Origin of the sequence: Reyranella sp., assembly GCF_052439685.1 — a bacterium.
Lineage (GTDB): Bacteria > Pseudomonadota > Alphaproteobacteria > Reyranellales > Reyranellaceae > Reyranella.
The window spans coordinates 447,540-560,773 of record NZ_JBQVQG010000001.1; the positions used below are offsets into that span (position 1 = coordinate 447,540).

General features: G+C 66.0%; 105 protein-coding genes, 2 tRNA genes, 1 pseudogene and 1 riboswitch (2 of these 109 cut by a window edge). Of the genes and pseudogenes, 54 read left to right on the plus strand and 54 right to left on the minus strand.

The annotated features are described in order from the left end of the window. A protein-coding gene (locus tag ACT6UX_RS02160) for an argininosuccinate synthase (RefSeq protein WP_422009668.1) crosses the window boundary here: on the minus strand, positions 1–369 show its start. It extends 888 nt beyond the left edge of the window; only the first 369 of its 1,257 coding nucleotides appear in the window; the start codon lies at positions 367–369; its stop codon lies off the left edge, out of view. Between the two features lie 109 nt (positions 370–478). Here ACT6UX_RS02160 and ACT6UX_RS02165 point away from each other — a divergent pair, with 109 nt between their 5' ends. Continuing rightward, positions 479–1,507 (plus strand): class I SAM-dependent methyltransferase, encoded by a 1,029-nt coding sequence (locus ACT6UX_RS02165; RefSeq protein ID WP_444773492.1) that lies wholly within the window; start codon positions 479–481, stop codon positions 1,505–1,507. Here ACT6UX_RS02165 and rlmN read toward each other — a convergent pair whose 3' ends face one another. Together rlmN and ACT6UX_RS02175 are read right to left on the minus strand one after the other, a co-directional pair. Further along, positions 1,508–2,656: a 23S rRNA (adenine(2503)-C(2))-methyltransferase RlmN gene (gene rlmN / locus ACT6UX_RS02170; protein ID WP_444773493.1), complete on the minus strand. Its 1,149-nt coding sequence runs from the start codon at positions 2,654–2,656 to the stop codon at positions 1,508–1,510. Between the two features lie 53 nt (positions 2,657–2,709). Further along, a complete protein-coding gene (locus ACT6UX_RS02175; RefSeq protein ID WP_444773494.1) occupies positions 2,710–3,342 on the minus strand; it encodes an RNA methyltransferase in 633 nt (210 codons plus the stop codon). 11 nt (positions 3,343–3,353) lie between these two features. Between ACT6UX_RS02175 and ACT6UX_RS02180 the strand changes: the two genes are divergently transcribed. Then, positions 3,354–4,604 (plus strand): class I SAM-dependent methyltransferase, encoded by a 1,251-nt coding sequence (locus ACT6UX_RS02180; protein WP_444773495.1) that lies wholly within the window; start codon positions 3,354–3,356, stop codon positions 4,602–4,604. Between the two features lie 22 nt (positions 4,605–4,626). Beyond that, entirely contained in the window at positions 4,627–5,565 is a 939-nt protein-coding gene (locus ACT6UX_RS02185; RefSeq protein WP_444773496.1) for a hypothetical protein, read from the plus strand. Here ACT6UX_RS02185 and ACT6UX_RS02190 read toward each other — a convergent pair. Then, positions 5,552–6,547 carry a D-2-hydroxyacid dehydrogenase family protein gene (locus ACT6UX_RS02190; protein ID WP_444773497.1) on the minus strand — a complete coding sequence of 332 codons (996 nt, stop codon included), beginning with the start codon at positions 6,545–6,547 and terminating at the stop codon, positions 5,552–5,554. The two genes, ACT6UX_RS02185 and ACT6UX_RS02190, sit on opposite strands and share 14 nt — an antisense overlap. Before the next feature lie 54 nt (positions 6,548–6,601). On the opposite strand from ACT6UX_RS02190, the gene ACT6UX_RS02195 reads away from it, so the two are divergent. Continuing rightward, positions 6,602–7,486 carry a TauD/TfdA dioxygenase family protein gene (locus tag ACT6UX_RS02195; protein ID WP_444773498.1) on the plus strand — a complete coding sequence of 295 codons (885 nt, stop codon included), beginning with the start codon at positions 6,602–6,604 and terminating at the stop codon, positions 7,484–7,486. A 21-nt stretch (positions 7,487–7,507) separates the two neighbouring features. Here ACT6UX_RS02195 and panC read toward each other — a convergent pair whose 3' ends face one another. Further along, on the minus strand, positions 7,508–8,380 hold the full coding sequence (panC, locus tag ACT6UX_RS02200) for a pantoate--beta-alanine ligase (protein WP_444773499.1): 873 nt from the start codon (positions 8,378–8,380) through the stop codon (positions 7,508–7,510). A 200-nt stretch (positions 8,381–8,580) separates the two neighbouring features. On the opposite strand from panC, the gene ACT6UX_RS02205 reads away from it, so the two are divergent. Then, positions 8,581–8,892, plus strand: a complete 312-nt coding sequence (locus tag ACT6UX_RS02205; RefSeq protein WP_444773500.1) for a hypothetical protein — start codon at positions 8,581–8,583, stop codon at positions 8,890–8,892. A gap of 100 nt (positions 8,893–8,992) precedes the next feature. Here ACT6UX_RS02205 and ACT6UX_RS02210 read toward each other — a convergent pair whose 3' ends face one another. Continuing rightward, positions 8,993–9,280, minus strand: a complete 288-nt coding sequence (locus tag ACT6UX_RS02210; protein ID WP_444773501.1) for a pantoate--beta-alanine ligase — start codon at positions 9,278–9,280, stop codon at positions 8,993–8,995. A gap of 413 nt (positions 9,281–9,693) precedes the next feature. Between ACT6UX_RS02210 and ACT6UX_RS02215 the strand changes: the two genes are divergently transcribed. The 3 genes from ACT6UX_RS02215 to ACT6UX_RS02225 are packed head-to-tail and all read left to right on the plus strand — an operon-like array spanning position 9,694 to position 12,460. Beyond that, positions 9,694–11,370, plus strand: a complete 1,677-nt coding sequence (locus ACT6UX_RS02215; protein ID WP_444773502.1) for an AMP-binding protein — start codon at positions 9,694–9,696, stop codon at positions 11,368–11,370. Further along, the gene (locus ACT6UX_RS02220) at positions 11,370–11,612 is read left to right on the plus strand and encodes an acyl carrier protein (protein ID WP_444773503.1); all 243 of its coding nucleotides are present in this window, start codon (positions 11,370–11,372) and stop codon (positions 11,610–11,612) included. Before ACT6UX_RS02215 ends, ACT6UX_RS02220 begins: the two co-directional genes overlap by 1 nt. Before the next feature lie 11 nt (positions 11,613–11,623). Further along, complete coding sequence (locus tag ACT6UX_RS02225; protein ID WP_444773504.1) at positions 11,624–12,460, plus strand: CatB-related O-acetyltransferase; 837 nt, start codon at positions 11,624–11,626, stop codon at positions 12,458–12,460. Positions 12,461–12,654: 194 nt separating this feature from the next. On the opposite strand, the gene ACT6UX_RS02230 is transcribed toward ACT6UX_RS02225, so the two are convergent. Both ACT6UX_RS02230 and ACT6UX_RS02235 read right to left on the minus strand, forming a co-directional pair. Beyond that, the gene (locus ACT6UX_RS02230) at positions 12,655–13,713 is read right to left on the minus strand and encodes an FkbM family methyltransferase (protein WP_444773505.1); all 1,059 of its coding nucleotides are present in this window, start codon (positions 13,711–13,713) and stop codon (positions 12,655–12,657) included. A 160-nt stretch (positions 13,714–13,873) separates the two neighbouring features. Continuing rightward, positions 13,874–13,948 (minus strand) — tRNA-Gly (locus ACT6UX_RS02235). A 111-nt stretch (positions 13,949–14,059) separates the two neighbouring features. Between ACT6UX_RS02235 and ACT6UX_RS02240 the strand changes: the two genes are divergently transcribed. From ACT6UX_RS02240 to ACT6UX_RS02250, 3 genes are all read left to right on the plus strand, one after another. After that, the gene (locus ACT6UX_RS02240) at positions 14,060–14,554 is read left to right on the plus strand and encodes a prolyl-tRNA synthetase associated domain-containing protein (protein WP_444773506.1); all 495 of its coding nucleotides are present in this window, start codon (positions 14,060–14,062) and stop codon (positions 14,552–14,554) included. Between the two features lie 17 nt (positions 14,555–14,571). Then, positions 14,572–15,483: a metal ABC transporter solute-binding protein, Zn/Mn family gene (locus ACT6UX_RS02245; RefSeq protein WP_444773507.1), complete on the plus strand. Its 912-nt coding sequence runs from the start codon at positions 14,572–14,574 to the stop codon at positions 15,481–15,483. 83 nt (positions 15,484–15,566) lie between these two features. Beyond that, on the plus strand, positions 15,567–17,294 hold the full coding sequence (locus ACT6UX_RS02250) for a GSCFA domain-containing protein (RefSeq protein WP_444773508.1): 1,728 nt from the start codon (positions 15,567–15,569) through the stop codon (positions 17,292–17,294). A gap of 6 nt (positions 17,295–17,300) precedes the next feature. Here ACT6UX_RS02250 and folD read toward each other — a convergent pair whose 3' ends face one another. From folD to ACT6UX_RS02280, 6 genes are all read right to left on the minus strand, one after another. Beyond that, complete coding sequence (folD, locus tag ACT6UX_RS02255) at positions 17,301–18,203, minus strand: bifunctional methylenetetrahydrofolate dehydrogenase/methenyltetrahydrofolate cyclohydrolase FolD (protein WP_444773509.1); 903 nt, start codon at positions 18,201–18,203, stop codon at positions 17,301–17,303. Then, entirely contained in the window at positions 18,196–18,552 is a 357-nt protein-coding gene (locus ACT6UX_RS02260; protein WP_444773510.1) for a DUF167 domain-containing protein, read from the minus strand. The genes folD and ACT6UX_RS02260 overlap by 8 nt, the downstream gene beginning before the upstream one ends. Continuing rightward, complete coding sequence (locus tag ACT6UX_RS02265) at positions 18,527–18,820, minus strand: YggT family protein (protein ID WP_444773511.1); 294 nt, start codon at positions 18,818–18,820, stop codon at positions 18,527–18,529. Before ACT6UX_RS02265 ends, ACT6UX_RS02260 begins: the two co-directional genes overlap by 26 nt. A gap of 78 nt (positions 18,821–18,898) precedes the next feature. Further along, positions 18,899–19,546 carry an FHA domain-containing protein gene (locus tag ACT6UX_RS02270; protein ID WP_444773512.1) on the minus strand — a complete coding sequence of 216 codons (648 nt, stop codon included), beginning with the start codon at positions 19,544–19,546 and terminating at the stop codon, positions 18,899–18,901. Between the two features lie 2 nt (positions 19,547–19,548). Continuing rightward, positions 19,549–19,806, minus strand: a complete 258-nt coding sequence (locus ACT6UX_RS02275) for a hypothetical protein (RefSeq protein ID WP_444773513.1) — start codon at positions 19,804–19,806, stop codon at positions 19,549–19,551. After that, the gene (locus ACT6UX_RS02280; RefSeq protein WP_298306930.1) at positions 19,793–20,185 is read right to left on the minus strand and encodes a RidA family protein; all 393 of its coding nucleotides are present in this window, start codon (positions 20,183–20,185) and stop codon (positions 19,793–19,795) included. The genes ACT6UX_RS02275 and ACT6UX_RS02280 overlap by 14 nt, the downstream gene beginning before the upstream one ends. A gap of 116 nt (positions 20,186–20,301) precedes the next feature. Here ACT6UX_RS02280 and ACT6UX_RS02285 point away from each other — a divergent pair. The 3 genes from ACT6UX_RS02285 (at position 20,302) to ACT6UX_RS02295 (ending at position 21,793) form a co-directional block, all read left to right on the plus strand. Then, a tRNA-Ala gene (locus ACT6UX_RS02285) sits at positions 20,302–20,377 on the plus strand. Between the two features lie 78 nt (positions 20,378–20,455). Then, positions 20,456–21,121: a hypothetical protein gene (locus ACT6UX_RS02290; RefSeq protein ID WP_444773514.1), complete on the plus strand. Its 666-nt coding sequence runs from the start codon at positions 20,456–20,458 to the stop codon at positions 21,119–21,121. Positions 21,122–21,133: 12 nt separating this feature from the next. Continuing rightward, positions 21,134–21,793 (plus strand): hypothetical protein, encoded by a 660-nt coding sequence (locus ACT6UX_RS02295; protein ID WP_444773515.1) that lies wholly within the window; start codon positions 21,134–21,136, stop codon positions 21,791–21,793. A gap of 147 nt (positions 21,794–21,940) precedes the next feature. Here the strand turns inward: ACT6UX_RS02295 and ACT6UX_RS02300 are convergent, their stop codons facing one another. Next, positions 21,941–23,008, minus strand: a complete 1,068-nt coding sequence (locus tag ACT6UX_RS02300; RefSeq protein ID WP_444773516.1) for a ferritin-like domain-containing protein — start codon at positions 23,006–23,008, stop codon at positions 21,941–21,943. Positions 23,009–23,156: 148 nt separating this feature from the next. On the opposite strand from ACT6UX_RS02300, the gene ACT6UX_RS02305 reads away from it, so the two are divergent. Then, positions 23,157–24,176 carry a 2Fe-2S iron-sulfur cluster-binding protein gene (locus ACT6UX_RS02305; protein WP_444773517.1) on the plus strand — a complete coding sequence of 340 codons (1,020 nt, stop codon included), beginning with the start codon at positions 23,157–23,159 and terminating at the stop codon, positions 24,174–24,176. 32 nt (positions 24,177–24,208) lie between these two features. After that, on the plus strand, positions 24,209–24,793 hold the full coding sequence (locus ACT6UX_RS02310) for a YoaK family protein (RefSeq protein ID WP_444773680.1): 585 nt from the start codon (positions 24,209–24,211) through the stop codon (positions 24,791–24,793). Between the two features lie 7 nt (positions 24,794–24,800). Here the strand turns inward: ACT6UX_RS02310 and ACT6UX_RS02315 are convergent, their stop codons facing one another. Together ACT6UX_RS02315 and ACT6UX_RS02320 are read right to left on the minus strand one after the other, a co-directional pair. Continuing rightward, the gene (locus tag ACT6UX_RS02315; RefSeq protein ID WP_444773518.1) at positions 24,801–25,868 is read right to left on the minus strand and encodes a diiron oxygenase; all 1,068 of its coding nucleotides are present in this window, start codon (positions 25,866–25,868) and stop codon (positions 24,801–24,803) included. A gap of 82 nt (positions 25,869–25,950) precedes the next feature. Further along, positions 25,951–26,649 (minus strand): response regulator transcription factor, encoded by a 699-nt coding sequence (locus tag ACT6UX_RS02320; RefSeq protein ID WP_444773519.1) that lies wholly within the window; start codon positions 26,647–26,649, stop codon positions 25,951–25,953. A 104-nt stretch (positions 26,650–26,753) separates the two neighbouring features. Between ACT6UX_RS02320 and ribA the strand changes: the two genes are divergently transcribed. The 16 genes and pseudogenes from ribA to ACT6UX_RS02400 all read left to right on the plus strand — a co-directional run bounded on the left by ribA (position 26,754) and on the right by ACT6UX_RS02400 (position 42,487). Further along, positions 26,754–27,917, plus strand: a complete 1,164-nt coding sequence (gene ribA, locus ACT6UX_RS02325; protein ID WP_444773520.1) for a GTP cyclohydrolase II — start codon at positions 26,754–26,756, stop codon at positions 27,915–27,917. Between the two features lie 20 nt (positions 27,918–27,937). After that, positions 27,938–29,170 (plus strand): ABC transporter substrate-binding protein, encoded by a 1,233-nt coding sequence (locus ACT6UX_RS02330; RefSeq protein WP_444773521.1) that lies wholly within the window; start codon positions 27,938–27,940, stop codon positions 29,168–29,170. An 83-nt stretch (positions 29,171–29,253) separates the two neighbouring features. Then, a complete protein-coding gene (locus ACT6UX_RS02335; protein WP_444773522.1) occupies positions 29,254–30,717 on the plus strand; it encodes a GH1 family beta-glucosidase in 1,464 nt (487 codons plus the stop codon). Positions 30,718–30,909: 192 nt separating this feature from the next. Next, entirely contained in the window at positions 30,910–31,752 is an 843-nt protein-coding gene (locus ACT6UX_RS02340; RefSeq protein ID WP_444773523.1) for a VOC family protein, read from the plus strand. Positions 31,753–31,802: 50 nt separating this feature from the next. Then, entirely contained in the window at positions 31,803–32,894 is a 1,092-nt protein-coding gene (locus ACT6UX_RS02345) for a M14 family metallopeptidase (protein WP_444773524.1), read from the plus strand. After that, positions 32,888–34,402, plus strand: a complete 1,515-nt coding sequence (locus ACT6UX_RS02350; RefSeq protein ID WP_444773525.1) for a class I adenylate-forming enzyme family protein — start codon at positions 32,888–32,890, stop codon at positions 34,400–34,402. The genes ACT6UX_RS02345 and ACT6UX_RS02350 overlap by 7 nt, the downstream gene beginning before the upstream one ends. Before the next feature lie 2 nt (positions 34,403–34,404). After that, positions 34,405–35,418, plus strand: coding sequence for a zinc-binding dehydrogenase (locus ACT6UX_RS02355; protein WP_444773526.1), 1,014 nt, complete (start codon positions 34,405–34,407; stop codon positions 35,416–35,418). After that, on the plus strand, positions 35,415–35,843 hold the full coding sequence (locus tag ACT6UX_RS02360; protein ID WP_444773527.1) for a PaaI family thioesterase: 429 nt from the start codon (positions 35,415–35,417) through the stop codon (positions 35,841–35,843). The genes ACT6UX_RS02355 and ACT6UX_RS02360 overlap by 4 nt, the downstream gene beginning before the upstream one ends. A gap of 57 nt (positions 35,844–35,900) precedes the next feature. Continuing rightward, positions 35,901–37,505: an ABC transporter substrate-binding protein gene (locus tag ACT6UX_RS02365; RefSeq protein WP_444773528.1), complete on the plus strand. Its 1,605-nt coding sequence runs from the start codon at positions 35,901–35,903 to the stop codon at positions 37,503–37,505. Further along, positions 37,490–38,506 (plus strand): ABC transporter permease, encoded by a 1,017-nt coding sequence (locus ACT6UX_RS02370; RefSeq protein WP_444773529.1) that lies wholly within the window; start codon positions 37,490–37,492, stop codon positions 38,504–38,506. Before ACT6UX_RS02365 ends, ACT6UX_RS02370 begins: the two co-directional genes overlap by 16 nt. After that, positions 38,506–39,345, plus strand: coding sequence for an ABC transporter permease (locus ACT6UX_RS02375; protein WP_444773530.1), 840 nt, complete (start codon positions 38,506–38,508; stop codon positions 39,343–39,345). Before ACT6UX_RS02370 ends, ACT6UX_RS02375 begins: the two co-directional genes overlap by 1 nt. Continuing rightward, positions 39,345–40,328 carry an ABC transporter ATP-binding protein gene (locus tag ACT6UX_RS02380; RefSeq protein ID WP_444773531.1) on the plus strand — a complete coding sequence of 328 codons (984 nt, stop codon included), beginning with the start codon at positions 39,345–39,347 and terminating at the stop codon, positions 40,326–40,328. The genes ACT6UX_RS02375 and ACT6UX_RS02380 overlap by 1 nt, the downstream gene beginning before the upstream one ends. A 2-nt stretch (positions 40,329–40,330) precedes the next feature. Next, positions 40,331–40,837 (plus strand): annotated as a pseudogene (locus ACT6UX_RS02385) (ATP-binding cassette domain-containing protein); the annotation flags it as partial. A gap of 30 nt (positions 40,838–40,867) precedes the next feature. Beyond that, on the plus strand, positions 40,868–41,272 hold the full coding sequence (locus ACT6UX_RS02390) for an oligopeptide/dipeptide ABC transporter ATP-binding protein (RefSeq protein ID WP_444773681.1): 405 nt from the start codon (positions 40,868–40,870) through the stop codon (positions 41,270–41,272). Between the two features lie 18 nt (positions 41,273–41,290). Next, on the plus strand, positions 41,291–41,848 hold the full coding sequence (locus ACT6UX_RS02395) for a hypothetical protein (RefSeq protein ID WP_444773532.1): 558 nt from the start codon (positions 41,291–41,293) through the stop codon (positions 41,846–41,848). Positions 41,849–41,908: 60 nt separating this feature from the next. After that, a complete protein-coding gene (locus tag ACT6UX_RS02400; protein WP_444773533.1) occupies positions 41,909–42,487 on the plus strand; it encodes a hypothetical protein in 579 nt (192 codons plus the stop codon). 18 nt (positions 42,488–42,505) lie between these two features. On the opposite strand, the gene ACT6UX_RS02405 is transcribed toward ACT6UX_RS02400, so the two are convergent. The 5 genes from ACT6UX_RS02405 to ACT6UX_RS02425 form a co-directional block, all read right to left on the minus strand. Beyond that, positions 42,506–43,429 (minus strand): serine/threonine dehydratase, encoded by a 924-nt coding sequence (locus ACT6UX_RS02405; protein ID WP_444773534.1) that lies wholly within the window; start codon positions 43,427–43,429, stop codon positions 42,506–42,508. A gap of 14 nt (positions 43,430–43,443) precedes the next feature. Then, positions 43,444–44,004, minus strand: coding sequence for an HD domain-containing protein (locus ACT6UX_RS02410; RefSeq protein ID WP_444773535.1), 561 nt, complete (start codon positions 44,002–44,004; stop codon positions 43,444–43,446). Continuing rightward, positions 44,001–45,053: an alpha/beta hydrolase gene (locus tag ACT6UX_RS02415; RefSeq protein ID WP_444773536.1), complete on the minus strand. Its 1,053-nt coding sequence runs from the start codon at positions 45,051–45,053 to the stop codon at positions 44,001–44,003. The genes ACT6UX_RS02410 and ACT6UX_RS02415 overlap by 4 nt, the downstream gene beginning before the upstream one ends. Next, positions 45,050–47,713, minus strand: a complete 2,664-nt coding sequence (locus ACT6UX_RS02420) for a hypothetical protein (RefSeq protein WP_444773537.1) — start codon at positions 47,711–47,713, stop codon at positions 45,050–45,052. Before ACT6UX_RS02420 ends, ACT6UX_RS02415 begins: the two co-directional genes overlap by 4 nt. Before the next feature lie 178 nt (positions 47,714–47,891). Then, positions 47,892–48,761, minus strand: coding sequence for a protein-L-isoaspartate O-methyltransferase family protein (locus ACT6UX_RS02425; RefSeq protein ID WP_444773538.1), 870 nt, complete (start codon positions 48,759–48,761; stop codon positions 47,892–47,894). A gap of 166 nt (positions 48,762–48,927) precedes the next feature. On the opposite strand from ACT6UX_RS02425, the gene ACT6UX_RS02430 reads away from it, so the two are divergent. Further along, a complete protein-coding gene (locus ACT6UX_RS02430) occupies positions 48,928–49,932 on the plus strand; it encodes a Bug family tripartite tricarboxylate transporter substrate binding protein (protein ID WP_444773539.1) in 1,005 nt (334 codons plus the stop codon). Between the two features lie 3 nt (positions 49,933–49,935). Here the strand turns inward: ACT6UX_RS02430 and ACT6UX_RS02435 are convergent, their stop codons facing one another. After that, positions 49,936–50,730 (minus strand): SDR family NAD(P)-dependent oxidoreductase, encoded by a 795-nt coding sequence (locus ACT6UX_RS02435; protein WP_444773540.1) that lies wholly within the window; start codon positions 50,728–50,730, stop codon positions 49,936–49,938. 101 nt (positions 50,731–50,831) lie between these two features. Here ACT6UX_RS02435 and ACT6UX_RS02440 point away from each other — a divergent pair, with 101 nt between their 5' ends. Together ACT6UX_RS02440 and ACT6UX_RS02445 are read left to right on the plus strand one after the other, a co-directional pair. After that, positions 50,832–51,308: a carboxymuconolactone decarboxylase family protein gene (locus tag ACT6UX_RS02440; protein ID WP_444773541.1), complete on the plus strand. Its 477-nt coding sequence runs from the start codon at positions 50,832–50,834 to the stop codon at positions 51,306–51,308. A gap of 43 nt (positions 51,309–51,351) precedes the next feature. Further along, entirely contained in the window at positions 51,352–51,948 is a 597-nt protein-coding gene (locus tag ACT6UX_RS02445) for a nitroreductase family protein (RefSeq protein WP_444773542.1), read from the plus strand. 13 nt (positions 51,949–51,961) lie between these two features. Here ACT6UX_RS02445 and ACT6UX_RS02450 read toward each other — a convergent pair whose 3' ends face one another. The 6 genes from ACT6UX_RS02450 to thiC form a co-directional block, all read right to left on the minus strand. Next, entirely contained in the window at positions 51,962–53,257 is a 1,296-nt protein-coding gene (locus tag ACT6UX_RS02450) for an O-acetylhomoserine aminocarboxypropyltransferase/cysteine synthase family protein (RefSeq protein WP_444773543.1), read from the minus strand. Between the two features lie 136 nt (positions 53,258–53,393). Next, positions 53,394–54,941 (minus strand): efflux transporter outer membrane subunit, encoded by a 1,548-nt coding sequence (locus tag ACT6UX_RS02455; RefSeq protein ID WP_444773544.1) that lies wholly within the window; start codon positions 54,939–54,941, stop codon positions 53,394–53,396. Next, positions 54,938–58,237 carry an efflux RND transporter permease subunit gene (locus tag ACT6UX_RS02460; RefSeq protein ID WP_444773545.1) on the minus strand — a complete coding sequence of 1,100 codons (3,300 nt, stop codon included), beginning with the start codon at positions 58,235–58,237 and terminating at the stop codon, positions 54,938–54,940. Before ACT6UX_RS02460 ends, ACT6UX_RS02455 begins: the two co-directional genes overlap by 4 nt. Beyond that, complete coding sequence (locus ACT6UX_RS02465; RefSeq protein ID WP_444773546.1) at positions 58,234–61,383, minus strand: MdtB/MuxB family multidrug efflux RND transporter permease subunit; 3,150 nt, start codon at positions 61,381–61,383, stop codon at positions 58,234–58,236. Before ACT6UX_RS02465 ends, ACT6UX_RS02460 begins: the two co-directional genes overlap by 4 nt. Before the next feature lie 11 nt (positions 61,384–61,394). Next, positions 61,395–62,672 (minus strand): MdtA/MuxA family multidrug efflux RND transporter periplasmic adaptor subunit, encoded by a 1,278-nt coding sequence (locus ACT6UX_RS02470; protein ID WP_444773547.1) that lies wholly within the window; start codon positions 62,670–62,672, stop codon positions 61,395–61,397. Between the two features lie 160 nt (positions 62,673–62,832). Then, a complete protein-coding gene (thiC, locus tag ACT6UX_RS02475; RefSeq protein ID WP_444773548.1) occupies positions 62,833–64,650 on the minus strand; it encodes a phosphomethylpyrimidine synthase ThiC in 1,818 nt (605 codons plus the stop codon). Positions 64,651–64,697: 47 nt separating this feature from the next. Further along, positions 64,698–64,827, minus strand: a riboswitch (TPP riboswitch). Positions 64,828–64,948: 121 nt separating this feature from the next. On the opposite strand from thiC, the gene ACT6UX_RS02480 reads away from it, so the two are divergent. Beyond that, on the plus strand, positions 64,949–66,250 hold the full coding sequence (locus tag ACT6UX_RS02480) for an OprD family outer membrane porin (protein ID WP_444773549.1): 1,302 nt from the start codon (positions 64,949–64,951) through the stop codon (positions 66,248–66,250). Positions 66,251–66,406: 156 nt separating this feature from the next. Here the strand turns inward: ACT6UX_RS02480 and ACT6UX_RS02485 are convergent, their stop codons facing one another. Both ACT6UX_RS02485 and ACT6UX_RS02490 read right to left on the minus strand, forming a co-directional pair. Beyond that, positions 66,407–67,600, minus strand: coding sequence for a CaiB/BaiF CoA transferase family protein (locus tag ACT6UX_RS02485; protein ID WP_444773550.1), 1,194 nt, complete (start codon positions 67,598–67,600; stop codon positions 66,407–66,409). Positions 67,601–67,611: 11 nt separating this feature from the next. After that, a complete protein-coding gene (locus ACT6UX_RS02490) occupies positions 67,612–68,526 on the minus strand; it encodes a glycine reductase (RefSeq protein WP_444773551.1) in 915 nt (304 codons plus the stop codon). 214 nt (positions 68,527–68,740) lie between these two features. On the opposite strand from ACT6UX_RS02490, the gene ACT6UX_RS02495 reads away from it, so the two are divergent. The 5 genes from ACT6UX_RS02495 to ACT6UX_RS02515 are packed head-to-tail and all read left to right on the plus strand — an operon-like array spanning position 68,741 to position 75,376. Next, positions 68,741–70,618: an extracellular solute-binding protein gene (locus ACT6UX_RS02495; protein ID WP_444773552.1), complete on the plus strand. Its 1,878-nt coding sequence runs from the start codon at positions 68,741–68,743 to the stop codon at positions 70,616–70,618. 15 nt (positions 70,619–70,633) lie between these two features. Next, positions 70,634–71,731 carry a microcin C ABC transporter permease YejB gene (locus ACT6UX_RS02500; RefSeq protein WP_444773553.1) on the plus strand — a complete coding sequence of 366 codons (1,098 nt, stop codon included), beginning with the start codon at positions 70,634–70,636 and terminating at the stop codon, positions 71,729–71,731. After that, positions 71,731–72,750: an ABC transporter permease gene (locus tag ACT6UX_RS02505; protein ID WP_444773554.1), complete on the plus strand. Its 1,020-nt coding sequence runs from the start codon at positions 71,731–71,733 to the stop codon at positions 72,748–72,750. Before ACT6UX_RS02500 ends, ACT6UX_RS02505 begins: the two co-directional genes overlap by 1 nt. Next, the gene (locus ACT6UX_RS02510; protein ID WP_444773555.1) at positions 72,747–74,381 is read left to right on the plus strand and encodes an ABC transporter ATP-binding protein; all 1,635 of its coding nucleotides are present in this window, start codon (positions 72,747–72,749) and stop codon (positions 74,379–74,381) included. Before ACT6UX_RS02505 ends, ACT6UX_RS02510 begins: the two co-directional genes overlap by 4 nt. A 59-nt stretch (positions 74,382–74,440) precedes the next feature. After that, complete coding sequence (locus ACT6UX_RS02515; protein ID WP_444773556.1) at positions 74,441–75,376, plus strand: 2-hydroxyacid dehydrogenase; 936 nt, start codon at positions 74,441–74,443, stop codon at positions 75,374–75,376. Between the two features lie 52 nt (positions 75,377–75,428). Here ACT6UX_RS02515 and ACT6UX_RS02520 read toward each other — a convergent pair whose 3' ends face one another. Continuing rightward, the gene (locus tag ACT6UX_RS02520; protein ID WP_444773682.1) at positions 75,429–76,808 is read right to left on the minus strand and encodes a leucyl aminopeptidase family protein; all 1,380 of its coding nucleotides are present in this window, start codon (positions 76,806–76,808) and stop codon (positions 75,429–75,431) included. Between the two features lie 74 nt (positions 76,809–76,882). Here ACT6UX_RS02520 and ACT6UX_RS02525 point away from each other — a divergent pair, with 74 nt between their 5' ends. Beyond that, a complete protein-coding gene (locus ACT6UX_RS02525) occupies positions 76,883–77,551 on the plus strand; it encodes a glutathione S-transferase family protein (protein WP_444773557.1) in 669 nt (222 codons plus the stop codon). Here ACT6UX_RS02525 and mdoH read toward each other — a convergent pair. Continuing rightward, positions 77,544–79,379 carry a glucans biosynthesis glucosyltransferase MdoH gene (gene mdoH / locus ACT6UX_RS02530; RefSeq protein ID WP_444773558.1) on the minus strand — a complete coding sequence of 612 codons (1,836 nt, stop codon included), beginning with the start codon at positions 79,377–79,379 and terminating at the stop codon, positions 77,544–77,546. The two genes, ACT6UX_RS02525 and mdoH, sit on opposite strands and share 8 nt — an antisense overlap. Further along, the gene (locus tag ACT6UX_RS02535) at positions 79,379–80,884 is read right to left on the minus strand and encodes a glucan biosynthesis protein (RefSeq protein WP_444773559.1); all 1,506 of its coding nucleotides are present in this window, start codon (positions 80,882–80,884) and stop codon (positions 79,379–79,381) included. The genes mdoH and ACT6UX_RS02535 overlap by 1 nt, the downstream gene beginning before the upstream one ends. A gap of 219 nt (positions 80,885–81,103) precedes the next feature. On the opposite strand from ACT6UX_RS02535, the gene ACT6UX_RS02540 reads away from it, so the two are divergent. The 3 genes from ACT6UX_RS02540 to ACT6UX_RS02550 are packed head-to-tail and all read left to right on the plus strand — an operon-like array spanning position 81,104 to position 82,833. Further along, complete coding sequence (locus tag ACT6UX_RS02540) at positions 81,104–81,550, plus strand: hypothetical protein (RefSeq protein ID WP_444773560.1); 447 nt, start codon at positions 81,104–81,106, stop codon at positions 81,548–81,550. Positions 81,551–81,559: 9 nt separating this feature from the next. After that, positions 81,560–81,964 carry a phage holin family protein gene (locus tag ACT6UX_RS02545; protein ID WP_444773561.1) on the plus strand — a complete coding sequence of 135 codons (405 nt, stop codon included), beginning with the start codon at positions 81,560–81,562 and terminating at the stop codon, positions 81,962–81,964. Further along, positions 81,961–82,833 (plus strand): hypothetical protein, encoded by an 873-nt coding sequence (locus ACT6UX_RS02550; RefSeq protein WP_444773562.1) that lies wholly within the window; start codon positions 81,961–81,963, stop codon positions 82,831–82,833. The genes ACT6UX_RS02545 and ACT6UX_RS02550 overlap by 4 nt, the downstream gene beginning before the upstream one ends. A gap of 79 nt (positions 82,834–82,912) precedes the next feature. Here ACT6UX_RS02550 and ACT6UX_RS02555 read toward each other — a convergent pair whose 3' ends face one another. The 3 genes from ACT6UX_RS02555 to ACT6UX_RS02565 all read right to left on the minus strand — a co-directional run bounded on the left by ACT6UX_RS02555 (position 82,913) and on the right by ACT6UX_RS02565 (position 85,637). Next, positions 82,913–83,095 (minus strand): hypothetical protein, encoded by a 183-nt coding sequence (locus ACT6UX_RS02555; RefSeq protein ID WP_444773563.1) that lies wholly within the window; start codon positions 83,093–83,095, stop codon positions 82,913–82,915. 67 nt (positions 83,096–83,162) lie between these two features. Then, complete coding sequence (locus ACT6UX_RS02560) at positions 83,163–84,149, minus strand: Bug family tripartite tricarboxylate transporter substrate binding protein (protein WP_444773564.1); 987 nt, start codon at positions 84,147–84,149, stop codon at positions 83,163–83,165. 108 nt (positions 84,150–84,257) lie between these two features. Then, a complete protein-coding gene (locus ACT6UX_RS02565) occupies positions 84,258–85,637 on the minus strand; it encodes an adenylate/guanylate cyclase domain-containing protein (protein WP_444773565.1) in 1,380 nt (459 codons plus the stop codon). Between the two features lie 173 nt (positions 85,638–85,810). Here ACT6UX_RS02565 and ACT6UX_RS02570 point away from each other — a divergent pair, with 173 nt between their 5' ends. Then, positions 85,811–86,575 carry a hypothetical protein gene (locus ACT6UX_RS02570; RefSeq protein ID WP_444773566.1) on the plus strand — a complete coding sequence of 255 codons (765 nt, stop codon included), beginning with the start codon at positions 85,811–85,813 and terminating at the stop codon, positions 86,573–86,575. A 25-nt stretch (positions 86,576–86,600) separates the two neighbouring features. Here ACT6UX_RS02570 and ACT6UX_RS02575 read toward each other — a convergent pair whose 3' ends face one another. Both ACT6UX_RS02575 and ACT6UX_RS02580 read right to left on the minus strand, forming a co-directional pair. Further along, positions 86,601–87,608 (minus strand): glutathione S-transferase family protein, encoded by a 1,008-nt coding sequence (locus ACT6UX_RS02575; RefSeq protein ID WP_444773567.1) that lies wholly within the window; start codon positions 87,606–87,608, stop codon positions 86,601–86,603. 13 nt (positions 87,609–87,621) lie between these two features. After that, the gene (locus ACT6UX_RS02580; protein ID WP_444773568.1) at positions 87,622–89,187 is read right to left on the minus strand and encodes a sulfatase-like hydrolase/transferase; all 1,566 of its coding nucleotides are present in this window, start codon (positions 89,185–89,187) and stop codon (positions 87,622–87,624) included. Between the two features lie 47 nt (positions 89,188–89,234). Here ACT6UX_RS02580 and ACT6UX_RS02585 point away from each other — a divergent pair, with 47 nt between their 5' ends. Then, on the plus strand, positions 89,235–89,810 hold the full coding sequence (locus ACT6UX_RS02585; RefSeq protein WP_444773569.1) for a DUF924 family protein: 576 nt from the start codon (positions 89,235–89,237) through the stop codon (positions 89,808–89,810). Positions 89,811–89,975: 165 nt separating this feature from the next. On the opposite strand, the gene ACT6UX_RS02590 is transcribed toward ACT6UX_RS02585, so the two are convergent. The 13 genes from ACT6UX_RS02590 to ACT6UX_RS02650 form a co-directional block, all read right to left on the minus strand. After that, the gene (locus ACT6UX_RS02590; RefSeq protein WP_444773570.1) at positions 89,976–90,470 is read right to left on the minus strand and encodes an O-acetyl-ADP-ribose deacetylase; all 495 of its coding nucleotides are present in this window, start codon (positions 90,468–90,470) and stop codon (positions 89,976–89,978) included. Positions 90,471–90,489: 19 nt separating this feature from the next. Beyond that, positions 90,490–91,236, minus strand: coding sequence for a DUF882 domain-containing protein (locus tag ACT6UX_RS02595; RefSeq protein WP_444773571.1), 747 nt, complete (start codon positions 91,234–91,236; stop codon positions 90,490–90,492). A 42-nt stretch (positions 91,237–91,278) separates the two neighbouring features. After that, positions 91,279–92,685 (minus strand): siroheme synthase CysG, encoded by a 1,407-nt coding sequence (cysG, locus tag ACT6UX_RS02600; protein ID WP_444773572.1) that lies wholly within the window; start codon positions 92,683–92,685, stop codon positions 91,279–91,281. Beyond that, entirely contained in the window at positions 92,685–95,294 is a 2,610-nt protein-coding gene (locus ACT6UX_RS02605) for a nitrate reductase (protein ID WP_444773573.1), read from the minus strand. The genes cysG and ACT6UX_RS02605 overlap by 1 nt, the downstream gene beginning before the upstream one ends. Before the next feature lie 21 nt (positions 95,295–95,315). Then, positions 95,316–96,887, minus strand: coding sequence for a sulfite reductase subunit alpha (locus ACT6UX_RS02610; RefSeq protein WP_444773574.1), 1,572 nt, complete (start codon positions 96,885–96,887; stop codon positions 95,316–95,318). Then, complete coding sequence (locus ACT6UX_RS02615) at positions 96,884–98,674, minus strand: NirA family protein (protein WP_444773575.1); 1,791 nt, start codon at positions 98,672–98,674, stop codon at positions 96,884–96,886. The genes ACT6UX_RS02610 and ACT6UX_RS02615 overlap by 4 nt, the downstream gene beginning before the upstream one ends. Next, positions 98,671–99,474, minus strand: a complete 804-nt coding sequence (locus ACT6UX_RS02620; RefSeq protein WP_444773576.1) for an ABC transporter ATP-binding protein — start codon at positions 99,472–99,474, stop codon at positions 98,671–98,673. The genes ACT6UX_RS02615 and ACT6UX_RS02620 overlap by 4 nt, the downstream gene beginning before the upstream one ends. Before the next feature lie 11 nt (positions 99,475–99,485). Next, positions 99,486–100,388 (minus strand): nitrate ABC transporter permease, encoded by a 903-nt coding sequence (ntrB, locus tag ACT6UX_RS02625; protein WP_444773577.1) that lies wholly within the window; start codon positions 100,386–100,388, stop codon positions 99,486–99,488. Continuing rightward, a complete protein-coding gene (locus ACT6UX_RS02630) occupies positions 100,388–101,701 on the minus strand; it encodes a CmpA/NrtA family ABC transporter substrate-binding protein (protein ID WP_444773578.1) in 1,314 nt (437 codons plus the stop codon). Before ACT6UX_RS02630 ends, ntrB begins: the two co-directional genes overlap by 1 nt. After that, positions 101,691–102,914 (minus strand): CmpA/NrtA family ABC transporter substrate-binding protein, encoded by a 1,224-nt coding sequence (locus ACT6UX_RS02635; protein ID WP_444773579.1) that lies wholly within the window; start codon positions 102,912–102,914, stop codon positions 101,691–101,693. Before ACT6UX_RS02635 ends, ACT6UX_RS02630 begins: the two co-directional genes overlap by 11 nt. Before the next feature lie 307 nt (positions 102,915–103,221). Then, a complete protein-coding gene (locus tag ACT6UX_RS02640) occupies positions 103,222–103,809 on the minus strand; it encodes an ANTAR domain-containing response regulator (protein WP_422009585.1) in 588 nt (195 codons plus the stop codon). A 56-nt stretch (positions 103,810–103,865) separates the two neighbouring features. Beyond that, positions 103,866–105,788, minus strand: coding sequence for a protein kinase domain-containing protein (locus tag ACT6UX_RS02645; RefSeq protein WP_444773580.1), 1,923 nt, complete (start codon positions 105,786–105,788; stop codon positions 103,866–103,868). A 66-nt stretch (positions 105,789–105,854) separates the two neighbouring features. Next, positions 105,855–106,025, minus strand: a complete 171-nt coding sequence (locus ACT6UX_RS02650) for a hypothetical protein (RefSeq protein ID WP_298309673.1) — start codon at positions 106,023–106,025, stop codon at positions 105,855–105,857. Between the two features lie 252 nt (positions 106,026–106,277). Between ACT6UX_RS02650 and ACT6UX_RS02655 the strand changes: the two genes are divergently transcribed. From ACT6UX_RS02655 to ACT6UX_RS02670, 4 genes are all read left to right on the plus strand, one after another. Next, positions 106,278–107,030 (plus strand): SDR family NAD(P)-dependent oxidoreductase, encoded by a 753-nt coding sequence (locus ACT6UX_RS02655; protein WP_444773581.1) that lies wholly within the window; start codon positions 106,278–106,280, stop codon positions 107,028–107,030. A 9-nt stretch (positions 107,031–107,039) separates the two neighbouring features. Then, entirely contained in the window at positions 107,040–107,843 is an 804-nt protein-coding gene (locus ACT6UX_RS02660; protein ID WP_444773582.1) for a putative hydro-lyase, read from the plus strand. A gap of 2 nt (positions 107,844–107,845) precedes the next feature. After that, positions 107,846–108,532, plus strand: coding sequence for a DUF2848 domain-containing protein (locus ACT6UX_RS02665; RefSeq protein ID WP_444773583.1), 687 nt, complete (start codon positions 107,846–107,848; stop codon positions 108,530–108,532). 98 nt (positions 108,533–108,630) lie between these two features. Next, the gene (locus tag ACT6UX_RS02670; RefSeq protein ID WP_444773584.1) at positions 108,631–109,833 is read left to right on the plus strand and encodes a CaiB/BaiF CoA transferase family protein; all 1,203 of its coding nucleotides are present in this window, start codon (positions 108,631–108,633) and stop codon (positions 109,831–109,833) included. On the opposite strand, the gene ACT6UX_RS02675 is transcribed toward ACT6UX_RS02670, so the two are convergent. Beyond that, positions 109,817–110,398: a helicase HerA domain-containing protein gene (locus tag ACT6UX_RS02675; protein WP_444773585.1), complete on the minus strand. Its 582-nt coding sequence runs from the start codon at positions 110,396–110,398 to the stop codon at positions 109,817–109,819. The two genes, ACT6UX_RS02670 and ACT6UX_RS02675, sit on opposite strands and share 17 nt — an antisense overlap. A 53-nt stretch (positions 110,399–110,451) precedes the next feature. Between ACT6UX_RS02675 and ACT6UX_RS02680 the strand changes: the two genes are divergently transcribed. From ACT6UX_RS02680 to ACT6UX_RS02690, 3 genes are all read left to right on the plus strand, one after another. Continuing rightward, entirely contained in the window at positions 110,452–111,120 is a 669-nt protein-coding gene (locus tag ACT6UX_RS02680; protein ID WP_444773586.1) for an aspartate/glutamate racemase family protein, read from the plus strand. Between the two features lie 17 nt (positions 111,121–111,137). Next, a complete protein-coding gene (locus ACT6UX_RS02685; protein WP_444773587.1) occupies positions 111,138–111,959 on the plus strand; it encodes an NYN domain-containing protein in 822 nt (273 codons plus the stop codon). A 155-nt stretch (positions 111,960–112,114) separates the two neighbouring features. Continuing rightward, positions 112,115–113,116 carry a fatty acid desaturase gene (locus ACT6UX_RS02690; RefSeq protein WP_444773683.1) on the plus strand — a complete coding sequence of 334 codons (1,002 nt, stop codon included), beginning with the start codon at positions 112,115–112,117 and terminating at the stop codon, positions 113,114–113,116. A 67-nt stretch (positions 113,117–113,183) separates the two neighbouring features. Here ACT6UX_RS02690 and ACT6UX_RS02695 read toward each other — a convergent pair whose 3' ends face one another. Continuing rightward, positions 113,184–113,234: the final stretch of an adenylate/guanylate cyclase domain-containing protein gene (locus ACT6UX_RS02695; protein ID WP_444773588.1), read on the minus strand. The gene runs 1,905 nt beyond the window's last position; only the last 51 of its 1,956 coding nucleotides appear in the window; the start codon falls outside the window, past its right edge — the gene reads right to left on this strand; its stop codon occupies positions 113,184–113,186.

The following is a 113,234-nucleotide window of genomic DNA, read 5'->3' on the forward strand; positions in this document are numbered from 1 at the left end:
GCCGGTCTTCAGCGCCAGGTCGATCTGGTGTTTGGAGATCAAGGGCCGCGCGATCGAGGTGCCGAGCAGGTACTGGCCCTCGTACAGCGCGTTGGCGCGGAACATCGGGAAGACGAAATCCTTCACGAACTCTTCGCGCACGTCCTCGATGTAGATGTTCTCGGGCTTGATGCCGAGCAGCTCGGCCTTCTTGCGGGCCGGCGACAGCTCCTCGCCCTGGCCGAGATCGGCGGTGAAGGTCACCACCTCGCAGCCATAGGCCGTCTGCAGCCATTTCAGGATGACCGAGGTGTCGAGGCCGCCGGAATAGGCGAGCACGACCTTCTTGATGTCGCCCTTCTTGTAGGGCCCGGTATAAGAAACGCTCATGCTGGCCGCTTTCGTGTCGATTCGGTAAAAGGCGCGCGAATATAGCGGTCGACCCCATCGGGGCAAGCGCGCCGCAAAGACGCTATAATCGGGGCGAGAATAGCATCACATGGTTTCCCCCCTCGACCGCCTTTCCTACGCCGCCCGCCAGACCGCGCGCGTCGCCTGGTATGCCGGCCACTATGCCGCCGGCCGCCGCCTGATGAAGCCCATGCCCAAGCCCGATTTTCCCGTCGGGCCGACGCCCGGCCGGGCCGAGCTGACCGCCGAGATGCGTGCCGTGTTCGGACGGGAATGGCGGGATGTCGCCGCCGGCCTGTTTCCCGCCCCGCGCCCCCTCCGCCCGGAGCCTGCCGAGTTCCTGCGCCGCAGCCTGCTCTATTTCCGCGACCTGCCGCAGGTCGATGCGCGGCGGCACGGTGCCCTCGACGACGAGCTGCCGCCCGGCACCCAGGCCGACGGCCTGCCCGACTATTACCGGCAGAACTTCCATTTCCAGAGCGACGGCTGGCTGTCCGACCACTCGGCCGCGCTGTACGACACCCAGGTCGAGGTCCTGTTCACCGGCGCTGCCGACGTCATGCGCCGCCGCGCCCTGGCGCCGATCGCCGTCTGGCTCGCGGACCGCAACCAGCGCGACGTCCGGGGGCTCGATGTCGGCTGCGGCACCGGCCGCCTGCTCGCCACGCTGCACGGCGCCTGGCCCGGGATGAAGCTCAGCGGCATCGACCTCAGCCGCCCTTATCTCGACGAAGCGCGCCGCCTGATCGGTCGCACGGCCCGGGTCAAGCTCGACGAAGCCGCGGCCGAGGCACTGCCCTTCGCCGAAGAGAGCCTCGACCTGGTCGTCTCCTCGTTCCTGCTGCACGAGCTGCCCAAGGAGATCCGCGCGAAGGCGATCGCCGAGATGGCGCGCGTGCTGAAGCCCGGTGGCCTGGTCGTGATCGTCGATTCTCTTCAGAAGGGGGACCGGCCCGAGTGGGACGGCCTGCTCGACCTCTTCCCCCACTACTTCCATGAGCCCTATTACGCCGAGTACGTCGGCGGCAGAATGGAAGAGTTGTGTGCCGCCGCCGGGCTGCGACCGGTCTCGACAGAGAACGCCTTCCTGTCGAAGGTCGCCGCCTTCACGAAGTAGCTACAGCGCGACCTTCTCGCCGCGTTGGCGGAGGCTGGCGCTCTTGAGCTGGCCACAGGCGGCGGAGATATCGCGGCCGCGCGGGGTGCGCACCGGGGCGCTCAAACCACCATCGTTCACGATCTCGGCGAAGCGATGGATGCGGTTGTTGGAGCTGCACTCGTAAGGCGCACCTGGCCAAGGATTGAACGGGATCAGGTTCACCTTGGCGTGGATCGGCTTCAGGATGCGCACCAGTTCGCGGGCATCGGCGTCGCTGTCGTTGATGCCCTTCAGCATCGCATATTCGAACGTGATGCGCCGGCTGTTGCGCGCGCCGGGATAGTCGGCGCAGGCCTTCAGCAGCTCGGCGATCGGCCATTTCCGGTTGATCGGCACAAGGGTGTCGCGGACCTCGTCGCTGACGGCGTGCAGCGACACCGCCAGATTGACGTCGAGCGCCTCGCCCACCTTGGCGATCATCGGCACGACGCCGGAGGTCGAGAGGGTGATGCGGCGGCGGCTGAGCGCGATGCCCTGGTCGTCCATGACGATCTTGAGCGCCGTCACCACGTTGTCGAAATTATAGAGCGGCTCGCCCATGCCCATCATGACGATGTTCGAGAGCATGCGCTGCGCGTCGGCGGTCGGCGTCGGCCATTCGCCATAGCTGTCTCGGGCCACCATGAACTGGCCGACGATTTCATCCGCCGTGAGGTTGCGCACCAGCGGCTGGGTGCCGGTGTGGCAGAAGGTGCAGGTGAGCGTGCAGCCGACCTGGCTCGAGACACAGACCGAGCCGCGGTCGGTCTCCGGGATGTTCACCGTCTCGGCCTCGTTACCGTCGGCGAAGCGCAGCAGCCACTTGCGGGTACCGTCGACCGAACGCTGCTCGGTCACGATCGAGGGCCGCTCGATCACGAACTGGTCGGCGAGGCGATCACGCGCCTTCTTGGCGATGTTGGTCATGCGCCCGAAGTCGGTGACGCCGTGCCAATATATCCACTGCCAGATCTGGGCGGCGCGGAACGGCTCCAGCCCGGCCTCGGCCAGCGCCGACTTGAGCCCATCGCGCGACAGGCCGATCAGATTGCGGCGCAGGTCGTTGCGGCCGTGCGCGGCGGCGCCGGGCTCGAGGATCTGCAACGGTTCGGTGGGCAGGACGGACATCGAGCGCGTGAGATAGTCGCAGCACCCGCCCTGCGCAACTGCGCCGAGCCAAACTATTGTTTTGACTGTGCTTTTTGCCGCAGCCGCTGCTTGCGTTTGTACATCGGCTCGCCGAACACCGGCATGTCGAGCGTCTCGGTCGGGGCGCCCTCGCCGACCGGCCGGGGGGCATGACGACCGAGGCTGATCAACCGGTCATACATGACCAGCGCGCCGGCCGTCCCGAGATTGACCGAAAAGCGCGTCGGGATCTTCACGACGTAGTCGCACACCGACTGCACGCCAGCCGACAGTCCTTCCCGCTCCGAACCAAGGATATAGGCGCACTGGCGCGGATGCCGGAAACTCGGCAGCTCGATTGCATCGTCCGTGATCTCGATGCCGACGAGCCGGCAGCCCAGCGGCAGGCGAAACGCTTCCAGGTCGGCGAAACGGTAGGTCGGCACAGATCCCGGCGCGTCCGACGTGTCGGCCAGCGCGCCGGCGCGAACGTCGTACTGCGCGCGCAGGGTGAAGACGAACGACGCGCCGAACGCGTGGGCCGTCCGGAACAAGGTGCCGACATTCATCGACTTGCTCGGACCCTCGATACCAATGCCGAAATAGCCTTTCATGGCCCTTCGATTTGTTGCAGTAATGATTGGCAGGTGTTGCCACCCACCCGGTAGCGCCCAGCCCGCCGTCAAACAAGGCCCTGATGACCCTTCCCTCGCCGTTGGACAGCGTTCGCGCCCAGTACGAGGCTCTGCCCTATCCTGCCCGGGACCCGCGAGACGAGGCGATCCGCCTGATCACGGGCACGCCGAGCCACGTCCTCGAGATCAATCACTATCTCTTCTCCGGCCGCCTGAACTTCATCCGACCCTTCCGCGCGCTGGTCGCCGGCGGCGGCACGGGCGATGCCTGCATCATGCTGGCCCAGCAGCTGGTCGATCGCCGCTGCCCCGGAGAGGTCGTCTATCTCGACCTCTCCACGGCTTCGCGCCAGATCTGCGAGGCGCGGGCCAAGGCACGCGGCCTGCGCAATATCCAGTTCCTGACCGGCTCGCTGCTCGACCTGCCGACGATGAACATCGGTCACTTCGACTACATCGACTGCACCGGCGTGCTGCACCATCTGCCCGACCCGACCGCCGGGATGCAGGCGCTGGCGAGCGTGCTGCATGCCGATGGCGGCATGGGCGTCATGCTCTACGGCGAATATGGCCGCAGCGGCGTCTATCCCCTGCAGGAGTTGCTGCAGACGATTGCGCCGCCATCGATGGCGATCGAAGACCGGCTGGCGATGGCCAAGCGCCTGATCCGCTTCCTGCCGACGACCAACCTGTTCCGCCGCAACCCCTACCTCAACGACCATGTGACGGGAGGCGACGCCGGCCTCTACGACTTGCTGCTGCACAGCTGCGACCGCGCCTTCACCGTCCCGCAGATCGGCAAGATGGCGGCCGCCTCCGGCCTGAGGGTCGTGGCCTTCCTCGAGCCGGTGCGTTACGAGCCCGCGACCTACATGAGCGATCCGGTGATCGCCCGGCAGGCCAGCTCGCTGCCGCTGATCGAGCGCGCGGCCTTCGCCGAACGTCTCGCCGGCAACGTCCGGACCCATGTCTTCTATGCGACGCGCGCCGGCTTCGACACGGTGGCGCGCCCCGAGGATACGTCGGCCATACCGGTGCTGCGCGAGATGGATGCGCAGAAGTTCGCTGCCGGCCTGCAGCCCGGCGCGCCGCTGGTCGCCAACCTCGATGGCTTTCCGTGGCGGGCCCAGCTTCCGCCGCTCGCCCCCCGCATCATCGCGCAGATCGACGGTCGCCGGACGGTGGCGGAAATCTACACTTCGCTCGGGTCGCTGGGCGGCCTGCCGCGATGGGAGGACTTCTACACGCAGTTCGAGGACCTCTACGTCAAGCTGAACGGCGTCAATCACCTGCTGCTGCGCTTCCGTACCTGACTCCAAGCCTGCAGGATCGGCAATGAGCGGCCACGTCCTGACCATTGCGCTCGGCAACTCCCTCCTCTGGTCGGTCTATCTCCTGCTGACGCGTCACGTCGTGAGCGGCGCCCAGCTCGATGCCTGGGCCTATACGCTGGTGCAGCTGCTGACGGCCGGACTGGCCATGCTCTGGGTCGGCCGCCGCACGCCGGGAAGCTGGGCCGATCTGCTGGTCCCCTGGACCGTCTGCTACGCCTTCATGCGCGTGATCATCAACGGCTGCACGGCCGCCGCCATCGTCTGGCTGGCCGTCACGCAGAGCACTCTGCTGTCCACGATGAGCGTGCTGATCGGGGCGGCTTCGGGCTGGGCGCTGACGCGCAAGGCGCCGTCACGGCGCGACTGGCCGGGGCTCGCCCTGCTGGCGCTGGGCGTCGCGGCCTTCGCCGCTGGGCTGGGGTCGGAGACGGCGTGGCGCGGGGTCGCCTGGCTGATCGCCTCGGAGGCCATCGCGGTCGCAGCCTCGTGGATGATCGCCTACCACCCGCGCAATCGCGCGGCCGATCCGGCGGCGCGCAGCCGCTTCACCGGCGAGATCCTGGTCGCCGCCTCGCTGGCGCTGATCTTCGTCTGGACGCTTGCCGGCCTGGTGGGAGCGATGGCCTCGCCCTGGGCGGGGGGCGGCGACGCCTTCGGGCGCATCGAACTGTGGTTCTACGCCATCCTGGCTGGCCTGCTGTTCCGCGCGCCCGGCACCTGGCTCGGCTTCTGGACCATCAACCATTCGGGTGTGCAGACCTATCTGATCGCCCTCACCGCGATGCCGTTCTTCGCCATCGCGCTCGAAGCCGTTTTCGCCCGCCTGGGCTGGCTGACGCCGGCGTCCCTGACGACGCCGGAATGGCTGGCCGCCGGCGTGATCCTCGCCGGCGCCGTCTGGCTGATCGTCATTCGCGTGAGGACGCCTAGGCCTTCTTGAGCGCGTCCGGGTTGAGGACGTTGATCGGCTGACCGGCGAGCCAGGCCTCGATGTCCTTGACCGTGCCCTCGTAGAAGTGCCGGTAGCTCTCCTCGACGACGTAACCCAGGTGGGGAATGAGCGTGACGTTGTCGAGCTTCGTCAGCGGATGGTCGGCCGACAGCGGCTCCTTGTCATAGACGTCGAGGCCGGCGTGCAGGATCGTCCGGTTCTTCAGCGCCTCGATGAGCGCCGCCTCGTCGACGATCGGGCCGCGCGAGGTGTTCACCAGGATCGCGGTCTTCTTCATCTTGGCCAGCTCGGCGGCGCCGATCAGGCCGCGGGTGCGATCCGACAAAGCGAGATGGATCGACACGAAGTCCGACGTCGCCAGCAGCTCGTCCTTGCTCACATACTTCGCACCGCCCGCCTCGGCCTTCTCGGGCGTGAGGTTCTGGCTCCAGGCAACCACTTCCATGCCGAAGGCCTTGGCATAGTGAGCCGCACGGCTGCCCAGTTTGCCGAGGCCGAGAATGCCCAGCCGCTTGCCTTCGAGCACGACCATCTGCTCGATGCCGTCATGCCACTTGCCCTGGCGTGCCAGCCGCTCGGCCTTGGCAAGGTCGCGCGCGCACATCATCAGGAGCGCCCAGCCGAGTTCCGCGGTCGGCGCGTTCGAAGTGCCGCCCGGCGTGGTCGAAACCGGAATGCCGCGTTCGGCAGCCGCCTTGTCGTCGAGGCTCGCCGCGCGGGCGCCGGTCAGAACCATGAACTTGAGGTTGGGCAGCTTCTCGATCAGCGCCCGCGGAAAAGCGGTGCGCTCACGCAGCAGTCCCAGCATGTCGAAGGGCGCCAGCTTCTGCGCCGCATCCTCGACCGAGGCGAACGGTTCGTGGAACACCGTGATCTCGACTCCGCGTTTCCGGAGGCGGTCCCAGTCGGCCATGCGCATGGCTACCTTCTGGTAATCGTCGAGCAAAGCGAGCTTCATCGTTTGCGGCATGGCATTTCCTGGAAGACAATGATTGAAAATCTACTATAGCCGCGGGAGGCGGTCGTGAGCATCACCGTTACGCCAACTCATCCCGAATTCGTGGCCGAGATCGGCGGCGTCGACCTGGCACGCCCGCTCAAGCCCACCGACCGGCATACCATCGAGGACACCATCAACCGCTACGCGGTCGTGGTCTTTCGCGGGCAGACGCTCGACGACGAGAAGCAGGTCGCCTTCGCCGGCAATTTCGGCCCGATCGAATCCTCGGCGCTGAAGCTCCGGCATCGCGACATCAAGCATCGGATCGAATCCAGCCAGGTGGCCGACATCTCCAACCTCGACGGCGACGGCAATGTGATGAAGCCCGACGCGCGTCGCCGACTCGATGGTCTTGCCAACCGACTCTGGCATACCGACGCGTCGTTCCGCGCCGTGCCCGGCGCCCTTTCAATGCTCTATGCGCACGTCATTCCCGAGGAAGGCGGCGACACGGAATTCGCCGACATGCGCGCGGCCTACGATGCACTGCCCGAGGCGAAGAAGAAGGAGCTGGAAGGGCTGGTCGCCGAACATTCGATCTGGCGTTCGCGCGAACAGCTCGGCGTCGTGCAGTACAGCGAGGAGGAGCGCGCCTCGCTGCCGCCGGTGCCGCAGCGGGTGGTCCGCACTCATCCGGGTTCGCACCGCAAAACGCTTTATCTCGCCGCGCACGCCTCGCACATCCTGGGCCTGCCAGTGGCCGACGGGCGCCTCATCATCCTCGACCTGATCGAGCACGCGACCCAGCCGCGCTTCGTGCACGCCCATCGCTGGGCGAAGGGCGATCTCGTGATCTGGGACAATCGCTGCACCATGCATCGTGCCCGGCCGTTCGACACGACCAAGGTTCGCGACCTGCGCCGCGTGACCACGCGCGACGTCGCCTCGACACTCGAACAGGCGGCCTGACCTTCCCGTCAGGCGCCCCGATCAGACCGCCAGATTGTCGATCAGGCGGGTGCGGCCGAGGCGGGCGGCGGCGATGACGCGCGCCGGCCCCGTCACATGCTCGAGCGGCTTCAGGCTCTCGGCATCGACCACGGTGAAATATTCGACGATGTCGAACCCGCCGTCGCGCAGCGCCTGGGATGCCGCCGCCGCGGCTTCGCTGCAGGAGGCCCTTCCGTCGCGCACCGTGTCGGCGACTTTCGCGAGCTGCCGGTACATGCCCAGCGCCTTCGTGCGCTCCTCGGCGCTGAGGTAGCGGTTGCGCGACGACATCGCGAGCCCGTCCGCCTCGCGCACCGTCGGCATGCCCACGATCTCGAACGGCATGGCGAGGTCGCGCACCATGCGCTTGATGACCTGGAGCTGCTGGTAATCCTTCTCGCCGAAATAGGCGCGATCAGGCATCGCCATCAGCATGAGCTTGCTCACCACCGTGGCGACGCCCTGGAAATGGCCGGGCCGCAGCGGGCCGCACAGACCGTCGGTGATGCCGGCAACGGTCACCGTCGTGAGCTGCTCGCCGGGATACATCTCGTCCTTGCTGGGCGCGAAGACGATGCGGCAGCCCGCGTCGCGCAGCTTGGCGAAGTCGCCCTCCTCGTCGCGCGGATAGGCGGAGAAATCCTCCTTCGGACCGAACTGGGTCGGATTGACGAAGATGCTGGTCACCGGCACGTCGCCGCGATCGAGCGCGCCCTTCACCAGGCTGACATGGCCTTCGTGCAGCGCGCCCATCGTCGGAACCAGACCGATCGTGCGGCTGGCCGTCCTGAAGGCAGAAACCGCCTTGCGCAATTCCGCGACGGTGCGCACCACCGCAAGACCACGTTCCGAGGGCTGGCTGTCCTTGGTCATCAGGCGATACTCTCCGCTTGTAAAATTGTCGGGGGGACCTTGGCAATCATCGCCGACGATCGCAAATGCCTCGGAGATGCTGCCTTTCGCCGACCGCGCTGGTGTTTGCCTTGCGGCCCGTCGCATGTAACCGTTCGGATCGAGGGCCCGCTGGGCATCGGGGCGCCTGACCGGCCAATCGTTCATGACCGATTCGCAACATGATACTCGGGCTGGCCCTGCGTGCCTCGGATGCGCACGCTCGCAGAGTCGGTTTGATGCGCCCCGAGCCCAACGAACTGAAATGGGCACTGCTCCTCTATCTGCTGTTTTCGATCCAGTTCGCCGTCGTCCTGATCCATGGCGCGGACACGCGTCGGATGATCGTCCATCTTGTGCTGATATCCCTTGCCGGGAGCCTGAGCATAGCGGCGGGCGCGCTGACCGAAGATCCGTTCACCGAGCCGAGAATGGTATCCATCGCTCCATTGGAGGCAGCCTTGGACGCCCTGTCGCAAATCGACCGGCAATGATCGGTCGTGCGTGACAACCGGCCTGGAACCGAAAAACCCGGAAGGAAATCTGATTGTTGAGAAAGTAAAGGCGCGCCGAAGCGATGTGGTAAATCCCGCCTTATGGAAATTCGCGGCGCGCGCCGCTGTGCCGGCCCACGGCCCCGCAGAGGCGATTGTCACCCGCGCCGATCACTTTGACATTTTGCGGTAGAAATTGGAGCGGGCGAATGAGCGGGCCGCACAGACCCTCGGTGATGCCCGCACCCGTCACCGGCACGTCGCCGCGATCGAGCGCGCCCTTCACCAGGCTGACACGGTCTTCGTATAGCGCGCCCATCGTCGGAACCAGACCGATCAGGCGGCTGGCCTTGCGGAATTCCGAGACGAGGCGGCGCAGGTCGGCCAAGGTGCGGACGAAGAGAAGGCCCCGTGCATCTCTTGGATCGAGTGAAGCCTTCACCTGACGCCGTCGCGCTTTGCGGTGCACCTCATCCATGGCTCTTGCAAGATTCTTCCCTACTTCGGCGAAGACGTTTGGACGTCAAGCTTCCGGAAAGTCCCGTCAAGACCGATCGCTGTTAGTCCATGACCGGTCATGAAGGAAACCTCGGCGACCACCCGCCATCGGCTTGTTCTAAAGTTGCGCCGGGGAGTCGCTGGTTGATGGTGTGTTACGCAGGCAGCGCATCACAATCCCGCTGGGTCGCAGACCGCCCGTTCGTGCCCCCCAGGATCAGCAATTTAGTCTGTCATGCGAAAGTGCAATCCTTTAAGTTACAAGGTGCTGCCGAATGGACAGCTTCTAAATGAGAATCGTAAATGACTCCCGCGACAGCAGCTTCCACGCCGTCCATCATTGCAAGCCTTGGAAGAAACGTAGTCAGATTTCCTCACAAGCCTTTCCTTGAGCTGGAGTTACCCAACGAGAAGGGCACGATCTCCTATCTTGAAATGTGGTCTCAAGCGAGGCGCTGCGGAGCTCAGCTTGTCGCCAGCGGGGTGAAACCTGGCGGGATCGTCCTCATTTTCCTTCCCCAAGGAAGCGTAGCGCTTGCCTATTTCATAGGCGCAATGATGGCCGGCTTTGTGCCGTCTTTCATGCCACTCCCTTCGTCGAAGCAGGATCCGACACGCTACTGGTCGGCCCATGGCAAACTGTTCGATCGAATTTCACCGGCCGCTTTGATTGCAAGCGAACTCCACCTCGCTGAAATGGAAGCGAATGGGCTGGCAAGCGACACTACCAAATTCGTCACAGCCAGCGCTTTTGCTAACTTCGAGCCACTCGATCCAATAGCCGCGGAGTCCGAGGATACCGCATTCTTACAACATAGCTCTGGTACGACGGGCCTCAAGAAGGGCGTCATGCTTTCGCATGGCGCGGTTTTGAGACAGATAGAGGCTTATCGGGAACGGTTGGATGCGACTCCAGACGACATCGTTGTCTCTTGGTTGCCCGTCTACCATGACATGGGATTGATAGCCTGCTTCGCAATGCCGATGGTTCTCGGGCAGACCATCGTCCTCCTGGATCCCTTCCATTGGGTGATCCGCCCGGGCACCTTGTTCCAGGCGATTTACAAACATCGCGGCACCCTTTGCTGGCTTCCCAATTTTGCCTTTGATCACCTGGCAAATTTGGTTCGCCCCCATGCCAGCATGGGCCTCGGAACGATGCGGGCCTTCATCAACTGCTCGGAGCCTTGCCAGTCGACTTCCATAAGCAAGTTTCTCGAACGCTTTGCATCTCTTGGCGTGAAGCCGTCGATGATGGGCACTTGCTATGCAATGGCAGAAACAGTGTTCGCCATTTCTCAGACGAAGCTTGATAGAGAGGGCGAGCATTTCATAGCAGTGGACCGCGAGGCCCTGCAGGAACGGGCGGAGATCATTTCTCCTCAGCCTGGCCAGCCAACGACCACACTAGTCTCCAACGGCACTCCGCTATCAGGCATATCCGTGTCGGTCCACGATGCCGATGGGCAAGTTCTCCCGGAGGGCCGCGTTGGAGAGCTTTATGTGGCGTCCGACTTCTTATTCTCCGGCTACTACAAGTTGCCGGACCTGACGGCGGAACGTTTGAGAGGCGGCATATACAGGACGTCGGACCGCGGCGTACTCGTGGACGGCGAGGTCTATGTACTCGGGCGGCTGGATGATCTTCTCATCCTTAATGGACGGAACTTCCACGCAGCCGAGATCGAATCTCTTGTTGGGGTCGTCGATGGCGTCAAGCCCGGACGAAACGCTGCTTTCGCCGTGTTCAAAGTCGACTCCGGTTCGAATGAACTTATCGTCGCATGCGAACGGGAAGACCCATCCAAAGATGATGCCATTCGCGCTAATGTCAGGAAGATCATATTCGATGCACTCGGCCTCCATCCGAGCGATGTACATCTTGTCCCGCCAGGGTGGATCAGCAAGACGTCGAGCGGCAAGCTGTCCCGACACGTAAATGCAGAGAAATATGCTCTCGAAATCGGTGGGAGGACTTAGTGAAGGAATTGGATTTCGACACCTTTGCCGCGCGCGTTGCCGATATTCTTGGGGCGCCGAAGGATAGAATCTCACGGCTTACGACCGCGAACGATGTCAATGGTTGGGACTCCTTGAAGCACGCCAACATAATTCTCACAGTGGAAGATCTGTATGGTGTTCAATTCGCGGACGAAGACGTGCGCGAATTGGAGAACGTTGGTGCGTTGTTCGACAAGACGGTCGAACTGGCAAATAGTTGAATTCTCCCGCCATGACATTGCCCAGCCCCACTTATACGCGAGAATTGCTCAAGGCAGGAATTGACCGCCTGGGATGGCAGGTTGGCGCCTATACCTACGGCAATCCCAACGTGATCGTTCACGGGAGGAAGACCAGCGGCAGGCTCGTCATCGGGAAATTCTGTTCGATAGCCAGTCGCGTCTCCATCTTCCTTGGCGGAGAACACCGCCCTGATTGGACCACGACTTATCCTTTCACGGTGTTTGGACACGAATGGCCGACCGGGCGTGGAATAACCGGCCACCCCACCCACAAAGGTGACGTGGTCATTGGCAACGACGTTTGGATAGGCGAAGGCGCCAGGATCATGTCCGGGGTAACGATTGGTCACGGCGCGGTAATCGGCAACAGCGCCCTGGTGACGGTCGACGTCCCTGACTACGGCATTGCCATCGGCAATCCGGCACGAACACTCAAGAAGCGCTTTCCCGAAGCCACGATCGCACGGTTGCTTGAGCTTAAATGGTGGGATTGGGATGAGCAGACGATCAAGCGCGCCATTCCGTTGATGTGTTCGGTCGACATAGAGCTGTTCCTGAACACGTTCGAGTCCGGCAACCATTCGGTTGCGGAAACGAGGATCCAGGAACTCGATGGGCTCCCGCCATCCGTTCCGGTGCAGGAGCCGCAGCCCCTTTCGGATAAGCAACTTGAGGCAGCCGTCAGCTTCGCCCGCAAACTGCTCCAGGGGGAGATCCCGGTCTCGACCGAGCGAGCAATGGAGATAGCGCAGGGCCTCGTCGATGCGCATCGCAAGCTCGAAGCCTTCCGGAGTGCGGCAGTAGTCCGGACGTCCAGGGCGACCTGATCAGGCCGCTCCGCCAGGACGCACGATGGGTGCTTTCGACAAGGCATGAATGGCGGGCGCCAAGCCCTTGGCGTCAGGAGCGTGCCAATATTCGTCTGCTCGGCCACGGTGCCGACGATGGCGCCGCGGACGTTCGCGGATGCACTCGTGATGCGCGGGTTAAGCACATCACGCCCGAGCCGGACCAGCGGCCTTCAGGCGCGTGCGAGAATCTCGGAGCGGCGCTCCGACGGGACCGCAACGATATTGGCCGAGGCGGGAGAGCCCTCACTCATCGGCTCGACGCCGCCCGTCGCGGCCGAGAAGACGAAAATGCCATAGTCGAGTTCGTTGCGCAGGAAAGCGAACAACGCTTCGGTGCTCGCACCCTGCGCGCGCAACGCATCGTCGTTGGCTTCGACCATGAGCACCGGCCGCTGCGAGGCGAGTGTCCTGCGCGCGCCCTCGAGCACGTGCATTTCGGCTCCCTCGACATCGATCTTGATGACGTCGACCTTCGCAATGCCGAGCCGGTCCATCACCACGTCGAGGCGTTCGACGGGGACGTGTTCGACACCGACAGCCGGCGCATCGTCATAGACGAGCGATCCCAGCGTGTTGTGGCCCGAATGGACGCCGGACGCGATCTGCAGGGCGGCGGTGCCTTCGCTGCTGCCGACCGCACTGGGCACGATGGTGACGTTGCCTAGGCGGTTGCGCGTCACGTTGTGCTGCAGACTGCGGCGCTCGCGAGAACTCGGCTCGAAGGCCACGACGCGTCCCGACATGCCGATCCGACGCGCGCTGAAGAGCGTGTAGAGCCCTTCATTCGCGCCAACGTCGAGCACCGTCATGCCGGGCTTCAGGATCTGGCCGAGGAAGTGGAACTCGTTCGGCTCGAAGGTGCCGCTGACATAGAGGCAGAGGCTGTGATCGTTCCCCAGCAACACGTCGACCTCGAGATCGTCGTACCATCGGACGGTCAGCGGGACCGTGAGCCGACGATCGACCGCATGGTCCCAGAGCACGCCGCGGCGAAGCGAGGACCAAGTCCGCTCGATGTAGTACTCGGCACCGAACGTCCAGCCGGGATAGCGCTCGAGCCTCGGTCGACGACGCGCGATGAGCGTTGCGTAGAGACGACCCAGCGCTGGTGCGTGGGAAAGCAGCACAGGCCCCATCCGGTCGAGGAGGGCGCCGATCTGATACGGGATGTTCCGGCGATGGTGGGCCCACAGTCCGGCGAGACCACGGGGACGTTCTGATTCGCTCACGGAAGATTTCATGATCCGAACCGCACCGGTATTCCGGCAGGAGAACTTTCGACCAGCCCGAATGCCGGTCCAACCAAAACCGCACCATCACGAGCCTTCCCAGAGCACACATCGCCATGCACCGATGCCGGTGCAGACGATGTATGTGCCATGGAAAGATTGGAGCGGGCGAAGGGATTCGAACCCTCGACCCCGACCTTGGCAAGGTCGTGCTCTACCCCTGAGCTACGCCCGCGCTCCGATCCGGCTGGGTAGGTGGCCGGAAGGCGGCGTTGATAGGGCTTTTCCGGTCCCTTGGCAAGGGCTGGCGAAGGGCTCTTTTTTTGGGGTAGAGCCGACACCCAGAATGTTTGATCCGCAACGACTGCTCGGCCGGCTCGACGAGCTCGGCATCGCCCATCGCACCGTCGAACATCCGCCCGTGTTCACGGTCGAGGAAGCCAAAGCGCTGCGCGGCGATCTGCCCGGCCATCACATAAAAAACCTCTTCCTGCGCAACCGGAAGGAGGAGATGTGGCTGGTGGTGGCGCTGGAGGACCGCGCCATCGACCTCAAACGCCTCGGCGAGCGCCTGGGGGCCGGCAAGTTCTCGTTCGGCAGCCCGGACCGGCTGCGCCGCCATCTCGGGGTCGAGCCGGGCTCGGTGACGCCGCTGGCCGCCATCAACGATCCAGAGCACCAGGTCCGGCTGGTCCTCGACCGCGGCCTCGCCGAGGGCGACGGGCCGATCAATGCCCACCCGCTGGTCAACAGCATGACCACGGCGCTCGGCCTCGCCGACCTGCTGCGCTTCTTAGACGCGACCGGCCATACACCGGAGTGGCTCGACTTTCCCGTGTAGCGTTATATTATAACGAAATGTTTCGTCGCGCATTCCTCCTGACCCCGGGCCTGCTTGCCATCGCCCAGCCCGCCTCGGCACAGGTTCCGATCAAGGCCGTGGCGACCTTCTCGATCCTGGCCGATCTGCTGACCGAAGTGGCCGGGGACAAGGTCGAGCTGTCGGTCGTGGTCGGTCCCGACATCGATGCCCATGCCTATCAACCCAGGCCCAGCGATGCGCGCGCACTCGCCGACGCGAAGCTACTGGTGAGTAACGGGCTGGGCTTCGAGGGCTGGATCGACCGGCTGGCCAAGGCAGCGCCCTTCAAGGGCAAGGCGATCGTGGCGACGACCGGCGTCGCGACCCTCAAGGCCGGGGCAGACCACGACCATGCCCACGGGCACTCGCACGGTAACGGGCCAGACCCGCATTGCTGGCAGGACGTCCAGCGGACGCGTACCTATGTCGCCAACATCGCCAAGGGACTCGCGGAGGTCGACCCGCCCAACGCCGCCTCCTACCGCGAACGCGCCCAGGCCTTCGACCGCCGGCTGGTCGAGCTGGACGCCTGGGTAAAGGCCGAGATCGCCAAGGTATCGGCGGACAAGCGCCGCGCCATCACCGGCCACGATTCCTTCCGATACTTCTCCAGCGCCTATGGCGTGAAGTTCCAGTCGCCGCGCGGCTACAATACCAGCAGCGAGCCATCCGCCCGCGACGTCGCCGCGCTGATCCGCGAAGTGCGCGAGCAGCGCATCAAGGCGCTGTTCGTCGAGAACATGACCAACCCCGGCCTGATCGACCAGATCGCCCGCGAATCGGGCGGCGTGGTCGGCCCCCGCCTCTACACCGACGCGCTGTCAGGACCGGACGGGCCGGCGCCGACCTACGAGAAGATGATGCGCCACAACGTGACCGCGCTGGTCGCCGGCATGCTGAAGAACTGACGGGACGCCGCATGCGGACAAGGGCGGGCGTTCCTCCGGTCGAGCCGGGATGCTAGCCCTGTGTCCAGAGGGCCAGGGACACGATGCCAATCCGCCGGATCAGCGCTGCCGATGCCTACAGTACGTTGAGGACCAACCCGGACAGCAACTGGCCGCGACGCGACGATCCCGCGGACCGTTTCGCGCACTTCGCCGATCCATCGTGCAAGTCGCGCTTCACGCTGGAACCGGGCCAGCGCATTTTCACCATCGGTTCCTGCTTCGCCCGCGGTATCGAAAGGACGCTCGCCGATCGCGGTTTCGACATTCCCACCCTTACCCTGCAGGTCGACAAGACCGGGTGGAGCGGCGATCCGACCACGATCCTGAACAACTACGTGCCGCCGGCGATCGCGCCGCAGATCCGCTGGGCGTTCGGCCTGGAGGAGTTCGACATCGGTCAGCATGCGGTCGAAGTCGCGGCAGGGCGATACATGGACCCGCAGCTGACACTTGGTTTCCGGCCCGTTTCCGCCGAAGCGCTGATCAAACGGCGGAACGACATCAGTGCGATCTATCGACACCTCGCCAGCAGCCACGTGGTGCTGATCACCCTCGGATTGATCGAGGCATGGTTCGACAATCGCTCGGGGCTCTACATCAACTGCCCGCCACCCAAGGGCGTCATCCGCACCGATCCTTCGCGCTTCGAACTTCATGTCCTCGACTATGGCGACGTGACCCGCGCGCTCACCGAACTCGTCGATCTGCTCGGCCGGGTCTGCCCCCGTGACCATCGCATCATCCTCACCGTGTCGCCCGTGCCGCTCCAGGCGACCTTCACCTCGTCCGACGTGGCGGTCGCGAACTGCTACAGCAAGTCGGTCCTGCGGGCGGCGGTCGAACCGTTCGTCGCCGACCATCCCCACATCGAATACTTCCCCTCCTACGAGAGCGTGATCCTGACCGACCGTTCGATCGCCTTCGTCGACGATCAGGTCCACATCCAGACGTCGATGGTGCGCTTCAACGTCGACCGCATGATCAACCGCTATGTCGAGACCGGAGACGACACCGTCGCTCAGGTGATCGCACGCGCCCGCGAGGACGCCACCGCCGGCCGCTTCCAGGCCGGACTGAAACGCCTGCAGCACGCCTGGGCCTCGCACCTCGGGCACCCCGACCTCACCATTGCGCTGGCGCGCGCGCATCTCAGGGCGGGCGGCGGCGTTGCCGCGGAAACCCTGCTGCTGAGACAGCTCGAAACGCAGGAAAACACCGTCGCGCGGACTCTTCTCGCCATCCACTGCAACGGCAGCGGCCGCTACGACGAAGCCGCGCTGCATGCCGAGAAGGCGTGCGAGCATGGCAAGGCGAGGCTCGACGCGTCCCTCCAGCGCGTCGAGGCCTACTTTCATCTCGGCCGGCTCGAGGAGGGTCTCGTCGTCCTCGACAAGATTGCCTGGCCCCTCGAGCGCGAATCGCTGCTCCTCCACTGGAAGGCGCGATACTGCGAGAAGCTGGGACGGCTTGCGGATGCAGAGGCCCACTGGCGGAAGTGCAACGACCTCGTCGAAAACCCGGCCTACATGGCGGCCTTCGCCGAATTCCTGGCGGGCCACGACCGCTGGCCGGAGGCTGCTGAATGGGTCGATCGGGCGCTGCTCCACGCTCCGCACCAAAAGGCGGCCCTGCGCCTGAGGACCGAGATCAGAAAAGCCGGCCTGCCGTCGCGCCAGACCGGCAAGACGGCGCCCGACGGAGGAAATCCGATTCAGAGCGCCGTGCGCTGGTCGACCGCGTTGATCAGGCGCGCCCGCGGAAAGGCCTGACGCCGCTCAGGCGGCGATCATTGCCAATCCGGCCTTGTGGCGCGCAGCCTGGAGCGTGTTGAACATCAGGCAGGCCACCGTCATTGGACCGACGCCGCCCGGCACCGGTGTGATGTACCCCGCCACCTTCTGCACCTCGGCGAAGGCCACGTCGCCGACCAGCCGGCTCTTGCCCTCCGGCGTCGGGATGCGGTTGATGCCGACGTCGATCACGGCCGCGCCCGGCTTGATCCAGTCGCCCTTCACGAACTCGGTCCGGCCGATCGCCACCACCAGGATATCGGCCTGTCGGCAGAGCCCGGGCAGATCCCGCGTTCGCGAATGGGTGATGGTCACGGTGCAATCGGCGCGCAGCAGCAGCTGAGCGACGGGGCGGCCAACGAGGTTGGAGCGGCCGACGATCACGGCATTCAGACCCGAGAGCGAGCCCAGCGCGTCCTGCAGCAGCATGGAGACGCCGAGCGGCGTGCAGGGCACCGGAAAGTCGAGCGGGGCGCCGGGCGCGATCGAGCCCAGTCGACCGACATTCACCGGGTGGAAGCCGTCGACGTCCTTGGCGGGATCGATGGCGATCAGGACCTGGGCCGTGTCGAGATGCCTGGGCAGCGGCAGCTGGACCAGGATGCCGTTGACCACGGGATCGGCGTTGAGGCGCCCGATCAGCTCCAGCAGCTCGGCCTGCGTCGTATCCTCGGGCAGCTGGTGGTCGAAGCTCGCCATGCCGAGTTCGACCGCGAGCCGGCCCTTGCTGCGGACATAGACCTGGCTGGCGGGATCGTCGCCGACCAGCACCGTGGCGAGCCCGGGCTTGGGGCCACCGTTGGCCACGAAGTCGGCAACCCCGGCGCCGACGCGCTGGCGCAGACCGCCCGCAAAGGCCTTCCCATCGATCAGTTTCGCATCAGCCATTCTTGCGTATCCATTCGGCAATCCGGTCGGCGAGCGCAGCAGGATCGCCCGCGACCATGAGGGTCTTCTCTCGTGCCGTCCCGCCGCGCACGATCTCGAAGGTCGATTTCGGGAGGCGCCAAGCCTGCGCCAGAAGCGCGACGACGGCGTCGTTGGCTTTGCCATCCTCGGGCGCCGCCGTCACTGCGGCCTTCAGCGCCCCTTCGGCCGTGCGCTCGAGCGCCGTACGGCGCGCCCGCGGCTGCACGCGCAGCTGGACGGTGACGCCGCCGGGATTTCGGCGCAGGAAAACAGGATCGACCGGTTCGGTGCTCAGCGGAGAGTCAGCGCACGAAGGACGGCCAGACATACTCCCACAGCAGGCTGCGGATGAAGAACAGGCCGAGCAGCAGGATGACGGGCGAGATGTCGACGCCGCCGAGATTGGGCAGCATGCGGCGGATCGGGCGCAGGACCGGTTCGGTCAGCCGGAACAGCATGTCGACCACGACACTGATGAAACGGTTGCGGACGTTCACCACGCCGAACGCCACCAGCCAGCTCATGATCGCGCTCGCGATCACGATCCAGGTGTAGATGTCGATAATCTTGTCGATCAGCACCGCCAACGACAGCATCGGGCCCCCGCGCCTTGAGGCCGGCCAACCGCCGGCCGCGGCACCCTACTCGGCAGGCCTTGCCGATCACAAGCCCCTTCAGGCCCGCGACAGGGTCAGCTCCACGCTGCCGAGGCGGATCGATCGCACCGCGCTGATGTCGCGCGGTCCGTGCTCGGGCAGCAACCGGGCACCATCGATGAAGGTGCCGCCGGGGCTTCCGAGATCCTCGAGGCCCAGACGCTGGCCTGACAGCATCAGCCGCGCGTGCGGCCGACCGACCGACGGGTCGGGCACGCTGAGATCAGCCGGCGCTCCGCCCTGGGCGCCCGTCAGCGCATAGGTGCCGGACGTGCCGGCGACTGAGAGCGAGACCGTCCCGCCGTTGCCAAGCGTGCCGGCGAGCCGCCAGCCGCGCGCATCGGGCAGCGCCATGGGCGGGCCCGACAGGGCGACGGGCCCCGTCGTCGGAGCGCCGCCGCGTGGGGCCGTGTAACCGAACGAACCGGCCGGGGCGGCCTCGTCGCGCGGCCAGCGCATGAAGGCGAAGATCCAGAGCAGGATCAGCGGCACGATCGTTCCCACGCCGGTCAGCGTGAGCAGGATGGCGCCGAGGCCCGTCCATCCCGGCAGCCCGGCCTTCTCCACGATGCGCCAGGCCATCCAGGCCGCCAGGACGGTCCCGACCAGCGCGAAGGCGCCGGTCAGGCCGAAGAAGCTCGCCAGGGCCGCGATTTCGATGCCCATCGCTAACGCCTCGGTGCCGCTTCGCCGCCGGGCCAGGTGCTGAAGGCCAGCATGCCCATGACGATGAAGGAGCCGATGAACGGCACCAGATGGAACAGCGACAACGTCCCTGAGAAGCCAGCCCGCGTGCAGATGCGCCAGGTCGGGATGATGAGGACCAGGGACAACAGCACGTAGCTCACCAGCATCAGGGCCACCGTCAGGGAGCCTAGGGCGAGCACCCATGTCACCAGGCTGGCCATGTCGTCAGGCGAGGGCAACGACTTCGATCTCCACCATGACGTCGCGCGGCAGGCGTGCGACTTCGACCGTCGAGCGCGCGGGCGTCGAGCTGCCGAAATACTCCGGCAATCCATAGACCTCGTTCATGGCGCCGAAACTGTCCATGCTCTTCAGGAACACGGTGGTCTTGACCGCGTGGCCGAGGTCGCTGCCCGCCGCCTTCAGCACCGCGCGCAGGTTCTTCAGCACCTGGTGCGTCTGCTCGGTGATGCCGCCCTCGACGATCTCACCGGTCGCGGGGTCGAGCGGGATCTGGCCGGCGCAGAACACCAGCCCGTTGGCCACGACCGCCTGCGAATAGGGGCCGAGCGCCTTGGGCGCGGCGTCGGTCTGAACGACCTTCTTGGCGTGGGCCATCGTGTCTCTCTCCTTGAAAAATGCGGATCGAATTGCCGGCCGGACGCTATCACAGCCCGGTTTGCTTGACAGGGGGCCCGGCAACCATTATCCGCGCGGTTCTCCAAGGGTCGGAGGGGGCTGTAGCTCAGCTGGGAGAGCGCCTCGTTCGCAATGAGGAGGTCAGGGGTTCGATCCCCCTCAGCTCCACCAACCACCCCGACCCTTGGCCGTTGCCATCCGGCCTCATTCTCTGGCCTGTTACGGCGCATCACGGCACTATTGCACTCGATGCGCAGACGCAAACATCCCAGCCCGGCAGAACTCGGCCTCACCGCCGCCGAAGGACGCATTCTCACGTCGCTCCGCACGCCGCAGCGCGTGCAGGACTATATTTCCGCCCTGTCGGCCAATTTCGAGAAGGACGGCGACAGCCTGCGCTCCGTGCGCGGCGTGCTGCACCATCGTGAGGCCCATTGTCTCGAGGCGGCCTTCCTCGCGGCCTGCGCGCTGTGGCTGCAGGGCGAGCCGCCCCTGGTCATGGACCTGACGGCCACGCGCGAGGATTTCGACCATGTCGTCACCCTGTTCCGCCGCGACGGCTGCTGGGGCGCGATCTCCAAGAGCAATCATGTCTGGCTGCGCTGGCGCGATCCCGTCTATCGCAGCCTGCGCGAACTCGCGATGTCGTACTTCCATGAGTATTTCAACAAGGGCCGCAAGACGCTGCGGACCTATTCGACCTCGGTCGATCTGCGCCGCTTCGCACCCGACACCTGGATCACCAACGAAGAGGATTGCTGGGAAGTCGGCGCAGCGCTCGACGATGCCCGCCACTACCCGCTGATCAAACCGGCGCAGAGGCGCTGGCTGATGCCGCCCGACGCCACCGTGCTCAAGGCCGACGACATCGTTCAATATGAAAGCCGCGATCGCAAGACGGCCCGCAAATACTGAAGGGAGCCCGCCATGAAACGACTCCGCGCGATCCTGCTGCTGCTGCTGCTGGGCACCGCCACGCCGGCCGCCGCGCAGATCCCTCCCGAATGGCAGGCCGCTGCCCAGGCGGTGATCGGCGAGATGGAGCGCGACACGCCGCTGGCCGCCAAGCCATGGACCGGCGCGGAGCTGACCCAGGGCTGGAACCTCGCGCGCGCCTGGCGGCGGCACAACAACGGCAACATCGAGATCATCCTCGCCGAGTATCTGACGTTCGTGGCGCTGTGCCGGACCGGCTGCGCCGGCAGCACGATCGAGGGACAGGGCTATATCGGCGTGGCCGGAGAGGTGAAGGCACTGATCGCGCAGAATGGCGGGTCCTATGCGCTGGCCTCGAACGCCAGTACCTGGCTCGCCGGCCTCGCCGACCCGACCGGCGCGGCGAAGAAGAACGTGGCGCTCTGGGCGAAGGACCCCGACGTCCCGTCGGCCGACTTCGCGACCGGCAACCTCTATGCGCTCACCTGGCTGCTCGCGCGCAAGCGACCGACGCCCGAGGCACAAGCCGACACCTTCGCCCGCTTCGCGATCTTCGTTCAGACCAAGGCCTGGATCGGCCCGCGCTGCCTCGACATCTCGAAGGTGGCCACGGTGCTCGGCGCTGCGCCGCGCATCGAGACGTGCAGCTAACATCTGTCGCCCTGAGCGCAGCGAAGGGACTAACGGATCGACCGACGGACTCCCTGGCGGGCGTGAGGTCCTTCGCTTCGTTCAGGACGACAGATATGAAAAGGGGGCCGTGAGGCCCCCTTTCCGATTCCAGCGGCGATCGCATCCCTACTCGGCGGCGATCTGCTCGTTCACGAAGCGCTTGGCGTCGAAGTCCTCGGCGACCTTGAGGTCGTTGCCGATCAGCTTCTCGACGTCGACCTCGGCATAGCCCAGCACGCCCATCTCGCCCAAGGCCTTCTGCACCTTCGGCCCGAACAGGCCGATCTCCTTCAGGATCGGCACGATGCGGGTGAACAGGCGGGTGCGGAACGACTGCATGGCGCCCGAATGGTAGGCGTATTCCAGCATCTCCTTCACCGGCAGGCCCGACCGCATCCAGACCTCGCCCTGGTTGAAACGGTCCCGCATGAAATAGAGCGCCTCGACGACGAACTCCTCGCGCTCGGCGCGCTCGGCATCGGTGAGGTGCGGATAGTATTCGCGCAGCGCCATGCGGCCGAAGGTGACGTGCCGCGCCTCGTCCTGCATGACATAGGCGTTCACGGCGCCGGCGAGGTTGTTCTTGGCGGTGTCGCGGATGCGCTGGAAGGCGGCGAGCGCCAGGCCCTCGATCAGCACCTGCATGCCGAGATAGGTCATGTCCCAGCGGCGATCGGTCAGCGTCTGCTCGAGCAGGTTCTTGAGCGAATCCGTGATCGGATAGGCCGCCTTGAACTTCTCGTGAATCAGACGCTTGTAGCTCTCGACGTGGCGCGCCTCGTCCATCACCTGTGTCGCGGCGTAGAACTTGGCGTTCATGTCGGGCACGGTGTTGACGATCTTGGCGGTCGCGATCAGGGCACCCTGCTCGCCATGCATGAACTGGCAGATGGAATGGCACTGCAGGTTGAAGCGCAGCCAGTCCTTCTCCTTGTCGGTCATCTTGTCCCAGAAGGGCGAGCCGTAGATCGGGATCGTCTCGTCGGCCATGCCCATCGGGTTGCCTTCGAACAGCTCCTGCGACCAGTCGATGCGGGTGCTGGTGTCCCACTGCTGCTGCTTGCCCTTCTCGTAGAGGCTCAGCAGGTCGGCGGACCCGTCCTCGTACTCCCAGTTGAAGGCAATTTCGGTGGCGCCATCGAACTTCCAGTTCGTGACTTCGACCGGCAGCTGATAAATTTTCTGCGTCGTCATCGGCTCTTGCCTCCTGGCCCTGAACCTTGTCCCATCCCCTATGGAGCGCCTCAACAATGACGCTCCGCTCATTTTTCTCGGCGGACGCTAGCACAGTCTGCTAGGAGAGTCCGCCCGGAAATCGGGCCTCTGAAGACGAGTTTTTTTGATGTCCTACACTCAGCTGCGCATCGCCAAGATCATCCAGGAGACGCCGGACGCGCGCTCCTTCGTCCTCGAGATTCCGGCCGAACTGGCCGAGAAATACCGCTACCGGGCGGGCCAGTTCCTGACCTTCCGCGTCCCCCACGCCGACGGCGCCTTCAACCGCTGCTACTCGCTGTCGAGCGCCCCCGAGACCGACGGGCTGCCCAAGGTGACGATCAAGCGGGTCGCGGGCGGCAAGGGCTCCAACTGGTTCCACGACGCCGTGACGGAAGGCGGTACCCTCGAGGTCCTGCCGCCCGCGGGACGCTTCGTGCTGGGCGAGGGCGACGCCCCGCTCCTGCTGTTCGGCGGCGGCAGCGGCATCACGCCGATGATGTCGCTGATCAAGAGCGCCCTGAAGGGACCGCGCCGCATCCGCCTGTTCTATGCCAACCGCGACAAGCAGTCCGTCATCTTCAACGCCGAATTCGAGGCGCTGCTTGCGGCCCATCCCGGCCGGCTCGAGATCGTCCATCACCTGGATGCGATACAGGGCATCATCAAGCCCGAGGAGATCGTGGCGGCGATGAAGGGCTTCGAAACGGGCGACGTCTATCTCTGCGGTCCCGGCCCGTTCATGAAGCTGGTCGAGGAGACGCTGTTCGAACACGGCATGCCGCACGACAAGGTGCGTATCGAGCGGTTCGAGGCTTCGGGCAACGATGCGATCCCGATCCAGCCCAGCGAGGAAGGCGACGTGATCCCCACTGAGATCACGATCCATTTCGAGGGCAAGGTCCACAAGGTGGCCTATGCCAAGGGCCAGACGATCCTCGAGGCCGCACGCGCCGGCGGACTCAACCCGCTCTCGTCCTGCGAGGAGGGCTTCTGCGCCTCGTGCGCGGCCAAGACCATCAAAGGCAAGGTCATGCTCGCCAAGAACGACATCTATACTCCCGAGGATCTCGCCAATAACTGGATCCTGACCTGCCAGGGCCACTGTTTCGGGGCCGAGGTCGAGATCACCTACGACGTGGTGTAGCGATCAGCGCCCGTCCCCTCGCCCAGGCGACCATCCTCACCCTGGTCGCCGGCATCGCCGACGCCGTGGGTTACGTCACCATGGGCGGCGTGTTCGCGGCCAACATGACCGGCAACACTGTGCTGGCCGGCATCGACATCGCCAAGGGCAACCATCTCGGCGCCTGGAACCATCTCACGCCGCTGGTCGCCTTCTTCCCCGGCGCCATGCTCGCCCGCGCGATGCTGCGCCTGTTCAAGGGCCCCGCGGCCGGCATCCTGCTCGAAGCGGCGCTTCTCGCGGGCGTCGGCTTCCTCCCCGTCGGCGAGGAAAACGCGGTGATGATCGTCGCCTTCGCCATGGGACTGCAGGCCTCGACGATCACCAGCTTCGCCGGCCATTCGGTGAGCACTGTCGTCGTGACCAGCACCCTGGCCCGCACCGCCGACGCCGCCGTCGACCGACTGTGGCGCGGCGCCGCGATATCTCCGCCGTCGGCGCTGAACACCGGGCTGCTGGCCCTGACCTGGACGGGTTACCTGGTGGGCGCCGTGATCGGCGGGCTTCTGTTGCCGGTCCTGGCCTGGCCGCTGCTCGTGCCGGCCGCGTTGCTGATCCTGATGCTGCCGCTTTTGTGACGCGCGCCTACGCCGTCGCGATCGCCTTTTCGACGAACATCTTCTTGTCGAACTCCTCGGCCACCTTGCCGTCGTTGGCGAGAACCTCGGCGACATCGATCTTGGCGTAGTCCATCACGCCCATGTCGGCGAAGGCCTTCTGCACCCGCGGACCCCACAGGCCGATATCCTTCACGGTCGGCACGACGCGGCTGAACAGGCGGCCGCGGAAGGACTGCATCTGCTTGGAATTGTAGTGGATGTCGTCCAGGACCTTGGCCGGCAGGCCGAGCCGCTCCCAGACTTCGGACTGATTGAAGCGGTCGCGCATGAAGTAGAGCGCCTCGACCACGAACTCCTCGCGCTCGTCGCGCTCGGCCTCCGACAGATGCGGATAGTATTCGCGCAGCGCCAGTCGCCCGAACGAGACATGGCGCGCCTCGTCCTGCATGACATAGGCGTTCACCGCGCCGGCCAGCGTGTTGCCGGCCTTGTCGCGGATCGACTGGAAGGCGGCGAGCGCCAAGCCCTCGATCAGCACCTGCATGCCGAGATAGGTCATGTCCCAGCGGCGGTCGGTCAGGGTCTGCTCGAGCAAGGTCTGCAGCGCCTTGTTGATCGGGTAGGCGACCTTGAACTTCTCGTGCAGCAGCCGCTTGTAGGCCTCGACGTGACGCGCCTCGTCCATCACCTGGGTGGCGGCATAGAACTTGGCGTTCATGTCGGGAACGGTGCCGACGATCTTGGCGGTGGCGATCAGCGCGCCCTGCTCGCCATGCATGAACTGCGAGATCGAGTTGGCCTGGAGATGGAGCCGGAGCCAGCTGCGCTCCTTCTCGGTCATCTTGTTCCAGTGATCGGTGCCCCAGATCGAGATCGCCTCGTCCTTCAGCTCCATCGGATTGTCGGGATTGAGTTCGAGCGACCAGTCCAGCCGCGTGCTGGCATCCCACTGCTGCTGCTTGCCCTTTTCATAGAGCTCGAGCAGCGGCGCCGAACCGTCGTCATATTCCCAGTTGAACAGGAGGTCGGTCGCGCCGTCGAACTTCCACTGAGTCAATTCGACGGGCAGGGCGTAGATCCGTTGCGTGGTCATGGCATCACCCTCCCAGGGCGGATTTCGCTATTGCTTGCCGAAAAGATGACGCCTCGTTCACGTATTGGCAAGCCCCCGACTGTCAGGGCTGGAGCCGGTAGCCGCCGCGGTCAGTGACCAGGATCGCGGCGCTGGCCGGGTCCCGCTCGATCTTCTGGCGCAAGCGGTAGATGTGGGTTTCCAGCGTATGGGTCGTCACGCCGGCATTGTAGCCCCAGACCTCGTTCAGCAGGATGTCGCGGGCAACCGGCCGGTCGCCAGCCCGGAACAGGTACTTCAGGATCGAGGCTTCCTTGTCGGTCAGGCGGACCTTTTTCTTCCCGCCCTTCTCCATCAGCAACTTGCCCGCGGGGTGGAATTCATAGGGGCCGATCGTCATGACGGCATCCTCGCTGCGCTCGTGCTGGCGCAGATGGGCGCGCAAACGCGCCAGCAGGACGTTGATTCGGAACGGCTTGGTCACATAGTCGTTCGCGCCGGATTCCAGGCCCAGGATCGTGTCGGCGTCGCTGTCGGCCGCGGTCAGCATGATGATGGGCGCGCGCACACCTTCGCGGCGCATCAGTTTGCAGAGTTCGCGTCCGTCCATGTCAGGGAGGCCGATGTCGAGCAGAATGGCGTCGTAGTGGACGAGCTTGGCCTTCTCCAGCCCTTCCGCCGCGGTGCTGACCTGGATGGTCGTGAACCCATCGTAGAGATCGAGCTGCTCGGCGAGCACCGTGCGCAACGCCTGATCGTCGTCGACCAACAGGATCTTCTTGCCACGATTGTTCACGGACATGCGTTGTTTACCTGTCAGCCATCTCGAAATTTACTCTATCCGGTACGATCTGGGCACAAAAGTGGTTCACTTCGGCGAAATCCCGTGGCGTGATACCAAGAGTCATGAATTCCAACCCGGCCCACTCCCGCAGCGCGGCTGCAGTCGCTTCCGTCGAACGCGCCATGGCGGAGCTTCGCCGCGGCGGAATCGTCGTACTGCGCGGCGAGGACGGAGCCGGCGGCCTGGTGATTGCGGCCGAATCCTGCGGCCCGCGGGCCCTCCAGCGCTTGCAGGGCCTCGCCCAGAACCCGCCGGTCCTGGTCACGACGCGGCGCCGGGCCGAGGCCATCGGCATGGAAATACCCCCACACATCGCGGGCGGCATGGGCGAGACCAACAAGCCGATCACCATCGACCTGCCGGAAGGCGTGCCCGTCGACGTCATCCTGCGCCCGCACGAGAGCGACCGGACCGGCCGTCACGTCGCCCTGCGCCACCTGTCCCGTCCGGTCGCCAGCCACGCCCCCGGCATTGCGCAGGCGGCGATCGAGCTCGCCAAGCTGTCGCGCCTGCTGCCGGCGGTCGCGCTCGGGCCGCTGACCCGGGATCCGGGCAACAAGCGGCGCGACTGGGCGCGCGAGCAGGATCTCGTCTATGTCGACGCCGCCGACGTGTCGGCCTACGAGGAAACCGCGTCGCGCACGTTGCAGCAGGTCGCGCAGGCACATGTGCCGCTCGAGGGGGCCGAGAATGCCCGCATCCTCGCCTGGCGTCCCAGCGACGGCGGCAAGGAGCATCTCGCCATCGTGGTCGGCGAGATCGATCCGACCGAGCCCGTCCTGATCCGGCTCCATTCGGAGTGTTTCACCGGTGACCTGCTGGGCTCGCTGCGCTGCGATTGCGGCGTCCAGCTGCGCAGCGCCATCGCCGAGATCGCCCGGCAGGGATCGGGCGTGCTTCTGTATCTGGCGCAGGAAGGCCGCGGCATCGGGCTCGTCAACAAGCTGCGTGCCTACGAGCTGCAGGACGACGGGTTCGACACGATCGACGCCAACGAGCAGCTCGGCTTCGACGCCGACGAACGCATCTATGCGCCGGCCGCCACGATGCTCTCCCGCATGGGCATCCAGCGCGTGCGGCTGATGACCAACAATCCCGAGAAGATCGCCCAGCTCGAACGTTACGGCATCGAGGTCGCGGCACGGGTCCCGCATTCCTTCCCGTCCAACGGGCACAACGAGAACTATCTTCGCACCAAGGCGGAGCGAGCAGGTCACCTGCTCTAATAACGACGACTGGAGGAAACATGACCAAGATGCGTCGCCGCGTTTTCGCGGCTGGTAGTGCTGCGTTCGCGTTCTCCCCTTACATCGCAAGTGCCCAGAAGAAGTACGATCCGGGAGTCACCGACAAGGAGATCAAGCTCGGCCACACCAATCCCTATAGCGGGCCGCTCTCGGCCTACGGCACGATCGGCAAGGCGATCGCGGCCTACTGGACGATGGTGAACGACCAGGGCGGCATCAACGGCCGCAAGATCAACTTCATCACCTACGATGACGGCTTCTCGCCGCCCAAGACCGTCGAAATGGTCCGCAAGCTGGTCGAGGACGACAAGGTCTACGCGATCTTCCAGTTGCTCGGCACGCCGACCAACACGGTCGTGCAGAAGTACCTGAACCAGAAGAAGGTGCCGCAACTCTTCGTGGCGACGGGCGCGTCCAAGTGGGGCGATCCGAAACACTTCCCGTGGACCATGGGCTGGCAGCCGGACTATCACACCGAGGCGGCGATCTATGCCAAGCACGTGCTGGCCAAGCACAAGGACAATCTCAAGGACCTGCGCATCGGCATCATCTACCAGAACGATGATTCAGGTAAGGATTACAGCGGCGGCTTCCTGGCGGGCCTCGGCAAGGAGAACGAAAAGTACGTCACCGCCAAGGTGAGCTATGAAGTCACCGACCCGACCGTCGACAGCCAGATCATCCAGATCAAGAGCTCCGGCGCCAACGTCTTCTTCAACGACTGCGCGCCCAAGGCGGCGGCGCAGGCCATCCGCAAGGTGGCCGACCTCGGCTGGAAACCCGACCAGTATCTCGCCAACGTCTCGGCCTCGGTGGCCGCGGTGCTGAAGCCCGCCGGCTTCGACAACAGCAAGGGCATCATCACCGCGTCCTATCTCAAGGACGCGACCGACAGGCAGTGGGTCAACGACGCGGACTACAAGGAATGGGACGCGTGGATGAAGAAGTACCTGCCCGACGCCAATCCCGCCGACTCGGGCAACACCTACGCCTATGCCGTCTCCGCCACGATGCGGCACTGCCTCGAGGCCTGCGGCGACAACCTCACGCGCGAGAACCTGATGAAGCAGGCCGCCAGCATGAAGGGCCTGGTGGTGCCGATGCTGCTGCCGGGCATCACGATCAACACCAGTCCGACGGACTTCTATCCCATCCAGTCGGTACGCCTCTCCGCCTTCGACGGCGAGACGTGGAAGCTGTTTGGCGACGTGCTGAGTAACGAAAGCGCCTGAAAACCGGAACCCGCCCGTGCAGGGTGGAATGGCATGGGGGATGCTTCCGTACGGTCCGTGACCGACCGGAGCCGCTTCACCCCATGCCTCTCAAACTGAACAGCCGCCGCGCCCTGCTCACCGCGGCGGGTGCGGCAGCCCTTGCCGCGACAGCCTATGGATCGGCCCACACCGCCCCCAGGAATGCGCAAGGTCCGGGCCGCCCGGCGGGCTTTCCCGCAGGCTTCCGCTGGGGCACCGCGACCTCCGCCTATCAGGTCGAGGGCGCCGCTCACGAAGACGGCCGGGGTTCATCGATCTGGGACACCTTCACCCGGGAGCCGGGTCGAATCCGCGACGGCTCCACCGGTGATGTCAGCGTCGGCCACTACCATCGCTACAAGGAAGACGTGGCGCTGATGAAGTCGATCGGCGCCCGCACCTATCGCTTCTCGATCGCCTGGCCGCGCGTCTTTCCAGAAGGCACGGGGACCGCAAATCCCAAGGGGCTCGATTTCTACGACCGGCTGGTCGACGAATTGCTCGCCGCCGGCATCGAGCCGTTCGCGACGCTCTATCATTGGGACCTGCCTCAGGCACTGCAGGACCGCGGCGGGTGGGAGTCGCGCGACACCGCCCAGGCGTTCGGCGACTACGCGGCCTACGTCGCAAGCCGGCTCACCGATCGCGTGCGCCAGGTCTTCACGATCAACGAGATGCAGACCTTCGTCGAGCAGGGGTACGAGACCGGCAACTTCGCGCCGGGCCTCAAGCTGCCGCCCGCCCGGTTGAACCAGGTCCGTCACCACGCCGTGCTGGCGCATGGTCTCGCCGTGCAGGCGGTGCGCGCCAACGGACGGCGTGGCACGAAGGTGGGCCCGGCCGAGAATATCGCCACGGCACTGCCCGCCGTTGAAACGGCCGAGAACATCAAGGCCGCCGAGCAGGCGACGCGCGAGTTGAACGCTCCCTATCTCACCGTGATGATGGAGGGCCACTACACCGACGCCTATCTGGCGAAGACAGGCCGCGACGCGCCCCGTTTCACCGACGCGGAGCTGAAGATCATCTCGAGCAAGGTCGATTTCGTCGGCCTCAACGTCTATGCGCCCAGCCAGTACGTGCTCGCGAGCGAGGCGGCGCCGGGCTTCACCTCGGTGCCGTTCCCGTCGTCGCATCCGCACATGGCCTCGTCGTGGCTGCTGCTGGGGCCGGAGGTGCTGTACTGGGCACCGCGCCATGCCGCCCGCCTCTGGCAGGTGAAGGACATCTTCATCACCGAGAACGGCGCGTCGGCGGCCGACGAGCCGACGCCGGACGGCACGGTCTACGACGTCGATCGCGTGATGTATCTGCGGAACTGTCTGATGCACCTGCAGCGCGCGACCGCCGAGGCCATTCCGGTGCGCGGTTATTTCCTGTGGAGCCTGCTCGACAATTTCGAATGGGCCGACGGGTACGCGACGCGATTCGGTATCGTGCGTGTCGATTACGCCACGCAGAAGCGAACGCCCAAGCTCAGCGCCAACTTCTATCGCGAACTCATTTCGCGCAACGCGTTGGCATGAGGACGCAGCAAATCGCAGGCCACAAGACAGGGTTGATCGAGAAGACACGGAAATAGGATTTCATTTCCTTATCTCTTGCGAAACTTGGAAACCTTTTTCGTACAAGAAAGCATCGGCGTCTAATATTAGAATTCCTGACGTGCCCGCTATGCCAATATGGGTGACGGTGTGAACGGCGAAGGGGATTATGAAATGAAGCTGCCCGTAGCGACGCTCGACCATGTGGTCATCAACGCCCGCGACGACATGGATCACGCGGCGGATGTCTATACGCGACTGGGCTTCTCGCTCACCGAACGCGGCTATCATTCGCTGGGTTCGATGAACCATCTCGCCATGTTCGGTACCGACTATCTCGAGCTGATCGCCATCCCGAAGGACGCGTCGTCGGGGCGCCTCGACCTGCTCACCTTTCCCTTCGGACTGAACGGTCTCGTCTTCGGCGCTGAAGATTCCGCCGTCACCTACGAAGCGCTCAGCAAGGCGGGCGTCCCCGTCGATCCGCCCGTCGAGTTCACCCGCCCCGTGAAGGTCGGCGACGAGATGCGCGATGCGCGCTTCCGCACCGTCCGCATGAAGGCCGGCGTCGTGCCCTACGGCCGCGTCTACTACTGTCACCACTTCACGCGCGACGTGGTGTGGCGCGACGAGTGGCGCCATCATGCCAACGGTACGGTCGCCATCGTGCGCTTCCTGATCGTCGAGCCGGATCCCGCAGCGGCCTCGAAGCTCTATGCCGACATGTTCGGGCCGGAAGCCGTCCGCGACATCAAGGGTGGCAAGTCGGTCGTGGTCGGAAATTCGCGTGTCGACATCGTGACCGAGGACGAGCTCAAGGCGCAGTTCGGCGATGCCGCGCCGGATGCCGAGGGCCGCACGGCCTATATGGCCGGACTCACTTTCCGCACGCTGTCGGCGGCCAAGGCGGCACGTGCCTTGCAGGATGGCAAGATCAGCGGCGTGACGCAGAGTGCGGGGCGGGTCGTCGTGCCGGCCAAGCAGGCGTTGAACGCGGTGCTGGAGTTCATCGAATAGGCTGACGGACGGTCGTCGGGGCTGCTGGGGAGCGGCCGAGAAGGGACACTATGGAATATTATGATTGCTTCGCGGCAAGCTATGCCAACGCGCGCGCGAAGTTTCTCAAGGCGGCGACGGCCGCGCAGGGCGAAGTACGGTCGTTCCTGCATCCCGCAAGGAAGGCGCCCGACGGCGGCCCTCTGGCGATCGACGTCGCGTGCTTCGGCGACCGCAAGGCGCCCCGCCAGGCGCTGTTCCTGAGCGGCACGCATGGCCAGGAGGGCTTCTCCGGCTCGGCCGTGCAGATCGGCTGGCTGGGCTCGGGCGGTCCGGCACGGCTGCCCGCCGGACTCGGCGTGGTGCTGGTCCATGGGCTCAATCCCTACGGCTTCGCGCACTTCACGCGCACGACCGAGAACAACGTCGACCTCAACCGTAATTTCATCGATCGCAATGCCGGAGCGGCGCCCGCCAACCCCCATTACGAAACGCTTCACGCCGACCTCCTGATCCGCGAATGGACCGACGCGGAGAATGAGCGGGTCGCCGGCGTGCTCGACCGCTTCGCCGAGAGCAAGGGCCGCGACGTGCTGTTCGATACGCTGGCGCGCGGTCAGTACGAGCATCAGGACGGGCTGATGTTCGGCGGCAAGGATCGCGAATGGTCCAACCGGACTCTCGAGACCATCGTCGCCGAAACGCTGGCCGACGCCGAGCGCGTTGCCTTCATCGACTGGCACACCGGCATCGGCGAATACGGCAAGCCGTTCTTCCTCTGCTTCAACGATCCCGCCGGCCCACTGTTCGCGCGCGCCTGCGACTGGTGGGGCAAGGACAATGTCGACGGCGTGCGGCCCCACGGCATGGAGCGGCCGAACTATACCGGCCTGGTCTTCCACGGCGTGCAGCGCTTCCTCGGCAATCGCGACATGTGCGGCGCGGTGATCGAGTTCGGCACGCGTGGCGTCAACATGCGTCGGGTGCTGCGGCTCGACCAGTGGCTGCGGCGCCAGCACGGGCTCGACTCCGATATCCGCGCCACCCTGCAGGCCGACATGATGGACGCCTTCTGCCCCTTCGACGGTCAATGGCGCAAGGACACGCTCGACTACGGGCTGAAGCTCACCGACCAGGCACTTTCGGGACTCGCATCATGGTGACGATCAAGTACGACAACCAGGGCGACGCAATTTCGCGCGACGTGCCGGCCGACAGCGTGGCGCTGATCGACGCGGGCGGCAACGGCAGCGAGCGCAGCTACACCTATGGCGACATTCTGCGGCTGAGCGGCGCCGTCGCGCGCGGTCTGCTGAAGCGCGGCCTGCAACGCGGCGACAGGGTCGCGATCCTCTCGGCCAACCGCGCCGAATTCCTGCTGACCTTCCTTGGCACGATGCAGGCTGGCCTCGTGTCCGTTCCGGTGAACTACAAGCTGCCGGCCGAGACCGTTGCCTATGTCGTGGGCGATTGCGACGCCAAGCTGGTGATCGGCGACGATGCGCGGCTGCCGCTGGCGCCCGACGACGTGCCGAAACTCTCCTTCGACCGGGACTTCGAGAGCCTGCTCGACACGGGCTTGTCTGAAGAGGGACCGTTCACGCCGCTCCCGATGAAGCCCGAGGAACCGGCGATGTTCCTCTACACGTCGGGTTCGACGGGCCGGCCCAAGGGCGTCGTGCTCTCGCACTACTCCCATCTCTGGGCGATCAGCCAGCGCGTGCGCCGGCCGGCGCCGCTCGGCCAGCGCGCGCTCGTGGCGGCGCCGCTCTATCACATGAACGGCCTGGCCATGTGCCAGACCACCTTCTCGCACGGCGACACCGTGGTGCTGCTGCCGCAGTTCACGACCCGCGGCTACATCGAGGCCGCCGCCAAGCATCGCGTCGCCTTCCTCACCTCGGTGCCGACCATGATCGCGATGATGTTGCGCGAGCGCGAGCTTCTGGCGGACAACGACCTCTCTGCCGTCGAGGCCGTCCGCATGGGTTCGGCGCCGATCACCCAGTCGCTGATCGACCAGGTGCGACAGGTGTTCCCCAAGGCCGCCATCAGCAACGGCTATGGCACGACCGAGGCCGGCCCCGTCGTGTTCGGCCCGCATCCCGAGGGACTGCCCCAGCCCGAACTCTCGACCGGCTATCCGCATCCCGCCGTGCAGCTGCGCCTCGTGCGGGACGACAAGGAAGTGCAGGACGAAGGCGCGCTCGAGATGAAGTGCGGCGCGCTGATGACGCACTATCACAAGCTGCCCGCCAAGACTGCCGAGGTGATGACGCCCGACGGCTTCTATCGGACCAGCGACGTCTTCCGGCGCGACGAGAACGGCTTCTTCTATTTCGTGGGCCGGGTCGACGACATGTTCGTGTGCGGCGGCGAGAACATCTATCCCGGCGAGGTCGAGAAGATGCTCGAACGGCATCCCGGCATCCACCAGGCTGCGGTGATTCCGGTTCCCGACGAACTCAAGGGCCACAAGCCGATCGCCTTCGTCGTCAGGGCGGCCGGCACCGAACTCGACGAGCAGGCGGTGAAGACCTATGCGCTGGCCAATGCGCCGGCCTACCAGCATCCGCGACGCGTGCTGTTCGTCGACGAGATGCCGCTCGCCGGCACCAACAAGATCGACAAGCGCGTGCTCGCCAAGCAGATCCCAACTGGAGAAGTATAAAAATGAAAGCTGCCGTCGTCCGTGAACATGGTGGACCGGACCGCCTCGTCTTCGAAACCAACTTCCCCGATCCGACGCCCGGCGAGGGCGACGTCATCGTCGCGGTGAAGGCCTCGTCGCTGAACTATCACGACGTCTTCACCCGCCGCGGCATGCCCGGCATCAAGGTGCCGATGCCCGCGATCATGGGTCTCGACGTCGCCGGCGAGATCGCCGAGGTCGGTCCCGGTGTCACCGGATGGAAGAAGGGCGACCGCGTCCTGGTCGATCCGATCAACCGGGTCGAGGGCGGCCTGATGGGCGAGACGGTACATGGCGGCCTGGCCGAACTGTGCAAGGCGCGCGCCCACCAGCTGATCAAGATTCCCGACGGCGTGAGCTATGCCGATGCCGCGGCCCTTCCCGTGGCCTACGGCACGGCGCTGCGCATGATGGTGACCAACGGCCATGTCGCCAAGGGCGAGAAGGTCCTGATCCTCGGCGCCTCGGGCGGCGTCGGCGTCTGCTGCCTGCAGCTCGCCAAGCTGGCCGGCTGCGAAGTGATCGCCTGCGCCGGCACCGACGCCAAGGCCCAGCGCCTGGCCGAACTCGGCGCCGACAAGACGATCAACTACGTCGAGAAGGATTTCATGAAGGAAATCTTCGCGATGTACGGCAAGCCGACACGGCGCGGCAATGGCACCGACCAGGGCGTCGATGTCGTCGTCAACTACACCGGTGGCGACACCTGGGTGAAATCGCTGAAGACGCTGAAGGTCGGCGGTCGCCTGCTGACCTGCGGCGCCACGGCCGGCTATGCGCCGACCGAGGACATCCGCTTCATCTGGACTTTCGAGCTCAAGGTGCTGGGCTCCAACGGCTGGATGCGCACCGACATCGAGAAGCTCCTCGAACTGGTGCAGAGCGGCAAGCTCAAGGTGCTGGTCGACAAGGTCTTCCCGCTATCCGAGGCGCGCGAGGCGTTGCGCGTGATCGAGGACCGCGAAGTGTTCGGCAAGATCGTGGTGGCACCATGAGCGACAAGCTCCAGCCCCTGAGCGACGCCGAACTGCAGGCGATGCTCGATCATTCGCCGTTCATTTCCTTCCTGGGCCTCAAGGTCACCGAAGCGGACCCGGCGAAGGAACGCGTCACGATGGAATGCGAGATGCGCCCCGAATTCGAGCGCGGCAAGGGCACGGGCCAGTGGCACGGCGGGCCGATCGCGGCGATCATCGACACGGTCGGCGACTATGCGCTGATCATGGCGCTGCGCCGCGGCCTGCCGACCATCAACTTCCGCGTCGACTATCTGCGGCCCGCGATCAAGACCAAGCTCATCACGACCGCCACGGTCCGCCGCAATGGCAAGAGCGTCGGCGTCGTCGACGTCGACGTCTTCAACGACAAGATGGTGCTGCTGGCGATTGGCCGCGCGACCTATTCGACGCTGCAGGCTTAGACCACACGGTATGAAGTTTGCTTCGTCTGACGTGGGATTTGGGGAACGGAGGGTGTCATGACGATCAAGGTTTCACGCCGCGTGTTCGGCGCGGGTGTCTTTGCCGCCGGCGTGGTCGGCACATCCCGGGGATCGTTCGCACAGGGCACGCCCAAGCGGGGCGGCACGCTGGTGGCGACCTGGGGCGGCGGCGAACCGCAAGCCTGCTACGTGCCGGCCGGCGGCGGGTCGAGCCCGACTTTCTCTTCCTCCAAGCTTTTCGAGCGGCTGGCCAAGCGCAACATGGACGGCACGTTCGAAGGCGTACTGGCCGAATCGTGGAAGCCGTCAGCTGACTTCAAATCCTACACGGTGAAGATCCGCAAGGGCGTGAAGTTCCATGACGGCAAGGACATGACGGTCGACGACATCGTCTATTCCGTCGCTGAGATCTGGAAGAAGTATGCGGTCGCATCGGCGCTCACCGACTTCGCAGGCATCGTGTCGCCGGACGCCGAGACAGTCGTCTTCAAGTACAACAATCCGACGCCGGAGTTCTTCTTCGCGTCGACCCTGTGCTCCCCGGTCGCCTATATCGTGCCGAAGCACATCTATGCCGGCAGCGACCCGGTCACCAATCCGGCGAACAATGCGCCGATCGCCACCGGTCCCTGGAAGTTCAAGGAGTGGGTGCGCGGCAGCCACTTCGAGTATGTGAAGAACGAGAACTACTGGAAGAAGGACGAGCCTTATCTCGACCGCCTGATCATCCGCTACGTGCGTGATCCGGCCGGCCGCGCCGCGGCGATGGAAGCGGGCGACATCCATATCGGCGTGTTCAATCCCGTCGCGCCGCCCGACATCAAGCGCCTGACTGGAACCGGCAGGTTCGTCGCCACGCCCAAGGGCTATGAGGAGGCGGTCTGGTCGACGACGCTCGAATGCAACATGCGCAATCCGGTCTTCGCCAAGCGCGAGGTCAGGCAGGCCATGTTCCATGCCATCAATCGCGAGTTCATCGCCAAGACGGTCTACTACGGCTATGCGCGGCCGGGCACGAGCCCGATCTACTCCCCCAACAAGGAGTTCTACACTGCCGATGTGTTCAAGACCGGCTTCGATCCGAAGAAGGCAGCCGCCCTGCTCGATGCGGCCGGTTTCCCGAAGAAGGCCGACGGCAAGCGCTTCACCCTGAACCTGCTCTCGGCGGGCTGGTTCCAGGAGAACGGCAAGGTCGGCGCCTATGTGAAGCAGGCGCTGGAGGATGTCGGTGTCGGCATCAACCTCACGGTTCCCGATCGCCCGACCTCGCTCAAGCGCATCTACACCGACTACGATTACGACCTGGCCATCTCCAACCAGGCCAACCCATCTGAACCGGTGCCGTCGACCACGCAATACTTCACGACCGACGGCATCCTGAAGGGCGTGCCCTTCCGCAACGCCTCGGGCTATTCCAATCCCGACGTCGACAAACTGGTCGCCAACATCAAGGTCGAGACCGATCCGGCCAAGCGCAAGGCGCTGGTCGTCGAGTTCCAGAAGATCATCGCGCAGGAAGCCCCGCTCCTGCCGCTGGTCGAGTTGGAGTCGATCACGCTGGCCAGCACCAAGGTGCAGAACCACTCGAACGACCCGAACTTCCTCGCGGCAAGCTGGGGAGACCTATGGCTGGCGAGCTAGTCTCGCCGACGCCCGCCCTTCGCGGCTCCGCCCGCCGAACGGCGGCGCTGCGGCTCCTGCGGCGACGGCTGGTCCAGGCCGTCCCGCTGATGCTGGGCGTGGTGATCATCAACTTCTGCCTGATCCAGATGGCGCCAGGCAGTTTCCTCGAGCTGATGACGGCCGAGAACCAGGTGAGCGATCCGGCGACGGTTGCCCTGCTGCGCAAGACCTACGGGCTCGAAGATCCCGTCTGGATGCAGCTGCTGAAATACATCTGGGCGCTGCTGCATTTCGATTTCGGCTTCTCCTATCGCCAGAACATGCCGGTCATCCAGGCGATCTGGATTCATCTGCCGGCAACGGTCCTGCTGATGGTGTCGAGCATCACGCTGGCGATCACGATCGGCGTGGCGGCGGGCGTCGTCGCCTCGATGAAGGTGCGCACCTTCTGGGACAGCCTGGTGTCGGTCGCCGCCATGTTCTTCTACGCCGCCCCCAGCTTCTGGCTCGGCATCATGATGATCGTCTTGTTCTCGGTGAAGCTCGGCTGGCTACCGGTCGGCGGCATGATGAAGATCGGCGGCACCGGTGGCGTGCTGGATATCCTGCATCACCTGATCCTGCCGACCCTGGCGCTCGGCCTGTTCTATGCCGCGATCTATACCCGCGTCATGCGCTCCTCGATGCTCGAGGTCGCACAGCTCGACTTCGTGCGCACCGCCCGCGCCAAGGGACTCAGCCGTAACAAGGTGACGATCCATCACGTGCTGCGCAACGCGCTGCTGCCGGTGGTCACGATCCTCGGCGTGCAGATGGGCACCGTGCTGGCCGGCAGCGTCGTGATCGAGAGCGTGTTCAGCTGGCCGGGCGTCGGCTCGCTGCTGTTCGACAGCGTGAGCTCGCGCAACTATCCGGTCGTGCTCGGCATCATGGTGTTGGGCTCGCTGGTCGTCATCGCCGCCAACATCGCGGTCGACCTCATCTACATGTGGCTCGACCCGCGCATCGAGATCCGCTGATGCAACGCTTCGAGTTTCTTGGCCGTTTCGCCCGCAATCGGGGTGCCCTGATCGGCGCCTGCCTGATGCTGGTCGTCGCCCTGATGGCGGTCTTCGCCTCGGTCTTCTTCCCGACCGATCCGCTGCGCATCGTCGGCCTGCCCGAGCTGTGGCCCGGCGAGGACCCCGAATTCCCGCTGGGCACCGATTCGCTGGGACGCGACATCCTCTCGATGATCGTTCACGGCGCGCGGGCGACGCTTCTGATCGGCCTGTTCGCCTCAGCGGTCGCCACGATCATCGGCGTCGGCGTCGGCGCCATCGCCGGCTATTTCGGCGGCTGGGTCGACGAGGTCGCGATGCGCGCGGCCGAACTGTTCCAGACCATCCCGAACCTGATCTTCGTGCTCACCATCGTGGTCATCCTGGGCTCGACGCTCACCAACATCGTAATCGCCATCGGCATCGTGAGCTGGACGCCGATCGCGCGCATGACGCGCGCCGAGTTCCTGTCGCTGCGCGACCGCGAGTTCGTACAGGCCTGCCGTTCCATGGGCATGAGCGACTTCCGGATCATCGTCTCGGAAATCCTGCCCAACGCCCTGCCCCCGGTGATCGTGCTCTCGTCGCTGGTCGTGGCCGGCGCCATCCTGTTCGAATCCGCCGTCTCCTTCCTCGGGCTGGGCGATCCCAACGTCGCGAGCTGGGGCCGGCTGGTCGGCGACGGACGCCAGCTCATCCGCAGCTCCTGGTACATCTGCGCCATCCCGGGCATTGCGATCATGATCACCGTGCTCTGCCTCAACCTGGTGGGCGACGGGTTGAACGACGCACTCAATCCAAAGCTGAGGGACCGGTGATGATCGGCTCGGCCCTTCCTCTCGAAATCACCGACCTTCGCACCACGCTCTTCACCCGCCGCGGCGAGATGAAGGCGGTCGACGGGCTCAGCCTCACCGTCGGCGCCGGCGAGACCGTGGCGCTGGTCGGCGAGTCGGGTTGCGGCAAGTCGCTGTCGGCGCTCTCGATCATGCGGCTGCTGCCAGATCCGCCAGCCCGCATCGTCGGCGGCCAGGTGAAGCTCAACGGACGGGACATCGTGCCCCTGCCTGAGGAGACCATGCTCGGCATCCGCGGCAAGGAGATCGGCATGATCTTCCAGGACCCGCTCAGCTCGCTGAACCCGGTCGCCACGGTCGAGAAGCAGATCGTCGAAGTGCTGATGACCCATACCGAGCTCGGCCGCGGCCAGGCGCGTGTGCGGGCGCACGAGCTGCTGGAGCTGGTCGGCATGCCCGACGCGGCCCGCCGCCTCGACGCCTACCCGCACCAGCTCTCCGGCGGCATGTGCCAGAGGGTGATCATCGCCATGGCCATCGCCTGCAGCCCGTCGGTGCTGATCGCCGACGAGCCGACCACGGCCCTCGACGTCACGGTGCAGGCCCAGGTGCTGGCGCTCCTGAAGAAGCTGCAGGCCGATGCCGGGATGGCGATGATCTTCATCACCCACGATCTCGGCGTGGTGGCCGAGACGGCCGACCGGGTCGTGGTCATGTATGCCGGCCGCAAGGTCGAGGAGGCCTCGGTCGACGACCTGTTCGAGAACCCGCTGCATCCCTACACGGTGGGCCTGATCGGCGCGACGCCGACGCCCGGCGCCGAGCGCGCCGAGCGGCTGGCCGATATTCCCGGCATGGTGCCGCCGCTCAATGCCCTGCCCCAAGGGTGCGCCTTCGCGCCGCGCTGCCCGCGGGTGATGGACCGTTGCCTCACCGAGAAGCCTGCCCTCACGGTTCCGGGCCCGGGTCGCCTCGTCGCCTGCTTCGCGGCCGAGAGGACCTGACCATGTCCTTGCTTTCCCTGCGCGACGTGCGCGTCCAGTTCAACACCGCGGGCGGCGTGGTGCGCGCCGTGAACGGCGTCAGCCTCGACCTCGCGGTCGGCGAGACCCTGGGACTCGTGGGCGAATCTGGCTGCGGCAAGTCCACCCTGGGCAAGGCGATCATGAAGCTGGTGCCCGTCGCCGGGGGCGAGATCCTGGTCGAAGGCGTGGATATCGCGCCGCTCAATCGCGAACAGCTCACCAACATGCGCCGCAAGGTGCAGATGATTTTCCAGGACCCTTACGGATCGTTGAACCCGCGCTCGACGGTGGGTCGTTCCGTGGCCCAGCCGCTGACGCTCGCCGGCTGGAAGGCCGATGCCACGGCCGAGCGGGTCGAGACGCTCCTGCGCTGGGTCGGCCTGCCGAGCGACGCCAAGCAGCGCTAGCCGCATGTTGTCTCGGGCGGCCAGCGCCAGCGCATCGGCATCGCCCGCGCGCTCGCACTCAGCCCCAAGCTGATCATCTGCGACGAACCGGTTTCGGCGCTCGACGTCTCGGTGCGCGCCCAGGTGATCAACCTGCTGGAAGACCTGAAGAGCCAGTTCGGCGTCTCCTATCTCTTCATCAGCCACGATCTCAGCGTGGTCGAGCATATCGCCGACCGGGTGGCGGTGATGTATCTCGGCATGCTGTTCGAGGTCGGTGGCCGCGACCAGATCTGGCGCGAGCCGCGGCATCCCTACACGCGGGCCCTGCTGGCGGCGGCGCCGATCGCCAACCCCCGGCTCGCGCGCGCGCGCCAGCGCACGGTGCTGCAGGGCGAGTTGCCGAGCCCGCTGAACCCGCCGCCCGGCTGCCCCTTCAACTCACGCTGCCCGATGGCCCAGGATCGCTGCCGGGTCGAGAAGCCGGCGTTGCGCGCGGTGGGAAATGGCGTCCAGGCGGCGTGCCATTTCGTCTGACTGGGCTATGATCCGGCCATGAGACTGCCCACCTTCTTCGCCACCCTGCTTGTCGCCGCAACCCTTTCCGGTGCCGCCTCTGCCCAGACCATGGCGTTCGCCTGCCCCGACCCGGGTACGACCTTCACCTACGACAGCGGGGTCAAGGTCGTGGTCCGCGGGCGGGAGGGCATGGACTGCCTCATGGACCGGGTGGGCGGAAAACCCTTCAAGCTGCGCGCACTGCTGTTCGACAATCCCTCGGCCGACGGCGCCGACCTCACCGCCTATATCGCGGCGCTGCGTCCCGAGCGCCTGTGGCCACTCGAGGTCGGCAAGAAGATCGAGGCAAGCTACAGGGTCGGCAGCGGCACCTGGACCTATACGCTCGCGGTGGCGCGCTACGAGCGGCGCACCGGGCCGGGCGACAAGATGATCGATACTTTCCTGATCGAGATGAACGAGACCGGCGACAAGGGCCAGCGCACCATCTCGCGCTGGTGGATTTCGCCCGCCGACAAGTTCGCCATCCGCTACGATTTCAGCGACGGCGCCGGCAAGGCCAACCGCGCGGTGGTGACCGAGGTCACGCGGTAGCCAGGTTTGACTTGAAGCCTTCCGGCGCGCTTAGTCGCGAGCCCCCGGAGGATCAAGCCCATGAAGTCGGTTGCTCTGATAGCCCTGTTCGCCACCTTTGCCGCAGGCAGCGTCTGCGCGCAGACCGCCTCCTTCCAGTGCCCGGCCAGCGGCACCCAGTTCAGCTACAAGGGCGACGGATTGGAGAAGGTGAACACGGCCTCGGGGCAAGACGGCACCGTCTGCCTGTACGCCAGCCTCTCCAACGGCAAGACCGAGACGCTGCGCGTGCACGGCGGCCTCGTCGGCTCCATCGACGCACAGGGCGAGTCCTTCGCCAAAGGACTGGACCTCAAGGCACTGTGGCCGCTCAAGGTCGGAAACAAGATCACGAATACCGTCACCATCGTCGGACGCGACGGCAAGAGCTACACCTCCACCGTGACGATGACCGTCGTGGCCTACGAGAAGGTCACGGTACCGGCCGGCACCTTCGACGCTTTCCGCGTCGAGGAAAGCAAGGCCGAGTCGAACCGCCGCGACATCCATTGGTGGGCACCGGCCGTTTCGGCCTCGGTCAAGGAGAGCTTTCCCGACTGGCGCACGCCCGGCAAGACGATCACCCTCGATCTGGTATCGCTGAAGCCGGCCGCCAAATAACGCCGCCGACGCTTTTGGCTACGCTACCGAGCCTGGATCGGTGTTGGCGCCACAGATCAGCGTAGCGACGCGTTCGCCCGGTGCGGGACGATAGGCGCCCGCACGCAGCGCAGCGAGGCCGGTCGCGCCCGCCGGTTCGGCGACGATGCGCAGTTCGTCCCAGAGCACACGCTGCGTCTCGCGCACCGCCTCGTCTGTAACCAGCACGGAGTCGCGGACCAGCGTGCGGGCGACCTCGAAGTTGGGCGTGCCGATACGGCTCGCACCCAGCGCGTCGGCGGCGATCCCGGAGATCGCGACGTCGACCGGCTTCCCGGCCTTCAGTGCCTCGTGCAGGGTCGGCGTACCCTCGGTCTCCACGGCGACGATCTTCTTCACCGCGCCGATCGCGGCGGCGCAGCCGGCGATCAGGCCGCCGCCGCCGACGGCGATCAGCAACGTGTCGAACTCGGTCTGTTCGGCGAATTCGAGCGCGACACTGCCGGCGCCGGCAAACACGACCTCGTCCTCATAGGCCGGCACGATCAACGCGCCGGTTTCCGCCGCACGCTTCTCGGACGCGGCACGCGCCTCGGCATAGACGGCGCCGATCTGATTCACGACCGCGCCGTAGCTGCGCAGCCGCGCGACCTTGGCGGGCGCGGCGATGGTCGGCACGAAGATCTCGGCCTTGTGGCCTAGGGCGCGGGCGGCATAGGCCGCGGCGGCGCCGTGATTGCCGCCCGAGGCCGCGATGATTCCGGCAGCCGGCACCTTGGAGGCAAGCAGCTTGTGGAAGGCGCCGCGGCCCTTGAACGAGCCGCTGACTTGCAGCGATTCGAGTTTCAGCGCCAACGGCGCCGTCACACCGAACGAGCCGGCAGCGAGCGCAATGACCGGGGTGCGGCGCACATGCGGACGGATCAGGCCCCAGGCGGCCTCGATGTCGGTTCGGGCGATCAAGGGAACGTCCCTCGCTAGGCCTGGGACGACAGTCTACAGGCCGGGACGTGGCGCAGGTAGTAGTCGAAGTCGGGAGTGCTCGCGCGCGGGTCCTTGGCTTCCTCGTCGTAGCGGCGCAGCCGCACCGCCTCGGCGTGATACGGGTTGGCGCGGAAGGCTTCGACTTCGTCGGGCGACATCAGTCCGCCCTGGAGTTCGAGGCTGCGCACCGAATCGGCCGCCAGCTTGGCGAAGTAATCGGATTCGACCGTGCAGAGATAGCGCTTGGCCGTCACGTGCAGGCGGACCGGCTCGCTGACCGCCGGCTCGAACCGCTCGGCCAGCCATTGCGCGCCCAGCTCCTCATGCACGTCGTCGACGCCCTGCGAGGCCGGATCCTCGCCCAGCCCGTGGATCATGTGGCCGACATCGTGCAGCAGCGAGGCCAGCACGGTCGCCGGCGGCGCACCATCGGCCTCGGCCAGCGCCGCCGACTGCAGCGCATGCTGCAGCTGGTTGATGTCGGACAGGCCGTAACGGCGCGTGGCGCGGCCGGCGAAGATTTCCAGGAGTTCCTGGCGCAGGGGATCGCTCATGCGTTCTTTTTACCATGGACCGGGGCATATCCGGGAATCATGGAAAGCGCCTGCTTCAAAGGGTCCGGCTGCCATGCGCGTGTAACGAAATCGCCATGCATGTCGAGCCCGCCGGTCGGCCCCACGAAGCAGGCCGTGCCGGGTGTCAACTCCTTCGGGACAGTGCGTGTGAAGGGAATGCGCCGCTTGGTCAAAAGCCCCTGCAGGCTGGCGTTCTCCTCCTTTGTCGAGTCGGTGAAGGCGCTCAGGAGGAAGGCCTGCCGGCGACGAGCCGCGAACCAGGCGGCGAATTTCGGCTCCTCGCCGTAGAGCGCATCCAGCAGGATCAGGCCGTTCACGCGATGGTTGGCGCCGCCGCGCTCCAACGAGTAGGCGGCCGACAGATAGCCGCCGCTATAGGCGGCGATCGTCACGGGCGCGAGATTGAAGCCGCGGCCGGCCTTGCGGTCTCCATACAGGCGCATAAGCCGTTCCGCCGCCTCGTCGAGATACTTGGCAAAATGTCCGCCCCGCCAGAAATTGCCGGCGCTCGAATCGAGGGCGTCGTAGGCGAGCTGGGGGGCGACCAGCGCGATGTTCTTGCCCGACTCGTCGACCTGCCGCGGCACGCCCTGGCGCAGCACGACGTCGCGCTCCAGCGTGGCGCCCTGACCATGGAGGAACAGCAGGATCATCACCGGCCGCGACGGGTCGAAACCCTGCGGCAGATAAAGCAGGGAACGGCGGTCGCTGTAGACCACCTCCTCCCAATAGACATCGCCGCGGCCGGTCGTGTGGCCGCGCCGCTTGCCGTCACGCGCGTCGAGGAAGGGCTTGGTCGTACCCGGGATGACGCTGCGATAGGGAAATGGCGAGGCATCGAACGCGACGAGCTGGGTCTTCGCCTCTTTCAGTCCCGGCGGCGGCGCGGGCGGGGCCGATTTCGCGGCGTGCCGCGGCGCTGGCTTCGCGGCAGGCTTGGGCGCCTGCCGTTTACTGGGCTTCCGGGACTGGGCGTGCGCAGCGGTCGGCATCAGCAGAGCCCCCAGCAGCAGCGCCCGCCGCTTCACGCGGCGGCGGTCCGCCCTGCCCCCGTGGCCCCGGTCGGCAGCGGCATGATGACGGAGAAGAAGGCCGGCAGCGCCACCAGATAGGCGAAGGCGCCGACCAGGACCACGGCCGGCAGGCCGAAGCTGGTGGCCACGATCGGCACCAGCGCCGCGCCGATCACGGAGAAGCAGCCGTTGATGCCCCACGCCCACAGGAACATGTGATCCTTGCCGAGGCGGCCGAGCATCGTCATCGCCGTCGGCATGGGGAAACCCATGAGGAAGGCCGGCGGGAAGACGATCAGCAAGCAAAGCACGATGCGAAGCGCGTAGGGCAGCGTGCCGATCCAGTCGAGCGCGTAGTCGATGGTGAAGGCGTAGGTCGCCAGGATCGCGAAGATGGCGAGGAAGACCTTGGGCATGAACGAGCGCGCCCGGTCGAGGAAACGCTCCGAGAAGAAGCTGCCCATGCCGGAGAAGACAAGCATGCCGGTGATCAGCACCGAGGCCGAGACCGTGGCGTTGGAGAGCGCCAGGATGAAGTGGGAGATCATGCCCACCTCGACGATGATGTAGCCCAGGCCGAGGCACAGGAAGTACAGCATCGTGCCGGCCTTGCCGGGATAGCGGCTGAAGATGGTGCGCCAGCCGAACACGACCGGGAAGAGCACGAGGGTCAGCGCGAAGACCGTGGCAATGCCGAGCGTCGCCCAGAGCAGCAGGTAGCCCCACTCGTCCTGCACCAGCTCGAGCCGGTCGGTGAACTTCAGCAGGTCCGGCACCTTGATGTAGGCGGCGAAGTACGGCTGGTGGTTGGTCAGGATGCGGGTGTCGAAGACATACTCGTCCGCGACCTTCTGCCAGCCGCCCTCGAGCAGATAGTGCCAGGCGAGGCGGCCGAGCACGGTCGCGGGCACGACGGGCGCGGGCGGCGGGCCGTCGGCTTTGGCTTCTTCGGTCGCGCCGGGAGCGCCGGGCGGCGGCTTGTCGTTCGGCTCCGTCTCGGCGGGCGCCGTCGGATCGGCGGGGACGCCGGTGAAGAAGAACTGGTCGCGATAGTCTGACAGGATCTGCTTCAGGTCGGCCGTGTCCACCTTGAGGCCGGGATAGTAGATCTCGTCGAACGACATCGCCTTGGTGTGGGCGTTGAGCAACTCGATCTCGGCCGGGGTGAAGCCGTCGCGCTTGTAGAGCACGGTGGCGGTCGAAAGGTAGGACGAGACGACGTAGAACTTCTGGGCGATGTCCTTGCCGTCATCTATGTCGCGGGCCGCTGCGGCCATGGTGGCGTAGAGCTTCAGGACAGACTTGGGCGGCTCTTCCTTGTTCCAGAGCGTCACCGAGAGGACGCCGCCCGGCGTCAGGGCGCGCATGTAGGCGCTCATCGCCTCGCGGCTATAGGAATACTTCTCGACGATCGAGAAGCCGCCCGGGCTCGACAGGCCGGCCGAATCGGCCAGCGACAGGTCGATCACGTCGTAGCGGTTCTTGGTATGGGCGACGTAGAGGCGTCCGTCATAGTCGACGACGTTGACCTTCGGGTTGTTCAGGACGTCGCCGGTGAAGTCGCGCAGGAACTTGTCCTCGCGGAAGGCGGAGAGCAGCGCCGGGTTTCCCTCGGCCACCGTGACCTGGCTGGAGCCCGACTTCAGCGCCACCGCCGTCGAGATGCCGCCGCCGAACTGGACCACGAAGGTCTTCGGGTCCTTCTTCAGCAGGTAGGGGTAGTACATCGGCAGGTACTTGAAGTACGCGGTCTGTTCGGCCGGCAGGTCCTTGATGATGCCGGCCGGGCCCTCGGAATCGATGTAGAGGCCGAGATAGGCGTTCGACGGCATCTTCTCGAGGTTGAAGGCCGCGTTGTCGGACTGGCCCGGCGCGAAATGCAGATAGGAACTGGCGTAGACCTCGATGTAGCCGAACGGCGAGGCGCGCTCGTAGACGCGCTTGGCATCGGGGAACTTGCGGGCGTAGGAGACGCCCTTGTAGTCGGACACGGCGAGCTTGGGGATGCCCAGCACCTGCGGCGCAAAATGGTGCACGGCGGCCGACAGGATGGCGACGACGACGATGGCCGCGGTGCCACGGCGATCGCCCAGCGCCACGAACCACAGGATGCCGCCGGCCAGCCAGAGCAGCAGCGGCGCCATGATCAGGTCGTCGGGCCGCCAGGCGTACATGGCCAGCAGCACGGTGAGGCCGCACAGGCCGGAGCCGACGAGATCGGCGAAATAGACGCGGCTGAAGGTCTTCTTGGCCTTCAGGAAGATGACGCCGAGATAGAGCGCGCCCGCCAGGAACGGCAGGAAATAGAGCACGAAATTGGCGAACAGGCGCCACTTCTGAACCGGATCGGAGATCAGGAAGATCGCGTTGAACGGCACCTGCTGGGCAGCGAGGTTGCACACCACCATCAGCGGACCGAAGGCCAGCAGCGCGCCTTTCACGGACCCTATCCAGTGGCGCTCGAACCAGCTCTTGCCGACGCACATCACGGCGCTGGTGAGGCCGAAGCCGAACATGGCGAGGCTCACGACCAGCGAGCCGAAATGGGCCCAGCTGCCGACGGAGAACACGCGCATGATGCCGATCTGCAGCGCGATGATGCTGCCAGCGACCAGGCCTACGGAAAGATAGAAGGAGAGCGGCGGGCGGTGATCGAGATCGACCGTGACGGACAAGGGGGATCTCCGTTGTTTTTGTTGGATCGCTTTATGCGATCTCTAGAGGGGGCGCACTCCCTGCGTCCCAAAAATCGATGTCATCCCGAGCGCAGCGAGGGACCCTTTGCCAGGTGCCGGAAAGGTCGCTCGCGGTGCTCAGGATGACATTGTCTCTCGGAAGCCGCCTCGTGCGACTTTAGCGGTTGTGCGTGCCGACGATCTTTTCGCCGTCGAGCTTGGTGAAGGGCACGAACGGCACGATCTTGCCGCCGTAGATGTCCTCGCGGCTCGTGGTGATGGAGCCGTCGGCGCCCTGCGTCTTGGTGACCTTGAGCACGCGCTGGGCGCCCGGCGGGCCGACCGGAATCACCATCAGACCACCGGACTTGAGCTGCTGCAGCAGCGGCGGCGGCACATGGTCGATGCCGCAGGTCACGATGATCTTGTCGAACGGAGCAGCCTCTTCCCAACCGTAGAAGCCGTCGGCGTTCTTGGTCTTGATGTGCTTGTACTCGGTGTAGCCCTTGTCGATCAGCTTGTCGTACAGGCCCCGCGTGCGCTGAGCGAGCGGCGCGATGATCTCGATCGTGTAGGCGTTCTCAGTGAGGTTGGCGATGTAGGCCGACTGCACGCCCGAGCCGGTACCGATCTCGAGAACCTTCTCGCCGCGCTTCACGTCGATCACGTTGGTCATGCGGCCCTGGACGTGCGGGCCGGACATGGTCACGCCGTAGCCGATGTCGAGGAAGGCATGCTCGTAGCCCCGCTTGGCAATCGCCGGGCTGATCGCGGCGAACTCTTCGCGCGGGGTGAGCAGGAAGGCGCGCATCGTCGCCTGACCCCAGATGTCCTTGTTCCGGATCAGGGCCTGGAAGCGGTCCCAGCGCTGGCCGAGGGAAACGGGATCCTCACCGCGGGCCTTGCCCCAGGCGATGAAGTTCTCGCGCGTGTCCATCGGCGGGTTGAGATCCCAGCTGTAGGGCTTGACGGTGGCGGCGATGGCCGGGGCGGCCAGGGTACCGGCGGCGAGCGCGACCGAGCCGGAGACGAAAGTGCGCCTCTTCAAGATATTCCTCCTTGGCGCGGACCCGTTGAGACGAGGGGAAAAACCGCCGGAAAAGCCCGGCGGTTTGGGGGCAACCGCACGTCGAATAGATACGGGAATTGTGGCGGATTTGCCAGCGCGGCCATGCTAGGCCGTCGGTAACAATGACGAATCGAGGGAGGAATTCATGACTCGCAAACTGTCCCGTCGCGCCGCCTTGGGCGCTGCGGCCGCCCTGCCCGCCGCCGCCCTGCTGCCCCGGCACCTCCAGGCCCAGGGGGCGTGGAAGCCGACCCAGAATGTCCGCATGGTCTGTCCGGCCGCGCCGGGCGGCACCACCGACATCGCCGCCCGACTGCTGGCCTCCTATCTGACCGAAGCCTGGGGCCAGTCCTGCGTCGTCGACAACAAGTCGGGGGCCGGCGGCGTCATCGGCTCGACCGAGGTCGCCAAAGCGGCTCCCGACGGCAATACGATCCTGATGGGCAACATCGGACCGCAGTCGATCGCCTACTCGCTCTACCGCAACATGCCCTACACGCCGGCCAGCCTGATCCCGGTGTCCAATGCCATCACCGCCCCCAACGTGCTAGTCGTGCACCCGTCGGTGCCGGCCAAGACCGTGCCGGAGTTCGTGGCCTGGCTGAAGGCCCAGAACGGCAAAGCGTCCTACGCCTCGTCCGGTACCGGCCAGTCGCCTCACCTGTGCGGCGCCTGGTTCCTGCAGCTCACGGGCACGAAGGCCGAACATATCCCCTATCGCGGCGCGGCCCCGGCGCTCAATGACCTGACGGCCGGCGTCACCCAGTTCTTCTTCGACAATCTGACCACCGCCATCGAGTTCGTCCGCGCCGGCAAGCTGCGGGCACTCGGCCTCACCTCGGCGCAGCGCAATCCGCTCACCCCCGATCTGGTCCCGATCTGCGAGACCATGCCGGAGCTGAAGCCCTTCGACGTGTCGACCTGGTTCGGCGTCTTCCTGCCGGCCAACACGCCCAAGCCCATCGTCGACTCCCTCAATGCCCAGATGAAGGCATGGCTCGCCGACCCGAAGACGCTGGAGCGCATCAAGGCCATGGCGGGCTTCCCCGCCTACGGTACGCCCGAGCAGTTCAACGCCTTCGTCACCGCGCAGATCGCGCAATGGAAGGGCGTCATCGACAAGGAAGGTCTGAAGCTCGACATGGGCTGAGCCCTACATGATCTGGTTCACCACGCCGCCATCGACACGCATGGCGGCGCCCGAAGTGCCGGACGCGGCTTCGCTGCAGAGATAGACGCCCAGCGCCGCCACCTCCTCCGGCGAGGTGAAGCGGCGGATCAGCGTGGTCGGCCTGAAGTCGCGCAGGAAACCAGCCTCGATCTCCGCGACACTCACGCCCGTGGCCTCGGCGCGCTCGGCGCGCATCCGGTCGGTATTCTCGGTGTGGGTCGGGCCGGGCAACAAGGCGTTCACCGTGACCCCCGTGCCCGCGAGTTCCATGGCGAAGCCGCGCGACAGGGAAAGCTGCGCGGTCTTCGTCATGCCGTAGTGGATCATCTCCCTGGGGATGTTCAGCGCCGATTCGCTGGAGACGAAGACGATCCGGCCCCAGCCACGCCCGGCCATTCCCGGCGCGTAGTGGCGCGTGAATCGCACGCCACTCATGACGTTGACCTCGAAGAAGCGCTGCCAGTCGCCGTCGTCGATCTCGAAAGCCGGCTTGCGGCCATAGACACCAAGATTGTTCACCAGGATGTCGATCTGCGGCACCTTGCCGAACACGGTCTTCGCGCCTTCCGCCGTGGCGCAATCTGCCGCGATGCCAGTCGCCTTGGCCTCCGGCACGGCTTCCTTCAGTCGCCCCAACGCCTCGTCGACGCCGGCCTGCCCGCGGCCCGTGATCACCACGCTCGCGCCTTCGGCGGCGAGGCCCTTGGCGATGGCGTAACCGATGCCGGCGGTCGAGCCGGTAATCAGCGCATGCTTGTTGGCCAGTCCCAGATCCATGGCTTTCCCTCCCTCAGGGCGCGGCACGGTAGGCAGCGCTGCGGACCTTGCCAAGCGCCGCCCCGCACCTAATATCAGTACTCTGATATATGGAGTTGCCGATGTCCCCGCCCCGCCTGACCTACGACGCCTTCGCCCGCATCGCACCAGCGACCCCGCAGGCCCTGATTGCCATGGGCCGGCAGGCCGACGAATCGGGGATCGACAAGCAGATCGTCGAGTTGGTGAAGCTGCGCGTGTCGCAGCTCAACAACTGCGCCTTCTGCCTGCAGATCCATCTCAACGTCGCGCGCAAGCTGGGCGTGCCGCAGGAGAAGCTCGACCTGGTGGCCACGTGGGAAGAAGCCGGCATTTTTTCCGAGCGGGAGTGCGCCGCGCTCGCCTGGGCGGAGACGCTGACGCGCGTGGTGGGTCAAAGCATCTCGAACGACGCCTACGGCTCGGTCCGCCGGCACTTCAGCGAGGAGGAAGTGGCTTTTCTCTCGGTCTCGATTGCCACGATCAATGCCTGGAACCGGCTGGGCGCCGCCTTTCGCTTCGCTCCGCCGATCCAGAAGGGCGTGCCGGCCACCGCATGATATGCAAATGACAATCGTTTGCATTTGATGTAGAGTTGGCGTCATGCCTGACATCACTCATGCGCGCGAGCCTCGTCTGCTCGCCCTCGACCAATTGCTCTCCCGTCGCTCGGTGGGGCCCCTGCAGGAACCGGCGCCTGCCGGCGCCGACCTCGATCTGATCCTCGATGCCGGCCTGCGCGCGCCGGATCATGGGCGCCTGCGGCCGTGGCGCTTCGTCATCATCCGCGGCGAGGCGCGCCTCGCCTTTGGCGAAAAGCTCGGCGAGGCCGCCGCGGTGCGCGACCCCGCCAATGCCTCAGCCCTCGCCGAACGCTATCGCGCCTGGGTGCGACGGACGCCGATGCTGATCGCCCTCGGTGCCGTCGTGAATCCGGGCAACATCCCGGAGATCGAGCAGCTGCTCGCCGCCGGCGCTGCCGCGATGAACATGCTGAACGCGCTGCACATGCTGGGCTATGGCGGGATGTGGGTCACCGGTCCCAACGCCTACGACCCCAACGTCAACAAGCTGCTGGGCTTCGAGGCGCCGGCGCGCCTGGTGGGTTTCCTCACCGCCGGGACACCCGCGCCCTCGACCGCGCCGGTTCCGGCGCGGGCCGAGCGGGCCGCGCACGTCACCGAATGGACGCCCGGCTGAGCCGGGCCGCGCTCTACTTGCCGGCGGCGTCGAGCGCCTGCGACAGATCGGCGAGGATGTCGTCGATGTGCTCGAGGCCAATCGACAGCCGCACATAGCCGTCGGAGACGCCGGTTGCGAGTTGCTCTTCCGCCGAGAGTTGGGAGTGCGTGGTCGAAGCCGGATGGATCGCCAGGCTGCGCGCGTCGCCGATATTGGCGACGTGATAGAGGAGCTTCAGCGAATCGATGAAGCGGCGGCCCGCTTCGCGGCCGGCCGCCAGCTCGAAGCCGACCAGCCCGCCATAGCCGCCCTTGAGATAGGTGTCGGCGCGGCGCCGCGTCTCGCCCGTCTGCTGCGATGGGTGAATGACCTTCGCGACCTCGGGGCGCTTGGCGAGGAAGTCGGCGACGGCCTGCGCATTCTTCACATGGCGCTCCATGCGCAAGGTCACGGTCTCGATGCCCTGCAGGATCATGAAGGCGTTGAACGGCGACAGCGCCGATCCGAGATCGCGCAGCAGGGTCGTACGCGCCTTGATGATGTAGGCCACCGGACCGATCGGCTTCACCGCCTCGACCCAGACGGCGCCGTGATAGCTGGGATCCGGCGTGTTCAGCGCCGGCTGGCGCTTCGGATGCGCGGCCCAATCGAAAGTGCCGCCATCGACGATCAGGCCGGCGATCGAATTACCGTGGCCGCCGAGATACTTGGTGCCCGAATAGACGACGACCGCCGCGCCGTGATCGAACGGCCGCGACAGGATCGGCGCCGCCGTATTGTCGACGATCAGCGGAATGCCGAGCGGCCGGCCGATATCGGCGACCTCCTTGATTGGAAAAACCGCCAGCTTCGGGTTGGGCAGCGTCTCGGCGTAATAGGCTCGGGTGCGATCGTCGGTTGCGCGGGCAAAGGCCTGCGGGTCCGCCGGATCGACGAAGCGGACCTCGATACCTTGGTCCTTCAGCGTGTGGGCGAACAGGTTCCACGTGCCGCCGTACAGGTCGGTCGAACTCACGACGTTGTCGCCGGCCTTGGCCAGGTTCTGGATCGCGAAGGCAGAAGCCGCCTGGCCCGAACTCACGGCCAGTGCCGCCGCGCCGCCTTCGAGAGCCGCGATACGCTGCTCCAGCACATCGAGCGTCGGATTGCCGATGCGGGTGTAGATGTTGCCGAGCTCCCTCAGCGCAAACAGGTTCGACGCGTGCTCGGTGTCGCGGAACTGATAGGATGTCGTCTGATGGATCGGCACGGCGACCGAACCGGTCGTGGCATCGGCGCGCCAGCCGGCATGCAGCGACAGGGTCTCGGGATGGCGGGAATTGGTCATGATCGGCCTGCTGGGTTGCGAAGAGCGGCCAAACTCACCGCAGTCGGCGCCGCAGTCAAAGGGAATGGCTGCCAACATCCGGCTGTCGGATGACGGGTTCAGCCTCCCGGCCGCGGCCGCGGCAGCAAATTCTTCCCTACCGTCCGGGCGAAGAGACGGTCTGCGCCGCAGGCGGCGGGAAAGCCGGCGGCGCGGGATTGGCCTGCTTCAGGCCGCCGATCGGCACCGGCGGCGGCAGATCCTGCTGGCGCCAGCCGCCGCCCAGCGCCTTCACGAGATTGGCGCTGGCCGTGAGCCGGCTGAGGCGGATGGTGAGCAGCGCCTGCTCGGCCGACAACGCCGCAGCCTGGGTCTGCACAACGGTCGTGTAGGGAACGGTGCCGACGCGATATTGATTGAGTGAAAGTCGTTCGGCTTCGCGGGCGGCGGCGACGGCGGCCCGCTGCACCCGCTCCTGCGCGACCAGGATGCGCTGTTGCGCGAGCGCGTCCTCGACCTGCTGGAACGCGGTCAGGATGGTCTGGCGATAGGTCGCGACCGTGGCGTCGTAGCTCGCCCGCGCACCCTGGACCTGCGCGGCAATCGCGCCGCCATCGACCATGGTGCCGGCGATTTGCGGCCCCACCGACCAGGCGGCGGTGCCGAGTTGCAGCAACGACCCTAGGCCGCCGCTCAGGAAGCCGATCGTCGCGCCGAGCGAGATCTGCGGATAGTAGGCGCCCTTGGCGACACCGATCTGGGCGTTGGCCGCCGCCATCTGGCGCTCGGCCGTGGCGATGTCGGGCCGCCGCTCGAGCAGGGTCGACGGCACGCCGGCATCAACCGTGGGTACGGTGAGCTGCGTCGGGGCCGGCGGGATCGTCACTTCCGACGGCGCCTTGCCGACCAGGAGCGCGATCGCATGTTCCAGCAGCGCACGGTTGATGCTTTCGTTCACGAGCTGCGCGCGGGTCTGTTCGTACTGCGTCTGGGCCTGCACGAGATCGACCCGCGAGACGATGCCGGCGTCGACCTGGTTCTGCGCGATCTGCATCGAGCGCAGATAGGCCGCGACGGTCGCCTCGTAGAGCCGCTTGCGATCGTCGGAGATGCGCAGCGAGGCGTAGTTCGTCACCAGGTCCGTCTGCGCCGACAGCCTTGCATTGGCGAGATCGGCATCGCTGGCCTGCGCCGATGCCGAATCGCTCTCGACCTGACGGCGGATCGTACCCCAGAGGTCGAGTTCCCAGTTGAGCGTGCCGCCGGTCGAGAACTGGCCCACCGTGGAATCGAAGCGTGTCACCGCCAATGTGCTGCTCGTGCCGGTGCCGCGCTGGCCGCCGGTGCCGGTCTGCTGCGCGGCGCCGGTGCCGGTGATGCTGGGGTAGAGCGCCGCACGATCCTGGGCGATCAGCGCCCGCGCCCGTCGATAATTGGCCTCGAAGATCTTGAGGTTCTGGTTCGAGACGTCGACCTGGGCCGCGAGACTGTCGAGCGTCGGATCGCCGTAGACCCGCCACCACTGCCCGCGATCCGCGCCGTCGCTCGGCTGAGCCGGACGGAAGAGAGAGGCCGCCCCCGGCGGGAGCTCCGCTTCCTTGTACTGCGGCGCTACTGGACTGGCCGGCGGCGCGCGTTCGTAGTCCGGCCCGACGAGGCAGCCCGAGACCAGCAGCAGGGGAAGAAAGGCCGCGCTGCGCCTCATGCCGGCACTCCGCCGCTGCCCATCACCCGCGCAACGCGGCTCGGCTGGTCGCGGTCGCGGCGGCGGAAGCGGTCGAGATAGAGGTAGATCACGGGTGTGGTGTACAAGGTCAGGATCTGACTCACGATGAGGCCGCCGATAATCGAGATGCCGAGGGGCCGACGCAACTCCGCGCCATCGCCGTAGCCGATGGCCAGCGGCAGGGCGCCGAGGATCGCCGCCATGGTCGTCATGAGGATGGGCCGGAAGCGCAGGATCGCCGCCTGATGGATCGCGACGGAGGGTTCGAGTCCTTCGGCGCGTTCACGTTCGAGCGCGACGTCGATCATCATGATGGCGTTCTTCTTCACGATGCCGATCAACAACAGCACGCCGATCATCGCGATGATGCTGAATTCCACGCCGGAGAATTGCAGCGCGAGCAGCGCGCCGATGCCGGCCGATGGCAGGGTGGAGAGGATGGTGATCGGATGGATGTAGCTCTCGTAGAGGATGCCGAGCACGATGTAGACGGCCGCCAGCGCCGCCAGCACCAGCAGCAGCTGATTGTTGAGCGACTGCTGGAAGGCGCGCGCCGTCCCCTGGAAGGCTCCGTGCAGGGTCGTGGGCACGCCGATTTCCCGCATCGTGTCGTTCACGTACTGCACGGCGTCGCTCAACGTCTTGCCCGGCGCCAGGTTGAAAGACACGGTGCTGGCCACGAACATGCTCTGGTGGTTCACGGCGAGCGGTGTCGTGCCGTACTCCCAGCGCGTCACCGAAGACAGCGGTACCAGCGTTTCGGGCGTGGTGCTGACGGCCGCGCCCGTCGAGGCCGAGCCGCGACCGCTGACGGCGATCTGGTTGGTGCGCAGATTGCGGACGGCCTGGGCCGGATCGATGGTCAGCGCGCCGGTGCCAACCGCTCCGGATGAAGACGTACTTGTCGTTGATGAGATACTGCCCGTCGTCTGGGTGCCGCTCAGGGCGCCGCCCGACTTGGAGACATAGATGTCCTTCAGAGACTCGGGACTTTCCCACCATTGCGGCGCCACTTCCATGACGACGTGATACTGGTTGAGGGCGTTGTAGATCGTCGAGACTTGGCGCTGGCCGAAGGCATCGTAGAGCGTCGCGGAGATGCTGCGCGTCGATATGCCGAGACGGCTCGCCGCATCCCGGTCGATGGTGAGGTCAAGCTGCAGCCCGCGCTGCTGCTGGTCGGAATCGACGTCGGTGATCACCGACGTGTCGGCCTGCAGAGCCCGGGTGAGCCGCGGTCCCCAAGTATAAAGATCGGGCAGCGAATCGGCCTGCAGGGTGAACTGGTATTGCGCGTTGCCCTGGCGCCCGCCGACGCGGATGTCCTGCACGGCCTGCAGGAACAGCATGGCGCCGGGGACCTGGTTGAGCTTGGGCCTGAGCCGCGCGATCACCTGGTCGGCCGTGACGTCACGCTCGCTGAGCGGCTTTAGGGTCGCGAACAGGAAGCCCGAATTCGTCTGCCCGCCACCGGTGAAACCGGCGACGCTTTCGATCGCCGGATCGGAGCGCACGATCTCGACGAACTGGCGGAATTTCCGGCGCATGGCCTGGAAGGAAATGCTCTGGTCGGCGCGAATGCCGCCCATGATGCGGCCGGTGTCCTGCTGCGGGAAGAAGCCCTTGGGAATCGTCACGTAGAGATGGATGTTGAGCAGCACCGTCGCCAGGAAGACGAACATGGTGAGCAGCGGATGGCGCAGCACCAGCCCGAGGCTGCGGCCATACAGGCGCTGCAGGCCGCCCAGGCCACGTTCGCTGAGACGAGCCAGGAAGCCAGGCTCGCGATGCGGGCCCGGCGGCCGCAGCACGTAGGCGCACATCATCGGCGTGGTCGTGAGCGACACGACCATCGAGATCAAGATCGCCATCGACAGCGTCACCGCGAATTCGCGAAACAGGCGGCCGACGATGCCGCTCATGAGCAGGATCGGGATGAAGACCGCGATCAGGGAGATGCTCATCGACACGACGGTGAAGCCGACCTCGCGGGCCCCCTTGAGAGCCGCCTCCATTCGCGACATGCCGGCCTCGATATGGCGGCTGACGTTTTCCAGCACGATGATCGCATCGTCGACCACGAAGCCCGCCGCGATGGTGAGCGCCATCAGCGAGAGGTTGTTCAGGCTGTAGCCCAGCAGGTACATGCCGCCGAAGGTGGCGACCAGCGACACCGGCACGGTCACCGCGGCGATGAAGCCGGCGCGGGCCGAGCGCAGGAAGGCGAAGGTCACCAGCACGACCAGTATCACGCCGATCAGCAGCGCCTGCTCGACCTCCTTGAGGGCCGCACGGATCGTGGTCGTGCGGTCGCTGACAACCTGCAGCTCGACGTCGTTCGGCATCGAGGCCTGCAGCTCGGGCAGCAGCGCCTTTATCTCGTCAACCGTCTCGATGATGTTGGCGTTGGGCTGCTTGTAGATGATGACCAGCACCGAACGCTTGCCGTTGGCCTGGCCTTCGTTGCGGATGTTCTCGGTCGAATCGATCACTTCCGCCACGTCCGACAGCCGGACCGGCGCGCCGTTGCGCCAGGCTATGATCAACGACCGGTATTCATCGGCGACCGTCGCCTGGTCGTTGGAGTAGATCTGGAAGCGCCGATCGCCGACCTCGATGGCGCCCTTGGGCGAGTTGGCATTGGCGGCGGCCAGCGCCGCCCGCACGCTTTCCAAGCCGATCCCGTATTTGTTGAGCGCCGTCGGATTGAGTTCGACCCTTACCGCGGGCAGCGAACTGCCCCCCAGCTGCACCTGGCCGACGCCGCTCACCTGGCTGAGTTTCTGCTGCAGGATGTTGGAACCGGCATCGAACAGCCGGCCCTGGCCCAGCGTGTTCGAGGTGAGGGCGATCACCATCACTGGCGCGTCGGCGGGGTTGATCTTGCGGTACTGCGGATTGCTGCGCAGGTCGGCGGGCATGTCGGCGCGGGCGGCGTTGATCGCCGCCTGGACGTCGCGGGCGGCACCATCGATGTCGCGCGACAGGTCGAACTGCAGCGTGATGCGCGAATTACCAACCGTGCTGGACGAGGTGATCTCGCTGACACCCGCGATCGCGCCCAGCCGCCTCTCCAAGGGAGTCGTCACGCTGGTCGCCACCGTCTCCGGCGAGGCGCCTGGCAGGCTCGCCGTCACCTGGATGGTCGGAAAGTCGATCTTGGGCAGCGGCGACACGGGCAGGCCGAAAAAGGCCACCAGGCCGGCCAGCGCCAGCCCGATCGTCAGCAGGGTCGTGGCCACGGGGCGCGCGATGAAGGGCGCCGACAGGTTCACGGCGTGCCCTCTCCCGCCTCGGCGCGCACGGGATGGAGTGGCGTATCGAGCGGCATGCCGCGCAGGCGGCGGCCCAGCCGGTCGAAGGCGAGATAGATCACCGGCGTGGTGAACAGCGTTAGCATCTGGCTGACGATCAGGCCGCCGACGATGGTGAGACCGAGCGGTTGACGCAGCTCGGAGCCGGTGCCGGAGCCCAGCATCAGCGGCAGCGCGCCGACCAGGGCCGCGACCGTGGTCATGAGGATCGGTCGGAAGCGCAACAGGCAGGCCTGGTGGATCGCCTCGCGCGGCGCCTTGCCCTCGTTGCGTTCGGCGTCGAGCGCAAAGTCGATCATCATGATCGCGTTCTTCTTCACGATACCGATCAGCAACACGATACCGATGATGGCCACGATGCTGAGGTCGGTGCCGGCCAGCATGAGAGCGAGCAGAGCGCCGATGCCCGCCGACGGCAGGGTCGAGAGGATCGTGATCGGGTGGATGTAGCTCTCGTAGAGCACGCCCAGCACGATGTAGACGGTGACGATGGCGGCCAGGATCAGCAGGAGCTGGCTGTCGAGCGACTTCTGGAAGGCCAGCGCCGCGCCCTGGAAATGCGTGGTGATCGAGCGCGGCATACCGATCTCGCGCTGCGCGGCAACGATGGCGTCGACCGCCTGCCCCAGCGCGAAGCCCGGTGCCAGGTTGAAGGAAATGGTGGTGGCCGGGAATTGGCCGAACCGGTCGAGCCGCAGCGGCGCCGTACGCTCCTCGAAGGTCGCGATCGCCGACAAAGGCACCTGCTTGCCGCCCGTCGAGCTCGGCAGGTAGAGGTCGTTGAGCGAGGCAAGCGAGCGAGACATTTCGGGCTCGACCTCGTAGATGACCCGATACTGGTTGGACTGCGTGTAGACTGTCGAGACGATGCGCTGACCGAACACGTCGTAGAGCATGTTGTCGACCGTGGCCGCGGTGATGCCGAAGCGCGCCGCGGCATCACGGTCGATCCGGATGAACATCGACAGGCCTTTGTTCTGCAGGTCGCTCGTCGCGTCGATCAGTTCGGGCAGCTTGGCCAGGCGGTCCATCAGGCGTGGCACCCAGGCGTCGAATTCGGCGGCATTGGCCGATTCCAGGACGAACTGATACTGCGTGCGGCTCACCGTCGAATCGATGGTGAGGTCCTGGGCGGGCTGCATGAACAGCGAAATGCCCCGGACGCCAGACGTCTCCCGCTGAAGCCGGCGGATCACCTGCGCCGCGCTCAGCGAGCGTTCGCCGCGCGGCTTGAGGTTGATCAGCATGCGACCCGAGTTCAGCGTCGGATTGGTGCCGTCGACGCCGACGAACGACGTCAGGCTCTCGACGTCGGGATCCTTGAGGATCGCCTCGGCCAGGGTGCGCTGGCGCTCGCTCATCGCGGCGAAGGAAGTGCTCTGCGGCCCCTCGGTGACGGCCTGGATCAGGCCGGTGTCCTGCACCGGAAAGAAGCCCTTGGGAATGACGACATAGAGCACGACCGTCAGAACCACCGTGCCGACTGCGACCAGCAGGGTGAGTGCCTGATGCCGGAACACCACGACCAGGCAGCGGTCGTAGAAGCGGATGAGGCGGGAAAACCAGCCGGTGCCAATCGTTTCCGGCTCGACCGTGGCTTCCGCGTGTGACGCGCCCGGCGAAGACGGCCGCTGGCGCAGGAACTGGGCGCACAGCATCGGCACGAGGGTGAGCGACACCACGGCGGAGATCAGGATGGTAACCGACAGGGTGACGGCGAACTCGCTGAACAGACGGCCGACCACGTCGCTCATGAACAGCAGCGGGATCAGCACGGCGATCAGCGAGACGGTGAGCGACACGACGGTGAAGGCGATCTGCCTGGAGCCCTTGAGCGCCGCCGTCTTGGGATCATCGCCGCGTTCGATATAGCGCGCGATATTCTCGATCATGACGATTGCATCGTCGACGACGAAGCCGGTGGCGATGGTGAGCGCCATGATCGACAGGTTGTTGAGGCTGAAGCCGGCGAGGTACATCACCGCCAGCGTGCCGACGAGCGACAGCGGCACCGAAAGGCTCGGGATGATCGTCGCCCGCGCATCGCCCAGGAAGGCGAAGATCACCGCCACGACCAGGACGACGGCGAAGCCCAACTCTATCTGCACGTCGCGGACGGAAGCCCGGATGGTCAGCGTCCGGTCGGTGAGGATGGTGACGTCCAGCGAATTGGGCAGAGTCTCGCGCAGGGTCGGCAGCAGGGCCTTGATGCGGTCCACGACCTCGATGACGTTGGCGCCGGGCTGGCGCTGAACGTTCACGATCACCGCCTGCGTGTTGTTCGCCCAGGCGGCGATCCGGGTGTTCTCCTGGCCCTCCTCGACCGACGCCACATCGCGGATGCGGACGGGCGCGCCGTTGCGGTAGGCCACGATGATGTCGCGGAAGGTATCCGGATCGGTGATCTGGTCGTTGGCGTTGATGGTGAGGGCGCGCGCCGGCCCGTCGAAATTGCCCTTGGGCGTGTTGACGTTGGCGTTCGAGATGGTGGTGCGCAGGTCGTCGATGTTGAGGCCGTAGGCGGCGAGCGCGGTCGGATTGGCACGGATGCGCACGCCGGGTTTCTGGCCTCCCTCGAGGCTCACCAGGCCGACGCCGGGCAGCTGCGAGATCTTCTGGGCCAGCCGCGTATCGACCAGATCGTGGACCTTGGTGAGCGGTTCGGTCTTCGAGGTGACGGCGAGCGTGAGGACCGGCGCGTCGGCCGGGTTGAACTTGGCGTAGGTCGGTGGCGACGGCAGATCGCCCGGCAGGAGATTGCCCGCGGCATTGATCGCGGCCTGGACCTGCTGCTCGGCAACGTCGAGGCCGAGCTTGAGGTCGAACTGCAGGGTGATCGACGAAGCGCCGGCCGAGCTGGTCGACGTCATCTGATTGAGGCCCGGCATCTGGCCGAACTGACGTTCCAGCGGCGCGGTGACGGAGGTGGTCATCACCTCGGGGCTGGCCCCGGGATAGAGCGTCAGGACGCGGATCGTCGGATAATCGACCTGCGGCAGGGCGGAGAGCGGCAGGAAGCGGTACGCGATGATGCCGACCAGCATGATCGCGACCATGAAGAGCGAGGTCGCGACCGGCCGTTCGATGAAGATCCGCGACGGATTCATGTCGCGCTGGGCTACTGGTTGGTCTGCGCTGCCGGACGGCCGGGATTGGGCCCGCCGCCGGGAGCGCCGTTGGCCTGCCGCCGGCGCTGTCCCTCGGCCGGAGCCTGGGCATCGGGCGGCGCGTTGGCGACCGGCGGTCCCGCCGAGGCGCGCGGGGTGGGTTTGCGGATCTTGGCGCCGTCGCGCAGGCGGTCGACGCCGTCGATCACGACCTGGTCGCCGACCTTGAGACCTTTGAGGATCGCCACCTTGTCACCGTCGGTCACCCCGAGCTCCACGACCCGGATCTCCACCGTGTCGTCGGCCTTCGCGAGATAGACGAAGGTGCCGGGCTGACCGCGCTGGATCGCGGCCACGGGAACGACGACGGCATCCTTCACCGTGTCGGCCAGCAGGCGGACGTTCACGAACTGGTTGGGAAACAGCGATTCGTCGGCATTGTCGAAGATCGCGCGCAGCTTCACGGTGCCGGTCGTCAGATCGATCACGTTGTCGGTCGTATCGAGACGGCCGACGGCCAGCTCGTTCTTCTGCGAGCGATCGAGCACACGCACTTCAAGGTTCTCGCCCGTCTTCAGCCGTTGCCGCACCAGCGGGAGGGAATCTTCGGGGATCGTGAACAGGACCGAGATCGGCTGCACCTGAATGATGACGCAGATGCTGCTGGCGTCGCCCATGGTGACATAATTGCCCTTGTCGACCATGCGCAGGCCGATCTTGCCGGTCAGCGGCGCGACGATCCGCGTGTAGGTGACGTTGAGCTTGGCGGCGTCGACCTGCGCCTGGTCGATGACCAGCGCGGCCTCGTACTGACGGACCAGGGAGATCTGCGTGTCGTACTGCTGTCGCGCGATCGAATCCTGCTGCACCAGCTTGCGGTAGCGCTCGAGATCCGTCTGGGCGTTCTTCAGCAGCGCCTCGTCGCGCTGTTGCTGTCCGATCGCCTGCTGGAGGGCCACCTCATAGGGGCGCGGGTCGACCTGCGCCAGCAGTTCGCCCTGCTTCACCGCCTGGCCTTCCTTGAAATAGACCTCGGTGAGCTGGCCCGTGATCTGGGTCTTCACGTTGACGGTCTGGAGCGGCGTCACCGTACCCAAGGCCCGGAGCACGATGGGGATCTCGCCCTTGGCGGCGGTGGCAACCCCCACGGGGACCGCCGCACCCGCGGCAAACCGACCGGCACCCTGACGAGCAGGCGGCGCCGAGCCCGACTGCGAAATGTACCAGCCCGCGCCAGCCACCACGGCCAGCCCGAAACCGATCCCGAGGAGGGTTCGCAGCCGCTTCATTCGTCTCACATACTCCAGAAAACACAGCCCGTTTCACATACGAGCCGGCGGCGCGGAGTCTCCCCCACGTAAATGGCGGACGCAAGGCGACAGGCCGCGAACGCGGGACGACAACGCCCGAGGGGCCGAAAAGACCCCTCGGGCGCTACGGACAGTCTCCTCAATCCGCGCGCTTGTCCTCGACGTAGAGGTTGCCGCCGCCTTCCCGGAACCTGGCACTCATCTCGTCCATGCCCTTCTTCGCGTAGTCCCGGATGTCCTGGGTGATACGCATCGAGCAGAACTTCGGACCGCACATCGAGCAGAAATGCGCGGTCTTGTGGGCTTCCTTGGGCATCGTCTCGTCGTGGAACTTCTCGGCCGTGGCGGGATCGAGCGAGAGGTTGAACTGGTCGCGCCAGCGGAAGTCGAACCGGGCGCGGGACAGGGCGTCGTCGCGCAGGCGGGCAGCGGGATGGCCCTTCGCCAGATCGGCGGCATGGGCCGCTATCTTGTAGGTGATCACCCCCACCTTCACATCATCTCGATCCGGTAGGCCGAGATGCTCCTTGGGCGTCACGTAGCAGAGCATCGCCGTGCCGAACCAGCCGATCATCGCGGCGCCGATGCCCGACGTGATGTGGTCGTAGCCGGGCGCGATGTCGGTGACGAGCGGCCCCAACGTGTAGAATGGCGCCTCGCCGCATTCGCGCAGCTGCTTGTCCATGTTGGCCTTGATCTTGTGCATCGGCACATGGCCCGGCCCCTCGATCATGACCTGGCAGCCTTTGTCCCAGGCCACCTTGGTGAGCTCGCCCAGAGTCTCCAGCTCGGCGAACTGGGCGGCGTCATTGGCGTCGGCGTTGCAGCCCGGCCGCAGCCCGTCGCCCAGCGAGAAGGAGACGTCGTACTTGCGCATGATGTCGCAGATGTCACCGAAATGCTCGTAGAGGAAGCTCTCGCGATGCTCGGTGAGGCACCATTGCGCCATCATCGAGCCGCCGCGGCTCACGATGCCGGTGACCCGGCTGGCCGTCAGCGGCACATGCGCGAGACGCACGCCGGCATGGATCGTGAAGTAGTCGACGCCCTGCTCGGCCTGTTCGATCAGCGTGTCGCGGAAGACTTCCCAGGACAGTTTCGTCGGGTCGCCGCCCACCTTCTCCAGCGCCTGGTAGATCGGCACGGTGCCGATCGGCACCGGTGCATTGCGCACGATCCATTCGCGCGTGTCGTGGATGTTTCGCCCCGTCGAGAGGTCCATGACGGTGTCGGCGCCCCAGCGGATCGCCCACACCATCTTCTCGACTTCTTCCTCCATCGACGAGGAAACGGCGGAGTTGCCGATGTTGGCGTTGATCTTCACCAGGAAGTTCCGGCCGATGATCATCGGCTCGAGTTCGGTGTGGTTGATGTTGGCCGGGATGATGGCGCGACCGGAGGCGATTTCCTGGCGCACGAACTCCGGCGTGATGAAGGCGGGCAGCGCCGCACCGAAGCTCTCGCCATCCGCCAGCCGCGCCTCGGCCTCGTCGAGCACCGCCTTGCGACCGAGATTCTCGCGCGCCGCGACGTAGATCATCTCCTTGGTAACGACCCCCGCCCGCGCCCATTCGAACTGGGTGATCGACTTGCCGTCGAGCCCGCGCAACGGTCGCGGCGTATGCGGAAACGGCCGCAGCACCGATTCCTTCACGTTGCCGTTGTCGATCGGCTGGATCGTACGGCCGGCATAGTCCTCGACGCCGCCCCGCTCGAGGACCCAGGCACGCCGCGTCTGGGCGAGGCCCTTGCGCACGTCAATCGCGACCTCGGTGTCGGTATAAGGCCCGGTCGTGTCGTAGACGCGCACGGGCGGCTCGGTAGGCGACGAAAGCTCGATCTCGCGCAGGGGAACGCGCAGGTCGGGCGCGGCCTCGGGCGTTGCGTACACCTTGCGGGATGCAGGCAGCGGCCCGGTCGTGACGGTCGGGGCGGTGGTGGTGACGATGGTGTCCATGATGGATCTCCCGTGGCTGGTTGGCAGACGGAGATCCGGTGTTGTCGCGCAAAGGATGTATCCATTCCCTTCGCCGGCATGACCCGGATCAGGTTCAAAGGGTCACCGCGCCGACGCCAGTTGGACTGGCGACCATCGGTATCTCAGCCCCTTGTCGGGACCCCCCTTGGACACGGCGACCCTAGAGCGGTCACGGACCGACGACAAGCGCCGCTCACGAGCGTTCGCAAACTGTCTGCAAACCTGCGCAATTCCTTAACCCCTGCCCTTTAGCTTATGCGCCGCACGGGCGGGGGTCATGTCGCGGGTTACACTGTTCGCCACGGCGGCTGGCTGGCTTCTCCTGCTCTCCGCGCCTGCGTTTGCACAGGCGCCCGCAGATGGGCTGAAGGCCGAGTTGCAACGCTTCCTCTACGACGAAGCGACAACGGTCGTTCACAGCCGCAGCTATCTCTTCGACCGACAGAACCATGCGCCGCCCAGCCTGGCCGCCGCCGTCACCGGTGGATGGGTCGGCCTGCAGACCGGATGGTTCTACGACACGCTACAGCTCGGCGCCGTGGGCTACACGACGCAGCCGCTGTGGGCGCCGCAGGGTCGAGACCTCACCTCGAACGGGACGTCACTCCTCAAGCCCGGAGGATATGGCTACTTTACCCTCGGCCAGGCCTACGCCTCGGTCCGCTGGAACAAGCAGACTGTCACGGTCTTCCGGCAGTATCTCGACGAACTCGAAGTGAATCCGCGCGACGATCGCGAGATTCCCCAGACCTTCGAAGCCTATGCGCTGCGCGGCGCCGTCGGGCCGGTCAATTACTTCGCGGGCTACGTGGCGGCGATGAAGCCGCGCGACTATTCCGCCTTCATCAACATGGGCGAGGCCGCCGGCGCGCCGAATGCCAACAAGGGCATGGGCCTGTTCAGCGTGAAGTACGGCAGCATGAGCGACCTGCAGATCCGCGCCTCGACCTACTATGTCCCGGACATCCTGTGGTCGAGCTACGCCGACGCCGGCGGCACGATCAGGGTGAACGAGGATCTCCGCGTCCAGCTGGCCGCGCAATTCGCGGTGCAGGGCAGCAACGGCCTCAACCTCCTGACCGGCCAGCCCTCCAGCACCTTCTGGGGCGGCTTCCGCGCGGATGCCTTCTGGGGGCCGATGGCGTTCCGCCTGTCCTATACGCAGATCGGCTCGGCGGCGAACTGGCGCAATCCCTACGGCATCTTCATCGGCTACAACAAGATGCAGTCGCTGGATTTCAACCGGGCCGGCGAGATGGCCGTGACGGCGGGCGCCAGCTACGACTTCAAGGGCGCGGGGCTTCCCGGCGTGATCTTCCTCGCGACGGCGACCTACGGCGGCAACTCGGTCAATCCCCAGACTCACACGTCGCTCTCCAACAACTGGGAGTACGATCTCGAGCTGGCCATCAGGGGCGACGCCATGACGAATGCGCCCGACTGGCTGAAGCCGTTCAACCTGCGCAACCGCGTCGCCTTCGTCGATCAGTACCTCAACAACACGGTCAACTCCTATACGGAGTACCGCGTGCAGCTGAACTACGAGCTGACCTGGAAGGGCCCGCGCCTGCGTCAATGACGGCGCGCAGCCACACTCATGTCGTTCTGTCCGCAGCGAAGAACCTGAGCGAGCGGCCACAGGACTCCGTGGCTAGCATGAGATCCTTCGCTTCGCCCCAGAGCGGGGATTTCCCCGCTCGCGATGACAGAAGAAAAGGAAACGACTCGGCTTGCGCTACACGACCAGAGCGCTGCGCATCTCGGCGATGTCGGCGTCGGAGTAGCCGGCTTCCTTCAGCACCTCGTCGGTGTGCTGGCCGAGCGTCGCCGGCGGCCGGTCGATCGAGCCGCCGCCATGCTCGAGCCGGAAGCCCGAGCCGACGACCTTGATCGGGCCATGCTCGGTTTCGACCGTCTGGAGCACGGTGCGGTGCTTGAAGAGGTCGAGCTGTGCCGTCTCCGGGATGCTGTGGACGCGGCCGGCCGGCACGTCGGCCTTGGCGAAGCGCTCGATCCAGACGGCCGAGTCCTCGGTCTTCATCGCGCCTTCGACGATCTCGTGCAGGGCGATGTTGTTGTCGATGCGCGTCGCCCAGTCGACGAAGCGCGGATCGTCCAGCACTTCCTCGCGACCCAGCACCTTCATCAGGCGCTTGAACTGCGGGTCGGTCATGACGGCCAGTACGATCCAGCCGTCCTTCGTCTTGAAGAGATTGCCCGTGGGCTTGCGCGTCACCGACAGGTTGGCGGCCTGGCCGTGGACCCGGCCGGTCATCATGTGCTCGGTGAACTGCTGGGCGAGATAGCCCATCACCGAGTCGATCATGGCGACGTCGACGAGTTGGCCCTTGCCGGTGTGCGTGCGCTGGTACAGCGCCGAGGCGATGCCCAGGGCGGCCGTCGCGCCCGACATCACGTCGGCGCCGGCGAAGCCCACGCGCGTGGGGCCGTTATTCTCGAAGCCGGTGATCGACATCAGGCCCGACATGGCCTGGATCATGCCGTCGAAGGCCGCGGTCTTGGACTCCGGGCCCACCTGACCGAAACCCGACACGGCGCAGTAGATCAGCTTGGGATTGATCGCCTTCAACGTCTCGTAGCCGATGCCGAGCTTGTCCATCACGCCCGGCCGGAAATTCTCGACCACCACGTCGGCCGTCTCGACCAGACGCTTCACGACCTCGATCGCCTTGGGCTGCTTGAGGTCGAGGGTGATCGACCGCTTGTTGCCGTTCACCGCGACCCAGGGAGCCGCCAGGCCCCGCTTCTCCCAGTCGTTGGACCGGGTGCCGAAGCGCATGTCGTCGCCTTCGCGCGACTCGATCTTGACCACGTCGGCGCCGAGCAGGGCGAGCTGGTAGGAGCTGTAGGGCCCCGCCAGCACGCGCGTGAAATCGACGACCTTTACGCCCTTGAACGGCTTGCTCATTACTCGGATCCTTAGGCGACGCCGGCCTTCTTGCGCTGGCCGAGGGCGACCTGCTTGATCTGATCGAAGTCGGCCCGCCGCTTGGCGATCTCTTCGGCGCTCATGCGCGAGATATTGTTGTAGTCGTTCTTCCAGTCGCCATCCTCGGTCCAACGCAGCGGCGACTGAACCGTGGTGCGCGGGCCGATGGCGCTTTCGAGCACGCGCAGCGCGAGGTCGAGCGTGAAGGCCTGGGTGTCGGGCTCGTGCGGCTTGCCGCAGGCATTGCCGAGCGGGAAGTCGCTGAACAGGAAGCGCGGCGCGCCGGCCAGCTCGACGATGTCCTTGGCGCAGCCCATGACGACCGTCGGGATGCCGTTGCGCTCGAGATGGCGCGCAACCAGGGTCGAGGTCTGGTGGCAGACCGGGCAATTCGGCACGATCACCGCCGCATCGACACCGTCCTCGCGGCACCGGGCGAGGATCTCGGGCGCATCGGTTTCAAGAGTGACGCGCTGGCTGCGATTGGTCGGCGCGCCATGGAAGCGCTTGGCCAGCGTGAAGCGGCCCTGCCCCGCCAGCTTGCGCATCAGCGGCAGCGGGAACCAGGTGTTGCTGTCGGTCGCCGTCGTATGCTTGCGATCGTAGCCGATGTGGCTGATGCGCATGTCGTGGTCGACCGCCGTGTCGCCCGAGAGCACGGTGTAATACTTGGCGGCGGCGTTGTAGAGCGCGCCCGGCCCCTGATCGCCCTTGTCGGGCTGATAGGGCGCCGACGTGGTGATCAGCGTCACCGTGCTGTCCTTCAGCGGCTTCTTCAACGGCGTGAAGGGCGCATCGACATAGTGGGCCCAGCGGTAGGGATTGTCGTACCCCAGGGCGAGGTAATACTCGCGGGTGCGGCGCATGTATTCGAGGGGCGTGTCGAAGTCAGGCGCGAAATTCATGGTGTCGGTCATGGAAGAAAGTTGAGCGCTGGGGCGTGCGAAGTCAAACGAGCAGACGCCGGTGTTCGCAGGACGATATGTCGGGCAGGCAGGACAGGTCCGACGTTCCAGCCGTTGGGAAACCTGACCCCGATGTAACCGCCCGGCCATAGTGCCGCCCAACTCCCTCGCGCTATATATGAAACGACACCGGACAGGCTGGGGAGCGCACCGCATGGCGATCAAACGGCGCAGCATATTGGCAGGCGGCGCGGCCCTTTGGGTCGGCGCGCCGGCGATTCTGCGGGCCCAGAGCCCGGCGGCTCCCGCTGCGGGCGGCAAGGCTGCGGCGGACACGATCCATGTCAGTCATGGTTTCGCCATGCACGGCGAGCCCAAGTACAAGGCCGATGCCGGCCCGCCCGACTATGTGAATCCGGACGCGCCTAAGGGCGGCAGCGTCCGGCTGGGCGCCCGCGGCACCTTCGATTCCCTGCACCCTTTCATCATCAAGAGCGTGCCGGCCGCCGGCATCAGCCAGCTCTGGGACACGCTGTGCTTCAATTCGCGGGACGAGGCCTCGACCGAATACGGGCTGATCGCCGAAACGATCGAATGGCCCGAGAACCGGTCGTGGGCGGCCTTCACGCTCCGGCCGCAGGCGCGCTGGCACGACGGCAGCCCGATCACGGTCGAGGACGTGATCTTCTCGCTCGACATCCTGAAGTCGAAGGGCCTGCCGAACTACGCCTTCTATTACAACGACGTGCTGAAGGCGGAGAAGGTCGGCGACCGCAAGGTGAAGTTCACCTTCCGCGACGACACCAACAAGGAGCTGCCGCTCATCATCGGCCAGCTCCCGATCCTGCCGTCCAAGTGGTGGGCGAGCCGCGACTTCGAGAAGGTGTCGCTCGAGCCGGCGCTCGGCAGCGGCCCCTACAAGGTCGAGTCCTTCGATGTCGGCCGCTCCATCGCCTATCGCCGGGTCGACGACTGGTGGGCGAAGGATCTCTGGATGAATCGCGGCCGCAACAACTTCGACGTGATCCGCTACGAGTACTATCGCGACGTCACCGTCCAGTTCGAGGCCTTCAAGGCTGGCGATCTCGACATGCGCCAGGAGAACATCGCGCGCAACTGGGCGACCGCCTATGACATCCCGGCGGTGCGCGACGGCCGCATCCAGCGCGCCGAGATCCCGCATGAGCTGCCGACCGGCATGCAGTGCTTCGCCTTCAACACGCGCCGCGACTACTTCAAGGACAAGCGCGTGCGCGAGGCGATCTCGACGATGTTCGACTTCGCCTGGGCGAACAAGAACCTGTTCTACGGCATGTACAAGCGGAACATCTCGTTCTTCGGGAACTCGGAGCTCGCCTCGTCGGGCCTGCCGACCGCTGCCGAGCTGAAGTACCTCGAACCGTTGCGCGGCAAGATCCCCGAGGAAGTCTTCACCAAGGAATTCAAGCTGCCGGAGACCGACGGCACCGGCAATGTCCGCGACCTGGCGCGAAAGGCGCTGGCCCTCCTCAAGGAAGCCGGCTGGGAGATCAAGGACGGCAAGATGACAGAGACGAAGACGGGCCGGAAGCTCGCCTTCGAGATGCTCCTGGGCGACGCCAGCTTCGAGAGGGTCGTTCTTCCCTACAAGCAGAACCTCGAGCGCATCGGCATCGACATGACCGTCCGCACGGTCGACACCGCGCAGTTCAAACGACGCGAGGACGAGTTCGACTTCGACATGATGGTCGACGGCTTCGGCCAGTCGCTGTCCCCGGGCAACGAGCAACGCGATTTCTGGGGGTCGAACGCCGCCGACAGCAAGGGCAGTCGCAATACGATCGGCATCAAGGATGCCGCCATCGACTCCCTCATCGAGACCCTGATTGGCGCGCCCGATCGCGAAAGCCTGATCAACGTCACGCGCGCGCTCGACCGCGTGCTCCTGTGGAGCAGCTTCGTGGTGCCCAACTGGCACAGCAACACCGCCTACGTCGCCTACTGGAACCGGTTCGGCCGGCCGGCCAAGAATGCGAAATACGCCCCGGTCGCCTTCGATACCTGGTGGATCGACGAGGCCAAGGACCGCGCCCTGCAGCGCGACAGGAAGTAGGCGTCCGGCCCCTCCATGATCGCCTATATCCTGCGACGCCTGATGCTGGTGGTGCCGACCCTGTTCGGCATCATGGTGGTCAACTTCTTCATCATCCAGGCGGCGCCCGGCGGCCCGGTGGAGCAGATGCTGTCCCAGATCCAGGGCACGGCGGTCGACGCGACGGAGCGCTTCTCCGGCAGCTCGAGTGGCGGCGAGACGCTGCGCAAGGGCGGCCAGGACTCGGGCAGCGGCACCTATCGCGGCGCCCGCGGCCTGCCGCGCGACCTGATCGAGCGCATCGAGAAAATGTACGGCTTCGACAAGCCGATGGGCGAGCGCTTCGTGCTGATGATGAAGAACTACCTCGTCTTCGATTTCGGCGAGAGCTTCTTCCGCAACAAGCGGGTCGTCGATCTCATCATCGACAAAATGCCTGTGTCGATCTCGCTGGGCCTCTGGACGACTCTGCTGATCTACTTCGTGTCGATCCCGCTCGGCATCGCCAAGGCGGTACGCGATGGCTCGCGCTTCGACGTCTCGACCTCGACCGTCCTCATCGTGCTGAACGCCATCCCGGGGTTCCTGTTCGCGCTCCTGCTCGTCGTGCTGTTCGCTGGCGGCGGCTATTTCAAGTGGTTCCCCCTGCGCGGCCTCGTCTCCGACGACTGGAGTTCGCTCGGCCCCATCGACAAGGTGCTCGACTATTTCTGGCACATGGCCCTGCCGATCGGCGCCATGGTGATCGGCGGCTTCGCGACGCTTACTTTCCTCACGAAGAACTCCTTCCTCGAGGAGATCCACAAGCAATATGTGCTGACCGCCCGCGCCAAGGGCCTGGTCGAGCGCCGCGTGCTCTACGGCCACGTCTTCCGCAACGCCATGCTGATCGTGATCGCGGGCTTTCCCGCCGCCTTCATCGGCGTGCTGTTCACCGGCTCGCTGCTGATCGAGGTGATCTTCTCGCTCGACGGCATCGGCCTGCTGGGCTTCGAGGCGGCGCTCAACCGCGACTATCCGATCATGTTCGGAACGCTCTACTTCTTCGGACTGATCGGCCTCGTCATGGGGATCCTGGGCGACATCATGTACACCGTGGTCGACCCCCGGATCGATTTCGAGGGACGTTCCTGATGAACCCGATGAACCGTCGCCGGCTCGCGGCCTTCCGCTCCAGCAAGCGCGGCATGATCTCGCTCGCGGTCTTCGGGCTGCTGTTCTTCGTCTCGCTGTTCGCCGAGCTGCTGGCCAACGACAAGCCGATCCTCATCCGCTACGATGGCGCCTTCTACTCGCCGATGGTGAGGGACTATCCCGAGACGACGTTCGGCGGCGATTTCCCGACCAACACCGTCTATTCCGACCCGGAGGTCCAGAAGCTGATCGAGGACAAGGGCTGGATCCTCTGGCCGCCGATCCCCTACAGCTACGACACGGTGCTGAAGGGTGAGGGGCGCACGACCCTGCAGCCGCCCTCGCCCCAGCACTGGTTGGGTACCGACGACAGCGGCCGCGACGTGATGGCCCGTCTCATCTACGGGTTCCGCATCTCCGTCCTGTTCGGCCTGGTCCTCACCCTGGCCAGCACGGTCATTGGCATCGCCGCCGGCGCGGTGCAGGGCTATTTCGGCGGCGTGGTCGACCTCCTGATGCAGCGTTTCCTCGAAATCTGGTCGAGCATGCCGACCCTCTATCTCCTGATCATCCTGGCGAGCTTCATCCAGCCGGGCTTCTGGGTGCTGCTGGGGATCATGCTGCTGTTCAGCTGGATGGCGCTGGTCGGGCTGGTGCGCGCCGAGTTCCTGCGCGGCCGCAACTTCGACTATGTGCGGGCGGCCCGGGCGCTGGGTATGATGGATGCGCGCATCATGTTCCGGCACATCCTTCCCAACGCAATGACGGCGAGCCTCACCTTCCTGCCCTTCATCCTGGCGGGTTCGGTCACGACGCTGACTTCGCTCGACTTCCTGGGCTTCGGCCTGCCGGTGGGCTCGCCCTCGCTCGGCGAGCTGCTGCTGCAGGGCAAGAACAACCTCACCGCCCCGTGGCTCGCCTTCACCGGCTTCTTCGTCATCGCGCTGATGCTGTCGCTGCTGGTGTTCATCGGCGAGGCGGTGCGCGACGCCTTCAACCCGCGCAAGGTGCTGGCGTGAGCGACCCCCTCTTGCTCGAGGTCAAGGACCTCTCCGTCAACTTCGGCACCGGCGACAAGGCGGTACGCGCGGTGCGCGGCGTCAGCTTCGACATCAAGCGCGGCGAAACCGTCGCGCTGGTGGGCGAATCGGGTTCCGGCAAGTCTGTGACGGCGCTGTCGGTACTGCAGCTCCTGGCCTATCCGTCCGCCAGCCATCCCACCGGCAGCATCCGCTTCCAGGGCAAGGAGCTGGTCGGTGCCTCGACGCGCGAGCTGCTGGCAGTGCGCGGCAACCGGATCTCGATGATCTTCCAGGAGCCGATGACCTCGCTCAACCCGCTGCACACGATCGAGCGGCAGGTGAACGAGGTCTTGATCCTGCACAAGGGCCTGTCGCGCGAGGCGGCGCGCAAGCGCACGCTCGAACTGCTCGAACAGGTCGGCATCCCCGATGCCGCCAACCGGCTCGACGCCTATCCGCACCAGCTCTCCGGCGGCCAGCGCCAGAGGGTGATGATCGCCATGGCACTCGCCAACGAGCCCGACCTGCTGATCGCGGACGAGCCCACGACGGCGCTCGACGTCACCATCCAGGCCCAGATCCTGAAACTGCTGAAATCGCTGCAGGCGCGCTACGGCATGGCGCTGCTGTTCATCACCCACGACCTCGGCATCGTGCGCAAGATGGCCGACCGGGTGTGCGTGATGACCCAGGGCCGGATCGTCGAGCAGGGCCCGGTGGAAGAGGTCTTCGACCGGCCGCAGCACAGCTATACGCAACATCTTCTCTCGGCCGAACCCAAGGGCCGGCCGGCGGCGGCCGATCCCGCCGCGCCCGAGATCCTGCGGCTCGACGATCTCAAGGTGCACTTTCCGATCCGGCGCGGCGTGATGCGCCGGACGGTCGGCCACGTGAAGGCGGTCGACGGGGTCAGCCTCGCGCTGCGTGTGGGCCACACGATCGGCCTGGTCGGCGAATCGGGATCGGGCAAGACGACGCTCGGTCTCGCCCTGCTCCGACTCGAGCGCAGCGAGGGCGGCATCCGGTTCGACGGCCGCGACCTGCAGGGGCTCGGACAACGCGAGCTGCGGCCGATGCGCCGCGAGATGCAGATCGTCTTCCAGGATCCGTTCAGCTCGCTCAGCCCGCGCATGTCGGTCGGTGAGATCGTGGGCGAAGGGCTGGAAGTCCACGGCATCGGCACGAAGGAGGAGCGCAACGTCCTGATCGACCAGGTCCTGCGCGAAGTCGGCCTCGACCCGTCGAGCCGCGAACGCTATCCGCACGAATTCTCCGGCGGCCAGCGCCAGCGCATCTCGATCGCCCGCGCCCTGGTCCTGAAGCCGCGGCTGATGGTGCTCGACGAGCCGACCTCGGCGCTCGACATGAGCGTCCAGGCCCAGATCGTCGATTTGCTGCGTGACCTCCAGCAGCGGCACAAGCTTGCCTATCTTTTCATCAGCCACGACCTCAAGGTCGTGCGGGCGCTGGCCGACGAAGTCGTGGTGCTGCGTCACGGCAAGGTGGTCGAACGCGGACCGGCGACGCAGATTTTCGAGGCGCCGCAGACGCCTTACACCCAGGCGCTGATCGCCGCGGCCTTCAATCTCGAAGCGATCGGCGGCGACAGCCGGATCGTCGCTTCCTGATCGACAAGAAAAAGCGAACGGGGCTCGACCCGGCGAGTCCGCCTCATTACAAAGACTGAATGACCGCCGCTATTGCCTATATCAGCCGCGATACCGACGGCATCCTCTGGAAGAAGGTCCTCGAAGCGGGCCTCGGTCCGCTCGATTTCCGCACACGGGACAATCTCGGCAACAAGGATGAGATCGACGTCGTCCTCGCCTGGAAGCCCGATCGCGGCCTGATCGCTTCCTTCCCCAACGTGCAACTGATCGTGTCGCTGGGCATGGGTGTCGATCACCTGCTGGCCGACGACCAGCTTCCCGCCGGCGTGCCGATCACGCGCATCATGGACGACGGTCTCGTCGGCCAGATGAGCGAATACGCCATCTACTGGGCGCTGCGTCACCATCGCGACATCGACAAATATGCCGAGAGTCAGCGGGCGAAGCGGTGGAAGCCCGAGGACTTCGTCGACACCATCGATCGCCGCATCGGCATCACCGGCCTCGGCACCATCGGCCAGGACACGGCGAAGAAGTTTGCTGCACTCGGCTTCCCGACCGCCGGCTGGAGCCGCACGCAGAAAAGCCTGCCTGGCGTCGAGACATTCCACGGCCCCGACGGGCTGGCGGCCTTCCTCGCCCGCACCGACATCCTGGTGAACGTGCTGCCGCTCACGCGCGACACCAAGGGCCTGCTCGACGCCAAGCTGTTCGCGGCGCTGCCCAAGGGCGCCTACCTAATCAACATGGGCCGCGGCGGACACGTGATCGACGACGACCTCCTCGCCGCGATCGATTCAGGCCATCTCTCCGGCGCCGCACTCGACGTGTTCAACACCGAGCCACTGCCCGAGAACCATCCCTACTGGACACACCCGAAGGTCAAGGTGACGCCGCACATCGCCGGCGCCACCAACCCGCGCACCGCCTCGCCCGGCGTGATCGAGAACATCAAGCGCATGCGGGCGGGCCAACCGCTGGTCAACACGGTCGATCCGGTCACGGGGTACTGAGCAGCCTCCAGATAAAGCCGTCGTCTGTTTTCTGGGCTCGGAAGCCTCTCGACTACTTGCCGAACCTATCCGCGATCGTGCGGTAGATCGCGCGGGCGACCTGGGCTTCGCCGCCCTCGGGCCGGCCCGGCCGGCTGGTATTGTTCCAAGCCATCATGTCGAAATGCGCCCACGGCACATCGTCGGCCACGAACTCCTTGAGATAAAGCGCCGCGGTGATCGCGCCACCGAAGGCGCCGGCCGAGACGTTGTTGATGTCGGCCACCTTGCTGTCGAGCATCCGGCGGTAGGCCGGGAAGAGCGGCATCCGCCACATCGGATCGGTCACCTCTTCACCGGCGGCGACGAGCGAATTCGCGAGCTTGTCGTCGTTGCAGAACAGCGCCGGCAGATCGGGTCCCAGCGCCACACGCGCCGCGCCGGTGAGGGTCGCGCAATCGATCATCATCGCGGGCTTCTCCGACGCGCCTTCGTGCAGGGCATCGCACAGGATCAGGCGACCTTCGGCATCGGTATTGCCGATCTCGACGGTGATGCCCTTGCGCGTCGTGATCACGTCCATCGGCCGGAAGGCGTTGCCCGAAACCGAATTCTCGACCGCCGGGATGAGCACGCGCAGCCGCACCGGCAGGCCCGTCGCCATGATCATCGAGGCCACCGCGAGCACGGTCGCCGCGCCGCCCATGTCCTTCTTCATCATCAGCATGCCGGCCGCCGGCTTGAGGTCGAGGCCACCGGTGTCGAAGCACACCCCTTTGCCGACCAAGGTCACCTTGGGGTGGCTCGCCTTGCCCCAGGTGAGATCGATGAGCCGCGGTGCGCGGGCCGATGCCCGGCCGACCGCATGGATCGTCGGATAATTCTGCTTCAGCAGCTCGTCGCCCGCGATGACCTTCATCCTGGCTTTGTGCGCCTTGGCGAGAGCCTGCGCCGCCGCCGCCAGTTCGGCCGGGCCCATGTCGGAAGACGGCGTGGTGATGAGGTTCCGCGCCATCGAGATCGCCTCGACGGTCGCCGTCGCGCGCTTCTTGTCGGCATCGGCCGGCCACACGAAGCGCGGGCCGGGCTTGGCCTTGGTCGCGCGATAGCGATCGAAGGTCCAGGCGCCCAGTCCGATGGCCACGACCACGTCGGTCATCGAAACCGGTCCAGTCTCGCCCTCGAGCCGCCAGGTCCCTACCGGGAGCTTCGAGCTCAGGGCGCCGAAATCCCACAGCGTCGGCGCGTTCGGAATCACAGACACTGCACCCGAAGCCTTGCCGTCGTCGCCCGGCAATACCGCGATATCTCCGGGCGATCCCGAGATACCGAGCGATTCGACCCAACCCCGCTGCACCGCGGACTGCGCCTTCAACCAGGCACCCCACTTCGAATGACCCACAAACTGCAGGGGCAAGGAGGAAGAAGAACGGTCGACGAACGGCAGCGACATGGCCATGCTCACAATCATCATAGAGAATGGTTAACATTGCCGGCCAAACTGCATGGCTGGCAAGGAGGGCGTATATGGCCGAGTTCACCGTCGTGATCGGCAACAAGAACTACTCGTCGTGGTCGATGCGCGGCTGGCTGATGGCGAGGATCGCCGGCATCGAGTTCGACGAGATCGTGGTGCCGCTCGACAGGCCGGAGACGCAGGCGGCGATCCGCAAGCACTCACCCTCCGGGCGCGTGCCGGTCCTGCTGCATCGCGGCCTGGCCGTCTGGGATTCGCTCGCCATCGCCGAATACCTGAACGACCTCAAGCCCGAGGCCGGCCTGTGGCCGCCGTCGGCCGCCGCGCGCGCTCATGCCCGCTCGATCTCGGCCGAAATGCATTCGAGCTTCAGCGATCTGCGCGACAACATGCCGATGAACATCCGCGCGTCCCTGCCCGGCAAGGGGATGACGCCGGGCGTGCGCGCGGACATCGAGCGGATCACCTTCCTGTGGCGCGACTGCCGCAAGCGCTTCTCTGGCGCGTTCCAGAAGGACGACGGCTTCCTGTTCGGTACCTTTGGCGCCGCCGACGCGATGTTCGCGCCCGTCGTGACTCGCTTCAAGACCTACAGCGCCACTCTCGACAGCGACGCCGATGCCTACTGCACGGCCGTGCTCGGCCATCCTGCCGTGAAGGAGTGGGTCGATGCCGCCGAGCACGAGCCATGGCTGATCGACAAATACGAGTTCAAGTAGTCGACGCGGGCGCTCGCGAAGCCTGTTCATCCAGCTTCTCCTCTGGCGTCATGAACATGCGCCAGCGGCGGGCGGCGACGCCGAGGTCGCGGCGGCTGGAATAGACCGCAAGCAGCGGCGCGAGCACCAGGCCAGCGACCACCGGCAGCAGCCAGTAGAGAAACGCCGGCGCCCAGTAGCCCATCACCACGACGGCGGCCGCGCCCAGCGCGACCTGCCCGCCGTGTCTGCCCAGGGCCAGAGCCCAGGGCATGCCGCGCTCGCCCCGCGCCTGCGGCGGCCAGCCGACGGCGCGACCGGCCAGGATGCCCAACATGAACAGCGAGTGGAAAAGCATCATCACCGGCGCCAGCAGCGCGGAAAACAGCGTCTCCAGCACCACGCTGGTCGTCAGCGCGAGGCGTCCGCCGTAAGCCGGTGCCGGCGCGCGCAGGGACAGGACCAGCGCCAGCAGCTTGGGCAGGAACAGCAGCAGGGTGGTCACCAGCAGCAGCGCGTGCACGTGGCCGGTATTGTATTGCGGCCAGTTGGGGAACAGCGACGGAGCGTTGCCGAAATAAACCGGTCCGACGATCTCGTGCTCGAGCACGATGGCCGCGCTGAGCAGCAGCGATCCCAGCCAGAGCGGCGAGGCGAGATAGCCCATGATGCCCATCACCAGATGCAGACGGCTCATCCAGTGCAGGCCGCGCCTGAAGACGAGGCGGGCATGCTGCAGGTTGCCCTGCATCCAGCGGCGGTCGCGCACGGCATAATCGACGACGTTGGTGGGCAGCTCCTCGAAGCTGCCGCCCAGGTTGGGTAGGCTCCAGACATTGAAGCCGGCTCGGCGGATGAAGGCGGCCTCGACGAAGTCATGGCTCAGGATCTCGCCGCCGAACGGCGCGCGTCCCTTCAGCACCGGCAGGCGGCAGTGTGCGGAAAAGGCCGCGACACGGATAATCGCATTGTGGCCGTAGTAGTTGGCCTCGCCCATGTTCCAGAAGGAATGACCCGTCGCGACCATGCTGCCGTAGACCCGCGAGGAGAACTGCAGGATGCGCGCGAACAGGGTTTCGCGTCCCATCGCCACCGCATGGGTCTGGATGATACCGGTGCGCGGGCTCGCTTCCATCAGCGCGGCCAATTTCACCATCGTATCGCCCGACATCAGGCTGTCGGCATCGAACACGATCATGTGGTCGAAGCGCGCGCCGTGGGTGTCGAGCCAGTCGGCGATGTTGCCGGCCTTACGCCCGACATTCCGGGTGCGCCGGCGCCAATGCAGACGCTCGCCGATGCCCAGACGCGCGCGAAGCTGCTCGATGCCAACTTCTTCTTCAGCCGCGATCGCGTCGTTCGTCGTGTCGCTCAGCACGAACAGTTCGAAAGCCTGCGACCGGCCGGTGGTTTCGAGCGAGACCCACGTGGCTTCCAGCCGGGCAAAGACCTCGTCGGGTGCCTCGTTGTAGACGGGCACCAGAATGGCCGTGCGTCCGCGCAGCGTCGGAAGGCTGCCATCGACCGCGCCATCCCCTGGTCCGCGCCGACGAAGCGAGAGTGGATTCAGGCCGAAGCTCTTCAGCACGAAACCGACGATGGCCGTCCAGAAGGAGAGCGATATCCAGCCGAAGCTCAGAGCGAAAACCGCGATGAGCGCGATGGCCAATCCATACGGAACCTGAGGTCCCAGCGCCGTCGCCAGAAGATGAAGGCCAGCCGCCGTCGTCACGCCGACGAGGACGAACAGGGAAAACCGCCGCCAACCTGCCCTGCCGGCATGGCGATCGAGGTTCCACACTGCATCGGTCTCTTTCATGGGCGCCGTGCTCCACGTGCTAACTGACATCAGGGGCGAACCTGACTCGCGAAAGTCTCGCTCACCCGCTTCTCGTCGACGGTGAGATAAGCCCGCACATCAGCCGCGCGTTTCCCCTCCAGCTCGACGTCGATAAACAGGCGACGATTTGAAGAACCGGGGGGCTGATCAATCTCGGTCCGCAACAGCTTGCCGCCGCTGACCTCTACGTTGGATTCGACGAGCCGTTCCTCTGCCAGACTGGGCAAAGTGACGCCCTCGAACTCCACGACAAGTCGGCGCGCCCGAGTATTGCCTTCGATCGGTGCCTGGCGCATTGCCACCACGCGCGCATCGGACGCGAGGGCCGCTTCGTCGCTCAGCGCGGAAAGCCGGTAGCGGTATTCGAGTGCCTGGCCCTTGGCGATCGGCCAGCGAGACACCCAGAAGGCTACGATATTGTCGTGATATTCCGAGGGTGTCGGGATCTCGACGAGACGGACCTCGCCCTCGCCCCAATCCCCCTTCGGTTCGACCCACAGGCTGGGACGTGTCTGGTATTTCGCGACGCTGTCCTGGTAACGATCGAAACGGCGCTCGCGCTGCTGCAGGCCGAAGCCGCGCGGATTGTTGTCGACGAACGAGGAAACCTGAAGCGACCCCGGATTGGCGAGCGGGCGCCAGATCCGCTCGCCCTCGCCGGTCACCATTGCGAGCCCGTCGGAATCGTGAACCTCGGGTCGAAAGTCGTCGCGCCAGGGGCCGGACTTGCCGGACAGGAACATGCTGGTGAGAGGCGCGACGCCCAACATCGACACGCCGTGGCGCATGAAGAGACGGGCGTCAACATCGACCGTGGTGCGCACGCCCGGAGTCACGGTGAAGGCATAAGCGCCGCTGGCGCCCGGCGATTCGAGCAAGGCGTAGACCGTCAGCGTCTTGTCGCCGGGCGCCGGTTCGACCAGCCAGAATTCACGAAACTCGGGAAATTCCTCCGATCGCGGCTGGGCCGTGTCGATCGCCAGTCCACGCGCCGACGCGCCATAGGCCTGGCCCTTGCCGATGGGGCGGAAGTAACTGGCGCCCAGGAAGGAGACGATCTCGTCGAGCTTCTCGCCGTTCAGCGGGTAGGTGACCTTGAAGCCGGCGAAGCCCACCTGGGCCGGAGGCTTGGCCGTGCCGAAATCGAACATCTCGGGCGAGGCCGACAACGCCGTCGCCATCCCTGCCGCCTCTGGCGTGCCACTGCGCGTGATGACGTACGTCTTCACGGGCGTCTGATAGAGAAAACCCGTCGGAAAGAACTCGATGCGGAAGTCGCCACCACCGTCGCGCCACAGAGTCGAGTCGGGCCGATAGCGAATGCCGCGATAGGTGTCGTAGCCCAGCTTCGCCGTATCCGGGATGGGCGCTTCCTTCGTGTAGGGCTGGCCCGCGGAAAGGCGCGCACGTTCGATCAGTTTGTCGAAGAAGCCCTGCGCGTAGAAGCCCTGCGCGTGCGCCGACGAAAAACTCGGGATCATCAGAGCGATGAGCAGCGTAACCAATCGAAACACGACATCCCTCACACCGACCAATCCGGGCCGCAACGCAGCGTCGATCCGGGCGGTTGCCGCGCTAGGCCCGACCGGTCGGAAAGGTCGCGGTCCGTTCGCCACTGTACGCGCTCAGGGCATGACGAAAGTTGAGGAACGAAGATCGCCAAGCGCACGTTGCCAGCGCGCGATCCATCACGGCGTTCTGCCAACCACGAGATCGTCGAGGGAGAACCAACAATGTCCGACACCTCTCAGTATCAATCCACGAAGGCGAAGCCGGATTTCGGCGCGGCCGTATCCGAGATCAAGACCGCCCTCACCGGCAAGGCCGAGGAACTGGCCGGCCGGTCGACCGAGAGCGGCGCCGCCGCCGTATCTGCGCTGGGCAAGACCGCCGCGACCCTCGCCGGTTCGCTGGAAGAGCAGTCGCCTGCCGTCGCCGACTACGTGCGCTCGACCGGACAGCGCATCGACCGCCTCGCCGACGATCTGCGCGACAAGTCGGCAGGTGAACTGCTGACCATGGCGACCGATTTCGGCAAGCGCCAGCCGCTCGCCCTGCTGGCGGGTTCCGCCATCGTGGGTTTCGCGCTCGCCCGAATCGTGAAGGCGGGGGTGGGTGCTTCCGCAGAACCGGCCGGACCGCGGGCGAACGAGCCCAACGTCGGCCGCATCGACGTCTAGGAGATTTCCATGAACACCCAGGAAAGGCCGGGTGTCGTCACTCTGGTGACCGACGCCCTCGGCCGCAGCGCCGACCTGATCCAGACGGAGATCCGTCTGGCCCGGGTCGAGATCGGCGAGAAGGCCGACGCCCTGCGCACCAGCGTGGTCAGCGGCCTCGTCATGATGCTGGTGGGCACGATCTTCATCATCGGCGCCGTCATTCTCGTGCTGCAGGCCGTCGTTGCCGCCCTCATCGAAGGCGGCGTGGCACCTGCGCTGGCAATTCTCATCGTTGCCGGCGGTTCTGCCCTCGGCGGCGTCGTCGTGCTTCTCGCCGGCAAGAAGACCATCGGCGCCGTCGACCCCACCCCCACCCGTACGATCACGTCCCTGCAGAGCGATGCTCGCATGGCGAAGGAGAACCTGACATGAGAGAGAGCGCCCAACTGCAACGTGAAGCCGAAGCCCAGCGGGCCGGCCTGTCCAATACTCTCGGCCAGCTGCGTGAAGGCGTGACGAGTTCGGCACTGTCAGCCGAATTGGTCGGTGTGTTGCGCGACAGCAGCCTGTCGGTCGTGAAGAGCCTGGCTGACTCGGCGCGTGGCAATCCCGGCGCTGCGCTGCTGATCGGTGCGGGCCTGACCATGATGCTCACGCGCACGACGGGTGCAGACGTGATGTCGAGCGCCAGCTCCGCCCTGAAGGCCGCAACGGCCGTCGGTACCGACGCCGCCGTCGCTGCGGCCGGCAGCGTCAAGAATGCAGCCGGGGCCGCCGCCGACACCGCTCGCTCCGTGGCGGGCCAGGCAAGCGACAAGGTGGCCGGTGCGACCGACAGGGTTGCCGGTATGGTGTCCGACACCGCTGCGTCCTTGAAGGATCGCGCCGCCGGTACCGCGGATGCGCTGCGTGGCAAGGCGGACGAACAGCTCGGCCAGGCCAAGCACATGATGGAAGACGGCAAGCACACCGCGGAGCACCTCGGTGAGGATGCCACCAAGCTGGCCGCCGACACGCGGCAGGCCGTGTCCAAGCTGTTCGAAGAGCAGCCGATCCTCGTCGCCGCCATGGGCGCAGCCCTCGGCGCGATCTTCGGCGCGGCCCTGCCGGTCTCTCAGGCCGAACGCAACGTGCTGGGCAAGGTCGGAGCGCAGGCCCTCGACAAGGGGCGCGAAGTGCTCGAGACGGCGAAGGACACCGTGACGGAAGAGATCGCCGACGCGCATCTCGGTGAGAAGGTCGAAGGCATGGCGGGCAAGCTCGTCGACACGATGGTGCCGACCTCACCGCGCCCGGCCTGACACTTTACGCACGGTACGAGCCGAACGGACGACGGCCGCTCCCTTGGGAGCGGCCGTCGGTGCATTCAGCTTTTAGAACTCAGGAATTTGGCTTGGGCAGGGTCGTCGGTGTGATCCGAAGGATCTTGTAGCCCACCTGTTCGAGCTTCGCGGCCTCTGCCTGGGCCTCGACCAGGCTCGAATAGCCGATACCGATTTCAGACTGTGTGCGCGGGTCCACCGTCCACACCATGTGCTTGCCGAAGGCTGCTTCTGTTGTCATGGCGGGCCTTATACAGAGCTTTGGCGCCGGAGTCCGAAGCTTGTCGGCCGGCCGGCGGCCCGCTGGCCTAACCGTCGACCTTGGCGCCGCTGGCCTTGACGATCGGCGCCCAGACCGCGATTTCACGCACGATCCGGTCCTGGAGCCCCTTCGGCGCCATCGGCCACGGGTCGCTGCCCAAGGCCGCGAACCTCGCCTTCACCTCGGGATCCTCGAGCGCCTTGGTACCGACGGCGGCCAGCTTGTCGACGATCGGCTGCGGCACCCCGGCCGGGCCGCCGAAGCCCATCCAGACCTCGACCACGTAGTTCGGCACGAATTCGACGATCGCCGGCACGTCCGGCGCCGCCTTGTTGCGCTCGCGGCTGGTGACTCCCAGCGCCCGCAGCTTGCCCGCCTGCACGTGCGGCCAGCAGCTCGGCATGTTGTCGAACATGATGTGCACGTTGCCGGCGATGAGATCCTGCATGGCGCCCGCGCTGCCCTTGTAGGGCACATGGACCATGTCCGTGCCGGTCAGCTGCTTGAACATCTCACCGGCCAGATGGATCGTCGTGCCCGAACCGGACGAGGCCATGTTGTACTTTCCCGGATTGGCCTTCAGCAGGGCGATCAGCTCCGGCACCGTCTTCGCGGGCACGCTGGGATGGACCACCAGCATGTTCGGCCATACCGACATACCGGCCATCGGCGAGAAATCCTTCACCGGATCGTAGGGCAGCTTGCTGTAGAGCGCCGGGGCCATGCAGAACATGGAAATGGTGATCAGGCCGATCGTGTAGCCGTCGGGCGCCGCCTTGGCGAGCGCATCGGTCCCGATCGTGCCGCCGCCACCGGCGCGGTTGTCGATCAGCACCTGCTGGCCCAGAATCTCCGAGACCTTGGCCATGACGATGCGCGAGATGTTGTCGGTCGCGCCGGCCGGCGTGTACGGCACGATGAACTTGATCTGCTTGTTGGGATACGCGTCCTGCGCCCGGGCCAGGCCCGGCGCGGCGAGGGTTGCGGCGGCGCCCGCCAACAGGGCGCGACGATTGATCGTGAACTCGGGCATGCTTCCTCCGGACGGCGTTTCTTGTGTATGGCGCGAACGCTAACAGTCGACCGGAGGGTCGTCACGCGAACCGAAGGCGCCGGCTCGCGGTGCGGGCGGCGAGGTCGCTCAGCGGGCCGCGACGGTGAGAAGCGGCATGACGAAGACTTCGACCGGCTCACTGCGACCGGGCACCTGGACGGCGCCGACCGGACGAAAGTGCTTGCTGTCGACGGCGCCGAAGCCACCCGAGTTGACGGCGGCGGCCAGCGTCTCGGCGCTGGCGACGATGGCCGCATCGTGTGCCCGCGCGAGATGCTCCAGCCGGCTGGCCACGTTCACCGTGTCGCCGACGGCGCTGTATTCAAGACGGTTGGGACTGCCGATGGCGCCCATCAGCACCGGCCCGACATGGACCCCGACGGCAATGCGCACCGCCGGCAGGCCGCGTGTCCGGCGGCCGCGATTCCAGGCCTCGACCGACCGCACCATGCCGAGGGCGCATCGCAGCGCGCGGGTCTCGTCGTCGGGCTGGGCATCCGGCGTGCCGAAGGTCGCCATGACGCCATCGCCGATGAATTTGTCGAGCGTGCCGCCGTGGGCGAAGATGCATTCGGCCATGCGCTGATGGAAGACGCGCAGGAAGTTGATGGTCTGCTGCGGCGGCTGTCCTTCCATCAGGCGCGTGAAGCCCACGACGTCGACGAACAGCACGGTGGCCTTGCTCTCGCGGCCGGCCTCGTAATCGTTCTCGGCGCCGGCCAGCCGGTCGACGAGGTTCGGCGAGAAATAGCGAGCGAGGTTGTTGCGCTCGGCTTCCGCCGAGAGCGTACGCCCGAGATGGGTACGGGCCCGCCAGACCGCACCGGCGATGAAGCCGGTGCAAAGCGCCATGAAGACGAGTTGTTGCACAAGGAAAGCCTCGGGGGTCACGAAGCCAGGGCCGATCAGGCGGGCGAAGATCGAGCGCACCGCCGGCCAGAGCTCCGCCGTGCCCGCGAGATCGATGCCCTGCGCACGCGCCTGGTCGAGCGCGGTCCAGACGAAGCTCCCGACGAGCGCCACGAGCGAGGCCGCGCCGGTCACGATCACCGTGCGCACGGAGTAGCTGAGCGCGCTCGCGGTGAGATAGATGACGAGATAGAGGAACAGCGAGCGGCGACCGAACACCTGCTCGAGCCACAACCCGTTCTCCGCACCCGGGATCGGCACGATCGTGCCGATCGTGATCACCGTCACGTCGAGCACGGTGACGGCGAGCTGCACCGCCCTCGCGTGGGGCGAGCTACGCAATGCATAGACGAGCCAGGCAGACGCCATCATCGCGACGCAGGCGCCGACGCCAATGCCGACACGCGCCGGCCCGGCGGCAAACAAGAGCCAGACGGCGACGGTGCCCAGCGCAATCAACCGGAAGCGGAACGCGAAGGCGAGGCCGTTATGCTCTTCCTCCTGGAGCCGAAGCTGCAGGCGCGCGAAAGCGCCGTCTTGGGTAAGGGCCGATGGCATGGTCTTTCCGTCTTCTTGGGCTAAACGGCTTACGCGCACCGCGTGTGCACGGAAACGAATTCTCGTTCAAAGAACCGTGAATGAGGGCGTGAGAAATTCTTGTCTCCAGCCATCGAAATGATCGTTGGCTTTGCCCTCGTGCGACCACAAAGATTGCAACCGAAGGAGACGCCATGCTCGCCTACAAAACGCCCGCCTGGATCGTCGGCCACGACGGGCTGCGCATCGTGCTGGTGCGTGGCGTGCCGAGCCCGTGGAGCCAAGCCGCCAAGACGATCCTCGAGATCAAGGGGCTCGACTATGTCGCCGCCCCGCTCGATGTCGGCGGCACCAACGAGGCGATCATGGCCTGGTCGGGACAGAACAGCGGCCCCGTCGTCGCCTGGCGTGATGGCCCGCCGCTCAACCGCTGGCTCGACATCCTGCTGCTGGCGGAGCGCCTCGCGCCGACGCCTGCCCTTCTCCCGGCCGATCCGTTGCAGCGCGCGCTGGCGATCGGCCTCGGCCACGAGATCCTGGGCGAGCGTGGCATCGCCTGGAACCGCCGCCTGCAGATGTTCTCGATGGCCGTGAAGGCCGGCGCCGGCGCGCGTATGGCGCCGCTGATCGACAAGTACGGCTTCGATGCCGACGACGCCGCGGGAGCGGCCACGCGCATCGCCGCCACCCTGCGCGGGCTCGCGACGCAGCTTCGCGCGCAACAGGCGCGCGGCGTGCCCTACTTCGTGGGCGAAGGGCTGAGCTGCGTCGACATCTACTGGACGTCGGTGATGAACATGATCCCGCCGCTGCCCGCCGCGCAGTGCCCGATCCGGGAATCTTCACGGCCGGCTTTCACCGCCAGCGATCCGCAGATCGTGGCGGCGCTCGACCCGATGCTGGTCGAACACCGCGACCGCATCTTCAAGGCGCACTTCCGCGACCCGATGGAGTTCTGACCGGATCCGGTACGTCGAAAGCACGCTATTCGAGCCAGCGCAGGCAGCCGGCGGTTTCGAGCACGGGATCGAGCCGCTGGCGCACATCGGCCGGCAACGCCGCCAGCTTCTTGCGCAGCGCGTCGTAGCACTTGGCCTGGTAGCGGAACGGCGCCTGGCTCCACGGACGGCCGAGGATGTCGAGATCGACCGACGCCGCGCCGCTTTCGAGCGCCGCGCGATTGGCCGCGAGGAACGGCAGGTAGGTCTCGCCGCAATGCTTCAGCAGCGCGGTCACGCCGTCCGGCAGCGGCGCATCGGCCGCCAGCCATTCGCCCTCGACGCCCGACGCATCGTCGAGGCGCAGCAGCCAGCAATAGACATCGGCCGCCCGCTCCCGCATCTCCATCATCGGCGTCGGATCGACCGACAATATCTGCAGCTGGCCGAACAGTCCGAAATCGGCCAGCGACGGACGCGAGCCGAACAGGTACTCGCTCTTGCGGACGTGAGCGTCGAGCGTATCGAGGATGAAGCGGTAACTGTCCTCGATGGCGGGACGGTTGGCGTCGGTGCAGCCGACCATCGCCATGCGACCCACCTGGCGGTCGTTGAAGGCCTGCATCGCCTCGCGCCGCTCGGCCTCCGGCATCTGCGGGTCGCGCGAGGTGATCACCCAATCCTGCGCGAACGCGCGGTCGGGCGCATAGTACCAGCGATAATGGAACATGATCTTGGTGACCCACTCGTCGCCGAAATCCTCCAGCAGGTCGCTGAGATAGGCCTGCGCCGGATCGTCGGGCACGATCGAGCGCTGACCGGGATGGGCGCGCTCCAGCGCATGGGCGAGCGGCGTCGAATCGTTCATCACCGTGCCGTCGGGAAACGTCAGCGCCGGGATCACCGGCGGCAGGCCGGCCGCGACCGCGACGTCGCGCGGCCAACCCACGGCCTTCCAGATGAAGGGCAGCCGGCGATAGCGCAGCAGGGCGCGCATCTTCACCGAATAGGGCGAGGGGCCGAAGCCGTGAAGGATGTAGGGGTTCGTGCTCATGTCATCCCTCATTTTACCACTGGCCAAAGAAGATGCCGTGCTGGCGATGTTTGGCCGTGCGCGCCGCGACATAGGCGTCGTCGACGGTGACGCGGCTCTTGCGCGCCTTGGCCCAGGCGTTCAGCCGGTCCTCCATCTCGCGGAAGATCGGCGCGTAGGTCAGATCGGCGCCGAGATCGCGCCGCTCTTTCGGATCGTTGGCGAGGTCGAACAGCATCGGCCGGTAGTCCTGCCACCAGACGTATTTCCAGCGGTCGGTGCGCACCATGATGGCGCGGCATTCATCGGGCTTGCGGCCGAGGATCGTGCGCGCCTCGCGGAAGGAATAGTCGAGTTCCGAGAACACAGCGTCGCGCCACGTGTCGAGATGGATCTTGCGAAGCAGCGGCAGCAGCGACCGCCCTTCCAGCAGGTGATCCTGCGGCGGCAGCCCCAAGGTTTCGAGGATGGTCGGCACGACATCGATCGCCTCGACGAAGCGCTCGTCGACCGTGCCGCGCGTCAGGTCGGCCTCGGGATCGGGATCGACCACGATGAACGGCACGCGCTGCGCCTCCTCGTAGAACATCTCCTTTTCGCCCAGCCAGTGGTCGCCCAGGAAATCGCCATGGTCGGCGGTGAAGATGATCAGCGTATCGTCGAGCCGGCCGGCGCGGTCCATGTGGGCGAAAAGGCGGCCGAGCCAGTCGTCGAGCTGGCGAATGAGGCCCATATAGGCCGGCCGCACGATGCCCGGCGCCTCGGGGCGGCTGAAGGACACCGACTCCTCCATCTCGCGATAGGCCGCCAGCACGGGATGCTCGTTGGCCCTCTCCTGCTCGTCCCGGTTGAGCGGCAGCATGTCGGCGGCGCCGTACATGTTGTGATAGGGCGCCGGCGCCATGTAGGGCCAGTGCGGCTTCACGTAGCTGAGATGCAGGCACCACGGTCTGTTGCCCATCTCGTCGATGAAGCGCATCGCCTCGCGTGTCATATAGGCGGTCTCGGAATGCTCCTCCTTCACGCGCGCCGGCAGGTGGACGTTGCGCATGTGCCAGCCCGAGGCCTTCTCGCCGCCCGGCCCGTCGGCTGCGATGACGAAGTCGTTCCACGGATCGTCGGAGACATAGCCGTGACGCCGGAGATAATCGGCATAGCCGCTCTCCGCACCCGGCGGCGAATGCCCGTCGTAGCGGTCCAGCTCCTCGAAGCGGCCGGCCCGCATCAGCGCTTCCAGCGCCGAGCCGCCTTCGATGCCGAACCGTTCCAGCGCCTCGAGGTCGGGCAGCACATGTGTCTTGCCGGCCAGCGCCACCCGGATTCCGGCCGCCGACAGGAATTCGCCGAGCGTCTTTTCGCGCAACGAAAGCGGCACCCGGTTCCAGGTCGCGCCATGGCTCGACACGTAGCGGCCGGTATAGAAGCTCATGCGGCTCGGGCCGCAGACGCCGGACTGCACATAGGCGCGCGGGAAGCGCACGCCGCGCGCCGCCAGTGCGTCGATCGCCGGCGTCTTCAGGTGCGGATGGCCGGCGCAGGACAGGTGGTCCGCGCGCAGCTGGTCGCACATGATGAACAAAACGTTTTTGACCTTGCCCACGGTTTCCTCTCTCGACGGGTTCTGCGTGCCCTGTCTAACTAAGCCGCATGACACAGGCGCCGTCCATCCGCGACATCATCGATTTCTGGTTCCTGCCGCTCGGCCATCCCGATCATGGCAAGCCGCGCGACATCTGGTGGACCAGCACGCCGGAATTCGATGCCGAGACCGTCGGGCGTTTCGGCGCCGCGATCGAACGCGCCATCGCGGGGGAGTTCGATGCCTGGAGGGATTCGCCCGAAGGCGCGCTGGCGCTGATCCTCCTCTGCGACCAGTTTACCCGGAACTGCTTCCGCAAGACGGCGCAGGCGTTCGCAGGCGATGCGCGAGCCATCGAGATGGCGCGCCATGCGCTGGCGCGCTTCTATCCCTCCGTCTTTCCCGTCGACATGCGCCTCTTCTTCTACATGCCGTTCGGCCACAGCGAGCAGCTCGCCGACCAGCAGCTCGCCTGCGCCCTGTTCGAGACGATCGGCGGCGAGAACAACATCAAATCCGCCCTCGAACATCGCGACGTCGTTGCCCGCTTCGGCCGCTTCCCCCACCGCAACGAGGTGCTGGGCCGCAGCACGACGGCGGAGGAAATCGAGTATCTGAAGAACGCGAACAGGTACGGGCAGTAGGCAATTGTCGATTCATGCCGACTTGACCGAACCACACTCCTCCTCACCCTGAGGAGGCGCGAAGCGCCGTCTCGAAGGGTGGGAACAAACGCGGTGCTCGTGCCCATGCTTCGAGACGCGCTCCTGCGGAGCGCTCCTCAGCATGAGGTTGTTGGTAAGGCCCTACTACTCGCCCAAGATCTCGCGATAGAGGTCGGCCGTCGCGGTGTCGAAGCAGCAGAAGATCACGCGCTCGGGCATGCCGATCAGGCGGACTTCGCGGACGGCGATGTCGGCGGCGGCTTCCTTGGGGTAGCCGTAGATGCCGGTCGATATGGCGGGAAAGGCCATGCTTTCCAGCCCTTCCACGACCGCCAGCGCCAGCGCGTTGCGGTAGCAGCGGGCCAGCAGTTCGGGCTCACCCTGCGTTCCGCCGCGCCAGACCGGACCGACCGTGTGAATGACGCGGCGCGCCTTCAGGCGATAGCCGCTGGTGATCCTGGCTTCGCCGGTGGGACAACCGCCCAGGTTGCGGCACTCGACCAGCAGTTCGGGCCCGGCAGCGCGATGGATGGCACCGTCGACGCCACCGCCGCCGAGCAGGGTTTCGTTGGCGGCGTTGACGATGGCATCGACGTCGAGGCGCGTGATGTCGCCTTCGACGATCTCGATACGGCTCATCGTCTTGCCAGTAGCGGCCTCACCAGTAACGAACGGGGCCGGTGTCGATGTGCACGAAGCCGGAGCGCGGGTAGAAGCCGACGCCCCCCATGTTGAGCGAGCGGGCGGCCTGGCGGATGCGGAACACCGGAACGCCCGGGAAGCGGATGTCCATGGCGTTGCCGTTCATGTGCTGGCTGTCGCGCGCCACGCCGCGGCTGACGCTGGCGAGCCAGGCATTGCTCTCGGGCGAGCGGAAGGCCGACAGCACCTCGATCTGACCGCTGTAACCGGAGATGCGGGCGGTGTGCCACAGCACGTCGAACAGCAGCGGGTCCATCTCGGTCGCCGCGCTCGTGCGGGTGTCGCGCAGGAACTGATTGAGCTGGTCGAGGGCACTGCGATGGTAGGCGCCGCTCGACCAATAGGTGACCGTCAATTCTTCCTTGGTGTTGTAGTTCACCAGACTGAGGCTGCGCGGGCTCGACAGGTCGAGATCGGGCGTCGGGACGGGCACGGCAAGCGCAGCGGCGGCCGGCGCGAACCCGCCGTAACGGGAGGCACGCATTTTCTGCTGTGAGGCAGGCGGGGCCTTTTTCTGCTGGGCCGCAGCGCGGGTAACGGTGGCAGATTTCGCGGGTGCGGCGGTCTTCTTCTTCGTGCTAGTCGTCTGGGCGGTCGCGGCGGTCTTCACTTTGGGAGCGATGGAACCGCCCGTATTGGTCTGGGCGAAGCCCGTGCCGGCAAATGCCAACAAGGTCGCCAGGCTCAGTACAAAACTACGCATCCGTGCCCCGGTGTTGTTGCATTTTTGTCACAGACACCCTTATCAGAGACCCATTCTCGACTCAAAGTTAAATTCCTGTTCCAGGCCAACCGCGAGTCCAACAACCGCACCCACCATGCAAAGAGTTGGTCCACTCAGGAAGGCCCGCTGGACCTGCCGATCGATGGTCGCCAAGGTCCCGACGATGCGACGCTCCCGGTCGGTGGTGCCATTCTCGATCACGGCAATGGGAGTCGAGGCCGGCAGGCCATGGGCGATGAGCTGCGCCGCGATCTGGGGCAGCGCGCCCGCCCCCATATAGATGACGACGGTCTGCCGCGGCCGGGAGAGCATCTTCCAGTCCAGATCGACCGTGCCGTTCTTCAGGTGGCCGGTGACCAGAACGCAGGCCTGGGCATGGTCGCGATGGGTGAGCGGAATGCCCGCGCTGGAGGCACATCCCAGGGCCGCCGTCACGCCGGGCACGACTTCGACCGCCACGCCCGCCTTGACCAGCGCCTCGACCTCCTCGCCGCCGCGGCCGAACACGAAGGGGTCGCCGCCCTTCAACCGCACGACGCTCTTGCCCGCACGGGCCAGCGCGACCAGGCGGTCGTTGATCTCCTCCTGCGGTACGCAATGATTCGCCCGGCGCTTGCCGACATAGACCCGCTCGGCGTCGCGGCGCGCCAGCGAGAGGATCTCGTCCGAGACCAGCCGGTCGTAGACGAGGACGTCGGCGCGCTGCAGCAGGCGGTGCGCCTTCAGGGTGAGAAGATCGGGATCGCCCGGCCCCGCGCCGACGAGATGGACCATGCCGGCCGACGGCGCCTCGCTGCGGAAGCCGTCCAGCAGGCGGATCAGTTCGCGGCGCGCCCCGATCTCGTCGCCGGCCAGCGCCAGTTCGCCGACCCGGCCTTCGAAGACGCGATCCCAGAAGCGACGGCGGGCGCGCGGCACGACCAGGGTGCGGCGCACCTGTTCGCGGAAGATCTCGGCGAAGCGCGCCAGCCGCCCCAGCGCCGCCGGCAGGGTGCGTTCGATCTCGGCACGGATACGGCGGGCCAGCGCCGGCGCAGTCCCGCCGGTCGAGATCGCGATGGTGATCGGCGCGCGATCGATGATCGCCGGCATGATGAAGCTCGACAAAGCCGGCCGGTCGACGACGTTGACCGGAAGACAGCGCCGCTGCGCGGCATCCGCAACGCGCGCCTGCAGGGAGTCATCCTCGGTGGCCACGATGACCAGCGACATGCCTTCGAGGTCGCTTTCGTCGAACGAGCGGCCGGCCCAGGAGATGTGTCCTTCGGCAATGAACTGGGCGACCTCGCCGCCGACCGTCTCGGCGATGAGCGAGACCTGGGCTCCGGCCTTGAGCAGCAGTTCGGCCTTGCGGGCCGCCGCGTCGGCACCACCGACCACCAGCGCCCGGCGCCCGGGCAACGAGAGGAAGATCGGAAAAGCCTGCATCACGCGACCTTCTTCACAACACGCGCGGTGCGCAGCAGGGCGCGGATTTCGGGACGGCAGGACCCGCAATTGGTGCCAGCATGCGTGATCGCGCCGACCGCCGCCAACGACGCCGCACCGTCGGCGATGGCAGCCTCGACGGCGCCGCGCGAAACGCCGAAGCAGGCGCAAAGCTCGCCGCCTCGGTGCGCTTGCGTACCACCGTGCAGCAACTCCTCGCGCCGCTCCGTCGTCAACCGGTCGAGCGCCATGTAGGGCGCCAGTCGGTCGCGCGCCTCGACGTCATGGGTCGGCTCCAGCATCATCACCGCCTCGACGCGGCCATCGCTGATGACCGCCCCGACGCCGCTCTCGCCGATGAGCCACGGCCCCGGATTGGCGGTGCGCACGGCAGCGGACAGGATGCGTTGTGCAACGGCGAAGGGCTGGTCGCCTGCAACGGCGTAGGCATGGAATCCGGCGCCCCTGATCCGCGCCCAATATGGAATCTCAGGCAGCATGATCGGGCGACGAGCGAGAATCGTGCCATGCCAGCGCATATCTAGGCGGCGTATCTCGACAGGCGTGTGTTTCAGTTCGGGTTGCCCCGAGATGGGATCGACCGCAGGGTTCACGGCAGCATTGATCCGCCCCGCCCGACTCATCTGCGCGGTCCAGTGCATCGGTGCGAAGGCCTCGCCTACGCGTACCCAATCGGTCACATGAACCCGGAAGATGCCACGGCCCCACATGCTCTTCACTTCGGCGATATCGCCGTCCCCGAGCCCGCGCGTCGAGGCATCATGCGGATGCAAGTCGATCACAGGCTCGGGTCGATGGCCAGCGAGTCGCACCGACTTCCCGGTGCGCGTCATCGTGTGCCACTGGTCGCGCACGCGGCCTGTGTTGAGGATCAGCGGGCACGCCTCGTCCGCCGCATTCGCAGGCGGACGCGGTGTCACGGCGATGAAGCGCGCGCGACGGTCGGCGTGGAAGAAACCACCGTCGCCGAAGAAGCGCCGATCCGCACCGCCTCCCCACACGAACGGCCGAAGCGCGTCGTAGGCGGCATCGTCGATGGAGGCGTAGGCACCGATGTCGAAGTCGCGTGTGCCCGCATTCTCGAAGCCGGAGAGTGCGGCGTGTTCGCGGAAGATGTCGGCCACGCCGCGCCAGGCAAAGGCGTCGCCATGACCGAGGCGCCGCGCGACCTCCGAGACGATCCACCAGTCCTGCTTCGCCTCGCCGGGCGGCGGCAGGAACGGACGTTGGCGCGAGATGCCGCGCTCGGAATTCGTCACCGTGCCGTCCTTCTCCGCCCAGGCGAGCGCCGGAAGCCGGATGCGGCAGGCATCGACCGTGTCGCTGGCGCGAATCGCCTCGGAGACGATCGAGTATTCGCAGCCGCGCAGGGCCTCGCCCACCACGTCGGCATCGGGAAGGCTGGCGACCGGATTGGTCGCCATGATCCACACCGCCTTGATGCGGCCGGCGCGAACGCCCTCGAACAGCTCGACCGCCTTGAGCCCCGGCTTGGTCGCCAGGCGCGGTGCCCGCCAGAATCGGGTGACCCGGTCGACCTCGGTCGGGCCGAAATCCATGTGGGCGGCGAGCGTATTGGACAGCGCCCCGACCTCGCGCCCCCCCATCGCGTTGGGCTGGCCGGTGATCGAGAAGGGCCCCATGCCGGGCCGGCCGATCCGGCCGGTCAGCAGGTGGCAGTTGATCAATGCATTGACCTTGTCGACGCCGGCGCTCGACTGGTTCACGCCCTGCGAATAGAGCGTCACGACTTTCCCCGTGCGGGCGAACCAGTCGATGAAGGTTTCGATGTCGCTTCGCGGCAGGCCGCAGGCGGCCGGATCCGTCGCGCGCGCCGCGGCAAGCGCCGCATCGAGACCCGAAGTGTGCCGGTCGACGAAGGCGCGATCGATGACGTCGCGGTCCGCGAGGCCGGCCAGCAGCAGATTGAACAGCGCCACGTCGCTGCCGGGCTTCAGTGCCAGATGAAGATCGGCGATGTCGCAGGTTTCCGTGCGGCGGGGATCGATGACCACGATCCTTATCGAGGGCCGCGCGTGCTTGGCCGCCTCGAGCCTCTGGAACAGCACGGGATGGCACCAGGCGAGGTTGCTGCCGACCAGGACCACGAGGTCGGCCCGCTCGAAATCCTCGTAGAGGCCGGGAACCGTGTCGCTGCCGAAGGCACGCTTGTGGCCCGCCACCGACGACGCCATGCACAGCCGCGAATTGGTGTCGATGTTGGCGGTGCCGAGGAACCCTTTGATCAGCTTGTTGGCGGCGTAATAGTCCTCGGTCAGCAACTGGCCGGACACGTAGAAGGCGACGGCATCGGGCCCGTGTCGATCGATCGTCTCGCGGAAGCCGTCCGCCACCGTGTCGAGCGCGACATTCCACGACACTCGCCGGCCGTCGATCTCGGGATGCAGCAGGCGATCCTCGAGCGAGAGAGTCTCACCCAGGGCCGCCCCCTTGGAACAGAGCCGTCCGCGATTGGCGGGATGGTCATGATCGGCCGCGATGGAAGCGCCGCCCTTTCCGTCGGGCGTCGCGACAATCCCGCATCCCACGCCGCAATAGGGGCAAGTGGTGTGGACAGGTGCCGTCATGGTGCCGCGACCGGGCAGCTGCTAGTACACATCGCGCTGATACCGGCCGGCCTTGGCGAGGCCATCCAGCCAGGCTTTCGCCTCCGTGGCGCTCTTGCCGCCCGGTCCCATCGCAATGTCCATCAAAGCCGTCTCGACATCCTTGGCCATGCGCTTGGCGTCGCCGCAGACATAGAAGTGTGCGCCCCGCTCGAACCACGCCCAGAGTTCCTCTTTATTCTCGCGCATGCGCGTCTGGACGTAAATCTTCTGGGCCTGGTCGCGCGAGAAGGCGAGGTCCAGGCGGGACAGCACGCCACGGCGTTGCCAGTCGGCGATCTGGTCCTCGTAGAGGAAATCGGTGCTGCGCTTCTGATCGCCGAAGAACAGCCAGTTCTTTCCCTTCGCCCCGCGCGCGTCGCGTTCTTCGAGGAAGGCGCGGAACGGTGCGATCCCGGTGCCCGGCCCGACCATGATGGCCGGCGCATCATCGTCGGCCGGCGGCGCAAAGCCGTGGGCCTTCTGCACGAATACAGGAATGACGTCGCCTGGCTTGGCGAAATCGGCGAGGTAGCAGGAGCCGATGCCGGTGCGCGTGCGGTCGTTGGTATCCCAGCGCACGGCCGACACGGTGAGGTGAACTTCGCGCGGATGCACCTTGGGCGACGACGCGATCGAGTAGAGGCGTGGCTGCAGCCGGTCGAGCGACTTCAGGAGGCCGGGCAGCGAAGGCGAGACCGAGGGGAAGGCCAGCAGCAGATCGAGGAGATCGGCCTCCGCCAGTTCCGGCGGTCCCTCGCCCGCCGCGAGCGCCTGGAGCTTGAGCGCCTCCTCGCCATTGAAGGCGCGCGTCGCCAGGAACAGCATGCATTCGTCGCTTGGGCGGGCGATATCGACCTTGCTGAGCAGGGCCTGTCGCAACGGCAACGCCTCGTGATCGATGCCCACCATCTCCTCGCCCGTGGCGCCGAGGCGATCGAGGACCGCCTGCACGAGCTGCGGGTTCTTGCGCGCGAAGACGCCGAGACTGTCGCCGGCTTCGTAGGTGATGTCGCTTGCGGAAAGGTCGAGGACGACGTGCCGCACGTCCTTCTCCGAACCAGGGCGGTTCAGGGGATGGGCGTCGACCAGGGTGGCAAGCGCGGGCCGGTCGCGTGAGAAGCCGACCTGGCTGGGGGGCTTCACCGAAGGCGCCGCCACGGCCGAACCGTCGCGCATCGGTTCGAGTGCCGTGATGAGCTCCTTCACCTTGCGATGGGTCTCCTTGCCGCCCGGCACGCAGCGGCCCATGTCGGCCTCGGCGCCGGACCAAACGGCCTCGGCATAGGTCTGGCAGAGATAACCGCACTGGCCGCAATCGAGCTGCGCCATCGCGGCCATGAGCTGGCGCTCGGGCTTGCTGTCCCTTGCCAGTTCGAGCCGCTCGGCGAGCGGCAGTGCCGCGTCATGCCAGGGAAAGTCCTCGGGCTCGGCCGGCGCCGACGTTGTCGTGTCCGCAGCGCCACCGTTCACGCCGAGATAGGCGGCGAAGAAGCCGTTCAGCCAGGCGCGTTGTTCGGACGAGAACGGTGCATTCTCTGGGATGATCTGCGGGATGGTCGAAATCGCGTTCATGCCGCAAGCGCCGAAACAGGAGCACGCTCGGCCAGCTCGCGCAGCGCGGCGATGTCGTGTCGGCGGCAGAATTCGAAGAAGGATTCGGCCGGCGACTGTCGGTGCGCGAGATAGGCCACGAGCAGCCGTTCGACCAGCGGCGGCAGCTCGTCGTAGGCCACCGAGGTCGCATATTCGCGCGCCATCGCCTGCTCGGCGGTCGAGGCCGCGCCGCCGCCGATGAAGACGTGATAGCCCTCGACGCTCTCGTCGCCGCGCTCGACCTTGGCCGCAATCAGACCGATGTCGCCGATGTAATGCTGGGCGCAGGAATGATGGCAGCCGGTCAGATGGATGTTGATCGGCGTGTCGAGCGCCAGCCGCGTTTCGAGATAGTCGGCGAGTTTCAGCGCATGACCCTTGGTGTTCGCAGCCGCGAACTTGCAGCCGGCATTGCCGGTGCAGGCGATCAGGCCGCGCCGGATGGCGCTGGCCTCGACACGGAGACCGAGAGCCGCGAGGGCGGCGATGCAGACGCCGATGTCGCGATCGGCCACGTCGGAGATCAGCAGGTTCTGCCACACGGTCAGCCGGATCTTGCCGCTGCCGAATCGCTGGGCGATCTCGGCGACGGCGCGCATCTGCTCCGCGGTGATGCGGCCCACCGGCAGGACGAGGCCGAGATAGTTGAGGCCTGATTGCCTCTGGGCATGCACGCCGACATGGCCGTGCTTGTCGGCCAGCACGCGCGGAGTCGCTCGCGCGCCCGCGGCCCGGCGCAGCGTCGCGCCATATTCCTTTTCGACCTCGGCCACGAAAGCGTCACGGCCCATGCGGTGGATCACGTATTTCAGGCGGGCCTTCTGGCGGTTGGTGCGGTCGCCATGGATCGCGAAGGCGCGCACGACCGCACCGGCCACCGGCACGCATTCCTCCGGCTTCAGCAGGATTCCGGTCTCGAAGGCGAAATCGAGATGGCCGGTGATGCCGCCCAGCTGGAGGCGGAAATAGATGCCGGGCTCGAACCCCTCGCCGCCCGTCACCTCAGTCGCGACGAAACCGATATCGTTCGTATCCTCGAGCACGGGCACGCGACCGCCGCCGTCGAAGGCGATGTTGAACTTGCGCGGCAGGCCGTACATCTCGCGATGATTGAGGATGTAGTGATGCATGGCGCGGCACAGCGGCCGCGTGTCGTAGAGTTCCTGGCGATCGATCCCGGCGGTCGGGCTGCCGGTGATGTTGCGGATATTGTCGGCGCCTGAGCCGCGCGCCGTCAGCCCGAGATCCTCCACGGCCAACAGAAGGTCGATCGCGGCGTGCGCGGGAATTTCACGGATCTGCAGGTTGGCGCGGGTCGTCACGTCGGCATAGCCGCCACCGAAGGCATCCGCCGCATCGGCCAGGCCGCGCATCTGCCAGGCATTCAGGATGCCGTTGGGAATGCGCAGCCGGCACATGAAGGAATTCTCGGCCGGCGCGACGTAGAACAGCCCGTGATACTTGGTGAGGAAGACGTCCATGCCTTTGGGGAACTGCCCCGCCTCGGCGCGCCCCGCCATCTCGTCCCAGCGGTCGAGCGGATGGCGGGCGCGCTTGGCCGTTTCCTCCGCGACCAGCTTGCCGCCCGCCGCCACGGCGCGGTCCTGGGCGGCATGCTGCAATGCGTCAGGGCCGGTTGGCGTGCCGCCGCCGGCCGGAGCGCCCGCGCCGCGCGCGGCAAGCTTGTCCGCCGCCTTGCGCGCCTCGATGCCACTAACGAAACCCTGCAGCCACTGCTTCTGAGCGTCGTCGAATTCCTCCGTCATGCGGCCCGTGCCGGCACCCTGTGGCGTGCGTAGAGGAACTCAAGCACCGCCGCACGGCAGCGCGCATATTCGGCGTCGGTCGCGAGTTCGAGCCGGCGGCGCGGCCGGGCCAGGTTGATCGGGAGGATCTCGCCGATCGTGGCGGCAGGGCCGTTGGTCATCATCACCACGCGATCCGACAGCAGCACCGCCTCGTCGACGTCGTGGGTGATCATCATCACCGTGTTGCCGAGTCGTGCGTGGATCTCCATGACACTGTCCTGCAGATGGGCGCGGGTCAGCGCGTCCAGCGCGCCGAACGGCTCATCCATCAGCAGCACCTTGGGCTGCATGGCGAGCGCCCGGGCGATGCCCACCCGCTGCTTCATACCGCCGGACACTTCATGCGGCCGCTTGTCCTTGGCCTGGGCCATCTGCACCAGTTCGAGATTGTGCATTACCCAATCGTGACGTTCGGCCTTGTTCTTGGAGGAGCCGAACACCTTGTCGACGGCGATGGCGATGTTGCCGTAGACGGTGAGCCACGGCAGCAGCGAGTGATTCTGGAACACGATGGCCCGGTCGGGCCCCGGCTCGTCGACCACCTTGCCCTCAAGGAACACCTCGCCGCTGGTCGACTTGAGCAGGCCGCCCAGGATGTTGAGCAAAGTCGACTTACCGCATCCGGAATGGCCGATCAGCGAGACGAACTCACCGCGCTCGATGCGCAGGTCGACATCGCGCAGCACTTCCGTCGCCATCTGGCCGCGACGGAAGCTCATGCCGATCTGGTCGAACTTGAGGTAGGACTGTGTGGTCATGGTCTGTGCTCCTACTGCGCCGAGACGCCGTGCGAGACGAAGTGACCGACCCCGGCGATCAGCTTGTCGAGCAGGAAGCCGACGATGCCGATATAGACCAGGGCCACGATGATGTCGGAGATGCGCGAGCTGTTCCACGCGTCCCAGATGAAGAAGCCGATGCCGACGCCGCCGATCAGCATCTCGGCCGCCACGATGGCGAGCCAGCTCAGGCCGACGCCGATGCGCAGCCCGGTGAAGATGTAGGGCACGGTGGCGGGCAGCGTGATCTTCCAGAACACTTCCCACCACGAGAGCCGGATCACGGCGGCGACGTTGCGATAGTCCTGCGGGATGTTCCGCACGCCCACCGACGTGTTGATGATGATCGGCCAGATCGAGGTGATGAAGATCACGAACAGCGCCGACGGATCGGCATGGCGGAAGCCCGCCAGCGACAGCGGCAGCCAGGCGAGCGGCGGCACGGTGCGCAGGACCTGGAAGATCGGATCGAGGCCACGCATCGCCCAGGTACTCTGGCCGACCAGCACGCCCAGCGCGATGCCGACGACGGCGGCGAGGCTGAAGCCGATGGCCACGCGCCCCAGGCTCTGGGAGATCTGCCAGAAGGCGCCCTTGTCCACGCCGCCGTTGTCGTAGAACGGATCGGCGATGAAGTCCCACGCGTCCGACACGACCTTGGTGGGCGGCGGCAGACGAGCCCCCGGTTCCGAGCAGAGGAGCTGCCAGACGAACAAGGTGACCGAGAGCACGATGAGCGGCGGCAGCACGACGCTCATCACATGCTTGACCACGTCCAGGGTGCGTTCCAGCGCCGGCCGCATCGGCGGCCGGAAGGGAACGATCTCGGCGGAGGTTTCCGGCACCGGAACGGCGCTGGCTATCGATACGCCCGTCTTCGCCATCGCCTGCATCACGCCACCTTCTTGATCTGGAGGCTGGCGAGGTAGGCCTTCGGATCGGCGGGATCGAACACCTTGCCGTCGAAGAAGGTTTCCTTGCCGCGCGACGTGGTCTTCGGCACGTCGGCTTCGGCAGCGCCGATGTTCTTGGCGGCGCTGCGCCACAGATCCTCGCGATTGACCTTGCCAATGATCGCCTTGGTGTCGAGGTCCATGGGCAGCTTGCCCCAGCGCTGGTTCTCGGTGAGGAACCAGAGTTCATGGCTCTGGTAGGGATAGGAGACGCCGCCGTTCCAGAACTTCATGAGCAGATCGCTGCCCTTGACGGTGCGGCCATCGCCGTAGTCGATGTCGCCCTTGATGCGATCGATGATGTCGGCCGGCGGCACGTTGAACCATTGCCGCTTGCCGATGATGTTCGCCATCTCGGCCTTGTTCTCCATCTTCTCGCACCATTGCTGGGCTTCCATGACGGCCATCAGCACCGCCATCGCGGCCTTGGGGTTCTTGTCGACCCAGTCGGCACGCATGCCGAGAGTCTTCTCGGGGTGATCCTTCCAGACTTCGCCGGTGGTGCAGGCGGTGTAACCGATGTTCTGGTGGACGAGCTGGTCGTTCCACGGCTCGCCGACGCAGAACGCGTCCATATTGCCGACCTTCATGTTGGCCACCATCTGTGCCGGCGGCACGACGATCGTGGAAACGTCCTTGTCGGGATCGATGCCGGCGGCGGCAAGCCAGTAGCGTATCCAGACATCGTGGGTGCCGCCCGGAAAGGTCATGGCGCACTTCACTTCCTTGCCCGCCGCCTTCTTCTTGGCGAAGGCCTCCTTGAGCGGCGACGCATCGGCCTTGGCGTCCAGGCCCTTGAATTCATTGGACACCGAGATGCCCTGGCACTGGTAGTTGAGACGCGCGAGGATATACATCGGCGTCGGCTTGTTCTCGGCGGTGACCGTACCGAGCGACATGAGATAGGGAAGCGGCGTCAGGATATGGGCGCCGTCGATGCCGCCTGAGGCCGAGCCCAGCACGATGTTGTCGCGAGTCGTGCCCCATGAAGCCTGCTTGGCGACGTTGGCGCCGGTGATGCCGTATTTGTCGAAGATCTTCTTTTCCTTGGCGATGATCAGCGGCGCCGCATCGGTGAGCGCGATGAAGCCCAGCGTGACCTTGTCGGTCTCCGGCCCCGCGGCTTGCGCGAAGGCACCGCCCGGGAACGAGGCGCGCACGGCGCTCATCAGGGCTGCCGTTGCCGTCACGGCGCCGGCGCTCTTGAGGATCTCGCGCCGGCCCGGGCCTTTGCGGCCGTTGTTATTTCCCATGGTTGCTCTCCTGCTGTTTGAAGATCGTTGAGGTTTCTTTGCTGGGGTCGAACACCGACCCGTCGAGGAAACTGTCAGGTCCCATCGCGACCGGTGCGCCGTTGGTCGGGAGAATCCAGGGATCGGGATGGGCGCCCTCGATCTTGCGGTCGATGAGGGGGCACGGCAGACCGAGCTCGCTGGCGGCGGCGCGGTAGATGTCGCTGCGAAACACGCGGTCGGCGATGGCGCGCATGTCGGGACGCGGCGCCACCTGTCCCCAGCGCACCATCTGCGACAGGTACCAGTCGGCATGGCTGCGCCACGGAAAATTGGCGAGCTGGCGATGGAAGATGTGGAAGTCGGGCAGGCTGAGCGACCGCGCGATCACCTCGGCCGGCACGTTGAGGAAGCGCGGCGACGCCAGGATGCGCGCCGCCTCGGGCCGGTTCGCCGGATGGTCGAGCCAGGCGCCGGCCTCGGTGACGGCCTTCACCAGCGCGATCAGCGTCTTCGGGTTGCGCTGCGCCCACGCTTCCGTCGTGCCGAGCATCTTTTCCGGCATCGAGTCCCAGATCTGCCGGCTGGACGCGGCGATGCGGCCGATGCCGAGCGAGGCGGACTGCTGATTCCACGGTTCGCCCACGCAGTAGCCATCGATCGTTCCCCCCGAGAGGTGAGCCACCATGTGCGGCGGCGGCACGACGGTGAGGCGTACGTCGCGGTCGGGATCGATGCCGCCCGACGCCAGCCACAGGCGCAGCAGGTGATTGTGCGACGAATAGGTGAAGACCGACGCGAGCGTGACGAGTGGCCGGCCCTCGCGGGGGCGGCGCGCGACGACGGCGGCCAGAGCGCGCACATCGAGCGGCGCACCGGCGGGTAGATTGTCGCCGACGAATTCCGGGGCCGCTTCCGCAATCTCCCGCCACAGCGCGTTGGAGAGCGTGATCGAGTTGCCGTTGAGATGCAGCGTCATGGCCGCGATCATCGGCACGTTCACGCTGTCGATGCCGAGCGTGGTGGCGAGCGGCATGGGCGAGAGCATGTGCGCCGCGTCGAGCAGGCCGACCGCGAGCTTGTCGCGAATGTTGGACCACGAGACTTCGCGGCGCAGTTCCACATCGAGCCCGTGACGCTCGTAGAGGCCGAGTACCTCCGCGAACAGCAGCGGCGCACAGTCGATGAGGGGGATGAACCCCACCTTGACCCTTGGTCGCTCTATGTTTCCCACGCCGCGTGACTCCAAAAAAAAAACGCCCCATGCGGACGCCGAAAGGCGACCGTGTGGGACGTCGTTGTCCGATGAAGGCAGACCGCCATTGGCCTGCCGGTGAAAAATCAGGAGCCGCCCATCTTTGGGCGCCTCGCCTGTAGAGCAGCAGGAAGCATGCCAACGGCTGGACGCGATGCACGGGCCCGCCAAGTCGCTGTTTTGTCTCGAAAAGTGCGCACAGCGATCAAAGGTGGCCTATTGGCCGCGACACGAGGGTTGCTCACAAATACGGCATGGCCGCCGAAGAGGCAGGCACACCGACCGCTCAGAACTTGAGCGCCTTCGCGTAGGTCAGCAGATCCTGGGCGACTTCGCCGATGCGTTTGTTCTGGTCCATCGCGAGCTTGCGCAGCAGCTTGTAGGCCGCCTCCTCGCCAATGCCCTTCTGCTCCATCAGCAGGCCCTTGGCACGATCGACCGTCTTGCGCTCTACCAACGACAGGCGCGCGCGCTCGAGCTCTTCGCGCATCGAGTGATAGCGGTTGAAGTGCGCGACCGCGACATCGACGACCGGCTGCACGCGATCCTGCGTCAGGCCCTTCACGACATAGGCCGAGACGCCGGCCTCCATCCCGGCAGCGATCGTGGCGGGATCGGAGCGGTCGGCGAAGAGCGCGATCGGCCGCGGCTGCTGCTCGGTCGTGCGCCGCAGATCCTCGATCGCGTCGCGGCCGGGATTGTCGATGCTGATCACGATCACGTCGGGTTGCAGGACGCTGACGCGCGTCGCGAGATCGTAGGTGCCGTCCAGTCGCGCAAGCAAAACGTAGCCGGCGTCCCGCAATCCCGACTCCACGATCTCGGCGCGGGCGGGATTGTCGTCGATCAGTACCACGGACAACGGTTTAGACACGGGCGGCGGCTACAACTCTCTTCAAGCCGCGGGGCGCAACTTCCGTGCCACCGATGTTACGGCGCCGATTCGATGCGCTTTCCGTCCACCCAGCGTCCCGGGCTCGTCTTGCCGTCGGCATCGGTGTACTGGCCGTAGCCGTTGCGCTGCCCGCCGCGAAAGCTGCCCTCGTAGCGCTCGCGCTCGCCGATCCGCTCGATGCCCGGCCCGTCGAGAACGTCGCCGTGAAACTCGCCGCCCTGCACGACGTTCGGATCGGTCAAGGTGCGGCGCAGGGCGAGACCTTCGAGACGGCCGCCGACGAAGTTGCCTTCCGACCGCTCGACGCCCGGCTTCTCGCGAAGCCCGAGCCCGGTCGATTTTCCTTCTTTCCATTGGCCGGCATAGCGCGTGTCGTCAGCGAGTCGCACCGTGCCGAGGCCGTTCATCAGGTCCGCGCTCCAGTCGCCGGCCTGGCGTTCGCCATTGCCCAGTTCGGCGACGCCGAGGCCCTGGCGCTTGCCGTCGACGACTTGGCCGACATAGCTCGCGCCACCGCTGTAGCTGAGGCGCTCGCTGTTCTCGAGATCGGGGCGTGCCGCACGAGCCGCCACGATCCGTGCCTCGCCGGCCATGGCGCGCGCGGCTCGGGCCGCCTCCTCGGCGCGTTCGAACGCGGCCCGGGCCTCGGTCGCGGCGCGCGTCGCCTGGTCGGCCAGCGCCTTCTGAGGCGAAGTATCGGCAGCCGCAACGGGCGGCTTGGCGGGCGTCGCAGTCGTCGGGACCGGAGCAACAGGCGGCGGTGTCGACGCCGCCTGCGACGGTTCCGTCGGCCCGCCAATGGGGGCTGGCGACGGCAGGCTTGTCTGTGTCTCGATCGTGGGCGCGCCAAGGAAGCGCTCACGGATCTGCGGCGCATACTTCCAGCTCGCGGCGGCGGCCAGCACCAGCAGCACGATCGGCAGGCGCCGGCGGGCGAAGCCCTTGCGCCGCGAGACCGGCGGCTCGGAGTCGATCTCCTGGGTCGGAGGCCGGCTCGCGCCACCGAGCCGCGGACCCGACGAGATAACGGGTGACAGAGGCTCGGTCGTCATGCGTTGGGTCGGCGCATCCTCGACACGCGGCAGTGTCCCGCCGAACAGGGTGCGCCATTCGGCGATCGATTGCGGTCGCTGCTCGGGCGCGAAGGCCAGGCCCCGGTCGATCGCCGACAGCATCGACGGATCGAAGCGATCGGCATGGGTCACGGCCAGCGGCCGGTAGGGATCCGTGCCGACGCGGCTCACCGCCTCGGGCGGCGGGGACCCGGTGATCGCGTGATGCAGCACCGCCGCCGTCGCATAGATGTCGGTCCACGGCCCCTGCTTGCCGTCCATCGCGTATTGCTCGATCGGCGCATATTGCGGCGTCAGGATGCTGGTCAGCGTGCGCGTGCGGCCGCCCATCGCCTGACGCGCCGCGCCGAAGTCGATCAGGATCGGCACGCCGTCGCGCCGGACGATCACGTTCGACGGCTTGATGTCGCGGTGCAGGAAACCTTGGGCGTGCACGGCGCCGAGGCCGCTCAGCATGCCCTCCGTGAGACTCCGGATCTCGTCGGGCTGCAGCCGGCGGCCGGGCTGGCGCAGCAGCTGCGCCACGCTGTGGCCGTCCTCGAACTCCATGACCGTGTAGGCCGTACCGTTGGCCTCGAAGTAGCGCAGCACCGGCACGATATGGACGTGACGGAAGCGCGCCAGCGCCCGCGCCTCGTCGAGGAAGCGCTCTCGACCCCAGGTGAAATCGTCAGCGAAACGCGAGCCGCGCGGCGCCACCTGGCCATCGGCCCGACGCGTCGCGAACTCGACGGGCATGTATTCCTTGATCGCGACGAACTTGGCGAGCTGGGTATCGAAGGCTCGATAGGTGATTCCGAAGCCGCCATGGCCGATCAGCGCGTCGAGGCGATAATCGCCCAGTCGCGTGCCGACCGGCAAAGCTTGATCGTGTTCTGCTGTCATGGGCACGCGCAACCTCAGCCCCTAGATGCGCGCTCCAGAGCAGCCGCACAAGCGGCTGAATCGTGACTAGCGGCTGGCGTCCGAGGCAACGAACGACCGGAGCGGGCCAGCGTCGCGCATTTCGGGCATCAGCTGCATGATCATCAGCAGGACGCAAAGGCCAATTGCCGTCAGCATCGTGGCAGGGCCCGTGCGCAGATAGGGGGTGGGCGTCGAGGCCCGTCGCTCGTCCGTCATGTCGGACACCTCAAAAAATATAGACTTCATCAAAAATAACGGCGGCTCGTACGGCCCTGAAAATGGGCCAAGCCTGAGGCAAGCATAGATCACATCGCCTCAGAAATCCAACAAAGCCATGGAATCACAAAGGTTTAATAGATGATGTGAAGAACAAAAGCGAACCCCACAAGCGATGGCGTGCGACTTGCGTCGGACGGACACTTGAAGATCGCCAGCGAACTCCGGCCGCCGCCGGGTTAGGATCGTTCCATGAATACACCCCCACGCGACAATGTCAGGACCATCGTCCTGACCGGCGCCAGCCGCGGCATCGGCCATGCGACCGTCAAGAAATTCAGCGCCAATGGCTGGCGGGTCATCACGATCTCGCGCCAACCCTTCAGCGCGCTCTGCCCATGGCCGAGCGGCGGCGAGAATCACGTGCAGCTCGATCTCGCCGATCCCGTCGACATCGGCCGCGGCATCGAACAGATCCGCTCGCGCCTTGCCGGCGGCCGGCTCGACGCGCTGGTCAACAACGCCGCCATCTCGCCCAAGGGCAAGGGGGGTGGGAGACTCGGCGCGATGGACACGCCGTTCGATCTCTGGCGGCAGGTCTTCAACGTCAACTTCTTCGCCCCCGTGGCGCTGGCCCGTGGCCTGGTCGACGAACTGTCGAAGGCGCAGGGCTGCGTCGTCAACGTGACGTCGATCGCCGGCAGCCGCGTCCATCCGTTCGCGGGCTCGGCCTATGCGACGTCGAAGGCGGCACTCGCGGCGCTCACCCGCGAGATGAGCCATGATTTCGGACCGCGCGGCATTCGCGTGAATGCGATCGCACCGGGCGAAATCGACACCGCGATCCTGTCGCCGGGCACTGAGAAGATCGTCGAGGAGCAGATCCCGATGCGGCGGCTCGGCACACCCGACGAGGTGGCGGACGTGATTCACTTCCTTTGCGAGAAGGGATCGAGCTACGTTTCCGGCGCCGAGATCCAGATCAACGGCGGCCAGCACGTGTAGGAGTTCGCGATGGACAGCACGATCACCAGCTTCAAGGGCGAGACCGGCCGCGATGCGCGGCGGCGCATCCGTGCAGGGGCCGCCCGCCTGCCCACCTCCGGCATGGCGCCGGGCTATGTGCAGGGCAACCTCGCGATCCTGCCCAAGGCGCTCGCCGCCGACTTCGCCCGCTTCTGCATGCTGAACCCCAAGCCCTGCCCCCTGCTCGGCCAGTCGGAGCCGGGCGACTGGCGCCTGCCGACCCTGGGCGAGGATCTCGACATCCGCACCGACATCCCGCTCTACCGCATCTGGAAGAACGGTGAGCTTGTCGAGGAAGTCACCGACCTCAACGACGTGTGGCGCGACGACCTCGTCTCCTTCGTGCTGGGCTGCTCCTTCTCCTTCGAGGAGGCGCTGATCGAGAACGGCCTCGAGCTCCGCCACCAGACCTGCAACAGCAACGTGCCGATGTTCCGCACCAACATCGAATGCGCGCCGGCCGGCCCGTTCCACGGCCCGATGGTCGTGTCGATGCGCCCGTTCAAGCCGGCCGATGCGATCCGCGCGGTGCAGGTGACGACGCGCTTCCCCTCGGTGCACGGCGCCCCCGTGCATCTCGGCAAGCCCGAGATGATCGGCATCAAGGACATCGCCAAGCCCGACTACGGCGACGGCGTGCCGGTGCGCGACGATGAACTGCCCGTCTTCTGGGCCTGCGGCGTCACTCCGCAATCGGTCGTGGCGACGGTGAAGCCGGAATTCTGCATCACCCACGCGCCGGGCTACATGCTCGTCACCGACCTGCTCAACTCCCGCCTGGCCGTTCTCTGACGATGGCGTACCTGGAATTCGAGGGCCATGCCAAGGGCGCGGTCGAGCAGGTCACGGTCGACATCAAGGATCTGGTCATCGCCGGCTGGACCGGCCGCGACGTCACGGCGCTGAACCACCACATCGAGGAACTCAAGGCGATCGGCGTGCAGCCGCCGTCGCGGGTGCCGATCTATTACCGCGCCGCCGCGCAGATGCTGACCCAGGCCGATCGCATCCAGGTTCTGGGCGAGGACAGTTCGGGCGAGGTCGAGCCGGTACTGATCGGTGCCGCCGACAGGCTCTGGGTCACGGTCGGGGCCGACCATACCGACCGCAAGGTCGAGAGCTACGGCATCGCCGTCTCCAAGCAGATGTGCGCCAAGCCGATCGGCCGCACCGCCTGGCGCTTCGAGGAAGTCGAGCCGCACTGGGATCAGCTGGTTCTGCGCAGCTTCGTGCAGGAAGGCGGCAAGAAGGTCCTGTATCAGGAAGGCCCCCTGTCCAAGATCCGCGATCCGCGCGAGCTGATCTTCGCCTGGAAGGACAATAAGCGCCTGCCCATGGGGACCGTGATGTTCTGCGGCACCATGCCGGCAATCGGCGGCATCCGCTCCTCGTCGCGCTTCGAGATGGAACTCGAGGATCCCGTGCTCGGCCGCACGATCACCCACGCCTACGACATCGAGACCCTGCCGATCATCGCCTGAAGGCGATCTCCTGCGCGAAGATGCATGGCCCGGATGCAGCTCGGGCCTTGCGTGAACCGCGCCGGTAAACGTAGGTTCAGCGCCTTCGGGAGGAACAAGTGACGATCAAGGGCGCATACGACGGCATTACCGTTCTCGACTTCACGCAGGGCATCGCGGGGCCGCACGCGTCCATGCTGCTCGCGCTGCACGGCGCCGACGTCATCAAGATCGAGCCGCCGGAAGGCGACTGGGGCCGCGCGCTGGGCGAGCTGAAGGGCGACCATTGCGCCCATTCCGTCGCCTTCAACCGCGGCAAGCGCTCGATCGCCCTCGACCTCAAGTCGGCCGATGGCGTCGAGGTCGTGAAGAAGATCGCCGCCAAGGCGCATGTCGTGATGGAAAGCTTCCGCCCCGGCGTCATCTCGCGGCTGGGCTTCGGCTACGAGGACATCAAGAAGATCAATCCGAACGTCATCTACTGCTCGGTGTCGGGCTTCGGCCAGACCGGCCCCTACAGCAAGCGCCCGACGGTCGACGGCCTGATCCAGGCCTTCAGCGGCATGATGGTGATGAACAAGATGCCGGATGGCACGCCGTGGCGTCAGGGCATGATCGCCGTCGACGTGACGACCGGCCTCTATACCTTCCAGGCGCTGTCGACCGCGCTGATGCGCCAGTTCCGCTACAACGAAGGCTGCTTCATCGATTCCAGCCTGATGCGCGCCGCCGCCGCCTTCCAGGGCGCCAAGCTGATGGAGTGGGTATTCTCCAAGGGCGCACCGCCGGTCCTCTACATGCCGGCCGGAAGCTACAAGACGTCGAACGGCTACATCATGGTGAGCGCCATGCGGCCCCACCATTTCCGCCTGCTGTTCGAGCTGATCGGCCGCCAGGACATCGCCGACGACCCCGACCTGCAGAGCCATGAGAGCCGCATCAAGAATGCGCCGAAGATCATCAAGGCGCTGAACGAGACGATGCCGACCAAGACGACCGAGGAGTGGATCGCGATCCTGCAGCCCAAGGACGTGTTCTGCGAGCGGGTGAACAACTACTCCGACTATCTCGACCATCCGCACGTCAAGGAATCGGGCGCCATCGACTGGATCGAGCAGGACGGGTTCGGCCGCATGCCTGTCGCCAACATCGCGGGCCTCCCGCCCGCGTCGCAGCACGCGCCGCAGCAGCACGCGCCGCATGTCGGCGAGGACGGGCCCACCATCCTGAGCGAACTGGGCTACGGCGCCGCCGAGATCGACGCGATGCTGGTGCGCGGTGGCGTGCGGGCGCCCGCGCCGGCCGTCAAGGCAGCGGACTGAGCACGAAGCGTTCGATGTCGAGGCGGCTGCGCAGCCGCACGACACGCTTCTCTCCGGCCAGCGCTTCGCACTCCTTGGCGAAACGTTCGCGATTTCGGCGATGCGTCTTCAGCGCATAGAGCAGGATCGAGTTCCGGCTGAGAAAGGCGTTGGACAGGGTCTCTCGATTGCCGGTGCCCCACAGTTCCTCGCGCGTCACGGCGCGCTTCACCGTGCGCCGCAGCAGGCGCGACATCACGACGGGCAAGGGCAAGTCGAGCCAGACCAGCGTGTCGGCCGGACGCCACACGAGATCCCTCACCTGGCCGTAATTGCCGACGACGATCCAGCCGTCGTCGGCAGTCTCACGCTCGACGCGATGACGGAACAGATCGACCGGTGCCGGCTGCCAGTCGCGCCCCCAGAAGAGCGCATCGAGCTCGACCACGCGCAGGCCGGCACGCTGGGCGAGGCGCTCGGCCAGCCAGCTCTTGCCCGATCCCGTCGTTCCGAACACCGCCACCCGTCGCATGGACAAACTGTAGCGTCGGCCGGCGCCGTCCCACAGGAACGCTTTTCGCCACACCCCCCGCCCACCGCCGCTGTTGCCGCGTGGCGGCGGATCGGAGACAGTCGCCCATGCATATCGGACTCATTGCCGGCATCGGACCGGCCGCCACCGATTTCTATTATCGGGGGCTGATCGACCGCCACGTCGCCGGCGGCCTTCCACTCGACCTCACCATGGCGCATGCCGACGTGCGGGAGATGAGCCGCAACCTCGTCGGCAAGAATCCGAAGAAGCAGGCGGAGATTTTCGCGGGGTTGGCGCAGCGGCTGAAGGCGGCCGGCGCGCAGGCTGTCGCCATCACCTCTATGGGCGGCCATTTCTGCGTGAACGAACTCATGGCGATCTCGCCGCTGCCGGTCCTCAACGCCATCCCCGCGGTCGATGCGTCGCTGGCGGCGGGGAAGTTCCGGAAGATCGGCATCCTCGGGACCCGCACCGTCATGGAATCGAAGCTCTATGGCGGCATCCCATCGGTTGAGGTCGTCCCGACGGAAGGTACCGCGCTCGATCTCGTCCACGACAACTACGTCGCGATGGCGACGATCGGACGCGTGACAGACGCCCAGCGCCAGGTCTTCTTCGAAGCCGGTCGCGCGCTTTGCGCGCGGGGCGCCGAGGCGATCATGCTGGGCGGCACCGACCTCTTCCTGGCCTTCGCTGGCCACGATCCCGGCTTTCCCGTCATCGACTGCGCCGACATCCATGTCGACGCGATCTACGCCCAATCGGCCGCCTGACGGCCCGGAGCATCAAAATGGCCGAAGATACCCGCCCTCGCCGCTTTGCTGTCCTGATCGATGCCGACAACACGTCGCCGCGCATCGCTGCCGGCCTGTTCGAGGAGATCGCCAAGTTCGGCGAAGCGAGCGTTCGTCGCATCTACGGCGACTTCTCGAGCACGCGCCTCAAGTCCTGGGCCGAGATCCTGCAGAAATACGCGATCGACCCCTACCAGCAGTTCGCCTACACGTCGGGCAAGAACGCGTCCGACATCGCGCTCGTGATCGATGCGATGGACCTGCTGCACAGCGGGCGGTTCGACGGCTTCTGCCTCGTCTCTTCCGATAGCGACTTCACACGTCTCGCCTCCCGCCTGCGCGAGGAGGGCGCCGACGTCTACGGCTTCGGCGCGCAGAAGACGCCCGAAAGCTTCCGGCAGGCCTGCCGGCGGTTCATCTACACCGAGAACCTGCTGCCCGAGGCTGCCGTGGCGACACCCGGCGAAGGCGCGGCTGCGAATTCCCTTCAGCCCGCCAGCGCCGCCATCCCCTTCCTGACCAAGGCCATCGCGCAGATGGAGACGGAAGACGGTTGGGTGAGCCTCGGCGCGGTCGGCCAGCGCCTCGCCAACATCGCCTCCGACTTCGACCCGCGCACCTACGGCTTTCGCAAGCTGAGCGACCTCATCCGCAAGACCGGCGCCTTCGACATGGAGCAGCCGGACGGACGCACCGTGCGGATTCGCGCCAAGCCGCCTCAGCCGTCCAAGGAAACCACTCCCGCCCGCAGTCGCGGCCGCGGCCGGGGACGAGGCAGAGGAACTGGCTCCACGGCGCCGCGGTCACAATCGGAATAGTCGCCGAAGAATCGCAGCGCTGGGCCACTTCGCTCGTTGCTTTTGCCAGCGACGGCACCTAAGCCCGACAGGCGGTTTGCCGACGCCCGCACCCTCTCTCAAGGAAATTCACTCGTTTGAGCACCCACCCGGAAGCTGCCGGCCCGCGCGAGCACATGGCAAGAGCCGCCCGCGCCTGGACCCAGGTCCTTGCGGGCTATCGCCAGCCCAGCAACAGTCGCAGCATTTTCGAGATCGCCGTCACGGTCGTGCCGCTGGTTGCCCTGTGGGCGCTCGCCTGGGCGACGCTCGACATCAGTTACTGGCTGGCGCTGCCGCTGGCCTTCGCGGCCGGCGCCTTCATGGTTCGGCTGTTCGCGATCCAGCACGATTGCGGGCATGGCGCGTTCTTCCGCCAACGCTCGGCCAACGACTGGATCGGGCGCATTGCCAGCGTCCTCACGCTGACACCTTACGAAGTGTGGCGCCGCACGCATGCGACCCATCATGCCAGCACCGGCAATCTCGACAAGCGCGGCATGGGAGATGTCGACACGCTGACGGTCGAGGAATATCGCGCCCGCTCGATCTGGGGCCGGCTGCGCTATCGTCTCTATCGCCATCCGCTGGTCATGTTCGGACTTGGACCGGCCTATCTGTTCATCGTCCAGCATCGCCTTCCGATCGGCTTGATGCGTGACGGCTGGCGGCCCTGGGTCAGTACGATGACGAACAACCTGGCGATCGTTCTGGTCGCCGGTCTGCTCATCTGGCTGGTCGGCATCAAGGCCTTCCTGCTTATCCACCTTCCGGTGCTGCTGCTCTCCGCCTCCGTCGGCGTCTGGCTGTTCTTCGTCCAGCACCAGTTCGAGCACACCAAGTGGGACAACGATCCGGACTGGAACCTGCACGAGGCCGCGCTGCACGGCAGCTCCCACTACGATCTGCCGGCGTTCCTGCGCTGGTTCACCGCGAACATCGGCATCCACCACGTCCATCATCTCAGCAGCCGCATCCCCTACTACCGGCTGCCGCTCGTGCTGCGCGACCATCCCGAGCTTCGAGACGTCGGGCGCCTAACCCTGATCCAGAGCTTCCGTTGCGTGCGTCTGGTCCTGTGGGACGAGACGCAGCGTCGCCTCGTGTCGTTCCGTGAGGCCCGTAAGCTGGGGCAATAACTGACGTCCGATCCCCTGCTCCGATCGAGGCGACGGATTGGTTTGCCGTGAACTTGCCGCAGCCTACTCAGGAATCCAACGGGCAGCTCTTCAGCAGATTTACGGCGGCCGGATCGCC

Excerpts from the sequence above, each read along its gene's own strand:
- ACT6UX_RS02165 (WP_444773492.1), top strand. The coding sequence starts at position 479 with ATGGTTTCCCCCCTCGACCGCCTTTCCTACGCCGCCCGCCAGACCGCG.
- rlmN (WP_444773493.1), bottom strand. The coding sequence starts at position 2,656 with ATGTCCGTCCTGCCCACCGAACCGTTGCAGATCCTCGAGCCCGGCGCC.
- ACT6UX_RS02180 (WP_444773495.1), top strand. The coding sequence starts at position 3,354 with ATGACCCTTCCCTCGCCGTTGGACAGCGTTCGCGCCCAGTACGAGGCT.
- ACT6UX_RS02185 (WP_444773496.1), top strand. The coding sequence starts at position 4,627 with ATGAGCGGCCACGTCCTGACCATTGCGCTCGGCAACTCCCTCCTCTGG.
- ACT6UX_RS02190 (WP_444773497.1), bottom strand. The coding sequence starts at position 6,547 with ATGCCGCAAACGATGAAGCTCGCTTTGCTCGACGATTACCAGAAGGTA.
- panC (WP_444773499.1), bottom strand. The coding sequence starts at position 8,380 with ATGACCAAGGACAGCCAGCCCTCGGAACGTGGTCTTGCGGTGGTGCGC.
- ACT6UX_RS02205 (WP_444773500.1), top strand. The coding sequence starts at position 8,581 with ATGATACTCGGGCTGGCCCTGCGTGCCTCGGATGCGCACGCTCGCAGA.
- ACT6UX_RS02215 (WP_444773502.1), top strand. The coding sequence starts at position 9,694 with ATGACTCCCGCGACAGCAGCTTCCACGCCGTCCATCATTGCAAGCCTT.
- ACT6UX_RS02225 (WP_444773504.1), top strand. The coding sequence starts at position 11,624 with ATGACATTGCCCAGCCCCACTTATACGCGAGAATTGCTCAAGGCAGGA.
- ACT6UX_RS02240 (WP_444773506.1), top strand. The coding sequence starts at position 14,060 with ATGTTTGATCCGCAACGACTGCTCGGCCGGCTCGACGAGCTCGGCATC.
- ACT6UX_RS02245 (WP_444773507.1), top strand. The coding sequence starts at position 14,572 with ATGTTTCGTCGCGCATTCCTCCTGACCCCGGGCCTGCTTGCCATCGCC.
- ACT6UX_RS02250 (WP_444773508.1), top strand. The coding sequence starts at position 15,567 with ATGCCAATCCGCCGGATCAGCGCTGCCGATGCCTACAGTACGTTGAGG.
- folD (WP_444773509.1), bottom strand. The coding sequence starts at position 18,203 with ATGGCTGATGCGAAACTGATCGATGGGAAGGCCTTTGCGGGCGGTCTG.
- ACT6UX_RS02260 (WP_444773510.1), bottom strand. The coding sequence starts at position 18,552 with ATGTCTGGCCGTCCTTCGTGCGCTGACTCTCCGCTGAGCACCGAACCG.
- ACT6UX_RS02265 (WP_444773511.1), bottom strand. The coding sequence starts at position 18,820 with ATGCTGTCGTTGGCGGTGCTGATCGACAAGATTATCGACATCTACACC.
- ACT6UX_RS02270 (WP_444773512.1), bottom strand. The coding sequence starts at position 19,546 with ATGGGCATCGAAATCGCGGCCCTGGCGAGCTTCTTCGGCCTGACCGGC.
- ACT6UX_RS02280 (WP_298306930.1), bottom strand. The coding sequence starts at position 20,185 with ATGGCCCACGCCAAGAAGGTCGTTCAGACCGACGCCGCGCCCAAGGCG.
- ACT6UX_RS02290 (WP_444773514.1), top strand. The coding sequence starts at position 20,456 with ATGCGCAGACGCAAACATCCCAGCCCGGCAGAACTCGGCCTCACCGCC.
- ACT6UX_RS02295 (WP_444773515.1), top strand. The coding sequence starts at position 21,134 with ATGAAACGACTCCGCGCGATCCTGCTGCTGCTGCTGCTGGGCACCGCC.
- ACT6UX_RS02300 (WP_444773516.1), bottom strand. The coding sequence starts at position 23,008 with ATGACGACGCAGAAAATTTATCAGCTGCCGGTCGAAGTCACGAACTGG.
- ACT6UX_RS02305 (WP_444773517.1), top strand. The coding sequence starts at position 23,157 with ATGTCCTACACTCAGCTGCGCATCGCCAAGATCATCCAGGAGACGCCG.
- ACT6UX_RS02315 (WP_444773518.1), bottom strand. The coding sequence starts at position 25,868 with ATGACCACGCAACGGATCTACGCCCTGCCCGTCGAATTGACTCAGTGG.
- ACT6UX_RS02320 (WP_444773519.1), bottom strand. The coding sequence starts at position 26,649 with ATGTCCGTGAACAATCGTGGCAAGAAGATCCTGTTGGTCGACGACGAT.
- ribA (WP_444773520.1), top strand. The coding sequence starts at position 26,754 with ATGAATTCCAACCCGGCCCACTCCCGCAGCGCGGCTGCAGTCGCTTCC.
- ACT6UX_RS02330 (WP_444773521.1), top strand. The coding sequence starts at position 27,938 with ATGACCAAGATGCGTCGCCGCGTTTTCGCGGCTGGTAGTGCTGCGTTC.
- ACT6UX_RS02335 (WP_444773522.1), top strand. The coding sequence starts at position 29,254 with ATGCCTCTCAAACTGAACAGCCGCCGCGCCCTGCTCACCGCGGCGGGT.
- ACT6UX_RS02340 (WP_444773523.1), top strand. The coding sequence starts at position 30,910 with ATGAAGCTGCCCGTAGCGACGCTCGACCATGTGGTCATCAACGCCCGC.
- ACT6UX_RS02345 (WP_444773524.1), top strand. The coding sequence starts at position 31,803 with ATGGAATATTATGATTGCTTCGCGGCAAGCTATGCCAACGCGCGCGCG.
- ACT6UX_RS02350 (WP_444773525.1), top strand. The coding sequence starts at position 32,888 with ATGGTGACGATCAAGTACGACAACCAGGGCGACGCAATTTCGCGCGAC.
- ACT6UX_RS02355 (WP_444773526.1), top strand. The coding sequence starts at position 34,405 with ATGAAAGCTGCCGTCGTCCGTGAACATGGTGGACCGGACCGCCTCGTC.
- ACT6UX_RS02360 (WP_444773527.1), top strand. The coding sequence starts at position 35,415 with ATGAGCGACAAGCTCCAGCCCCTGAGCGACGCCGAACTGCAGGCGATG.
- ACT6UX_RS02365 (WP_444773528.1), top strand. The coding sequence starts at position 35,901 with ATGACGATCAAGGTTTCACGCCGCGTGTTCGGCGCGGGTGTCTTTGCC.
- ACT6UX_RS02370 (WP_444773529.1), top strand. The coding sequence starts at position 37,490 with ATGGCTGGCGAGCTAGTCTCGCCGACGCCCGCCCTTCGCGGCTCCGCC.
- ACT6UX_RS02375 (WP_444773530.1), top strand. The coding sequence starts at position 38,506 with ATGCAACGCTTCGAGTTTCTTGGCCGTTTCGCCCGCAATCGGGGTGCC.
- ACT6UX_RS02380 (WP_444773531.1), top strand. The coding sequence starts at position 39,345 with ATGATCGGCTCGGCCCTTCCTCTCGAAATCACCGACCTTCGCACCACG.
- ACT6UX_RS02395 (WP_444773532.1), top strand. The coding sequence starts at position 41,291 with ATGAGACTGCCCACCTTCTTCGCCACCCTGCTTGTCGCCGCAACCCTT.
- ACT6UX_RS02400 (WP_444773533.1), top strand. The coding sequence starts at position 41,909 with ATGAAGTCGGTTGCTCTGATAGCCCTGTTCGCCACCTTTGCCGCAGGC.
- ACT6UX_RS02410 (WP_444773535.1), bottom strand. The coding sequence starts at position 44,004 with ATGAGCGATCCCCTGCGCCAGGAACTCCTGGAAATCTTCGCCGGCCGC.
- ACT6UX_RS02430 (WP_444773539.1), top strand. The coding sequence starts at position 48,928 with ATGACTCGCAAACTGTCCCGTCGCGCCGCCTTGGGCGCTGCGGCCGCC.
- ACT6UX_RS02435 (WP_444773540.1), bottom strand. The coding sequence starts at position 50,730 with ATGGATCTGGGACTGGCCAACAAGCATGCGCTGATTACCGGCTCGACC.
- ACT6UX_RS02440 (WP_444773541.1), top strand. The coding sequence starts at position 50,832 with ATGTCCCCGCCCCGCCTGACCTACGACGCCTTCGCCCGCATCGCACCA.
- ACT6UX_RS02445 (WP_444773542.1), top strand. The coding sequence starts at position 51,352 with ATGCCTGACATCACTCATGCGCGCGAGCCTCGTCTGCTCGCCCTCGAC.
- ACT6UX_RS02450 (WP_444773543.1), bottom strand. The coding sequence starts at position 53,257 with ATGACCAATTCCCGCCATCCCGAGACCCTGTCGCTGCATGCCGGCTGG.
- ACT6UX_RS02455 (WP_444773544.1), bottom strand. The coding sequence starts at position 54,941 with ATGAGGCGCAGCGCGGCCTTTCTTCCCCTGCTGCTGGTCTCGGGCTGC.
- ACT6UX_RS02465 (WP_444773546.1), bottom strand. The coding sequence starts at position 61,383 with ATGAATCCGTCGCGGATCTTCATCGAACGGCCGGTCGCGACCTCGCTC.
- ACT6UX_RS02470 (WP_444773547.1), bottom strand. The coding sequence starts at position 62,672 with ATGAAGCGGCTGCGAACCCTCCTCGGGATCGGTTTCGGGCTGGCCGTG.
- thiC (WP_444773548.1), bottom strand. The coding sequence starts at position 64,650 with ATGGACACCATCGTCACCACCACCGCCCCGACCGTCACGACCGGGCCG.
- ACT6UX_RS02480 (WP_444773549.1), top strand. The coding sequence starts at position 64,949 with ATGTCGCGGGTTACACTGTTCGCCACGGCGGCTGGCTGGCTTCTCCTG.
- ACT6UX_RS02485 (WP_444773550.1), bottom strand. The coding sequence starts at position 67,600 with ATGAGCAAGCCGTTCAAGGGCGTAAAGGTCGTCGATTTCACGCGCGTG.
- ACT6UX_RS02490 (WP_444773551.1), bottom strand. The coding sequence starts at position 68,526 with ATGAATTTCGCGCCTGACTTCGACACGCCCCTCGAATACATGCGCCGC.
- ACT6UX_RS02495 (WP_444773552.1), top strand. The coding sequence starts at position 68,741 with ATGGCGATCAAACGGCGCAGCATATTGGCAGGCGGCGCGGCCCTTTGG.
- ACT6UX_RS02500 (WP_444773553.1), top strand. The coding sequence starts at position 70,634 with ATGATCGCCTATATCCTGCGACGCCTGATGCTGGTGGTGCCGACCCTG.
- ACT6UX_RS02505 (WP_444773554.1), top strand. The coding sequence starts at position 71,731 with ATGAACCCGATGAACCGTCGCCGGCTCGCGGCCTTCCGCTCCAGCAAG.
- ACT6UX_RS02515 (WP_444773556.1), top strand. The coding sequence starts at position 74,441 with ATGACCGCCGCTATTGCCTATATCAGCCGCGATACCGACGGCATCCTC.
- ACT6UX_RS02520 (WP_444773682.1), bottom strand. The coding sequence starts at position 76,808 with ATGTCGCTGCCGTTCGTCGACCGTTCTTCTTCCTCCTTGCCCCTGCAG.
- ACT6UX_RS02525 (WP_444773557.1), top strand. The coding sequence starts at position 76,883 with ATGGCCGAGTTCACCGTCGTGATCGGCAACAAGAACTACTCGTCGTGG.
- mdoH (WP_444773558.1), bottom strand. The coding sequence starts at position 79,379 with ATGTCAGTTAGCACGTGGAGCACGGCGCCCATGAAAGAGACCGATGCA.
- ACT6UX_RS02540 (WP_444773560.1), top strand. The coding sequence starts at position 81,104 with ATGTCCGACACCTCTCAGTATCAATCCACGAAGGCGAAGCCGGATTTC.
- ACT6UX_RS02545 (WP_444773561.1), top strand. The coding sequence starts at position 81,560 with ATGAACACCCAGGAAAGGCCGGGTGTCGTCACTCTGGTGACCGACGCC.
- ACT6UX_RS02550 (WP_444773562.1), top strand. The coding sequence starts at position 81,961 with ATGAGAGAGAGCGCCCAACTGCAACGTGAAGCCGAAGCCCAGCGGGCC.
- ACT6UX_RS02555 (WP_444773563.1), bottom strand. The coding sequence starts at position 83,095 with ATGACAACAGAAGCAGCCTTCGGCAAGCACATGGTGTGGACGGTGGAC.
- ACT6UX_RS02560 (WP_444773564.1), bottom strand. The coding sequence starts at position 84,149 with ATGCCCGAGTTCACGATCAATCGTCGCGCCCTGTTGGCGGGCGCCGCC.
- ACT6UX_RS02565 (WP_444773565.1), bottom strand. The coding sequence starts at position 85,637 with ATGCCATCGGCCCTTACCCAAGACGGCGCTTTCGCGCGCCTGCAGCTT.
- ACT6UX_RS02570 (WP_444773566.1), top strand. The coding sequence starts at position 85,811 with ATGCTCGCCTACAAAACGCCCGCCTGGATCGTCGGCCACGACGGGCTG.
- ACT6UX_RS02575 (WP_444773567.1), bottom strand. The coding sequence starts at position 87,608 with ATGAGCACGAACCCCTACATCCTTCACGGCTTCGGCCCCTCGCCCTAT.
- ACT6UX_RS02585 (WP_444773569.1), top strand. The coding sequence starts at position 89,235 with ATGACACAGGCGCCGTCCATCCGCGACATCATCGATTTCTGGTTCCTG.
- ACT6UX_RS02590 (WP_444773570.1), bottom strand. The coding sequence starts at position 90,470 with ATGAGCCGTATCGAGATCGTCGAAGGCGACATCACGCGCCTCGACGTC.
- ACT6UX_RS02595 (WP_444773571.1), bottom strand. The coding sequence starts at position 91,236 with ATGCGTAGTTTTGTACTGAGCCTGGCGACCTTGTTGGCATTTGCCGGC.
- cysG (WP_444773572.1), bottom strand. The coding sequence starts at position 92,685 with ATGCAGGCTTTTCCGATCTTCCTCTCGTTGCCCGGGCGCCGGGCGCTG.
- ACT6UX_RS02605 (WP_444773573.1), bottom strand. The coding sequence starts at position 95,294 with ATGACGGCACCTGTCCACACCACTTGCCCCTATTGCGGCGTGGGATGC.
- ACT6UX_RS02610 (WP_444773574.1), bottom strand. The coding sequence starts at position 96,887 with ATGAACGCGATTTCGACCATCCCGCAGATCATCCCAGAGAATGCACCG.
- ACT6UX_RS02615 (WP_444773575.1), bottom strand. The coding sequence starts at position 98,674 with ATGACGGAGGAATTCGACGACGCTCAGAAGCAGTGGCTGCAGGGTTTC.
- ACT6UX_RS02620 (WP_444773576.1), bottom strand. The coding sequence starts at position 99,474 with ATGACCACACAGTCCTACCTCAAGTTCGACCAGATCGGCATGAGCTTC.
- ntrB (WP_444773577.1), bottom strand. The coding sequence starts at position 100,388 with ATGCAGGCGATGGCGAAGACGGGCGTATCGATAGCCAGCGCCGTTCCG.
- ACT6UX_RS02630 (WP_444773578.1), bottom strand. The coding sequence starts at position 101,701 with ATGGGAAATAACAACGGCCGCAAAGGCCCGGGCCGGCGCGAGATCCTC.
- ACT6UX_RS02645 (WP_444773580.1), bottom strand. The coding sequence starts at position 105,788 with ATGACAGCAGAACACGATCAAGCTTTGCCGGTCGGCACGCGACTGGGC.
- ACT6UX_RS02650 (WP_298309673.1), bottom strand. The coding sequence starts at position 106,025 with ATGACGGACGAGCGACGGGCCTCGACGCCCACCCCCTATCTGCGCACG.
- ACT6UX_RS02655 (WP_444773581.1), top strand. The coding sequence starts at position 106,278 with ATGAATACACCCCCACGCGACAATGTCAGGACCATCGTCCTGACCGGC.
- ACT6UX_RS02660 (WP_444773582.1), top strand. The coding sequence starts at position 107,040 with ATGGACAGCACGATCACCAGCTTCAAGGGCGAGACCGGCCGCGATGCG.
- ACT6UX_RS02665 (WP_444773583.1), top strand. The coding sequence starts at position 107,846 with ATGGCGTACCTGGAATTCGAGGGCCATGCCAAGGGCGCGGTCGAGCAG.
- ACT6UX_RS02680 (WP_444773586.1), top strand. The coding sequence starts at position 110,452 with ATGCATATCGGACTCATTGCCGGCATCGGACCGGCCGCCACCGATTTC.
- ACT6UX_RS02685 (WP_444773587.1), top strand. The coding sequence starts at position 111,138 with ATGGCCGAAGATACCCGCCCTCGCCGCTTTGCTGTCCTGATCGATGCC.
- ACT6UX_RS02690 (WP_444773683.1), top strand. The coding sequence starts at position 112,115 with ATGGCAAGAGCCGCCCGCGCCTGGACCCAGGTCCTTGCGGGCTATCGC.